Origin of the sequence: Cellvibrio sp. QJXJ (genome assembly GCF_024452345.1) — a bacterium.
GTDB lineage: Bacteria > Pseudomonadota > Gammaproteobacteria > Pseudomonadales > Cellvibrionaceae > Cellvibrio.
This window is the reverse complement of the sequence record NZ_CP101662.1, coordinates 2,422,207-2,536,587: the sequence shown is the minus strand read 5'-3', so window position 1 is coordinate 2,536,587 and position 114,381 is coordinate 2,422,207. Positions and strand designations below refer to the sequence as shown.

Below are 114,381 nucleotides of genomic sequence, written 5' to 3'. Positions count from 1 at the left end.
CGGTGCCCAAGCCCATGGTGCTGACCTCTATGTCCGTTCGGCCGAGGCGCTTGCGCGGCATCATACGGGTAAATCCTCTTGCAATTGGGAGCTTGTCCAGGTTGGTTGGTAACTATTCATCGTCCGGCTCGCGAAAGCGCAGGGCGAGTGAATCCTCCGCGCTGAGCGCCGGGGGAAATGCATGCTCCCAGGGTGTTTTGGCCAGTGGTGCCAAGGGTAACCAATCCCGCACTGACACTTGTGGATGGGTGGGGGTGATGCGGTTGTCAGTGAGCAGTGCCAACACTTGGTTCGCCAGGTTGGGGGCCAAGGTCAGTTTGGTCGGCCAGCCCACCAGCAGGTTGTCAGCGCCAGTAGCCGGTGCCACAAAGGCGTTGTCGGGGCGGGCAAAGTCAGGTTGTCGCGGTTCTGCCCGGTCGATGGGCAGGCAAGCCCACTCGGTGCCTTCCATATTTACCCAGGGGATCAATTCCTGTAATTCCTGTTGGGCCAGTTCTACCAGTGCCTCCGGCGTCATGCTTGCGCCTTTTTCCGCGAGGCTGCCGCCCAGGTACCACACAGAGGCACCATCGGGCAGGCGATGGCTGGAAATAGTCAGGCGTGGAGTGGCCTCGCGCCCTAAACAGTGGCCGTAAAAGTCGAACGGGTGTTGGTGTTTTACCATCACCTGTTGCAGCGGGCGCAGCTGCATGGCGGGCTGTTCCAGCCCCAGTTCGGCCAGCAATTGCGCATTGCCTTTGCCTGCGGTGAAGATAAAACGCTGTGCATAAATGCATAGCTCGCCAGCAGTAGAGGCGATTTTCAAATGGATCTTGCCGCTGCTGTCTCGCTGCAGTTGTGCCTGTTGCCAATCGATCTGGTAACAGCAGCCGTCTATGTTATTTGCCAGATTCGCGACCAGACTGGGGGTATCAATCACCAGGTCTTCCAGACGATAGAGGCTGCCGGCAAAATCCTTGTGGCGTAGCAGGGGCGGGCGACGATCCGGGTGGACAGCATCGACCCGGCCGCGGGTAATCTTACTGGCAAAAAAACTGGTGATTTTGCTGCCCAAATCATCACCCGACCACATAAAAAAGTGATCGCTAAGAATGCGGGTATGACGCAAATCGACATCGCCTTCGCCGCACAAGCAGGCGCGCCAGTGCTTGGGCATATCGGCAATCGCTTCTGACGCTCCGGTTAGGGTGCCCGCCAAGGTGTATTTCATACCGCCATGGATCATGCCCTGCGAGGCGAGGGTTTGGTCGCTGCCCAGCGCGTTGGATTCAAACAGGGCGACACTAAACCCCGCGCTTTTGGTGCGATTGGCCAGCCATAGGCCTGCGACACCGCCGCCGATAATGGCGATGTCCAGATGAATCTCGTGCGGGGGTGTGCTCATCGGCAGTGAATTTCCGGTAGCTGAACGGTCAGGCGGCGCAGTATAAGTGTTTCAAGCGCGAATTACCCTTGCCGCGCCCGGCGCTTGTGCTGCTAATATGCGTAAAAATTTTACGGGTATGTGGATCACCATGTCATTCACCTTGTTGTTAACGGATGTAAATTCCCCCTTGGGTAGGGCGTTAGAGCACGAGCTTGAGCGCGAGCCTTTCAAGTTGCTGATGCCCGCGGGCAATGCATTGGACTGGTCAGATGAAGCGACAGTAGCGGCTTATTTTGCGCGCGAGCAGCCGGACTTGGTGATTAATTGTCGCGGCTGGGAAGAGGCCTATTATCCCGGCGGCCAGATGCCCCTGATAGAAACCGCGCGGCAGTTGGCGCGTGCGTGTAAACAGGGGAATATCCCCCTGATTCACTTCTCCAGTTACAGCGTGTTTGGTGCGGACCCGAAGGGGACTCACAGTGAAAAAGATGCTCCGGCGCCCAAAAATGAAACGGGCGCGGCGTTTGTCGAAGCGGAACAAGCAATTGCAGCCGAGTTGCAGCGTTTTGTTGTGTTGCGTTTAAGCTGGGTGATAGGTGCCTATGGCGACAATCATTTAACGCGTTTGCTCAGCGCATTTTTAGCGGGGGCGTCAGTCAGTGTTAATCGTCGCCTGCGCGGCGCACCCACGGCGCTTTCGGATGCCGCTCGCGTTGCTGTTGCCATGGCAAAACAAATTAGCTGCGGTGCAGAGAATTGGGGCGTAATGCATTATTGCAGTGGTGATGCCTGTACCGAAGATGAGTTTGCCGACCAAGTTCTGCAGCTGTTAATCCAGCAGCAATTGCTCACCGCTGAGCCCAGCCTGACGCTGGTAGATGCTGAACCAGAAACGGAACCACTCAGTGCGATATTGGGTTGCCGCCATGCGCGCGACAACTTTGGTATTCAGGCCCGCTCCTGGCGCCCAAGTTTGCTGCCCTTGGTCAAACAGTGGTTGCACAACCGCGAGCAGATAAAGCTCACCCCATAACCTGCGCCCCATTCGATTCAGCCAGCTACAGCAACTCCATTGCCGGTTTTGGTGGCCTGCGCAAGCGTTCACCCAGTCGAATACCTCCCATTTCTATGGTGCGATAGGATATTTGCGCCACCAAAAAACAGCTGCAGATAGCGAGCACGCAATAGACCACAACGGCCATGCTTGTAGTGCCCATGAACCCGATTACCAGATTGAGTAGTACCACTAACAAAATCGAATGGGTGAGATAAAGGCTGTAGGACACATCCCCCAAATAGCGGAACAGCCGCGCCTGTAAAAATGCAAAGCGCTCGGGCGCATAGTAGATAACTCCAATGACCGGTGCGATGCACAGCGTCTCCCAATAGACAATCCATAAATCTCCGTAACCAGCGCTGGTCAGTGGCCTTGCCAGATAAAACCCTGCCACCAATATCGTCAGCAGCACCCAAAATAAGGGCGCTGCAAATGACATGAATAGATCCTTTAACCATCTTCCCCAGAGCAAAACACTCAAGCCGGCGTAGAAGCTAAAAATGTAAAAATTCCAATGGTGTTTGAAATTAAGAGGAATTAGCGAGATCAAAATACACGCGGTAAGTGCCAGGGCAATATGGCTCGCCTTGTTGCCAAATAGCAGCATTAAGGGGATCAGCAGCGAGGCGATTATCTCCACATAAATCGACCAAATCGGTGGATTGGCCTTGAGTGAATAGCCCACATAGCCAGCGACAAACTTGAGCAGTGAGAACTCACCAAACTCTTTGGGGTTAAGCGAATAGCGCAAATAGGGGTCGATAAATAACAAATACAAACCGCCCACAGTAACCGTACAAAACATCAGCGGCATAATGCGAAAAAAGCGCCGATGAAAATACAGCGATACCGAGGCTTGGCTCAGGCCGTTTTTGGCGAGCGATGCACCCACCACTAGGCCGCTCAGGACAAAAAAGAAGGTGACGGCCGCGCTGCCGTTAAACAGTGGCATGAATTGCACCGCAGGAAAGGCTTCGGCAGCTCGTCCATACAGGTGGCCGAGCAATACTATTACCGCCGCCACACCGCGCAGCGCATGAAGCGGGACGGAAAAGCCTTGTTGTCGGGCGGCTTGGATAAAATAATTCATAGCGGCAATCCCTATGCAGTTTGTTGACTGTTTGCGCACGCAGTGATGCGGGAAACCAGCGGGCGAGAAGGAGGCAGGGCAGGGTTATGCCAACTGGGCTGCTTAAATAACGCAAGTGGCATGCCATGCAGATTTAAGCGATAAAGCGCGAGGTTTGGCGCCAGTAAATTTTCGGGAGTGGCTTGTGGCGCCAGGGACTGGTATCCAACTAGGCGTTTTGATGGGGATGATGCTGTAATGCAGTGCAATAAAAACGCGAGGGGCCTTGTCAGCCGCTCGCGTTTTTTATTGCATTGTGGGTGGTCGCTGAACTGTTAAACGCGCTGCCCCTTTAGATTCTTTGAAAAACCAGGGTCGCGTTAGTACCACCAAAACCAAAGCTATTGGACATAACCCGATCCAGTTTTACGCCGTCCTGACGCTTGAGCACTATGGGCATGCCCACAGCTTCGGGGTCGAGGGTGGTGATATTGGCTGAAGCGCAGATGAAATCATTTTCCATCATCAGCAAGCTATAAATCGCTTCCTGAACGCCGGTAGCGCCCAGGCTGTGGCCAGTCAGGGATTTGGTGGAGCTGATTGCCGGGATTTTGTCGCCAAAAGTTTCTTTGATGGCTTTCAGTTCGGCCAAATCACCCACTGGTGTAGAGGTGCCGTGAGAATTGATGTAGTCGATGCTGCCATTCACAGTGGCCAGAGCCTGTTTCATGCAGCGCACGGCGCCTTCACCAGACGGAGCCACCATATCATAGCCATCAGACGTGGCGCCGTAGCCGACTACTTCGGCGTAGATTTTGGCGCCGCGCGCTTTGGCGTGTTCGTATTCTTCCAGCACTAAACAGCCACCACCACCGGCGATCACAAAGCCGTCGCGCTCAGCATCGTAGGCGCGTGAGGCTTGCTCCGGGGTTTCATTGTATTTGGTAGACAGGGCGCCCATGGCATCAAACAGTGCGGTCAGCGTCCAATGCTCTTCTTCGCCACCACCGGCAAATACCACATCTTGTTTGCCGAGCTGAATCAATTCAACCGCATTACCCACGCAGTGTGCACTGGTGGCACAAGCGGAGGAGATCGAGTAATTAACGCCTTTGATTTTAAAAGGAGTGGCTAAACATGCCGAGGTGGTGCTGCCCATGGTTTGGGTAACACGGTAAGGACCAACACGTTTCAGGCCTTTTTCGCGCAGGATGTCAGCCGCTTCAACCAGATTTTTGGAGGACGCACCGCCAGAGCCCATGATAATGCCGGTGCGCTCATTGGAAACCTGGTCTTCGCTCAGGCCAGAATCGGCAATGGCTTGTTCCATGGAGAGGAATGCATAGGCGGCGGCATCACCCATAAAGCGCAGTACTTTACGGTCGATTAACTCGGCAAGGTTGATGTCGATAGAGCCTGCAACATGGCTGCGGAAGCCTTTCTCTTTATATGCTTCCTGGAATTTGATACCGGAACGGCCAGCGCGTAATGCATCCAACACGGCATTTTTATCATTGCCCAGGCAGGACACAATTCCCATACCGGTAACAACAACGCGTTTCATAGGCTACCTCTTTTGTATTTAGCTACAGCGCCTGAACAGCAGGTTTTCACAGAGTCTGGCGGATTAAGCGGAGTGTCAGTATGCCACAGGGGGCTCGCTGCTCACTCCTTGTTTTATGGCTTGTTTTTGTTGTGCGGTTTGTAACAGTCGCGCAGATGAGTCGGCTGATTAGAAGCTGTCGGTGTTCTGGAACAGGCCAACACGCAAATCGTTTGCAAAATAGATGTCTTTGCCATCGCAGGATACGCGGCCATCAGCGATCCCCATAATCAGCTTGCGCTCGATCACACGCTTCAAGTTGATATGGTAGGTCACTTTCTTGGCGGTGGGCAGGATTTGGCCGGTGAATTTCAGTTCGCCGCAACCCAGTGCGCGACCGCGACCCTGGTTGCCTTTCCAGCCGAGGAAGAATCCCACCAATTGCCACATAGCATCCAGCCCCAAACAGCCGGGCATTACCGGGTCGCCGGGGAAGTGGCAGTCAAAGAACCACAAGTCGGGGGAGATATCCAATTCGGCCACAATTTCGCCCTTGCCAAATTCACCGCCGGTGTGGCTGATATGAACAATGCGATCCAGCATCAGCATATTAGGTTTGGGCAATTGAGCGTTGCCTGGGCCAAACAGCAGGCCGTCGCCGCATTTCAACAGTTCTTCACGGCTGTAGGAGCTTTGTGGTTCAAAGGTGGTCATTGAAATTACTCAGGTTGTTAATGATGGCGAGGGCGGAGCCGTCGCGCAAAAGTGCGCCATTCTAACCGCTGTGGCTCAGTTGTCCAGTTAGACGGGCAGCCGTTGCTTGTGCACCGCGCACTGCCCATGAATTTGTTTCTTTGGGTAGCGCTCGCCGTGAATGGGCTTAAAAACTGCGTGCCAGAGAGAACTCAGCCAGTTCCTTCATCGCCTGGGTATAGATGTTGTTCGGCAGGTGTTGCAGTTGTGCGATGGCGGCCTTAACTTGCGCTTTGGCAGCATCCAGTGTGTAAGTCATGCCACCGGTTGCTTGTACGATTTCCAAAATGGCTGGCAGTTGGGTGGCATCGCCGTTGCGAATCGCGGTGGCGATCAATTCGGCTTGCGCCGCGGTACCGGTGCGCATGGCGTAAATCAGGGGCAGGGTGGGTTTGCCTTCGGCCAGGTCATCACCCACATTTTTACCCAGAGTAGCGGCATCACCGGTGTAGTCCAGTGCGTCATCTACCAATTGGAAGGCAACACCTACATGACGGCCATAAAGGCGTACGGCTTCGCGTTGTGCCGCGCTACCACCGCAATGGGCGGCGGCCACTTCGCAGGCGGCAGCAAACAAAATGGCAGTTTTTTTGTCGATCACGCGGAAGTAGTTTTCCTCGTTCACATTGGGGTCTTTGGCGTTAACCAACTGCTGCACTTCACCCTCGGCGATGATATTGGTGGTATCGCTGAGGATCGCCATCACATCCATATTGCCAATCGCCACCATCATCTGAAAGGCGCGCGAATAGAGGAAATCACCAACCAATACGCTGGGTGCGTTGCCCCATTCGGCATTGGCGGTGGGGCGCCCGCGGCGCAGGTTGGACATATCCACCACATCGTCGTGCAGCAAGGTAGCGGTGTGGATAAATTCGATAATTGCCGCAAGCGACAAGTGATCCTTACCCTTATAACCCAGTGCATTGGCGGTGAGCAGCACCAGCAGGGGACGCAGGCGCTTGCCGCCCGCTTCAACCAGGTAATGGCCAATATTCTCGACCAGGCCAACATCGGAGTGGAGTTTATCGATGATCAGTTGGTTGACTGCGCTGAAGTCGTCTTTGACGGCCTGATGAAATGGCAACATGGGCTTTTCTTATTTATCAGAGAGGGAAAATAGTGGCGGCAATGCTAGCAGCGGGCGATGCAGAGTCAAGGAAAAGCTGGCGCCAGTGCATCAAACCAAAGGCATGGCACCACCTGTGGCGCGGCATAGGCGAGCGCAACTAACTCGCCTTCGGCTAATTGCCACTGCTCAAATTGCCAGGTGCTATGAGTAAGCTGCGGGTCAAGACGGGCATCAATAGCGGGTTGGTCGGCAGTGCTGTGCAGTGCAAATTGAATCTTTTCCAGCCCGGCTGAAATGCCGGTGCCCAGCGCTTTGAAAAACGCTTCTTTCAGCGTCCAGAGGCGATAAAAATAATCCGCCTGTGGTTCTGCCGGCAGTGCCCTGAGTTGCGCATATTCCAATGGATGATAGTAGCGCTCGGCGATATTCAGGATCGCACGCTGACGCTGGCTAGCCTCCAGGTCGATACCTACTTGCATGCCCCGGGCGATAGCAAGCACTGCCCAATGGCCGCTATGGCTCAGGCTGAATTGAATATCGCTGTGCGGGATAAAGGGTTTGCCCTTGTCGGTGTGTGCAAAAGTTATATCACCTGCGGGCATGCCGGTGTAACGCGCAAGGCAGCTGCGCAGCAGCCAGCGACTGGCGAGATAATTATCTTTGTCGCGCTTAAATGTCTGCGCCCGCGTGTGCTCTGCTGTGCTCATAATGCTGTGGGCGAGAGCGAGGTGATGTTCGTCTATTCGACGCAAATCCAGCAGCCACAGGTGTACCTGTTCTTCACCCAAGGATATGGGGGGGGAAAACACTGGGGATGGCAAGGGGGAATTCGGTTTGCGCATGGTTCGCTGTCGGGCTTGGGTGGTGGCGAGATGATACGCGACTTGCTCTGCGCCTGCTAAATTGTGCCTGCGCCCGCTTTTGTGCTCTAATTCGCGCCCTCAAAACCCCTCGACCCATTTCCGCTATTTACAGCCAATCTTTTGGAGTTGTTATGCAAATCAGTGCCGACAAAGTTGTCAGCTTTCACTATCGCCTGAGCGAAACGGGCGGTGAACTGCTCGAAACTTCTTACGAGTCAGACCCAACTCTTTATTTACACGGACACAGTGGCTTGCTGGCGGCATTAGAAGCCGCATTGGAAGGCAAACAAGCAGGCGATAAAGTCACCGTAAATCTGACTCCCGAACAGGGGTATGGTGTGCGTCAGGAAAACGCGACCCAACGCATTCCCATCAAACATTTGCTGGGCTACGAAAAAATCAAAAACAAAATCAAACCCGGCATGAAAGTCGCGGTAAATACCCAGCACGGTCCCTGGGATGCCGTGGTATTAAAAGTGGGTAAATTCAATGTCGATATCGACAGCAATCACCCACTTGCCGGCAAAAATCTCGACTTCGAATTGGAAGTGGTTGAGGTGCGCGATGCAACCGCGGAAGAGCTGGCGCATGGCCATGCGCATGGCGTTGGCGGTCATCACCACGACTAATTTTTTCGCGCGTTGCGCATAAAAAAGCCCGCACTGGTTGCGGGCTTTTTTATGCAGATTTGTTGGTGGTGCCGCCGTAAATGTTAGGCTGCTTGGGTGCAGGGCCAGGTGGGTTTGGCGCTGTACCAATATTCCGGTTTCAAGCCAATCAAACGGTAAATGCCCTGCGGCAAATCCTGTTTTACATTATCGATATTGCGTGTCACTTGCGCGTGGCTAATTGCGCCTTGCACATACTGCTGCATCAGGCGCGCAATTTGTTCTATGTCCTGCTCCGGCGATTCCAGTAAATAATTGCCATTTTTTAAGCTGCGCACCAGCGCTTGATTGTATTTCGCACCGCGTTCGGTCATGAGTTGCAAGGTGTCGGTAATGCGCGTGTCGCCACAACCAGTCTGCATACCTGCGCTAAACAGCGCACAACCGGGAACGTTGTCTTTATCTTCGCCTACCTTGTTGATGTAAATAAATTGCAGCCAGTTCTCCAGCTGTTCCAGCGGCGAATTAATGGGCGAGAGAATACAGTCCAAATCCTGGCGGATTTGATCCCAATGGTGGGAGGTTGCCTCACAAAATAGCTCCGCCTTGGATTCAAAGTGGTGATAGAAGCTACCCTTGGTCACGCCCGCTTGTTTGCAAATTTCATTCACGCCCACAGAGTTGTAGTTGCTGTTCCAGATCAGGTTCAGCGCGGTTTCCAGTAGCAAAGTGCGGGTATCTGTAGTGCTCATAAGCTGGATTCTCGTACAAACGTTATGGTTATTATGATACCGGCCGGTATGTTTTTCAATCACAAGCTTGCTCCACAACAGGGCAGTATGTCAGTTGTGTTACCGCGCTTACCTTCGCTTTATAGGCTAAAGTCCTTGATTTTTCTCACGTTTATGAATTTTGTTGCCTGCTATTGGGGTGGGAATAATCAACAAAATTAAAAAAATGTTGACCTCCATACCTACCGGTATGTATAGTTTTGCGAAATGACCGGTTTAACCCCGCCGATTTTGTGTCCAGGGAGTTTTAGCTTGGCATTGATTTGCTCAGGAGCAACAGGAGACTATCATGAGTAGCACAATTTTCCCCCGCAAGTTTTTAACCCTCAGCGCATTGGCCATACTCACAGGTATCGTTGGTTTTTATCATGTCACTGGTGTGGAGGCCTCGGCAGCTGCGGCCGTACCACCTGCGCCAGCGGTGGATGTAGTGATTTTGGAACCGCAAGAGATCCGCACCTGGGCCAGTTTCTCCGGCCGTTTGGCGCCGGTTGAAAGTGCGGCCATCAAGCCCTTGGTGAGCGGCACCATCCAGCAAGTACTGTTTACTGAAGGCCAGCAAGTGAAAAAAGGTCAGCCACTGTTTGTCATTGATCCGCGCCCCCATCAGGCATCGGTGCAGCGCGCCCAAGCGCAATTAGCCACGGCCCAGTCCCGAGCCAAACTCGCACAGGATGAATTGAATCGCGCCCAACAATTAATCGCTGCCAAGCTGGTGTCGCAAAGTATTTACGACTCCGCGTTCAGTACCCATCAAGTTGCGCAAGCCGATGTAAAACAAGCGGAGGCGGCCTTAAGCCAAGCAAAGCTGGATTTGGAATACGCCCACATTAGTGCGCCGATTAGCGGTCGTGTTGGTCGTGCGGAATTAACGGTGGGCAATGTGGTAGAGGCGGGAGCCAACGCACCACTGCTCACGCAAATTGTGGCTAACGACAAACTCTACGCCGAATTTAATGTGGATGAAGCCACTTACATCCAGTTCGTGCGCAACACCAAAAATACGCAGGACATGCCAGTAGAGTTAACGCTCGCCAGCGATAGCAGTGTCACCTACAACGGCAATATTTCCGCCTTTGATAATCGCCTGGATACCAACAGCGGCACCATTCGCGCCCGCGCTATTTTTGATAATAAAGATGGCGCGTTAACCGCAGGTATGTTTGCCAATGTGCGTTTGGGTTCGGCGGAAAAAATTCAGGCGTTGTTAGTGCCCGAGCGTGCAATTGGCACCAATCAAAGTAAAAAGTTTGTGTTGGTGGTGGATGAAAATAATACCGCCACCTACAAAGAAATCACCTTGGGTGAGCATCACCAGGGGCAGCGCGTCATAGTGGCCGGTGTTGCTGCGGGCGATAAGGTGATTGTGAATGGCCTGTCCCATGTGCGACCGAATAGTGTAGTCAATCCGAGTGTGACACAAGCGGGTACTGCGGCAGCGGTGGCATCCAGTCATTAATAGCAGCACGCGCATTTAATCCCAATCGTTTTTGTAATGAGTTGCATCGGTGTTCGGCACCGGTGCTCTCCAAACTCATCGGTTAATTCACTATTTTTCTCTCGCATTAGATTTATTTTCGCAGCTATTTTCAAATTTATTTTTTGGCCCATTTGCAAGCAGGCTCACCATGAACATATCCAAATTTTTTGTGGATCGTCCCATTTTTGCCGGCGTGATTTCACTGTTGATTTTTATCGCCGGTTTACTCGCCATGTTTCAATTGCCTATATCGGAATACCCGGATGTATCGCCACCTTCGGTGGTGGTGAGTGCGTCCTACCCTGGCGCTAACCCGAAAGTCATTGCTGAAACGGTTGCTACGCCCTTGGAGGAGCAATTGGCGGGCACTGAAAATATGTTGTACATGTTTTCACAGGCCACTACCGATGGCCGCTTGACCTTGACCGTCACTTTTAAAATAGGCACCGATGTTGACCTTGCGCAGCAGATGGTGCAAAACCGTGTTTCCCAAGCGCTGCCACGTTTGCCGGATGTCACCCGCCAGCGCGGTGTTACCGTGGTAAAAAGCTCGCCCGATTTAACCATGGTGGTGCATTTAATTTCGCCGGATAAAAGTTACGACGAACTTTATTTGCGTAACTATGCGCTCATGAATATTAAAGATGAACTCGCCAAAGTGACCGGTGTAGGCCAGGTGCGATTGTTTGGTTCGGGCGATTATGCTATGCGTATTTGGTTGAATCCGGAAACCATCGCCGAAAAAAATCTCACTGCGAATGATGTTGTTAACGCGATTCGCGAACAAAACGTGCAAGTCGCGGCCGGTATGATTGGCGGCGCGCCGGTTACTGATTTGGTGGATGTGCAGTTGCCCATCAATGCCAAGGGGCGTTTGGATAATCCGGAAGAATTTGGCGAAATTATTATCCGCGCGGGCGCTACTGGCGAAATTACTCGCTTGAAAGATGTGGCGCGCATTGAAATGGGTGCGTCAGAATTTAGTTTGAATGCCATGTTGGATAACCAACCGGCGGTGGCGATTCCTATTTTCCAATCGCCCGGTGCTAATGCCATTCAAATTTCCGATGCGGTGCGCTCAACCATGGCGCAATTATCCGAGCGTTTTCCGGCGGGGGTGGAATATAAAGTCGTTTACGACCCTACTATTTTTGTAAAAAGCTCCATCAGCGCGGTAATCAAAACCTTGCTCGAAGCGCTGGCATTAGTCGTGGTGGTAGTGATTTTATTTTTGCAAACCTGGCGCGCATCCATTATTCCGCTGCTTGCCGTTCCTGTTTCAATCATCGGTACCTTTTCGTTGATGTGGGCCTTTGGTTTTTCGATTAATACCTTGTCACTGTTCGGTTTGGTGTTGGCGATTGGCATCGTGGTGGACGATGCCATCGTGGTAGTGGAAAACGTGGAGCGAAATATTGAAGAAGGGTTAACGCCGCTTGCGGCTACTTATAAAGCCATGCAGGAAGTGAGCGGGCCGATTATTGCAATTTCATTGACCCTGGTTGCCGTGTTTGTGCCTATCGCCTTTGTGAGTGGTTTGACCGGACAGTTCTATCAACAATTTGCGTTAACTATTGCAATCTCTACCGTGATCTCTGCCATTAACTCGCTGACATTAAGTCCGGCATTAGCGGCGATTTTGTTAAAAAGTCACGATGCACCCAAAGATCGCCTGACGCGCATTATGGATAAACTCTTTGGTCGCTTTTTTGGTTGGTTTAATCGCAGTTTTAATCGCGCCTCCGGTGATTACTCAACCAAAGTTGGGAAATTATTAGGCCGCAAAGCAATGGCTGTAGGCGTTTATGCGGTGCTGCTGGCGGTGACGGCGGTCGGTTTTAATATTATTCCCAAAGGATTTGTGCCCGCGCAGGATAAACAATATTTAATCGCTTTCGCCCAGCTGCCCGATGGCGCCACTCTGGCGCGCACTGAGCAAGTCATCCGTGAAATGGGTGAAATTGGTTTGGCCGAAGCCGGTGTGGAAAGTGCAGTGCAATTTCCAGGCTTGAGTATTAATGGTTTCACCAATAGCTCCAGTGCCGGCATTGTGTTTTTAACGCTGGATGCATTTGATGAGCGCAATGGTGCAGATTTATCGGCCGCGGCTATTTCGCAAAAGCTGCAAATGAAATTTGCCGGTATCGAAGAGGCCTTTATTGCGGTATTCCCGCCTCCGCCAGTGCGCGGTTTGGGAACCACGGGCGGGTTTAAATTGCAAATTGAGGACCGCGCTGGTTTGGGTTACGAAAAGCTGGCAGAAGTTGTGGCGCAAGTGCAACAAAAAGCCATGCAGCGCCCGGAATTAGCCAGTGTGTTTTCCAACTACAAAATCAATGTGCCGCAATTGTATGCCGATGTGGATCGCACCAAAGCCAAACAGCTCGGCCTGAATGTGAAAGAAATTTTTGACACTATGCAAATCTATTTGGGTTCGCTTTATGTCAATGATTTCAATCAATTTGGTCGCACCTATCAGGTTATCGCCCAGGCAGATGCGGAGTATCGCAATACCCCGGCGGATGCACTGAATTTAAAAGTGCGTAATGTGCAAGGCGATATGGTGCCCTTGGGTTCGGTGTTGACCATGGAAGAAAGTTACGGTCCTGAAAGTGCCGCGCACTACAACGGCTATTTAGCAGCGGATATTAACGGTAACGCCGCGCCTGGCTATTCCAGTGGTCAAGCGCAGGATGCGATTGATGAAATTCTCGATGAAGTGTTGCCCAGTGGCATTGTGTATGAATGGACTGATTTAACTTATCAAGAAGTACTGGCAGGCAATACTGCGATTTATATTTTGCCGCTGTGTCTGTTGTTGGTGTTCCTGGTGCTGGCCGCACAGTATGAAAGTTTGGCATTGCCACTGGTAGTGGTGACTATTGTTCCGCTCTCCATTTTGTCTGCACTTTTTGGTGTGTGGATTACCAACGGCGACAACAATATCTTCACCCAAATTAGTTTGTTTGTACTCGCCGGTCTCGCCAGCAAAAACGCCATTTTGATTGTGGAGTTTGCGCGCGAATTAGAGCAGCGCGGCATGGCAACCTATGAGGCGGCCATTACCGCCAGCCGTATGCGGCTACGCCCGATATTAATGACCTCTTTCGCGTTTATTATGGGTGTATTACCGATGGTGTTCTCCACTGGCGCCGGTGCCGAAATGCGCAGTGTGATGGGTATAGCCGTTTTCTCCGGCATGTTGGGCGTGACTTTCTTTGGTCTGTTTTTTACGCCGATGTTCTATGTGCTGTTGCGCAAGCTGGAAGGTAAACGCAGTTATAAAGTTGAGGGGAAAGAAGAGTTTTCACCCGCACCAGTGCATACCGATACGCCTGCCGTTGCAAACCATAAGGAGTTGCAATCATGAATATTTCATCAGTTTTTATAAAAGGTTTTGTTGTCGCTGTGTTGCCCGCCATGATCAGCGCCTGTCACAGTTTTAAATCGGTTGAGCAGTCTGCGCAGCTCGCACAGATTCAGCCGGCGCCGGCAGCATTTGTATTGCCTGCGTCGGCCAGTGAGCAGCAGCCGGTTGCGGCATGGTGGGCGCAATTAAATGATGAGCAGTTGAATCAATTAATTGCCAATTCGCTGCAACAAAATCATTCCATCCGTATTGCGCAGGCATCGCTGGCGGAATCCCGCGCGTTGCTGCGCAACAGCAAGTTGGATCGCTATCCCACAATTGAAGCCAGTGTGAGTGGCACGCGTCAAAAGCAGAGTGCAGATATTGTGGGCGATGTGGATTCACGTATCAGTGAGACCTATCAGGCCGGTTTTGATGCAAGCTGGGAGCTGGATATTTTCGGTCGTGTCCGCAACGGTGTGAAATTATCCAAAGCACAGCTCGCCGCACGCGAAGCTGATTTACACGCGGCGCAGGTTAGCATTGCGGCGGAAGTTGCCGGTGCCTATATCAGCTTGCGTGGCAATCAATATTTGTTGGATGTCGCGCTGCGCAATGTGCTCAACCAACAGGAAACTTTGGAACTTGCCCAACGTTTTTCTGAAGTGGGGCGTGGCGATCAACTGGATGTGGCGCGTGCCGAGGCGCAGCTGGAATTGACCCGCGCCAGTATTCCTGCGTTAAATGCGGAGATTAATATTGCCTTGAATCGCATTGGTGTTTTAACCGGGACGCCGTCGGCGGAATTAAAAACGGCCTTGGCGCTGGTGAAATCGCTGCCGCAGATTCCTGCCTCCTTTGCGGTGGGTAACCCGACAGATTTATTAAAACGTCGGCCCGATATTCGCCGCGCCGAACAAGCGCTGGCGGGTGCAGTAGCGGAATACAATATTCGCGTAGCGGATTTGTATCCGAGCGTCACGTTCACAGGTGGCTTGGGTTATTTATCCAGCGATTGGACACGCGTGGGCAATAGCAATACCGATACCTTTTTATTCTCGCCGCGCATTCAATGGGCAGCATTTAATCTGGGCAGGGTAGATGCGCAAATTGATGCGGCTGATGCCCGTACCCAGGCGCGTATCGCCGAGTTTGAGCAACAGGTGCTTACTGCATTAGCGGAAACCGACAGTGCACTGCAAAACTTTACCCGCGAAGAAGAGCGCCGCACCACCTTGCAGCGCGCCTTACAGGCGAGCAATCAAGCAGCGGTATTTGCCCGCAAGCGTTTTGAAGTGGGGAGCAGCGATTTTCTGACGGTGTTGGATGCGGAGCGGTCGCAATTAACCGTGAGTGCACAATTGGCGCAGAGTGATATGCAGGTGCTGCTAAATTTGATTGCGGTGTATAAATCCCTTGGTGGTGGTTGGGAATTTGCCCAGCAATCGGCGCTGGCTACACGCAATTAGTTTATTTATCGCCAGTAGTTATTGTTGCAATCCCTGAATAGTTTTCCTTTTTTGCCCGTGGCTGTCCCCTTACAGTCATGGGCTTTTTTGTGTGGGGCGCTATACTTACGGCTGCTTGAAATTTATTGGCTAGGGCCCATTTCACGTTTTTTATTGCCTGTTAAGGTGTGGATATTCTATGAACCCGGTTCAAATTAATTGCCCCCATTGTTTTGCCACTAACCGTTTACCCTCCGAACGGCTCACCGATAAGCCCAATTGCGGTAAATGCAAACGCCCCCTGTTTGTGGGCAAGCCGCTGGAATTAAATCCGGGCAATGTTGCCAACACCTTGGAGAAAAATGATATCCCGGTGTTAGTGGATTGCTGGGCGCCCTGGTGCGGCCCCTGCCAAAGTTTTGCGCCCGTGTTTGAGCAGTTGGCGGCGCAATCCGAACCCTATTTGCGCTGCGCAAAATTAAATACTGAAGCGGTTCCTTCTATTGCCCAGCGCTGGGGAATTCGCAGTATTCCAACGCTGATTTTATTTAAAGGCGGTAAAGAAGTGCAGCGTGTATCTGGCGCTATGTCCATGCAGCAATTAAAAACCTGGTTGGTGCAGGTGGGGGCATTTAGCTAAGCCAAAACAATCAATTAACAAGTAAAAAGCCAGCATTTTCGCTGGCTTTTTTTATCGGGAATCACGCAGTGAGTGGCTAAAAATTTACCAATATCGCGGCAGATTTTTTTTAATTTCGATATACCCCGTGCACTGCTCTATGTAACCGCCAATCAATAATTGTTTCATAATCCGGCTCACCATTTCACGCGACGAACCCACCATATTCGCTATGTCCTGATGGGTCACTTTCGGGTTGTGGATACGTTTGTCCTCATCCGATAATTTTTCCAGCGTGCTGCTCACGCGTCCATACACATCCAGCAAGGCTAAATCTTTTACGCTATCGGTCAGTTCGCGCACGCGGCGGGTCAGTTCGGTAAGCATCATTAATGCGAAGTCGGGGTACTCGCGCATCAGCTCATGCACGCTGGCTTTGGGCAGCATCAGCACTTCACAATCGCTCAGGGTGATTACCGAGGCCGAGCGTGGTTGGCCGTCCAGTAGCGACAACTCTCCAAAGTAATCGCCATCCTGCATGTAATTTAAATTTACCTGGCGTCCTTCATCATTGGTTAAGTAGGCGCTCACCGTACCTTTGCGAATTACGTACAAATGGCTTGACTCATCCCCCTCGGTAACCAATACGGTATTTTTAGGGTACTTGCGCAATACACTGTGTTTTTCCAGCTGCGCAAGATAGTGCGCTGGAACGGCGGCGAATAAACGGACGCTCTGCAACATGGTGGTCTAGTTCCCAGTAAAGAAAATGAATTGTTATTGTCATCAAAACACACAATAATCGCTACTACTTATGCCCATTTTTGCCGGGCAAGGATCATAATTCCGTTTTAAATTTCCCCTATTGTCGCACGGAGAGCTATCGGCCTATGGCTGCTGCAGATTCACGCCATTGTGAACAGACTCTCATGTTCACGGATATCGTCGGCTATTCGCGCCTTATGGGGCGCAATGAGGCCATGGCGATAGACATGCTGGGCGAATATCGCAATATATTACTCTCCCATATTGAAGCCCAGGGTGGCCAATTAGTGGAATGTATTGGCGATGCGATTTTTGCGCGTTTTGACACCGCTGCCAGTGCGACCGCTGCCGCCATTGCCATTCAACAACATCTGCAAACCTTTAATACACTGCGCGACAAAAAATTACCGCGCCTGCAAACCCGTATCGGCTTGCACAAAGGTGAAGTTGCACTGCGCGACAATGCGGTTTTTGGTGACACAGTAAATATCGCCGCCCGCTTGGAGCCCCTCGCCGTTGCCGACGGTATTTGCATTTCGCAAACCGTATACGATGAAATCCGTTACAGCCTTTCGGCGCCCGCCAAACGCCTGGGGGTGCAGGCGTTAAAAAATATCGAACAAAAAATTCGGGTTTACCTTATCAAGCCCGCTGGCATAAATTGGCGTGATCACCTGCATTATTTTCTGCGCGGCCTCAATAAAAAAATTATCGCCTATCGCTACCCATTAACCGCTTGTTTGCTCGCGTTTATCGCCGCCGGTTTTTATTTTGTTCCGCGCTGGTTGGTGCCGGGTTATGCCGCCAACTATGTGGAGATCGCCGACTTCCAAAATTTAATGAATGAAAAAGCTGATGCCGATTATTTCTCTGCTGGGATAACCGAAGCGGTGCGCTCGCAATTAGCGGATATGCGCGATGTTTATATTGTGGATGCCAAAGAAGGTATTCACGCACCGATTCGTTTGGAAGGCAGCGTGCAACGGCTCGGCGATAATCTCCGCATCGCCTACCGTTTATTTCGCCGCAAAGATAATGTGCAAATCGCCGGTGGAAAATTGGACGGCACCTATCAGGATATTTTTATTTTGCAGGATAGGTTGGTAGGGGAAATTGCGCGCTATTTGGCGGATGAATTTGGCTTGCAAAACTTTCGGCCTGCACCTTTGAGGTTGACGGGCGATGTTACGGCTTATGATTATTATTTGCAGGGCTTGGAATACCTTGAAAAACCTTCTTCTCTAGAGAACTTCGATATTGCAATCCAAAATTTTAATCAAGCATTGGTTCATGATAATTATTTTTCTCTAGCAAATGCCGGTTTGTGTGAGGCCTACAGGCAGAAATATGAGTTGATTGGGGCTGCAAGATGGCTTGGTGAGGCTGAAAAATTTTGTCTGCTAGCCATCTCTCAAGATCAAATGTCTTTGAAAGCCTATAAGACAATTGGGAAAATATATACAGAAACAGGTCAGACTGTTAAAGCTATTGAGTTTTTAAAAAAGGCTGAATCGATTAATTCTCGCGATGTTGGTGTGTTGGCCGCTCTTGCGGCGGCCTATAGTTTTAAAGGTGATATTAAAGCTGCTGAGAAAATGTATTTGGAATTTTTAAAAAACAATCCAAAAGAGTGGATTCTATATGATGGTTACGGATATTTTTTATTCAAAAATGGACGCTATGATGAAGCCATAAAAATATATAAAGAAATAATAAATATGGTTCCTGAGAATTTCTCAGTTTTAAATAATATCGCGGCTATGTATCTATTAAAAGGAGAGCTATCTGTTGCTGTAAAATATCTTGAAAGCGCTGCCCGGATTGAGCCTGATAGTGCGGTTTTTTCCAATATGGGAAGTATTTATTATTTGTCTGGCGATTTTTTTAAGGCAGCTGAAATGTATGAAAAAGCGCTGCGTCTTGAGCCTACAAACTGCCAAATTCTGGCACATGTGGCAGATGCTTATAAATTTATTGCTGATCAAAAGGGAAAAGCTGATTTTTATTTTAATAGTGCAATCCATTATGCTGACGAAGATATAACTATTAATCCTAGTCTCGCAAAGTGTTACAGATACAAAGCAATAGCATTGGTATATTTTGGAGATATTTTGCAAGCTAAAGAGGTGATTTTTTCTGTCAATAGATTAGATTCAAGTAGTATTGAGTCGCTGTCAGTAAACTTGAGAGTTTCTGTTGCGGCAGGCGACGTTGAGGATATTAAACGCTACACTAAGAAATTGCTTGACGCAGGCTATTCAGATAAATTGTTACTCGCTAATCCTGACTTTTCGGTATTAAAGGAGCCAAGATTTAGTGATTTATTTGATCGGAGTCATTAACTACATTTCATAAACCGGGAGGTTTAGTATGCATATCTTTATCAAGTCAATTGCACTGTGTGGAGTTTTTGTTATTGCAGGTTGTTCAGTTGTCAGTTCAGAAATTAAAAATCATCATACTGTTTATCCCATGGAAGGAACAAATACCGCAGTAGTGGGTATTGGGGTAGATAAAAGCGGGGTTCCGTTTGTGGCCGCAAAAGAAATTATTGTCGCACCAGGGCAAAAAGTACTTTTTGCCGGACCGGATGAGTTTGTCGTGACCTTTAAAAACAAAAAGAGCCCCAATCGTAAAATAGATAATCCTTCCAGAGGTGGGGTAGTAAAAATTGAAGTCCCTAGTGAGGTCTTTGAACAGGGTGAATTTGTTGAGGAATACCGCAAAAACGGTCAATTAAAGTTCAACTATGGTGTGATCGTTAATGGAAAAGAACTTGATCCTGAAATCATAGTTCGTAAGAAGTAATATTTACTTTAGGGTATATAATTAAACTAAAAGCGACCCCCAGTGGTCGCTTTTTTTATGTGAATAAATCACAACCCTCTCTAACAATTTGTCACAGTTTTCATCCTCTCGTTCGGGTATGGTGGCTTTTGTAGCAGGGCGTCTGCAGGGATAGGCGAGCGGAACAGCGGTTTTGTCGGTCAGGGACGGTCGGGTTATGCCGGTTGGCAGGGCGCCCGGTTACGTTTGCGGCAAAAGTGCTTATCTTGCAAAGGAGTCTTGCAAATGAACCGGATTCATCTCTTCCTCTTATTTGTTATTTTTCTGTTAATCCCCCTCTCTGTACCCGTATTTTCCAGTGTAATTCCGGCAGTTAAGCCCGGCTGTGATACTGTTGTGCAGGAACCTGCTGGCGGGCGTGACTGTGCGGCGGGCGCCGTTCTGGTGGCGTCGGTGCCGGAAGTGCCGGTGGGTGAGCTGGCTGCGGCGCAATCTGCCGCTCCCGCGGGGCTGCAGGATTTTATCCAGAACGATCAAACCCATGGCCGCTCCCAGTGGCTGTTATTGGCGATTTTTGCGGGGCTGATTTTGTTGGCGGCGCGCATTGCTCCCTCTTTGAAATAATTTGTTATGGATGCCCGCGTTGGCGGGCATGACGAAAAACGATTGTTTTAGGTGAATAAATCACAAAAAACCAGCGGATTTTGATACGGAGATCCTCCAGGGTTAAGGCCACAATGGCTCTATTGTCCAAGTGCAAAGGTTGCGCGACTGGGCATAAAAGGAGCGGCACCTAGTGCCAAATTTTGGTTATTAATCTGGAAGGATCTCATCATGAAAAAGTCTCACGCTATTGTTAAACCACTCACTCATGCAATCTTGATTGCAATCTCCTGTTCTGCTGGCGGAGTTCTGGCAGATACGGATAAAAAAACCGAAGTTCCCCGTATTGACACCGTGGTGCGTATCGACCCTGTTTTGGAGCGTATGGCTGCAGAACAGGCGTCGCTGCCGGTGATCATCATTTTTGGCGAGCAACCCCAGCGCGCTATCGCCCGTAAATTAAATGCGCAATACGAGCGCGATATCGATGGTTTGGCGGCGCGAGTACGGGCTATTTACGATCGCTATCTCACCAAGGAAACACTGGTCAGCAAAGACAAGGAAGTCGAACACAGCAAGTTGTTGGCCCAGTACATTACCGATGCCGATAAAAAAGAAATCCGCGCGCTCAATGAACAGCGTGAAAGCCTGATGCGCAAAGTGCGTCAGGAAATTGCACGCGAATCGGAGCTGGCGGTAACCCGTGTGCAGGAATCGCAGTTGGATGCCATCACCCGCTTGGGTGCCAAGGTGCAGGAAAAACTGGTGACAACTAATGCCATCAGCGCTGTTATCCCGGCTTCAGCTTTAAAGGAACTTGGCGCACTGCAAGGTGTAGCCGAGGTTATCTACAACACACCCGGCAAAGCTGAATTGGATAATCAGGCGGCATCGCTCGGTGCAGATACCTGGTGGAATACCGGTTTCGATGGTGGTATCTGGGATGTAGGCGTGATCGATGACGGTGTGCTGGAAACCCATACCGGCCTTAACACCCACACCTTCTATGAAAATTTTGCGGGCAATGGCAATCACGGTACCGGCGTCGCCTGTATGTATGCGGGCACCGATGCCACCCGTCGTGGCTTGGCTTTTGGGTTGGATTCCATCCTGGTGGAAAATGCCGGCGATGAAGCGACCACTATGGCCGGTGCAGATTGGATGCTGCGCTCGGCGGGCGATGATCCGGAAGTGATTAACTACTCCTGGGGTAATGGTGATGCGACCGGCAGTGATTGGCATCCGCTCTCACGTTTTGTGGATGGAGTGGTGTTTGATTACGCCACCAACTGGGCCAAGTCAGCGGGCAATCAGGGCTTTGGCACCAACACCATGACCGTGCCGGCCACCAACTACAACGGCCTCACCGTGGCAAACATGGCGGACAACAATACAGTGTCGCGCGCTGATGATGTGATTACCGCCTCCAGCAGCCGTGGGCCAACCGTGGATAACCGCAAAAAACCTGACCTGTCTGCGCCGGGCAATCAAACCCGTACCTGCAACGCATCCGGTGGTTATTCCGACCTAGGCGGCACAAGCTCAGCGGCGCCCAAAGTCGGCGCAGCGACACTCTTATTGACTGATGCCGGTAACTGGGATCCGCGCTCCATTAAAGCGGTGCTGATCAATACCGCCGATTCCTGGGAGGATAGCGACACCCAATCCACTGCCGATGACGGTCCAAAAACCGGTAAAGAGTGGAACAAAACCTACGGTTGGGGCTATCTGGATTTGGCGCACGCTCACTTCCATCGCAACGACTTTTTCGCCAATTCGGTAAAACCCAAAGGGCAATCCGGTAGCTTCAAGCTCTACAAGGGCACAATGTATAACGGCGATAAGGCAACGCTGGTGTGGGAACGCGATGTGGATTACAACAACGCCGCCACGCCAACCAGTTTCCGCGCGCTGTCGGATTTGGATTTGAAACTTTATTCAGAACCAGGCAATAGCCAGTTGGATTCAGACACCAGCGTGCGCGACAACGTCCATCAGGTAGCAGCCACCGCGACTCAATCGGCTGTCGTCAAAGTATATGCTTACAGCAGTGCTTTTGATGGTGCGAGCAGCGAGCCCTTCTCGCTGGCGACCGAAGAAAATTTTGTTGCCGCTACCGGCCCAGCTTTTTCTAATAGCATCACTGCGCCGGCGAGTGTACTTACCGGCACCAACTTCACCTACACAGTGGCGGTGAAAAATACCGGCGATTTGGACGCGCACAATGTAAACGTCAAAATCAATTTACCGGCGGGATTCTCGCTGGTAGCCGGCGCACAAACCCAAAGTGCGGGCAGCATTGCTGATGGTGCCACCAAAAACCTGAGCTGGACGGTAAAAGCACCTAGCTATGCCATTACTTCCACCAGCATAAGCGTTAGCACTACCAGCCTCTCCTACGGTGAAAGCTTTACCGGCTCAGCGAGCAAGGCGATTAGCGTGAAGCGCTTGGTGCTTACTCTGCCTTAAGTACAAGCTCCGACGCGATTAAAACCTGATGCCATACTGGCATCAGGTTTTTTTGCTTATTAACAGATGACAAAGCGGTGTCAAGCACGCAGAATTCAGCTTCAATCTTCATGCAGCTGACAACCCATGTATTCGATATTACCCGCCATAGTGGCGTTTCTATTTTTATTCTTCGGCCTTTATGTCGCGCACTCCAAAGGTTTGAACCGGGTGACGGCTGCGTTTTTGATTCTGTGTATCACCACGTTTTTCTGGCAGTTTGTGTGGGCGATTTTGTTTCAGGTAGAAAACGAAAAACTGGCGCAAAACCTGATTGATTTGGGTTGGTTGCTGATTTTATTTTTGCCGACCAGTTTGTTTCATTTTCTGGTGGAGTTGACGGGGCAGCAAAACCATAAACGCAAAGTCTATGCCTCTTATATCTTTTCTATTTTTCTCGCTGCAACTCATGTCACCACGGATCTGGTCATTAATGGCAACTACCATTATTTTTGGGGCTTTTATCCTAAGGCTGGCATTTTGCACATACTGCATGTGTTGCAGACCAGTACGGTGGTGGTTTACGGGCTGTATCTCGCCTATCAAAAACAAAAACTGGTGCAAGCCGGTGAGAAAACCAAGCTGCAATATTGCAGTGTAGCGCTGCTGATTTTCTCTCTCTCGGCGGTGGATTATTTATGCAACTACGGTTTTGAATTTTACCCACCCGGTGTGGTGTTTATCGCGGTAGGTCTGGGCTTGATTGCGCTGGCCACTGTGCGCTACCACGCGATGGATGATTCACGCATGCTGGTGGCGAGTATCGCCCATGAAATGCGCACGCCGCTGGCGTCGTTAAAATTACAGGCGCGGGTATTAACCGAGTATCTACCGGAACTGATTGCCGGATACAACCTCGCGCGCGAAGAGGGGTTGTTGAAGCAGTCAATCAGCGAACAAACGCTGGCACATTTGGGACGCACTGCCAAAATTCTCGAGCGGGAGGTAGTGCAGGCTAATCACGCCATCGACATGCTCATGGCGTTAACCACCGCCCATTATTTAAATGAAAAGGATTTTAAACATTTTTCCATGAAGGAATGCGTTGAGTTGGCGGTGAGCCGGGTGCCTTATAAAAACGATGCAGAAAAGATCGTTAACGTCGATGTTAAAGCCGATTTTGTGGTGTTGGCCTCTAACGAATTTCTCACCTTTGTATTGATCAACCTGATTAAAAATTCGCTGGATGCATTGCGCGGCAAAGAGCGCGGCAGCATTAATATCACTATTATTGCGGATCAGGCAGGTAATCGGCTCGAGTTTTTGGATAATGGTGTTGGCATAGATGAAAAAATTCTGCCGCACATTTTTGATCGCTTTTTTACTACCAAAGACCGCAGCAACAACTCGGGTGTAGGGCTGACATTTTGCCGCAAGGTGATGGAATCTTTTGGCGGCAATATTACCTGCGAATCCAAACTGGGCGAATACACCCGCTTTACCTTGTCATTTAAAAAGTAAGCGCCGTAGCGCCAGGGCAAGTGTTAGTGCAACTTGCCCCGGTTGGCGACAGGGCTGATGTGCGGTTGTGCGGTGCATATTTCATGTTGCGGAATAACGGCGCAGTAATAATTGGTTTTGCCTGTTACTTTCTGTGCGGGATAAATATTCACGCTGTGATTAAAACTTTCCGGTTCGTAAAAGCCATCCTCTGAGTTGAACAGGGGAATGAAGTCACGAGAGGCAATGCGCTGGATCAAATCGCTGGGGGCATCCTCTTCTTCCAGAATTTTCAAGTGCTCGGCAATATCCTCTTCGGTGTAAATCAAGCAGAGTGATTCACTGCCATCGCGTGTTTGCAAGGTAAAGCGCGAGGGATTGGACAGGTAAAAATATTCTTTGACATCCAATTCGCTGCATACCTTTTGAAAATAATCGGCCAATTCTGCGTCGGCAAAAAACGGTGTGTTTACATCTACCGCTTCATTTTTAATGTGGCTGGTTAAATCCTGAAAGTAGGCATTTTGTAATTTGTTGATGGCGTTGGTCAGCTGTTCCAGCATGTTCTCATCACTTTTTTTAATGTAGTAATGAATAATATTTTCGTTAAATGCGGTGACTGCGTCGCTGGGTGTGGCATGGCCGGTTAAAAGTATTTTTTTGATGGCCGGATTATTTATTTTTTTGCAAAACTCAATGCCATTCAGTGACGGCATGGAGAAGTCCGCAACCACCACGGAGATTTCCATGTCGCGCTCATTGTTGCGCTGTTTTAAGTGGGAATGATTGAGTACCTTTTTGACCCACTTGTCGGAGTCGCCCGCAAGCTCAGGGGCGTTTTTGTTGTGGCTTGAGCGGGTTGCCGGCTTGGGGGCATTAATGTACTCGAGGGCGGACAGGGCATTATCAAACAGCTTCAGGTTGTACTCGTTGGAAAAAACCATATCCAGCGAGGCAAGAAAATCCGGATTGTCGTCAATAAACACGATTTGTGCAGGATAAAAAAACAGCGGTATCTTGGATTTCAAGGTGGTGTCCTGTTATCGGCGAATGCGTTGATGGTGGCGGTTGAGGGTTATTGTTGGGCGCCTGACTTAAATATATACAAAAGATCTGCTTTTATACAGCCGCTCGTGGGATTAATCCCGCGATCTGCTGTGGCTAATCCGCGATAAAAGCAACGTCCTGGCTACAGTTATAGCAGCCAAGACGTTGGATGTGGTCTATCAGCGTAGTTATAAGTGCACCCTTTTCATTTTGTTATGCCGGGTTGTCGCTGGTTAAAGCGTTGTGCGGTTTACTTCAAATCGTCCAAATCGATATCCGTGCGCTCAAACTTTTTGATCTTGCGGATGATTTGGTCGGGCAGGCGTGCAATGCGTTTTTCCTTGTCGGCAAATACGATTTGCTGATAGCCACGCGATGCCAGTTCATCGTTAATATAAAAGCTGAACAGCAAGTAGAACGAACATTTTTGAATGTTAAACGCATTGAGTGAACAGGTGACTGTCTGGAAGGGGAAGGCCTCTTTCAGGTACTCATTGTGCGCGCGTTTGGTAATAAATACGCCTTGATCTTGCAGCATATCGTTAGAGATGCACTCAAAGAACCAGCGCTCTCTCACTGCACCTTGCCATTCAAAAAAGTTGGAGAAATACACGTTCTGTGTTGCATTGGAATGCTTGAGTGACGTTTCAAATTTTTGATAGTAAGTTTGCGGCGCAATTGGCCAGGCTTTGGCAGTTGGAAAGCTGTTAAGAACGTCGTCAGCACGGAAAGCAACAGAAGAATTAGTAGTTTGCATGATTGAATCCTCATTCGTTTAAAGGTCGGTTATGCAAATGAATTGTTCATTTGCTGACCTAGAGTAATGAAGCGCCAAACAAGACACCACCGTTTGTGTCCCAGCAAAAAGCTAAATAAAATTTATGTCGCCTAAATCATCTTCTGTGCGATATTTTTACGCAGCAGCATAAATTTTTATGTTCACAGTATTTGTTTGGCGTTTAAATCATTTTTAATTTGTGAAAATCAGAGCGCCAGCGAGTCTGATATACGTTTGCTCTCATCGGTTCACTCGCCACTGCGGCTCCATTTGCCCCTGCATACAGCGTTTCACATCTTCATCAATGCGATTGTCAGGTTTTACGCATTCCTTGAGTGAACGTGTCGGCGCGAAGGTGTTGTGTTTTGTGGGCGGCGAGTCGGCCTCTGCCATCATCTGGTCTGCGTGGCGGCACGCCGTGGTTTGGTAGGTGTAATTGGTGTCGCTGGCATTGGTGTTGTACTGGTCGATCCAATAATTGCAGGTCGCAATAATTTGCTGCAGCTGTGGATTTTCAGTGTTTAGCGCACGCGGCTTCTCGCGTTTACCGCGCGTAGGTGTGTGGCGGGAGGTTGAGGGATTGTTCGCCGTTTCAATCCAGCGATGTGTCCCCGCTTTTTTATTACATCTATCCAGCGTTTCCGCATAATAATCCCGCTCCTTGGCCCACTGCCTGATCTGACTTTGATTACCACCATTATTAAGTTTGCGCTGGGTGGATTTTAATTTGGATTGCCACTGACCGCAGTCATTGGCGAGGGTTAGTGTGGGCAGGCTTAACGCCGCGAGTGCGGTAGAAATGATTAACAGTTTCTGCATAGTTCCTCCTTGAGCTTTCGATTATAGTGTTGCCAAAATCCGTTGGCCGATTCTATTCCATGAATGAGAGAAAAGCATGCCCGCAAAGATCAAAAACCTCACTAAAACCCTGCTTTCCGACAATTGGTACACCTTGAACAAATATTCGTTTGAATATCAAAAACCCAATGGTGAGTGGAGTAAACAAGAGCGTGAGGCCTACGACAGAGGTAATGGTTCAACCATTCTTTTATGCAATACCGACAAAGGCACAGTAATTCTGACGCGCCAGTTTCGTCTGCCGACTTACGTGAATGGCAATAGCGACGGCATGTTGATTGAAACCTGCGCCGGTTTACTCGATCAACACAATGCTGAAGATTGTATTAAAAAGGAAGCAGAAGAAGAGACCGGCTATAAAATCGAAAAGGTAACAAAAATATTTCAAGCCTATATGTCGCCTGGGTCAGTTACAGAAATCGTACATTTTTTTATCGCGGAATATAGCGAAAATATGAAAGTGTCCGAAGGTGGTGGCTTGGAGCATGAGCAAGAAAATATTGAAGTACTTGAGCTCAAGTTTGATGCTGCTTACGCGATGATTAAATCGGGCGAGATCAAAGACGGAAAAACTATCATGCTTCTGCAATACGCCAAATTACATAACCTTTGCTCATAACTCCATCAGCAGGCGCACACATGACCACCGACAAACTTGGCCGCACCACGACCTATATAAAACAAGAGCAGGGCTATAGGGATCGCGCCTTAAAAATGTACCCCTGGGTGTGTGGCCGCTGCGCACGTGAGTTCACTTATTCCAACCTGCGCGAACTCACCGTCCATCACCGCGATCACAACCACGACAACAACCCCGCCGACGGCAGCAACTGGGAGTTGCTCTGCATCTACTGCCACGACCACGAACACACCAAGTTCCACGAATACGTACTCTATGGCGCAACCACCGAAAAGAAAATCCAACCCGCCACGCACAACCCTTTTGCGAATTTGAAGGATTTGATGGGGAAGAAGGAGGATTAGCGAAACTCTCCTTCTGTAAGTGCGCGCCGTATTAACACTTGACCAAATTCAATCCAATAAAAAAGCCAGCGAGGTTTTCACCAAGCTGGCTTTATCAAATATGGTAGCTAGAGGCGGACTTGAACCGCCGACCCCAGCATTATGAGTGCTGTGCTCTAACCGGCTGAGCTATCTAGCCATAAATGAGGCGCGCATTTTGGCGACTGAAGGGCGTGCTGTCAACCCCAAAAATCACCTTTGTGATAATGCCAGCGGCGGCGGATGGGGGTATCATGCGCGCTTTGTTTTATTGCTTGCCTAACTCATCCCGCAAACCCACCGATAAATAGGTTCACGATGGAATTTCTCGATCTCGCTCCCGTTACCCGCGCCCAGGGCGTTGTGCATTTGCCCGGCTCCAAGAGTATCTCCAATCGCACGCTGCTGCTGGCGGCATTGGCGCAGGGCGAGACGGATATTCGTGATCTGCTGAAGTCTGACGATACCGACCGGATGTTGGAAGCCTTGGCGGCGCTGGGTGTGAGTGTGACCAAAACCGGCGAGATGGATTACCGTGTGGTAGGTACCGGCGGCATTTTTCCTAATAAAGAGGCGGATTTATTCCTCGGCAACGCCGGTACGGCGTTTCGCCCGCTGACTGCGGCGCTGGCGCTGAGTGGCGGCACCTATAAGTTGCACGGTGTGGCGCGTATGCACGAGCGCCCGATTGGCGACTTGGTGGATGCACTGCGTCAAATCGGCGCTGACATTACTTATCTGGGGCAGGAAGGTTTTCCGCCGCTACTGATCAAGCCGGCACAAATCGCCGCCAACGGCAGTATCAAAATTCGCGGCGATGTCTCCAGTCAATTTCTTACCGCATTGCTCATGGCGCTGCCCATGACCGGCAAAGAAACTCACATCGAGTTGGTGAGTGAGCTGATTTCCAAGCCTTACATTGAAATCACCCTCAAACTGATGGCGCAATTCGGTGTAACTGTGCAGCGCGATGGTTGGGAGCGTTTTACGGTTCCGGCGGCGACTGGTTATACCAGCCCCGGCACAGTGTTTGTGGAGGGTGATGCTTCTTCGGCGTCTTACTTCCTTGCCGCCGGTGCGTTGGGTGGTGGCCCATTGCGGGTGCAAGGCGTCGGCGCTAACAGCATTCAAGGTGATGTGGCGTTTGCCGATGCGCTGGAAGCAATCGGTGTGACCATCACCAAAGGCGAGAACTGGATTGAGGCTTCGGCACCCTCGCTGCCGCTTAAAGCTTTTGATCGCGATTTCAATCATATTCCCGATGCAGCCATGACCCTTGCAGTAGTTGCGTTGTTTTGCGATGGCCCCTCGCGTTTGACCAATATCGCCAGCTGGCGCGTGAAAGAAACCGATCGTATTTCGGCGATGGCGACTGAATTGCGCAAGTTGGGGGCGATTGTGGAAGAGGGCGACGATTGGCTGCGTATTACGCCGGTGAAAAATTTAATCCCGAATGCGGCGATTGATACTTATGACGATCACCGTATGGCGATGTGCTTTTCGCTCGCGACCTTTGGCGGCGTGCCAGTGCGCATTAACGACCCCAAATGTACCGCCAAAACTTTCCCGACTTATTTCGATGTATTTGCATCGGTCGTTAAATAAGGGCAATGGTGATGGATAAGGAATTATTTACGCTCGATTTCAAAGTGCGCGACTACGAATGCGATATGCAGGGCATAGTGAACAACAGCGTGTACCAAAATTATTTGGAGCATGCCCGCCACGAATACTTGCTTGCCAAAGGTGTGGATTTTGCCGAGCTGACGCGCCAGAAAATTCACTTGGTAGTAGTGCGCGCCGAGTTGGATTACAAATTGCCGCTGGTGAGTGGCGATGAATTTTATGTCACGGTAAATGTTGAACTGTCATCGCGGGTGCGGTTTGATTTTTTGCAAAATATCTATCGTAAGCGCGACAATAAATTAATGCTCTCCGCCAAAATTACTGGCACCTCACTCAATGAGCGCGGTCGCCCATTTGTACCCGAGGTGATCACAGGGTTATTCTCTGCGGTGGAAGCGGAGGCTCGGGTGGGCGAGATTCAGTCATAGCTATATTTCCTTTTTCAATTGCAGGCTAACGGGGGGCTTGGTCTTTTAGCAGCATTTGTAATTGGAGTTTTAAATTTTCGTTCTCGGCGATGATTGGGTCGATATAGGCCCGTATTTCATCTGCAGAAAAACGCGGCGTAATATGCTGCGGGCAATTCCAATCAAACGCCTCGATGCTGATTACAATCGCGCGTTCAATGCGGGCGCGATAAGCGGGATCTTCTACGGCAGCAAGAATCTCTGGCTGTTCAGCCTCATGCACAATACGTGCACGCCCCCAGAGTTTTAATCGGCGCTGTCGTGGGTAGTCCATTAGTATCAGGCTGATTCGCTCATCGGCGGTAATATTGCCCACGCTGAGATACTGCCGGTTGCCACGAAAATCAGCAAAACCAATTGTGCTTGTATCCAACACTTTTAAAAAGCCAACAGGGCCGCCGCGATGCTGCACATAAGGCCAGCCATTTTCGCCCACGGTTGCCTGATAAAAACTGTCGCGTGCCCGAATAAATTGAATTTCGGTTTCCGTTAATCTGTTGCGCGGCTCGTTCGCCAATTCGAAATTGCGATTTCCCTCCCGGCTGCCATAAAACTCTTGTGCGGCTTTGACGCTGGGTGTGAAAGTGATATCAGAAAATGCACGCGACATAATAACTACCTCGTTAAAAATTTCCTGCCAGCATCATTTGCATAGGCACCGGTTTAGCTGTTAGCTGTCACTTTCGGGAAATCAATTTCCACGCGGCTGGCTTTGCCTAAAATGTTCGTCAATAAATTCATTCCCACATGGGTAATAATTTCTACTATGTCTGCGTCTGAATAACCTGCATTGCGCGCTTCGAGCAGTTCTGCAGTCGTAATCTCGCCCTTGTGCTCAAGCAGCGAGCGCGCCAGTTTTACTGCCACGGCGGCTTTGGTGTCCTGACTGGTGCCTTTGCGATTTGCATCTATTTCCGCTGGATTTAACCCTGCATGGTTTCCAATCGCTGAATGCGCAGATAAACAGTAGTCGCATGCATTTTGTTGTGCAATCGCCAGTGCGATGCGCTCGCGGGTTGGTAAATCCAGGCTGCCTTCACTGGCAATTCCATGTAAGCCAAGGAAGGCGCGCAGCGCAGCGGGGGAATTGGCAAGTACGCGCAGAAAATTCGGCACCATGCCAATTTTTTGCTGAATCGCTTTAAACAGCGCGGTCTGTTCGTCGGATGCGGTGAGGTCGGTTACTGTGTTGATGCGGCTCATGGTGTGTTCCTGTTGAGATAAATAGCAATGGGTGGAAGTTCATATTGCCAACCACTAGCAATGTAAAGAATACTCACGTTTATTAATTGATTGTTTCCAAAAAAGGAATAATCCGTGGATAGACTTACTGAAATGCAAATCTATGTGGCGGTTGCCGAATGTGAGGGCTTTGCGGCAGCGGCGCGGCGGTTGGGAATATCACCTCCGGTTGTCACACGGGCGGTAGCTGATTTGGAGGCTCGCCTTGGGGTCAGGCTACTAAATCGCACCACACGTTATGTGCGTGCAACCGATGCCGGGCAGCGTTACCTGGATGATGCCCGGCGCGTAATTGCGGCAGCCGATGAAGCGGACGAGGCGGCCATCGGCGTTAATAGCGAGCCGCGTGGACATTTAACCGTGACCGCGCCGGTATTGTTCGGGCGGATCTATGTTATGCCGGCGATAGTCGATTATTTGCAGCGCTACCCAGCGGCTGAAGTATCGGCACTGTTTGTTGATCGCGTAGTGAATCTATTGGAAGAGGGCGTGGATGTTGCACTGCGCATTGGCGAACTGGGCGATTCCAGTTTTAATGCGCTGCGCGTGGGCCGTGTGCGCCGTGTGCTTTGTGCGTCGCCAGATTACCTTGCCCGTCAGGGGGTACCTGAAAATCCGGATGCGCTGACGGGGCACTCGATTATCGTAGCTACCAGTCTCGGTGCCAGTGTTGAGTTGCGTTTTATGCAGGATAAAACGCCTTGGGTTGTGCGCATCAAACCGCGCTTGAGCGTCTCCAGTAATGATTCAGCGATTGAAGCGGCGGTTCGTGGTTTGGGAATTGCCCGCTTGATGTCCTATCAGGTTGCCCCCGAAATTGATTCCGGCAAATTGAAAATTTTATTGAGTGAATACGAAACCGCTCCTGTGCCAATTCATATTGTGCATCGTGAGGGGCGTTATACTTCCACCAAAATTCGCAGCTTTATTGATTTGATGGCTGAGCAATTGCGTGCGAATAAATCCTTGAATTGATCAACATGGCGCTTCTGCGCGCCAGTCAATGTGAATGAGAGTTCCTATGTCGTATCAACAGCTGCAGCAACACTTTGTCAAAATTTCCCACTTTGAACACCTCGCTTCTATCAGCCACTGGGATCAGGCAGCGATGATGCCTGCCGGCGGTAACGATGCCCGCGGTGCAGCCATGGCCGAGCTGTCGGTGTTAATTCATCAACTGACAACGGCGCCGCAATTAGGCGACTGGATTGCGACGGCGGAAAATGAAAGTTTATCGCCCGCCGAAAAAACAAGTCTCGCTGCTATTAAGCGCCGCTGGCAACAAGCGACGTTGTTGCCGGAAAAATTGGTGATGGCGCAATCGCTGGCCAATTCCGAATGTGAGCACGCATGGCGCGAACAGCGCACCAATAACGATTGGACGGGGTTTAAAACCAATCTTGCCAAGGTGGTGGAATTGGCGCGGGAGGAGGCGGCTATTCGCGCGGCGGCAGCGGGGTTGAGTAGCTATGATGCCATGTTGGATATCTACGAACCGGGCATGAACAGTGCAACGCTGGATGTATTGTTTGGCGAGGTAAAAACCTGGTTGCCGGATTTTATTGTGCGCGCGGAAGCGCTGCAGGCAACACAAAAAGTTATCGTCCCGCAAGGGCCGTTTCCCATCGCGCAACAAAAAGAATTGGGGCTGGCGGCAATGAGGCTGCTTGGCTTTGATTTTAATCACGGCCGCCTGGATGTAAGTGCTCATCCATTTTGTGGCGGCGTGCCGACGGATGTACGCATTACTACCCGCTACGACGAAAGCGATTTTATGAAAGCGCTGTTTGGCGTAATCCACGAAACCGGTCACGCGCGCTATGAACAAAACTTGCCCGCAGCGTGGGCGGGCTTGCCGGTAGGTGAGGCGCGTTCGATGGGCGTGCACGAGTCGCAAAGTTTATTTTTTGAAATGCAATTGGCGCGCTCAGCGGAATTTGCGCAATTGCTCGCACCTATGGCGGCAGAATTTTTGGCGCGCACGCAAGATGCGGCGTTGAGTACACACAATATTTACGCACTCAATACTCGGGTTAAGCGCGATTTTATTCGCGTGGATGCCGATGAGCTGACCTATCCCGCCCATGTAATTTTGCGTTATGAATTGGAGCGTGCGCTGATTGAAAGGCATATCGAAGTGGATGATATTCCTGCCTTGTGGGACGAAAAAATGCAGGCTTATTTAGGCCTGTCCACGCAAGGAAATTATCGCAACGGTTGTATGCAGGATATTCATTGGGCGGGCGGCGCTTTTGGTTATTTCTCCTCATACACCTTGGGAGCTATGTATGCGGCGCAGGAATTCGCGGCGGCAGAGCGCATGGTTCCACAATTGCGTAGTAAGATTGCCGCCGGCGATTTAGACGAACTGTTCGCTTGGTTGAGCGTGAATATTTGGTCGCAAGCGAGTTTGCGCTCGACCGATGAATTAATGATTGCTGCAACCGGCGAGCCGCTGAATGCCAGCTATTTTAAGGCGCACCTCGAGCGTCGCTATTTAACGGGTGAGTAATGTTTGTTGGTTTTGATTACGGTACGTCCAATTGCGCTATGTCATTTATCAATGAAGGGCAAGCGCAATTAATCCCGCTCTACGGTAATGACGCGTTTGTACCTTCTACCCTCTACGCCTTGGAGCGTTCGTTCATCGCCGAGTTGGTGGCAACGCAATTGAGCGATGATGCGGATAAGCGCGCTTATGCCCAGAGCCGGGCGGCGCTGTTAAGTCAGGCGCGCGCAGGAAAAATGGAACATGATCTTGATCATGCGCACGAGGGAATCTTTTTTGGCGCGGAGGCGATAGACCATTATATTTCTGCGCCAGGTGAAGGTTATTTTATTAAATCGCCTAAATCGTTTTTAGGTGCAAGTGGTTTGCGCCAGCAGTCAGTGGATTTTTTTGAAGATGTAGTTGCTGCCATGATGCTCAACGTTAAAAACCGCGCTGAGCAGCAGTTGCAAAACAATATCACCCAAGTGGTGATTGGTCGTCCGGTTAACTTTCAAGGTATTAATGCGCAGGAAAGTAATGCTCAAGCGCAAACGATTTTGGCGGCGGCAGCAAAACGTATTGGCTTTCGCGATATAGAATTTTTGTTTGAACCGCTCGCCGCCGGTTTTGATTTTGAAACACGCTTAACCGAAAACAAAACGGTATTGGTAGTCGATGTGGGCGGTGGTACTACCGACTGCTCCATGGTGCTGATGGGCCCGCAGCATATTCAGCAACTGGATCGGGCGCAGGATTTTCTCGGCCACACCGGTGAGCGTATCGGCGGTAACGATTTTGATATCCAGCTCGCGCAAAAAATATTGATGCCCCATTTTGGTATGTTGTCGCCATTAAAAACCGGCTTACCCATGCCGCTCATGCCGTTTGTGAATGCGATGGCTATTAACGATATAGGCGCACAAACTGATTTTTACGATGCCAAAACCGGTTTTTTATTGGAGCGATTAACCCGCGAAACCCATGAGCAGGAATTGCTTGCGCGCTTTATAAAAATGCGCGAAGGCAAACATAATTTTGCCGTAGTGCGCCAGGCGGAGCTGGGTAAAATTGCGCTTTCGGCACAAGCGCATCACAGTTTTCCATTGGGTTTTATCGAGGATGGTTTGGCGCCGCAGTGCAGCGCGCAGGATTACGCCGACGTCAGCGAACAGCTGTTGCAAAAAATCGCCGCGCTGATCAGCGAAGCAACGCGGCAGGCGGGTGTGCAGCCGCACATTGTTTATATCACCGGCGGCAGCGCCAAATCGCCGCTCATTCGCCAAGTGGTGCGCGAATTATTTGGCGACGATATAGCGATTGTCGATGGTGATCACTTTGGCAGTGTGGCGGCGGGTTTGGGGGTATGGGCGGAGCGCATATTCACCTAGGTGCCGGTGTGATTAATCAGGTGTTTTTAACCCCCATCAACTCACCCATTTTGGTCGGTGTGCCCGCTTGGTACTTTGCATCCCACTGCATTTTGTCTTTGGCGAAGAGAATGACGGCGGTGGAGCCGAGTTTAAAACGGCCCATTTCGGCGCCTTTTTCCAGCTGGATATTTTGGTAGGGGTAGAGGGAGGTGGCGATTTCGCGGCTGGCGAAGGGGGCGACAGCGCCGTCCCATACGGTTTCTATGCCAGCCACAATCATGGCGCCGACTAGCACGACGGCCATGGGGCCTATATCGGTATCAAAAATTGCCACTGTCCGTTCATTGCGCGAGAACAGGCGCGGCACGTTTTCGGCGGTGACGGTATTCACCGAAAATAATTCACCCGGAACACTGATCATGCTGCGCAGTTTGCCGCCGTAGGGCATGTGTACGCGGTGGTAATCCCGTGGCGATAAATACACAGTGGCAAATTCACCCTCGTTAAATTCTGCGGCGAGTTGTTCGTCGCCGCCGAGTAATTCCACGGTGCTGTAGTCCTGGCCTTTGGCTTGGAAAATACGGCCATTCACGATTTTACCCAATTGGCTAATGGCGCCATCGGCGGGGCAGACAATGCCATTGCTGCTGGCATCGATGGGGCGCGCATCAGGTTTTAGGGCACGGGTGAAAAAATCATTGAAGTGTTTGTACTGCAGAGGGTTTTCTTGCGCCGCGAGGCTCATATCCACGTTGTAGCGTTTTACAAACCATTTGATAAAGGTGTTTTTAATAAAGGGTGTTTCATTATTGGCCAGCCAACCGGCCGCGCGCGACAGGGCGTGTTGGGGAACCAGATATTGAAGGCCGATAAACAGTTTTGGATTCATGTGTTGTTATTGTTCCTGCGCAGGTCTTGTTGACCGTTTCAGAGGGTAAAGGGCTGGGGCTAGTGTAATTCACTTGGGGTGGTAATCAGTGCCGGCGCAGTTTAACAAACTCAACTGGAGGCGGCGACTATTGCGAGGGTAGAGGGGATATCTCGCATGCGCCGCTGTGGTATGGTGGCGGCCTCTGTGTTTACGAGGTGTTCCGTGCTGCAATTCCAGATTATTCCCGTCACTCACTACCAACAAAATTGCACCCTGCTGTGGTGTGATGAAACGCTCGATGCCGCTGTGGTCGACCCTGGCGGCGATATTGAGCGCATCCTCGCCGTAGTAGCCGAAAAGGGCGTAAACCTGCGCCAGATTCTGCTCACCCACGGCCATATGGATCATGTTGGTGGCACCGCGGCGTTGATCGCACAATTGCAACTGCCCGTTATTGGCCCGCACGCGGATGATCTGTTTTGGATTGATCTATTACCCCAGCAGGCGCAAATGATGGGTTTCAAACCGGTGGCGGGTTTTACCCCAAATCAATTATTGAATCACGGCGATAAAGTAAAGGTCGGCAATGCCGAGCTGGAGGTATTGCACTGCCCCGGCCACACCCCCGGCCATGTGATTTTTTATAATCGCGCTGCCCAATTGGCGCTGGTGGGTGATGTGTTATTTAAAGGCTCCATCGGTCGCACCGATTTCCCGCGCGGTAATCACGCCGATTTGATCAATGCCATTCGCACCCGCGTATTGCCCTTGGGTGACGCGGTGCGTTTTATTCCGGGCCACGGCCCTATGTCCACTTTTGGTCATGAGCGACTGAGCAATCCCTTTGTCGCCGATAAAAACTACGGTTGATGTAACCTTATGTCGCTGTTTGCCGATCTCAAAAAATCCAAGGCGGGCGTTGATTCCAACTGGAACCCGGGCTTTGACTTTAGTATTGCGCGCTCGGCGAAGCGGCGCAGTATCAGCATTGAAATCCGCCGCGCGGAGGTGGTGATTCGCGCACCGGTAGCTGTGCCTGAAGCACTATTGCTCGATTTTTTGCAGCAGAAAGCGCGCTGGGTGCAGCAAAAAATCGCTGAACAGACCCAGCGGTTAGAGTCCGTTGCGCCGCCAGTTGCACCGGTCTACACCCAAGGTACCGAAGTGGTGTTTATGGATGAGCGTTTGACGCTGGTGCTTGGGCGCGGTGCCACTGCGGCTATCCGCCGTGTCGACCAGCACTTGCATGTACTTTTATCAACCCGTTCGCGCCTGCCGGATGAGCAGCAAATCCAGCAGTTGTTAATGCGCTGGTATCAACAGCAAGCGCTGCACATTCTCACCGCAAAAACGGCGCAATTAACGGGGCAAATGGGGCTGGTGTGCAGCGCGGTGACGGTGAAGGCGACACGCTCAAAATGGGGCCACTGCACCAGTCGCGGCGCCATCCAATACAACTGGAATATACTGCTGGCACCCGAACACATAGTCGATTATCTTGTCGCACACGAAGTCTGTCATCTGCGCCACCAAAACCACAGCCGCGATTTTTGGGCTCTGGTTGCCAGTGTTTGTCCATCTTTTGCGGCCGATCGCGCCTGGTTAAAAGCGAACGGTGCGCGGCTCAGTTTATAAACTCCAAAGGTATTTAGTGATGAATGACATTCCCTCTGTTGAAAGCACCATCGAACCCCTGAGTGATGATCCCGCTGAAAACCTGGATCGTTTTATCGTGGAAGCCATGGAGCTGGGCTGTGTCTGGGGGCTGCAAGGGCCAGAAGGCTGGGCGCTCAGTGGCTCGGAAGCACATGAAGACGTAGATGTGATGCCCTTCTGGTCGCAGGAGAGTTTTGCCCGCGCCCACTGCCAGGACGACTGGAAAGATTACCAGCCTGTTGCTGTGGACCTGGAAGAGTTCCTGGAGGATTGGCTGCCCGGTATGCATGAAGATGTATTGCTGGTGGGCATCAACTGGAACGATGAGCTGGAAGGCGAGGAACTGGAGCCGCTGGACTTGCTGGAAGAGTTTGAACAGGAAATGAGTGACTAAGCGTTACCGCTGACCGGTGCGCTTAATAATAAGCATCCCCTACTTGATTCTGGTCGGTCTCTTCGCCAAACAATTGCAGGTGCAAAATATCTACCTCGTAGTGTTTAGCGTAATCGTTCAGCGCTTTTAAATCGGCAACACCGGGGCTGAGGCTACACCAAAAATTGGTTGACTCATCGCGGGTCGCCAAAACAAATTCCAGTGCGCCCGGCACTGTTTTGCGACTCAAGTGGCTAAATAGTTTGCGCTGTAGTTGCAGTACCGAAAAATTAAAATCCGCGCAGAGTCGCATCAGCAGCGGATACTGCGACTCGCGTCGATCCTGAAAACGAATTTCGCGGCTGGCGAATAACTCGTCTGGATCAATCAAACGTTTGTGTGGTGGCTGCTGCATAAGATAAAGTCAGTTATACGTTATTGACGAATAGGCTGACCATCGTGGTCGGGCAGAGTGAAACAAGCACTCCAGTATCCTGACAAGGTTGTAAAAACACCTAGTGTAACTATCCGCTGTGACAAAGCCAAAGACAAATAGACTGTAAAAAGCGCGTGGATTAGACCACAGCGTTGTTAATCGCCGAGTGCGGTCTTTCACATTTTTGTTTTTCTGTTTACCCACTCAAGCGGTATTCGGTTGAAGATAATTCAGTTAAAGATAACGTAAAGATAGTTCAGTTAAACCTTAGGTAGCTAAACGGAGCGTGCAATGATTTCATCCCCCAACCTTGGTGTACTGCGGGCCAAGTCGCTAGTAAATATTTTTTTTATCGCTTTATGTTTGTTATTGGCAAGTTGTGCCGCCATCAAGCCCAAATTGGAGCAGCCGACAGTCAAGGTGGCCGGCTTGCAGTTGCTGCCCGCGCAAGGTTTGTTGCAGCCGATAGAAGTGAATTTGTTAGTGACTAACCCCAATGACCGCGACTTATCACTGCGCGGTATGTCCTATACCGTGGGCATCGAAAATTTTGACGTATTGAGTGGTGTGAGCAACGAGTTGCCAACCCTCACCGCCTATCAGGAAACACCAATAAAAGTTGTGGTGACAGCCAATGTATTGCAGCTGGTGCGTTTGATTGAGCACTTTGGTCGCAATGGCATGAAAGAGAATGTTGATTATAATTTTTCCGCCAAGCTGGATTTTAGCGCCTGGCTGCCCGCGCTGCGGGTAAATGAAAAAGGCTCGATCCCGCTTGCGGCCAAAAAGCGCTAATTTTTAGCGAACGTATTTTCACTGAATTTTGTATTTTCAGGATCTTCAATGACTGACGAAATTGTATTGCCCGAAGCCGATGAACGCATCGCGCTGAAAGATTACACCGAGAAAGCCTATCTCGATTATTCCATGTATGTAATTCTCGACCGCGCTCTGCCACATATTGGCGACGGTCTTAAACCGGTACAGCGCCGCATTGTGTATGCGATGAGTGAACTGGGTTTAAAAGCCAGCGCCAAATATAAAAAGTCCGCGCGCACCGTGGGTGATGTGATCGGTAAATTCCACCCGCACGGTGATTCAGCATCCTATGAAGCGATGGTATTAATGGCGCAGCCATTTTCCTATCGCTATACGCTGGTGGATGGTCAGGGCAACTGGGGTTCACCTGACGACCCCAAATCTTTCGCCGCGATGCGTTATACCGAATCGCGCCTCACCAAATACAGCGAAGTTTTGCTGGAAGAGTTGGGGCAGGGCACGGTGGATTGGCAGCCCAACTTTGACGGAACACTTGAAGAACCTATCGTATTACCCGCGCGCGTGCCCAATGTGTTATTGAACGGCACTACCGGTATTGCGGTGGGTATGGCGACGGATATTCCGCCGCATAATTTGCGCGAAGTGGTTAATGCCTGTGTGCACTTGCTCGACAATCCACAGGCGACGGTCAACGATTTGTGCCAGCACATTCTCGGCCCCGATATGCCCACCGAAGCGGAAATTATTTCTCCGCGCGAAGAGCTGATCAAAATGTACGAAACCGGGCGCGGCAGTGTGCGCATGCGCGCGGTCTGGCAAAAAGATGAAGAATCGGGCGATATCATTATCACTGCGCTGCCACACCAGGTGAGTGGGGCAAAAATCCTGGAGCAAATCGCTGCGCAAATGCAGGCGAAAAAGTTGCCCATGGTCGCCGATTTACGCGATGAATCCGACCATGAAAATCCCACCCGCTTAGTGATTATTCCGCGCTCCAATCGTGTTGATCTGGAGCAGGTGATGCAGCATTTATTTGCCACCACTGAGCTTGAACGCACCTATCGCGTCAATATGAACATGATTGGTATCGATGGCCGCCCGGCGGTGAAATCGCTTACCAAAATTTTGAGTGAATGGCTCAGTTTCAGAACTGTTACGACTCGCCGCCGTTTGCAATATCGCTTGGAGAAAGTGGAAGAGCGCTTGCTGCGTTTGGCCGCCTTGATGGTGGTGTTTCTCAATGTCGACGAAGTGATTCGTATTATTCGCGAAGAGGACAACCCCAAGCCGGTATTGATGGAGCGTTTCAATTTAATTGAAATGCAAGCGGAATATATTCTGGAAACCAAATTGCGCCAATTGGCGCGTTTGGAAGAAATGAAAATTCTGGAAGAAAAAACCGCGCTGGAAAAAGAGCGCGATGGCTTGCAAAAAATTCTTGAGTCCGCCGTGAAGTTAAAAAATCTGGTGCGCAAAGAACTGCTGCAAATTGCCGAGGCGTTTGGCGATGAACGTCGCTCACCGATTGTAGCGCGCGCTGAAGCGCAAGCCTTGAGCGAAACCGAATTGCTCAGTGTCGACCCTGTTACTGTAGTGATTTCGGATAAAGGTTGGATTCGTGCTGCCAAGGGCCACGATATAGATCCAACCGGTTTGAGTTATAAAGCGGGCGACAGTTTTAAATTTGCGGTACAGGGTAAGAGTAACCAGCAGGTGATTTTAATTGACTCCACTGGTCGCAGTTATTCGCTGCCCGCGCACAATTTGCCTTCCGCGCGCGGTCAGGGCGAACCACTGAGCGGTCGCATCAGCCCACCCAGTGGAGCGACTTTTGAGGGGGCCTTAATGGGCGCCGACAGTCAGCGTGTGCTGATTGCATCGGATGCTGGTTATGGTTTCGTTGCCAAATTGGAAGATCTCACCAGTAAAAATAAAGCAGGTAAAGCACTGCTGACCTTGCCGGAAGGCGCACAAGTTTTACCACCGCAATTAATTAACTCACCCGAACAGGTGCAGTTGGCGGCGGTGAGCAACGATGGCCGTCTGTTGGTATTCCCGGTGACCGAATTGCCGGAACTCGCCAAAGGCAAGGGCAATAAAATTATGAATATTCCCTCGGCAAAAGTGCAAAGCCGCGAAGAATTTGTGGTGGCGCTGGCAGTCATTCATCCGGGGCAATTGTTAACGCTGCATTCGGGTAAACGTTTTATCACCTTGAAAGCGGCTGACCTTGAGCATTACAAAGGTGAGCGGGGACGTCGTGGTAATAAGTTGCCGCGCGGTTTCCAAAAAGTGGATAAGGCCGAAGTGACAGATAAATAAAGTGAGCAAATAAAGGCGGTATTCCGCCTTTATTTTTGTCTGGAAAAAACGGTAAAACAATAATGCAGGAATAGTTATGAGCGATAAAGATCAACGTCGATACGTGCGCACTGCGTTTAGCTGTCGCATTAAAATTCAACATGAATCGATTGGCGAGCTACAGGTAAAAACCCGCGACATTTCGGATGGTGGCGTTTTTTTAGTGTTGGAGCCCGAGCAGATTCCGCCGATTGGCACGCGCCTCACCGGTCAGGTGCAGGGCTTGATGGATGATGCACCGGTATTGGAAATGGAGGTGGTGCGCGTAGAACCCGCCGGGGTTGGTTTGCGTTTTGTACAAGAGGACTAATCCGGTTTAAACAATGGCTTATTTAATTCGTATATTCTTCCTGGCTGCAATGACTTCACTGGCGTTACCGGCATCAGCAGCCGTGGTGCTTCTGTATCACCACGTCAGCGATAAAACACCCAAGTCCACCAGCATTAGCCCCGCGGCCTTTGAAGCGCAGATGGATTATTTGGAGAAAAATAATTTTGCAGTAGTGCCGCTGTTAGAGCTGACCGAAAAACTGCGCAAAGGCGAACCGCTACCCGATAAAACGGTGGCGATCAGTTTTGATGACTCCTATGTATCAGTTTATGAGTCGGCTTTTCCGCGCTTACAAAAACGCGGCTGGCCGTTTACTTTTTTTGTCAACACCGATGCGGTGGGCACAGGTAAGGTATTTGTAACCTGGGACCAATTGCGCGAAATGGCACAGGCGGGTGCGACTATCGCCAACCACAGTAGCAGCCATACACATTTACCCCGACGTGAAAGCGGTGAGTCCGCTGCACAATGGCGTGAACGTATCACACAAGAAATTAATAATGCCCAGCAAACAATAAAAACGGAAATTGGCTCGGTGCCGATGATTCTGGCTTACCCCTTTGGTGAATACGATACCGAGGTACAGCGCATCGCGAAAAAATTAGGCTATATCGCGTTTGGGCAGCAGTCAGGTGCGCTGTATAGTGAGGGCGATTTACAGGCGGTGCCGCGGTTTCCGTTTGGCGGCAGCTTTAGTGATTTGGATGATTTTATTCTCAAGGTGAATGCCAAACCTATGCCTGTTTCCCGGGTGGAATTTTATGCAGATAACAAAAAGAAAGCTGACAATTTAATTGTGCGCCAAGGTGAAAAACCTTGGTTGGTGTTAACGCTGGCCGATGCCAGTCTGCTGAAAAAAATAAATTGTTTTGCCTCCGGCCAAGGGGCAATTGTTACTGAGGTGATCGACAACAAAGTGTGGGTGCAACCGAACAAACCTTTACCTTCGGGGCGCACCCGCTATAACTGCACGGCGTACACTGGCGAAAAAGGGCGGTTTTACTGGTACACCCAGCAATGGTTGGTAACCGACAAGCAGGGCAATTGGACTTATCGCGATTAATGCTCGCCAAAAAAATATAACAATAACTTCAAAGTGTGTGAATTATTAAGGATCTGATATGTACAAATTAGTCTTTCGTGGCGAATTAGCCGAGGGTGCTGTTCGCGCGGATGTTATCGCAAAACTGGCACTGCTGTTAAAACAACCACAAGCGCGTATTGAGCAATTATTATTTAGCGGCACAGAGCGTGTTATTAAACGGGTTGATAATTTAGCGCGCGCAACCCAATGGCAAAATGCATTTGCCAATGCGGGGGCGGTGTTAACAATCGTCGACGAAACTGCGGTTGAACCAACGCCTCCGGTGACTGAACCGCCATCAATTTCCAACACTACCGACTCAGAATCCAGTGTTGCACATTCGGATTCCTCTGATCATCCAGCTGCAACCCAGTCAGCCGTTTCAGCCACACTGCCTAAATTAAAATTTCGTAAATTGATAATCGGCCTTGTGGCCTGTTTGTTGGTAGTAGTGGTCAGTGCGGCGATTGTTTGGCAGCAGGGTTATTTAAATCGCTGGTTATTTTCCTCCGTCAGTAAAGAAGAAAAAACCTTGCTGGCGGCACTGGCCGACCCGCAATTGCTCGCCCTTGCGCGTGTAGATATTGAGCTGATGCGCACACTCGATCCTTCACTGGTGGAGGCAGGACAATTGCAAAACCTTCCCGGCGTGGATGCCGATATGTGGAGCAGTATGGAGCGTTCGGGCATTCATATCCAACAACAGGCTACGCAACTTTATGCGGCTGCTTTTGTTGCGGATAAGATGGAAGTTGCAGTTATCGCGCGCGGTAATTTTTCACCGGATAAAATAACCCGCTGGCTCGATGAGCAATACGGCATAGACAAACAGGATGCTGATGGCATTTGGTTTGCGCCACTGGATAAAACCAACTGCGCTAAAGGTGAGCCCATGCTTGCGCAGTTTACTCAAGGTCAGTTATTAATCGGTTCGCCAGAGGCGGTAAAACGTATTGCACTGCGCTTAAAAAATGCCACAGGGGCGGCGGTGGATCTTGCGCAATGGCAAAACTCCTTGGGTGGAAAATTATTCTCCCTTGTTATTTTTTCTCCTGCGCGTTGGCAGGCTGATAAGTCGGGTATGGTGCAATACAGCTTGGGAAAACTGGCTGCTGAAATGGAAGCAGTGAGCGAAGTATATGTTGATGTCGAACCTGATGTTGTGGCCCAAGGTATGACGCTAAGCCTAAGCTTAATCAGTGGCGACGCTGAGTTTATTAATAACACTCATACCGCGTTACAAACCCGGCTTGATGAAACACGCAAAAAAATCGCACAGGATTGGCCGGAGGTTGTCGCCATTTATGATCGTTTGCAATTGAGCCGAAGCACTAAACAATTGCAGGCATCAATTCGTTTTGATCAACATATAAAAGATGAAGTCGCTATCTGGTTTCGCTCACTCTTTAGTTTTTCCGTCGGGATGGATCAGCCTACGGTTGCACAGCAGGATGTGATTGATGAAAATCCGGCGGCGTTTGCTCCCGCGCGCCGCGAACAGCTCACATCGTTTGTGCCAAAAGATGATTTCATGGATGGAATATATAAAACCACAACTGGCCCCTTTGGGTTGGGTGTTGAATCCCTGGCACTAAAAAATCAGCGCATACAGATTAAGTTGGGTGTAAAGGCTTATGACTTGCCCAACCTTGGCAATGAAAGCAGTCCTGCATTTCTGGTGATTACGGATGTGGTGGATCAACAGGGCAATTCTTTATTGTCCGCACCGGGTTGTGGAGAAGCCGCTCAGCGTGCCCCTGAGGCAATTACTAATAGTTACGCCACGAGCCGGTTTGAAGATGGCAAATTGGTACCGGGCCGTGCATTAATTGGCGAGAAAATAATTGAATTAGCCGTGGGGGTGAACTTTGCGCAAGTGGCGCGCATTAAAGGTTATATCGATTACCACTTACCCATAGCGGTAGAGACAAAAATTATTGATGCGCCGCTAGCAGGAAAGTCGATCGATTTGTACGGCACTCGCGTTCGATTCAAAACAGCGGGCGCCAGTGCACTCAGTTTTGAAACCAGCGGCAACACCCAACAGTTGTTACAAGTGAGGGCATTAAACGCGACAAACAAACCGCTCTCATCAAGCAGTGGGATGCGTAGCGGTATATTTTTTGGGTCGGGTAAATCCGCCAGTCTTGATTTCAAAGGCACCGTTGCCAAGGCGGAGGTGATTGTTGCCAGCGCCATAGAAAACCAGCGTTATGAATTTGAATTAAACCAACTAACACCGCCCGCTAAAGCATTTTTTATGGACAAGGAATTTCCGTCGCCCTTTGGCGATAAAGGTTTTGAGCAATTGCTGTTGGCACAGGCTCCACAAATTGATGAGTTCCCTTTTTATCCACCGAAAGCGCGTGCCACAGCTGCGCCGGTGGAGCTGGCCATTAACGATGTGCGCAGCAGTAACAGTTTTGGTTTATCGGTTGAAGGTGCGGCTTACACTGACCTTGCATTGCCACTGTATGGGCAAATCGGTGTGGCGCAATTATTTATCAAACAGTTGGCTGATGCCGATGGAAAAATTTTCCCGGTAAATAAATCAGTGCCTTTATATTTTGAGCGGCAGGGCGGCATAACCAGTAATGGTGTGTACCAGCCGGATGAAAAAACACCTTGGTTGAGGTCTGATTTTTCGCTCAAGGCGGCCGACGTACACGTCGACAATATTCGTCAGGTACAGGGTGAGCTGCGTTTTTATCAACCCAAACGCTTACAAACGGCAACTCTGCCTTTTGTGTTGGGACCGATTTGGAGTGGCCCTAAATCCAGCGTGGAATTAATTGAATGGAAAAGCGGGCGTTTGGTTTTTGCGGTGCAGGGCAGTTACGAAGAGGTGATAGGGTTAAAAGCGTTCAATCATGCCAATGCGCTTATCAGTCAACCCGCGCAATATTCTTCTATATTTGGCGATCCACAGCTCACGTTGGATATTAGTGAGCTGCCTGTGCGTTTTGAAATTGAATACACCAGTGAGAGCGAAGAATTATTTGTGCCTTTTGATATCACACTGCCTTAGCCAAGCCTAATGCAGCCCAATAAAAAACGCGCCAAAAACTGCGCGTTTTTTATTGGGCTGGGTGAGTACAATCAATTATGGTCGCACAACAATATTAATTTCATCCACCAATTGTTGGCCTTGGGCGTTGGTTGCAATTCGGTCATCCTCATCGCGAACTTCCGCACGGACTACCAGGTTGAGTTGTTGATTAAGGGCAAGATCCAATTCAGAGCTTACCGATAATTTTCCGGTTTGATCCAGCGTGATCAGGTCATCTTCATAATCATCGGATTTGGAATCCACAATCGACCAAGTCAAGTTGTAATCATAATTGCTATCAGTGGTGTCATCGGCAAAGGTGGCGGTGATATTCAATTCCAGATTGCTGCCTTCAGTGACGGAGAGATTTTCGGTGCCACCATTGCTGTTTTTGATCTCAACTGACTTGAGTTGTTTTTTCAGAATGACCAGCGCCAGCTCATCCGTTTCACCGCCGCAAGCGCCCGTGAGGGTGAGGTCTGTTCCGGCATAGCTACCGTTTTTGGCAGTAATTTTTGCGCCTTCAATGGTCAATGACGCACTTGGATCGGCGGCCAACGTACTGTTACTGGTAATAACGGCAGTGCTGTTATTAGTGTAAGTGCCAGTGATGGTGACAGTGGCGGACTCACCTTCACGCATTTCCAGTTCTTTGTCAGATACCAGCGCCAAACTCACTAAGGTGTCGTTGATAGGAAAACTGAGCGGTGTGGAGCTGATGAGTTCGCCGTTGTTATTTTCACCGCGCGCCACAATGCTCACCGCGCCACTATTTTTGGTGCTTAGCTCACCTTTGGTGGTATCGCTAAACTGCGCGAGAGTGCCGCCTTCGGTGACTGCCCAGGTCAGTGGATATTCCAGTGTTAAACCATTATCAAATAATGCACTGGCGGTGAAGCTGGTATTTTTACATTCATCGACAGAGCTGCTGGCGGGAGTAACGCTAATGCTCACCAGGTTGGCGTCGGAGACAATAATATTTTGGGTCTCGCTCAGCCCCGCATATTCCACCGTTGCAATCAGCTCACCGGATTTACCCGAGGCAGTAAACAAACCATTTTTGATACTACCCAAGGTTTTGTCGCTGAGTTTCCAGGTCGCTTGGGTGTTGAGGTTGGTGGCGACGTTTTCACTATTGCGACCAATCAGGTTTAATTGCAGCGTGCCTTTGAAATGCGCGTAACCTTCGTTGTCTTCCAATTCGATACTGGTAACACCGTTTTTACTGGCATCCACGGTTTGGGCGATGCGTGCGCTGTCGCCATCACCGCCACCACAGCCGCTTATGCCCAGCGCGCCCATACCTAACAGCAGTGCGCATGAATAATGTAATCCTTTAGAACGCATAGGAAACTCCCAGGCCGCAGCCATCAATGCTCAGGTTGTCGTCTTTAAAGTAGCGGGCGCAATCGAGCGCCCAATAATAATTTTTGCCTTCCACGACGCGATCCTGCAGCGAAAAACCGTAGCTAAAACCGCTGAAAGTATCTTGTTGTTTATCGCCAAGGCTCGGCAAGTGTGTTTCCAATTCGGTAGCGGCATAACCCAACAGAATCACTACACGTAAATCACCAGGTTCGTAGTCGGGGTTGCTCAGGGTGATGTAAGCGGCGCTCTGCTGTTTAATATCCAGCGTCATGTCATTTTTTTCATCATTGCTCATTGGCACGCCAAACATACCTTGTAAACCAATACCATCGAGCATGCCGTTGGTGACTTCAACATCGGCGCGAAATTGAAACAGGCTGGGTGAAAAGCTTTCACCCGAGGCTTTGATTTTGGTGTAGGTCGCCTGACCGGAGAGATGGTAGGCCAAGGGCAATCCATCCGGTGTTTGCCCTTGGGCATACGCGCCGGCACTGCTGGCCAGTGCCAGGGCGCAGAGTGAAGTAACCAATCGTTTGCACATAAGTAATCCTTGCTGGGTGAAAGTTGGTGTTTGTTATTTGGGTATCGTCTTTATTCCAGGTTGTTGGCGCGTATTACGGTGCGCAATTCGTGAATATAAGCAGGGCCACGGCTGGAATATTTGCCCAGCTCCGCCACCATGGTGCTGCCTGTAAACTGCGCTTCGTCGTGGCGCAACTGTGCGCGCAGCTGACGCCATGGGCGATAGGCGTTGTGGGTATTAATGTTGTTGAAGTATGCCGTAAGTGACTCTTCAACATTGTTAAATTTCTTAACTTCGTGTTTGGCGTTGGCGGCGCGACGGCTTGGCACCAAGCCGCAGCCCGGGGTGTAGCACCAGTGACCAAACAAATTGTGTGCTTCCTCGGCAAACCGTGAGGTGCCCCAGCCGGACTCCACCGCTGCTTGTGCCAGCACCATGGCCGGTGGAATCACGTCCACGCGCAACAGCAGAATTTCTATGGCGCGCGCATCTTCCGGGTAGGTTTTGTAGGTAACGTGGAATTTCTCACGCAGCTTTTCCAGGTTGCGTTTATTTACACCAGTGACCGTTTGTTTTGTATCCCATTCATTTTTGATTTTTAGTAAACGCTCGCGCGATTTTAATAATTTGGCATTTTTTTCATCGATCAACGGGCGCAGCATGTCTAAAAACTGGGCTTTGCGCTCAGGTGTTTGTTCGATGGCGGCAAAGTCGGGTAACAGAGTATTGCTGGTTAGCTCATCGTCATCCATTGCTGTAAAAAATTGTTGCGGTGAAACACTGGCTAGTACCAAAACCAGGAATAGGGTGATCAGTGGAAAGGCTGCAAACGCAAAACCTAGCAACCATTGTGAAGCATGTTTATTCATAGCGGGGGCTACCAAAAGTGAACAGAAAAAGAGGGTTATAAGTCGAGCTGTTTGCGCAGGTCTTCCATGCGCTTAAGGTTTTCCTCTTTGCTGAGTGGCGTCTCTATGGTTTCAGGCAGCAGCTGCACATTGGGTGCAGGCAGCTCGGCGCCATTCATCACGCGCTCACACAATTTTAAATAGTGGCGTTCAAAAATCGGGAACGCGACTTTCTCGGCATTGGTCATCAAAAAATACCAGTCGCTGGCGCAGCCGGCGTGATACACCGCCGGGTGGCTCCAGTTGTGCGCCGATTTCGGGCTGGGCGCGCGGCAAGCTTCCACATAGGCGGCATGGGCGTCGAGCAGGCCAAACTTTTCCGGGTCGCCCTGGCAGGCGCGAATCATGCGGTTGAGGGTGGGCAGGTATTCCGACTCCTCAATCACCCGGCGTGCGCCGCGCAAAATGGTTTCCGGCGCAAACTGCGCCAGTGAATTAAGCCACAGGCGGCGCGCCTGATTGAGCAGTTCATTGTCTTTAAAGGCTGCGTAATACTGGTTGTGATAGTTGATGCGAAACAGGGCAAATACCTGATTGATCGCATCGATATGCGCATCCGTCGGTGTCGCCTGCTCACTGCGCCGGTCAGCTTGCCCAGCTGCGGTCGTTGAGCTGTTGTGCGAGGCTGCTATCTCGTGTGCGACCTGGTTGATTAGCGAATTGCTGTCCTGCATTTGGATTAACCTGCTGCGAATTAACGGTTGCCAGGGCGTGTTGTTTGGCCCAGTGGTATTTCACGTGTTGCAAAAACTTGGTGTTCCAGCTGGCGTAGACCTGATTACTGTCGCGCCAGAATAAAACAAACTCTGCCACCTGCTGCTGCGCAAATTTCAAATCGATATTGGCCAGTTTCAAAACATCATAGACATCTTTACTGGGGTTCCAGTTCTCGGGAATACGCTTGGGTTCGGTGTCGTGTTCCAGCGCCGAGTGGTAACGCTGCCACTGGCGTTTCACATGCTGGATAAACTTGCTGTTCCAGGTGCGCCCTACATCGCCGCGCTCCTGCCAATAAACCACAAATTCGGGGATCGAATCCTCCACAAACGCGAGGCTGATGCTGGCGTGTTTGACCAGCACTTCCAGCGCATCCTTACTCGGGCGCCATTGACTGTGCATGGCGGTTTCCAGGTCGCGCTGAAGGAACTCGGTATCGCGGTCGCGACTGTTGCGCTCCTGTTCTTCCCGCTGCTGGCGGGCGATTTGGGTCTCGTAATTGCGCCATTTGTGCAGCAAATCTTTTAAAAACTTGGCGCCCCAAGAGTGATTGGTCTCACCGCGCTCGCGCCAGTAGGTCACAAACTCTGGCACCTGCAATCGCACAAAATCGAGCGGGATATTGTACTGGGCAATTTGACGCAGCAATTCCTGATCCGGTTGCCAGTTGGGCGATATCAGCGTCGCGCCGCTATTGATCACCGGGGCCATGGCTGCAATCGGGGCGATAGCGGGCGCAGGCTGCACAAAAGGCGCAGTGCCAGCATCATCAAACGCCAGCGTCAGGCGGCGGCTGTCCACATAGGGCGCGGAGGCGAGCAGGATAATGCCTTTGTCTTTCAAGCTGCGGCTGATGCGCTGTACATCAAAATCGGTCCAGAAGGGCATGAGTCGACTCACCCAACTCTCGTCTATATCCAGCCACTGGCGATTATTGGCCGGGTGCAGCGGCAAGTAGGTCGCCATATCGCCCAGAATCGACAACATACACGCCTCCTCTAGCCCGATAGTGGCGGCCAGGGACGGGGAAATCAGCAGTGGGCGTTCCGGTAATAGCGATGAACTCATAGTGCTCGCGGCCTATGCGACCAGTGTTGGGCAAAGGGGGGAATTGTAGGCGTATGAGGGGGTAGATGCCAGCGGCTTGCGTGCCGGAGCGTGGGTTGGGTCTCAGCTTTGTTATCGATTTTGTTATCGATGGGAGGGCAGGTTGATGGTAAATGCGGCGCCTTGCGCTTGATCTTGCGCCAGTTCAATTTCCCCGCCCAATTTCTGGGTAATCAGGTTGTACACAATCGACAGCCCCAACCCTGAGCCGCCGGTGCGGCGTGCGGTGGTGAAAAAGGGTTCAAAAATTTTATCGCGAATGTCGTTTGGAATGCCGCTGCCATTGTCGTGGTAGTGAATGGCTACTTTGTCTGCGTATTGTTCCAGCGCGATGCGAATTTGTTTGTGCTCGGTGTGGGCAAATGCGTGGTGAATGGAGTTGGTAATCAGGTTGGTAATAATTTGGGCGATAGCGCCGGGGTAGCTGTTGAGTGGCAGTGCAGCGCCCGGCGCCAGCTCGCAACTAATCTGCTCTTTGCGCAGCAGCGGCTGTAAACCTTTGAGTGAAAGTTCAATACAGCTGCGCAGGTCAAACTCCTCGCGCTCATCGGCAATATGAATGGCGCCAGATAATTTGAAGTCGCGCACCAGCCCGGCAGCGCGGCTGAGGTTGTGATTAATTAATTGCAGGCCGTCGTCGATAGTTTGTAAAAATTGGGCGAACTCGGCTTCGTTTAATTGCTCATCGCGATATAACTGCTGTACACGTTTTAATTCACTGGCGCAATGGCTGGACGATGTAACCGCAATGCCCAGGGGAGTATTAATTTCGTGGGCGAGGCTGGATACCATACGCCCGAGCGAAGCAAGTTTTTCACTTTCAATTAATTTGGCTTGGGTGTGATGTAAGTTGCGCAGCGCCGTTTGTAAGCCCTCGGTGCGCTCATTAATTTTTTGTTCGAGTTGATCGTTAATGTCCTGCAGTTTTTGTTCGTATTCATTGCGCTGCGCCGCACTTACCGCGCGCCCATAGGTGTCGGCCAGAGCGCTGACAAAGGCAATTTCTTCATTGGTCCAGACCCGCGCTTCGCCCTGATGTTCACAGCAAATAATGCCGAGCATATTACCGCGATGGCGAATCGGCGCATCGAGCATGGACGTGATGCCGTGGGGAATTAAATAGCTGCTGCGGAACTCGCAGGTGCTCGGGTCGGTTTGTGCATCGTTAGCGACTACGGCGCGTTCGCTGTCCAAGCTGGCAAAGTAATTGGGAAAGTCGCGCCGGGCGAGGCACAAATCTGTATCCAATTTGCAGTCGTCGCCGTCAATTAACATCTTGCCGCAAATGGCTTGTTTGTCGTCGCTGAGCAACCAGATCCCTGCGCGATTAATACCCAGCCCGTGAATAGCGGCGGTGAGAATTAATAATCCTGCACTTTGCATATCGCCGGCATCAATCATTGATGACTTGGATACATCGAGTAATGTTTCGTAGAGATTTCTAGCCATAGTCAATTTGCGCCATTCAGTGTTGCAGGTGATCGGGAAAGTTCTGGCGAATCACTCGGAAGTGCTCAAACAATTCCAGCGCGGCGTCAACAATGGCCGGGTCAAATTGTTTGCCGCTGCGCTCGCGAATGTATTGAATGATGTCGTTTTCCTGCCAGGGCTTTTTGTAAGCACGCTCGGAGCCGAGGGCGTCTATCACATCAATAATCGCCACAATGCGCCCCTCCAGCGGAATCGCCTCACCTTGTAAACCACCGGGGTAGCCATTGCCATCCCAGTGTTCGTGATGGCTCAGTGCTATGCGCGCGCCCATTTTGGCGATAGTGCGGGTGGAATTTTTTAACAGCTCATAACCAATTTGCGCGTGAGTTTTCATCACTTCCCACTCGGCTTCATCGAGCTTGCCCGGTTTGTGCAAAATGGTTTCGGGAATGCCGATTTTGCCAATATCGTGCAGCGGTGAAGCGTATTTCAGCATTTCTGCGTACTCGCTGCTCTGGCCTAATTTCAGCGCAATCAATTCGCACATTAGCGCCACGCGGCGCACATGGGAGCCGGTTTCTTTGGAGCGTTGCTCTATGGCATCGCCCAGCACCAGCAGTAATTCTTTTTGGGTTTCCTGAATATGCTCGCGGTTGTGCAGGTTTTGAAAAATTAAGGTGATGTTGGCGGCAAAGAGCGTGAGAATTTCATCTTGCAAGGCGTCGTGTGCTTCATGAAAGCGCGTGTAGAGTACGCTCTCGGTGCTGCTATTGGTGTGGTAGTAGCCGATAAACCGCGTGTCGTCGCTATAGGATTTTTTTTCTGCCAGCGTCTGCTCAATCATTTTTTTTACATCGGCGGGCATGATATCTGCGCTCCAATGTGTATCGAGTTTCACCTCATCACCAGTGGCGGCCAGCAGGATCATTTCGGAATCGCCAAATAAATCCACGTGCTGACTGACTAAATACATCTCGGCCGTTTTAATGTTCAGCAGTTGAATGGTGTGATTCAAAATCGCATTGCCAAATTGATAAAGTGTTTGGCTGCGCAATACCGAGTCAGATGCGGCGATGACTTTCTGCATACCGCGTTTACTGCTTTCAATGGTGATGATGTCGCGGTAGGAGCGAATAGAGGAATAGACGCAGGTTTTTAATTTGGTATCCGTGAGTTCGGTTTTGCTTTTGTAATCGTTGATGTCGTAAGTGCGGATCACGGTTTCTTCGGGTGCAGTGCCGGGCTGGCCGGTGCGCAAGACTATGCGGGTACTGTGGTTGCCCAGCTCGTTGCGAATTTTGTGGATTAACTGTAAACCGGCATTGTCGCTCTCCATAATCACATCGATAAATGCCAGGGCGATGTCCGGGTGATCCTGAAACAAACGCAGGCCTTCTTCTGCGCTGTAGGCGTTGAGGAATTGCAGTGGCAGGTCATCGATACGGGTATTTTTCAGCACCAATTGGGTGACCGCGTGAATCTGCTCCTCGTCGTCAATAATCGCGACTTTCCAGGGGCTGCCTGCGGCGCTTTTGGCGGGGGATTGCGCACTTGCGGGTTTCAGAAACTTCATGGCCCTATCCTGCTGATTAGCGTTTCTTGTGTTTACGTTAACAACTCATCGCGCTATCACTGAGGATGAACGAATTGTTTTCGCTTTAAACAAAAGTAGCACAGCATTAAGAGGGGGGGATGTTTCGGGAGGAGGGGGCTAATCCGCCCCTTAAAAAGGGGCGGGTGTTTTTTTAAACGGCAACCGCTTGGGATTGCACTACCGGCGTAGTCGGGTGGTTGCCCCACTCAGCCCAGGAGCCGTGGTAAGCGCGGATATTCAGCCCTAGCGCCTTGCCCACCAAATAGGTAAAGCCGGAGCGGTGATGGCTTTGGCAATGGGTAATAATTCGTTTATCCGCCGTTAAACCAAGCGACGCCAAATATTCGCGCGCATCGGTACGGATGCGCAGCGCATTATTGCGATCCATCAAATTGGTCCATTCGCAGTTAATCGCCCCGGGAATATGGCCATTTTTTTGCGCCGTAATACGTTCGCCGGTAAATTCTGCCGGGCTGCGCGCATCCCATACCACAAAATCTGCCCGATCCATTTCGCCCAGCACATCGGTCAGTTCGATGACCACCAGTGGGTCAATTTTGACTTTTACCTCGCTTGGCGTGACCACTGGCGCCTCGGTGGAGAGCGATTGCCCCGAGGCAATCCAGGCGTGCAAGCCACCATTCAGGTAGGAATAGTTTTTGTGGCCGATAGCGTCCAGCGTCCAGATCATACGCCCGGCCCAACCGCCGCCTTCATCGTCATACACCACCACGTGGGTTTCGGGGGTTAAACCCAAAAACGAAAATAGGCGATTGAGTTGCTCGAGACTGGCGATCTTGCCCGGCACTAGCGCAGTGCCACAAACGATTTTTTGCGGCGGCACATGCACGGCACCATCAATGTGGCCGCGCAAATAGGTGGCTTCGGCACACATATCAATTACCAGCAGTTTACTGGTGGGCTGCGCCAGCAATGCCGCCAGCTGCGTGGGTTCAATCACAAAGGGCAGGGCCATAATGTTTTCCTTTGGAAAAATAATATTTATCCCCCTCCCATAGCCTCCCCCTTGGCAGGGGGAGGGGGGTTGGCGCCCTCCCCTTAAAATGGTAGGGAGTTAAAGGGGGGGCCGGGGTGGGGTTGCCGATTAATTCTCGTTTAATGTACGCAAAATATACCGGTATGAGTCCATACGTGTTGCACTGATCGTGCCATCTTCCAGCGCCTTTAAAATCGCGCAGCCAGGTTCGTGGCGGTGCGAGCAATCGCGGAATTTACAGTGGCCGATAAAAGGCTTGAACTCAATAAACCCTTCCAGCACCTCATCTTCCTCCATATGCCACAAACCAAATTCGCGGATACCGGGCGAATCGATCAAATGGCCGCCACCAGGGAAGTGCAGGAGTGTGGCGCTGGTGGTGGTATGGGTGCCCTGTTGTCTTTCCGACAAATCACCCACGCGTAAGTTCGATTCTGGCAACAGCGCATTCACCAGCGACGATTTACCCACACCGGATTGCCCCACAAATACGCTGGTGTAATCGGCAAGGTAATTGCGCAGTTCATCCAGCCCATGTTCGGTTTTGGTCGATACCATCAACACCGTATAACCCAGCTTGCGATAAGTGGTTTCCAAATAAGTGACTTTTTCGCGGGTGCTGTCATCGATGCGGTCGATTTTATTGATCACTAGCACCGGTTCTATATCGATGGCATTGGCGGCGACCAGATAGCGGTCAATCAAATTGGCGTGAGGTTCGGGGTAGGGGGCGACCACAATCATAATGCGATCGATATTGGCGGCCACGGTTTTCATATCGCCGTGCGGGTCGGGGCGTTGCAGTGCGGAATCGCGCGGCATTACCGCCACCACCACACCCATAGGGTTACCGGTGCGCCATACCACTCTGTCGCCGGTCACTAAAGAGCCGAGGTTACTGCGGAAATGGCAGCGCTGGTGCTGCCCCGCTTGTTCACCTTCAGTCGCCTCTACCACCACTTGGGTGCCGTAGTGGGTGATGATCAAACCCAGCTGCTCAGGCCCCAAATCGCTCTCGTGCATTTGTTCATCGGTGACTTTGTCGCGTTTCGCCACGCGGGCGGTGCGTTCGTCCTGGATTTTGTCGATGCGCCATTGCTGGCGGCGAGTCAATTTGCGTTTGGTCATGCGTTGGTGAACTTGCCTGTGAGGTGGGTGATGTTTGGCTAGACTGATTTATTACTTTAAGCTGCGCGGCAATTGTGCCCTATTTACCGAGGAAAAACCCATGCTGAATGAAAACAACCTGATCTGGATCGATCTGGAAATGACCGGCCTCAACCCGGATACCGACGTGATTATCGAAATCGCCACCATCGTCACCGACGCCGACCTCAACATCCTCGCCGAAGGCCCCGTATTCGCCATCCATCAGCCTGACAGCATCATGTTAAATATGGATGAATGGAACACCAACCAACACGGTAAATCCGGCCTTACCCAGCGCGTGCGCGAGAGTAAAATCAGTATTGAACAAGCGGAAGCAGAAACCATTAAATTCCTGGAGCAGTGGGTACCCAAAGGTAAATCGCCCATCAGCGGAAACTCCATCTGCCAGGACCGCCGCTTTTTAGTGCGCGGCATGCCCAAGCTGGAAGATTATTTCCACTACCGCAATCTGGATGTCAGCACCGTAAAAGAATTAGCCCGCCGCTGGCGGCCGGATGTGATTGCCGGCGTGAAAAAATCCGGTGCGCATTTGGCATTGGATGATATTAAGGATTCGATTGCGGAGCTGCAGCATTATCGGGCTACGTTTTTTAAGATGGAGTGAATTAAATTGCGGTAAAACAAAGGCGACTTTTGGGTCGCCTTCTGGATAAGTCATTTTGTTTCTTCTTGAAGATCTGTAATTAATTCTTTCGCTGATTTTTTTTCTAGGGCATCTCTCTTTGTTTTTAATTTCTCAATAAGATAATGATTTGCTAGATCAAACTCAGCAAAAATTGTACCCCATGTTTTCACATATCCTTTGATTTTGTCATTTTTTACGCTAAATACTAGACCTGGTTCATTGTTTGCCTCAGCGGTTTCAAGTGCTGTTTTTATCTCAAAATCTTTCTCGGAAATTTTCCGGCCGACTAATATTATTTCAAATTTATATTTTTCAAGCGAAAATCCGACATGCTCTGAGATTATTCTTGCGTAATCTTTTATCTGTTTAAGGTGTTTTTCATTTAATGCAATTCCAGGGCGTTTAATTTCAATTATTGTGCATTGAAGATACTGTTCATTTCTGCTGTTAAAAGAAATATTTTTTCTCGCTAGGAAAATGTCTACTTGTCGGCGAACGCCCTCGATGTTAAGTCCATCATTGATGTCTGAAGGGGCAATGTCATTGTCGTCAATCGTGTCGATATTTTTTATGTGGCTTCTTAGCTCTAAAGAGATTTTTTTGAAGTCGTCTTCCTCCGCTCCCAATAAAGCATATTTGTTGCCGAATAACCATGTGTTACTTTCTATTATTTCCTGAAGGTCAGGTGTTTCTCGTACCTCTTTATAATGCTTGACCATTAGTTCGCGAAGTTTATGAATTGCGATCTCCCGCTTTTGCAGTGTTTCTATTGTACTTATTATGTTTTCCAGTGATGCGTTCTTAATCTGTTTTGACAGCAAATTTATTTGCTCTTCATTAAGGTTAAGGATGTCATTTAAAATTTCGAATATTGTGTCGTTTTCATTCGATACCAATATTTTATCAATTAGCGCTATAAGAATTTTTAGTGGCTTTTCTTTGATGCTTGTAAATAGAGATGGATCGGTAAGATATATTTCACGTATAAATAGTTTAGTGTTTTTCTTTCTCCATGTGGCATCACTATTGCTGAGGTTTTTATACTTTGGGAAGTATCCTTTAGAATCAAATTCATCTATTTTTTTATCTACGAAATCGCGTAAAAATTGTTTATAAATATCACCACTCAAATCTTGAATTATTTTTCTGAGTTTTCTGAATTCAGGTGATGATAGAGTTGCATGTGGGTTCTCGCTAAAATTCAACGAAGAGTCATGCTTGTCAAAATTATTTAACCAAGTGGATCTGGCGTACGTGCTAAGGTGAAAGTTTGGTTTTTTGTTAAAGCTACTCAACTCCCTGTATAAAACTCTTCCTTCATTGTTAACAATATAATTATAAGACTTTTCGTCGCCCGGTTTGTGTGTCCACAGTATTAAGTCAACTTGGAATGCTATTCCATCAATATCTATTACTTTTTCAACTGATTTATTTTCAGGTATTTCTATTTGCTCGCCATTAATGGTCAGTTTTCTATCTGGATTGAGCACTAATCTCCAACCAAAGTAGCTTTCAAGCCGCCTTTTAATTGTGGTCAACTCAGGCAGGTTTTTGTGAAAGTTTTTCAGGACTACGCATGAGCCTGATTTCATGCTGGATAATGACGCATGCTGCATTTCTGGAGTTATTTCTTCCGCAACAAAATTTCTTAAACTTGCACTATCTATAGTTATTTTAGATTCGGATTTTTCACATTTTGCATACCATACGGCATTGGCACAAAGTAGGTGAAATGCAAGCCTACCTTTTCCGTGCGCACCCTGTTGATCATCATCTCCTTGTTTAATTGACTCATTGAATCTCGAAAAATGCATATCACATTTATCAATATCAATGCCTGTACCGTTATCAAGCACAGTTATAGCCTCTAATCCATGGGCGGCATTGCGTTCAATTGTAACCTCCACATTTGTTGCGGAAGCATCAAATCCATTGGCAATCAACTCAATGATTGATTGAAATGGGTCTGTCTCCCATTTTTTAAAATGCTTTTTTATTCCTTGGTGAGTGATATCTGCCGTACCACGAATGATATTTTTATCCATTAATTAATCCATATTTCAGTCTAAGCAGGTTTTTATTGCTAACCATCGCTGGTTTCTGTTGGTCGTATTAAAGACTATTGCAGAGTTTCTTGCTAGCTGGAATTAAGCTTGAGTGCTTGTGTTGAGGAGCGTCGCTTCATTCCGGTAGGTCGTTGCTGTTCTCTTTATTGTTTTTCTTGTGGAAAAAACTCTCCTCTAGCTGCTGTTGTGTGTCAGCGGTAAGGAGTTTATGTATATTGACTTTTCCCGCTTTCCCTTCTGAAAATTTTAATGCCTCTTCAAGTCCCTGTTTGATGCTGGAAAAAGCCTTGTTTGGTTTTGTTTCCATTCGCATATCTCCCAAAAGTTACGGCGGCTTGCTTCGCTAAGCGCGCCTTACGGTGAGTATTTTGGCTGAGCAAGATTATCATTAAAGCTTATGAAAGTGGGATTATGCGACATTACTCATAATGCTCACGCTCCAAAAACCTGAAACCCGCTCTTGCCATTTTTTTTCACTTGATACATCGCGTCGTCGGCATTTTGTAATAGTTGAGCCAGGTCATTGCCGTGTTGGGGGTAGATGCTGATGCCGATGCTGGCGCCCAGGTGGTAGTGGTTTTTATTGATTTCCACTGGCGTGCAGCATTGTTGGAGGATTTTGTTAGCGACTTGTTTGACTTGCTCTTCGGTTTCCAATTGAGTGGCGATAACCACAAATTCATCGCCGCCCATGCGGGCGCAAATATCGGTGCTGCGGGTGTGTTCGACTAAACGTTTGGCGATAACTTTTAATACTTCGTCGCCGACGTGATGACCGGCGCTGTCGTTAATCGGTTTGAAGTTATCCAGATCAATGTAAAAAACCGCGAGCATTTGATGCGGGCGGAGGGCGAGAACTAATGCTTGTTCAAACAGGGTGGTCATGTAGCGCTGGTTGTTCAAGCCGGTGAGTGGGTCGTGATACGCGAGTTCCAGCGCGTTGCGCTCTGCCTCCAATAAGCGTTTTTGAAATTGCAGTAATACCGCTGAAATTAAACACAGGTATTCCAGTAGTACCAGTGTGGTGCCCAATAAAAAACCAGGCACTTGCCAGAAGTCGGTAAAGCGTAACAGGGGGTAAGTGAGCCAGTGAATACCCAGCAGTAAACAAATAATACTGGTGATGTGCATAATGCGGTGTGGAATATTGTCGCGCTCGCGATAACAAATATAGGCGAGTAAAAATAATGCGGCAGCGTTAATAATGCCAAAGCCTAGCGAAAATAAAATCCGGTTTGATTCTGCTAAAAAAGTGATGGTTAGCCACAAAAAACCGCACGCAATAAACAACAAATAAGGGCGCATTAAATGGCGAAGGTTTAGAAATTGAAATGCGCCAATTAATAAAAAACATTTTTCCAGCAAGATAAAAAATGCATAAATGTGATCGATATTTTCTGCTGGCAGTAGTTGCGGAAGTATTAGAAGGCTGAGGCGTGCGCTCATGCCAAATAAAATGGCAATAGCCCAGCAACCAGCGCCGGGGCTGGTGCGCGGAATCGTGCTCAACCATGCCAGTAATATCACAAACACAAAATAGATGGTCGAGCCGATGACATTGACCGTGTCGAGCAGCGCCATGATGTGCCCTGCTATTCGTAAGGACTGTGAGGTGAGAGTTATTATACTTCGCCTAAATCATCTTTCTTATACTCTCCAATCATGTACCCACTTGCGCTGATACCCAATGGCTATGTCATAGCCAGTGTTGCGCATAAAAAAACGCCGCCCGATGGTTGTGGGGCGGCGTTTTGTGGGTGCAAATACTGGACGGAATTAGACGTTAAACAAAAAGTGCAGTACGTCACCGTCTTTTACTACGTATTCCTTGCCTTCTTTGCGTGACTTGCCGGCGTTTTTTGCGCCCTGTTCGCCTTTGTACTGAACAAAGTCTTCGTAAGCGATGGTTTCGGCACGGATAAAACCTTTTTCAAAGTCGGTGTGAATTACACCTGCGGCTTGGGGGGCGGTGGCGCCGATAGGAATGGTCCAGGCGCGCACTTCTTTTACCCCGGCGGTGAAGTAAGTTTGCAGTCCGAGTAACTGGTAGCCAGCGCGAATTACGCGGTTCAGGCCTGGCTCTTCCATGCCCATTTCGGCGAGGAATTCTTTTTTGTCGTCGCCTTCCAGTTCTGCGATATCGGCTTCCAGTTTGTTGCAAATCGGCACTACCACGGATTTTTCTTCTTCCGCGATTTTGCGCACCACATCCAAATGCGGATTATTTTCAAAACCATTTTCCGCCACGTTGGCGATATACATAGTTGGCTTGAGGGTGAGCAGGTTGATCTCTTTCAGCATCGCCACTTCTTCTTTGTCGAGCGGGAAGGAGCGCAGCGGTTTGGCTTCGTTCAAATGTGGCTGTACTTTTTCCAACAGCGCTTTGATCGCCATGGCGTGTTTGTCACCGCCTTTGGCCGATTTGGCGTAGCGATTGATGGCTTTATCCACGGCTTCGAGGTCGGCGAGTGCGAGTTCAGTATTGATAACTTCAATATCCGCAGCCGGGTTTACGCCGTTGGCTACGTGAATCACGTTGTCGTCATCAAAGCAGCGCACGACGTGGGCGATGGCATCGGTCTCGCGGATGTTAGCGAGGAATTTATTGCCCAGGCCTTCACCTTTGGATGCGCCCGCGACAATCCCGGCGATATCGATAAATTCCATGGTAGTGGGAACAATGCGCTCGGGTTTCACGATTTCAGCGAGTTTGTCCTGGCGAGGATCGGGCACTACTACGATACCGGCGTTGGGTTCGATGGTGCAGAAGGGAAAGTTTTCCGCGCTGATACCGGCATTGGTCAATGCATTAAAGAGTGTTGATTTGCCGACGTTGGGCAGGCCGACTATGCCGCAGTTAAAACCCATGGTGTGTGTCCACTATAAATATAAGAAAGAAAAAGGAGCCGCAAAAAGCATGGTAAGAAAGTTGCGCGATTATATAGGCTCGCGCCCGCTATAGACAGGTCAGGTTTTTTGAGGCTCGCTTTTTTTAGGATCGGTATGCAGGTTTTTCATCGCCGTATTCCAATCCCCCTTGAGGGCATCGGGTAGGCAGTGGATTGCGCGGTTGATCGCCTCATCAGTCAGTTCCTGCTCGGCGGCTGGGGCGCGTTTGAGTACAAAGTTAGCAACTTGCGCGGCAACGCCGGGGTGGCCAATACCCAGACGAAGACGCGGAAAATTGGGGTTATTGCCGAGTACGGCGATGATATCGCGCAGGCCGTTGTGACCACCGTGGCCACCACCCTGTTTAAAACGCGCTACGCCGGGTGCGAGATCCAGTTCGTCGTGTGCTACCAGAATGGCAGCCGGTTCTATTTTGAAAAAATTCGCCAGTGTCCCCACTGCCTGCCCGCTGCGGTTCATGTAAGTGGTGGGAATCAATAAGCGCAAATCGCGCCCTTGGTAGTTGACGCGTGCTGTCAGGCCAAAATATTTACTGTCGGTATTGAGTGTGGCGCCGAGTTTACGGGCCAATTCGATCACAAAATCCTGCCCTGCATTGTGGCGAGTGCGGTCGTATTCGCTGCCCGGGTTGCCGAGGCCGACAATTAATTGAATCTCGTTGGTCATGGTTGAACCTTGATTTTAAATGGGATTCGCCAGCGGCGTTTAGGAACTATGCGGCGCGCATTGTCGCTGTAATGGCAGGCAAAAAAAAGGCCGGATCCGAAGATCCAGCCCTTTTCAGCAGCGGTAAAAAAGCAATTACGCTTCTTCGCCTTCTGCACCACCTTTCGGCTTCTGAATGGTTGCAACAGCCAGGTTGTGGTCTGCGCCTTTTTGCAGGTCAGCAGAAACAACGCCAGCAGGCAGTTTCAGGTCAGAAATATGGATGATGGTGCCAACTTCAGCATCAGCCAAGTCTACTTCAATAAACTCTGGCAACTGGTGTGGGAAGCAGATGATGTCCAATTGGGTAAGGTTGTGAACCACTTTGCCGCCTTGGATTTTCACGCCTTTAGAACCAGCTTCATTGATGAAGTGCAGAGGTACGTGAGTGTGTACCTTGGTTGACTTGTCAATGCGCAGGAAGTCCAGGTGCAGAACCACTGGCTTGGATGGGTGACGCTGTACATCTTTCAGGATCACATCTTGCGCAGCACCATCAACATTCAGGCTGATGATGTGCGAGTAAAATGCTTCGTGTTCCAAGTGCTTCATCAATTCGTTTTCAGAAACTGAAACGCTGATTGGCGCTACGTTACCGCCGTAAATTACCGCAGGAACTTGTTTTGCCAAACGACGCAGGCGGCGGCTCGCACCTTTCCCCAAATCGTTACGGGCTGTTGCATCTAATTTAAAGTCTTCAGACATGATTACGTCCTCAATTTTCCGTGTAGATCCGCGACCAGAATCTACCGGGTTTCAGTAACCGTACAACACTATGTTGTACGGTGGTTTACCAGGTGCCGTGTCTGCTAAGTATTAGCGAAACATGGCACTCAGGGATTCTTCATTGCTCAAGCGGCGCACCGCTTCGGCGAGCATTCTTGATAGGGTCAAGCTGCGAATGCGCGGGCAGTTTTTAGCCGCTTCGCTGAGCGGGATGGAGTCGGCAACGACCAACTGATCCAGCTCGGAATTGTTCAGGTTTTCAATCGCCTTGCCCGATAGCACCGGGTGAGTACAGTAGGCCACCACTTTTTTGGCGCCTTGGGCTTTCAGTGCTTTGGCGGCGCTGCACAGGGTGCCGGCGGTGTCGATAATGTCGTCTACCAACAGGCAGGTGCGGCCATCGACTTCACCGATAATATGCATAACTTCGGCGACGTTGGCGCGCGGGCGACGTTTATCGATAATCGCCAGGTCAATGCCCAATTGTTTGGCTACCGCACGGGCGCGTACTACGCCGCCGATGTCAGGGGATACCACAATCAGGTCTTCAAATTTTTGTGCTTCTATATCTTCCAGCAATACGGGTGAGCCGTAGACGTTATCAACAGGAACATCAAAGAAGCCCTGGATTTGTTCGGCGTGCAGGTCAACGGTAAGCACACGGTCAACACCTACACCCACCATCATGTCAGCCACTACTTTGGCGGTGATAGGCACGCGCGCGGAACGTACGCGGCGATCCTGGCGGGCATAACCGAAGTAGGGGACCACAGCGGTGATGCGGCCAGCGGAGGCGCGACGCAATGCGTCGACCATTACAATCAATTCCATCAGGTTATCGTTAGTGGGCGCGCAGGTGGGTTGCACCACAAATACATCGCGACCACGCACGTTATCGTGCAGCTCCACCGCAATTTCACCATCGGAAAATTGCGACACGGAAACATTGCCAAGCGGCATGCCCAGGTGATCAACAATTTTTTTGGCGAGGTCAATGTTTGCGTTGCCGGTAAAGACCATTAAGTCAGTCACGTCAGATACCTTTTGGTGATTGCTGGGGTGATTGTTGGTGCTTGAATGCCAGAGCCGATACTTTCTGTCTATAAAAAGTCTGTCAGTAAAAAGTCTTTCTGCGCAAAACAGAGTTTTTTACCCTAGGAAATCCTGGCCAAATTGGCAATTTCGACTGGATAAAAGGAGAAGTTTTTGAATGATCATGATGAGAAATAGATGGCAGGGGCGGAAGGACTCGAACCTACGAATGGCGGGATCAAAACCCGCTGCCTTACCACTTGGCGACGCCCCTGTTGTACTTGATTAGTTTGGCGGAAGCAGTTTGTAGAGCGGTGATTGATTTACACCTTGTGCTACAAAACCGGGCAGATCGCTGGGCAATAATGCCTGCACTTGCTGTGCTTTTTCTGCCGACTCAAAGCTTGCAAAAACGCATGCTCCGGTTCCCGTCATTCTCGCGTTACGATCAAATTTCTGTAGCCAAATGAGTGCTTTATCTACCTGGTGGTAGAGCTTTCTCACTAGGGCTTCGCAGTCATTTTTACCGCCCCGCTCAAGGAAGGCCGCCACTTTAATGGCCGACGTATCTCTTGTCAAATCTTTATGTAAAAAAATTTCTGCAGTGGATACATGGCAGTCAGGTTGCACAACCAAAAACCATTTTGGCTGCATTTTAATAGGCTCAAGTGCTTCGCCAACCCCTTCGGCCCATGCGGTTTGCGCATTGATAAAAACGGGAACATCGGCACCGAGTTGTAAACCGATTGTTTGCAGCTGGTTTTTGGTGAGCCCGCAATTCCATAAATGATTGAGAGCGACAAGAGTTGTGGCTGCATTACTGCTACCACCGCCAATACCGCCGCCCATGGGCAGGCGTTTTTGCAATTGGATATCTACACCGGCCGCTGCGCTTTTATAGGCTTCGAGTTTACGCACGGCTTTGATAATTAAATTTTGCTCGAAGGCGACACCAGGCAACTCGGGCGAGAGGGTGATTTGGCCATCGCTGCGGGTGTTAAAGGTCATTTCATCGCCGTAATCGAGCAATTGAAACAGCGTTTGCAGGTTGTGATAACCATCGGCGCGGCGGCCGGTGATATGCAAAAACAAGTTGAGTTTGGCGGGGGATAACAGCGTCAAGCTATTCATAAATCAAATCCAATGGCATTTATGGGCGGCTTAGTTGCCCAGCTGCCAATCGCGAATTACCAGAATCAGGCGGACATCGTCATGTTCTGCAGTGATTTTGCCGGGCAGGGAAAAGGTTTGGTCGCGGTGGTTGTAGTTTTTGTAGTTGTTATAGGTGATGGACCAGCCGCCCTGCTGGAGTTGTGCGATCAGCCCGGACTCATTTTGTTGCAAGTGGGTGATGCGTTGTTTGGGGGCGGGAACACCGCGCACCCAGTAGGTGAGTTGCGCTACCGGTAGTGTCCAGCCCGCCGCTTCTTTAATAAGCGACTCGGCACTTTTAGCTTCCAGTGTGTCGCTGCCGGTTTGTTCGAGGCGCACCTTACCGGGGGTGCCGGTAATAATCATCCGCTTTTGGCCGAGTGGGCCACTGAGGTTGATTTGGTAATCAGCGAGTTGTTGGACCCACTTGAGCGAGGCGCTGCCGCTTTCGTCCGGGGTGCGAATACCCAGCTTGCCGTTCAGTTCCCAGTGGGTGATGCGCTGTAATTGCTGCTGGTGGGCGACCAGATCCGGCGGTGGTGCAAATGTTCCGCGCTGGGTGCAGCCGCTGATGGTCGCTAATAGCAGCAGGCAGATAAAACAGCGTTGCATCATAAATCGGCCTTCAGGCGGTTGAGTGTTTCGCGGATGGTGGCGTTGTCGGGCTCCAGCTGTTGTGCTTCGCGCCAGACGCGGCGCGCTTCTTCTGTCTCGCCTGTCACCCACAGCACTTCGCCCAAGTGCGCGCCAATCTCAGCATTGGGCGATGCCTCATAAGCTTGGCGCAGGTGGCTCAGCGCTTCCGGGTATTTGCCGGTGCGATAGTAGAGCCAGCCCATGGAGTCGATAATCGCTGCATCATCTGGTTTCAGGCGCAATGCTTTTTCCAGCAGCTCATAGGCTTCACTGTAGCGCTGGGTGCGGTCCGCGAGTATGTAGCCGAGCGAGTTAAGTGCGGCCACGTTGTCGCTGTCTTGTTTGAGGATCTGACGCAAGTCGCGCTCGGTGGCGGGCAGGCGTTGGCGTTCGTTGTTGAGCATGGCGCGAGCAAACAGCAGGCGCGTGCTGCTGGGGAAGCTGGTCAGTCCGTCGCTAAGTACTTGCTCGGCTTGGGTCAAATAGTTGTGTTTGATGAGTGTTTGGCCGTGCAATACATACAGAGCTTCACTTTGATCGGGAAAGCGCAAGCGCACGCGATTCATGTGCTGCTCGGCGCTCAGGAAGTCCTCCAGTCGGGCAAAAATATCCAGCAACTGCAGGGTGGCCGAGAGGAAATCATTGCCGCTATTTACTTGCAGGTAGTGGATGATCGCCTCTTGCAGGTCGTTGCGCGCTTCCGCCATCCGCCCTAAATAATAGTGGGCGGCTGCTATATGTTGATCGCGATCCAGTAATTCCTCGAAGCTGGCGCGCGCGGTATCCAGATCGCGGCGCTCCAGGGCAATAATGCCCAGGGAGAGCAACATATCGCCATTGCCCGGCAATTGCTGGCTGAGGATCGCGAACTGTTCCTGCGCCAGAGTCATATCATGGTGGGTCAGGATGCGCGCGTATTGTTGGCGCAGGCTGGTATTTTCCGGATAGAACTCCAGCAGGTTTGCCATTTTGGCAATCGCTTCCTGATCGCGCTTGAGTTGGTGCAGCAGGTTCGCTTCCAAAATAGCCGCGGGGATACTGCGCGGGTGCAGCTTCAGGGTTTTGTGAACCTGTTGCATGGCCGCGTCATAGTCGCCGCTTTGTTGTAGCAATATCCCGGTGCCGACCAGCAGTTGCTCATCTTCAGGGTGCTGCTCCAATTCGTGCGCAAAATCCTCCAGCAATTTCGTCCGGGCCGCATCGTCAACACTGGCGGCGCTGGCGGCGATATTTTGAAACAGTGGCTCTCCACCTTCATCCAGCAGGCGGCGTGAAAACTCAAAAGCTTCACGTAATTGCCCGAGTTGCAGGTGTGCCAGTGACGCGTTGGCCAGTGCATCCTGGTTGTGGGGGGCGGCATTCGTCCACAGCTTGGCCATTTCCAATGCGGTGGAATAATCGTTCAGGTAGCGCGCGATCAGTGTGGCGCGCTCCGCCACTTGCGGGTCACGGGTTTCACGCGCCTGCTGCACATAGTTGCCCAGTGCCAGATCATATTGCGCCCGACTACCGGCAATTTCAGCTGTGAGTAGTGAATAAAGTGTCTCGGTCGGGAAGGGGCGGGCGGGGATCTGAACGCGCACCTCCGCTGCCGGCGCGCTTGGCTCAGGTGTCTGATCTACGGCGGCAACGGTGCGACTGGCGGGCAGGCTGCAGCCACTCAATACCCAGTAGAGGGTCATGCTCGACAGTATCAGCGGGCGGTGTTTGATCATGTTCGACCAGTAGCGGGAGTGAAAGTGCGCCGTAAATGGGGGGCGCGGCTGGACATGATAAACGGGCGACTGGCTTATAAAAAGGGGACAGTTGTCATTAATCGTTAAGTGGGGGTATTCGGTGTGTCGGCGGAGGCTCAGAGCAATCCACCGCGTAGCGCGAGTTGTGGTTCAGCTTGCAGGCGGGTGCGGGTACGTAAATAGGTTTGTTGGATCAGGTGTGCATCCACGCTCGCGCGGTGGCGGCGCGCCCCATGTTCTTTTGCCAGCTTCTTTTTGGTGGCATCCCAAATCAGCAGTTGGGCTTCGCTGGCAATCATTTCTATTGGGCTGAGGTGGAAGAGAGGCTGGATGCACCCCGCAAAAAACAGGCAGTTAAGCCAGGCGCTATCGTGGGTCCAGGCATCGCTGTAGGCCGTTATCTCACCCAGAAACTGATTCAGCTCCGTGCATACCTGTCGCGCTGGTTTGCCGCGCCCGCAGAGCACATCGCGGCTGATACCATGCATCGCCTCTGCGTCGCTTGACCAGTGCTGCCACTCATCCTGCGGTTTTATTAGCGCACAGTAGCGCTCGCCATTGGCCTTGATTACCCCGATTTCAATAGGGTAACTGCGGGAGCCAAAGCCGGAGGCTTCAATGTCGATAATGGTTGGGCAGGGGTGATGGCGCATAAAGAATCCTTTGAGTGCATTTCAGTATAGGGTGTGTCTTGTGATCTTCCTGCAAAAAATAGCCAGTGTTTATGACGGGATTATCCGCTTGCCTCTTGTCACGCCAAGCTGCGAACCCGACAATACCGCCCTAAATCACAACTAGCGCCTTCGATGACCCTGTTAGCCTTTGGCATAAACCATACCACTGCACCTCTTGCCCTGCGCGAGCGGGTTGCCTTTGCGCCGGAAAACCTGCAGTCCGCACTGCAGGAGGCCTGTGCGCAGGCGGGTTTAACCGAAGTGGCGATCCTCTCTACCTGCAATCGCACGGAGATTTATGCCACCAGTGAGAGTGACGCCCAGGCGATTCAGCAGTGGTTGGTCGCCCATACCGCGATAGAAGCGGCCGACCTGGCGAATAGCTACTACTGCTATGAGGATCACAACGCGGTGCGCCATATGATGAAAGTGGCCGGTGGTCTGGATTCGCTAGTGCTGGGTGAACCGCAAATTTTGGGCCAAATGAAGTCAGCTTTTGCGGTGGCGAAAGAAGCAGGCACCCTCGGCGCGGAATTACATGCGACCTTCCAGCAGGTTTTTAATATCGCCAAGCGGGTGCGTACCGAAACCGCGATTGGTGAAAACCCGGTGTCAGTGGCTTACGCCGCGGTAAGTTTGGCGCAGCAGATTTTCTCTAATTTAAAGCAGGATACGGCGCTGCTGATCGGTGCGGGCGAAACCATCGAGTTGGTGGCGCGTCATTTGGTGGAGCAGGGCATCAAACATATTATTGTCGCCAACCGCACCTTGGATCGCGCCCAGCGCCTCGCGCGGGAATTTAACGGTGAGGCGATTTTGCTGGCGGATATCCCCGAACATTTGCAGCGTGCGGATATCGTCATCTCCTCCACTGCCAGCCAATTGCCCTTATTAGGCAAGGGGGCGGTGGAATCTGCCCTGAAAAAGCGCAAACACAAGCCCATGTTTATGCTCGACATTGCTGTACCGCGCGATATCGAAGAGCAGGTTGGTGAGCTCGACGATGTGTATCTTTACACCGTGGATGATTTGCACGCGGTGATTGATGAAAACAAAAAATCCCGCGTTGCCGCTGCTGATCAAGCGGAAGATATTATCAGCGAGGGAGTGGAGCAATTTTTGCGTCACCAGCGCGCGCTCACAGCGGTAGGAACGGTAAAAGCCTATCGCCAAAAAGCGGAGCAGCTGCGCGATATGGAGTTGCAAAAAGCGCTGCGCAGTTTGCAAAGTGGCGCCAATGCCGAGCAGGTGCTGCAGCAATTTGCACGCAACCTCACCAACAAATTAATTCACTCGCCCACCACCGTATTAAAAGAGGCGAGTGCCAGTTCGCGTCACCATGTATTGCAGGTGGCGCACGAGTTGTTTGACTTGTCGTTAGGCTCTGAATTCCCAAACGCGTCTGAAGAATCTGTTAACCCCGCTGCCGACAAAAGCAGCGATGCAAGTGAGCCATAATGAAAGCGTCTATTTTAGAAAAACTGGATCGCCTTAAAGAGCGCTACGAAGAAGTCAGTGCCATGTTGTCGGAAGCGGACATCATCAATAACCAAAACCGATTCCGCGATCTCTCCAAAGAGTACGCCGAGTTAGAGCCGGTGGTGCAAGGCTATCAAAATTATTTAAATCTGCTTGCCAATATCGAAGAAGCCAAACACCTGCTGGTGGACGGCGATGACGATATGAAAGAAATGGCCGAGGAAGAGTTAAAAGATTGCGAAGCGCAACTTGAGCCGATGCAGCTGGAATTGCAAAAACTGCTGCTGCCCAAAGATCCGAATGACGAAAAAAATTGTTATCTGGAAATTCGCGCTGGCACTGGTGGTGATGAAGCGGCAATTTTCTCTGGCGATTTATTCCGTATGTATTCGCGCTATGCTGAAACGCAAGGCTGGCGAGTGGAAGTGCTCAGCCAGAACGAAGGTGAACACGGGGGCTTTAAAGAAATTATTACGCTGGTAAGCGGGCAGGGCGTGTATTCAAAATTAAAATTTGAATCGGGCGCACACCGGGTACAACGTGTGCCGGAAACTGAATCCCAAGGTCGTATCCATACCTCCGCTTGCACTGTGGCAGTGATGCCGGAAGCGGATGAAATGGAAGAGATCAATATCAACAAAGCCGATTTGCGCATAGATACTTTCCGCGCGTCCGGTGCAGGTGGTCAGCACGTTAATAAAACCGATTCGGCGATTCGTATTGTGCATTTGCCGACTGGCTTGGTTATTGAGTGTCAGGATGAGCGTTCGCAGCATAAAAACCGCGCGCGTGCGATGAGTTTGCTCGCCACCAAATTAAAAACCATGCAGGAAGATGCTGCGCATAAATCACTCTCCGATGAGCGCCGCAATCTGGTCGGCTCCGGTGATCGCTCCGAACGTATTCGCACTTACAACTATCCGCAAGGGCGCGTGACCGACCATCGCATTAACCTCACGCTTTATTCGTTGGATGCGATTATGCAGGGCGATCTCGATCCGGTGGTCGGGCCGCTGGCAAATGAATATCAAGCCGATCAATTAGCGGCGATTGCGGATTAATGATTATGTATTCGGCAACGTTCATTTTTGATAAAAAGCAATTCGATGATGCGTTTTATGAATTGGATAAAAGCATCGCTGAGGTCGCCAAAAATACCCAGGGTTATATTGGGGAAGAAGCCTGGGAAAATCCTGAAACCGGGCGCGTCTCCAATGTGTATTATTGGGAAACAATGGACGGCTTGCATGAACTGATGCAGCACCCGAAACATCTGGAAGCCAAGGCTGCACAGGCCAATTGGTTAAATGGTTATCAAGTTGTGATCGCGCAGGTATTGCGCGCTTATGGCGATGGTACATTTGCGCATCCGACCGATTCATTAAAGCACCAGCCTGCGTGACTCCCCTATGAGCAACATCACCGTTGCACAATGTTTACAGCGCGCCTATGAACTTGAATTCCTCAGCGATTCGGCGCGCTTGGATATTGAATTAATCCTCTGTCATATCCTGCAAAAAAATCGCACTTATCTTTTTACTTGGCCGGACAAAACCTTATCGCCCGAGCAGGAAGAAAGGTTTTTGCAGTTTTTCAAACGCCGTAAATCCGGTGAGCCTGTCGCGCATATTATTGGTCAGCGTGAATTTTGGTCGCTGCCACTCGCCGTGAATAATTCCACCTTGATTCCGCGCCCGGACACCGAGTTGTTAGTAGAAACGGTGTTGGATTTATTTGCGCAGGATGCGCCGCAGCAAGCTCGTCGCGGTTTGGATTTAGGCACAGGCACTGGTGCAATTGTATTAGCCATCGCCAGCGAAAAACCGCACTGGAAATTACTAGGGGTGGATTTTTCGGCGGATGCCGTTGCACTCGCGGAATACAATCGTGCGGCTTTGGGTTTTACCCATGTTGCCATCGCGCAGAGTGATTGGTTTGAAAACGTTGGCGCACAAGCATTTGATGTGATTGTCAGCAACCCGCCGTATATTCATCCGCAAGATCCGCATTTAGCGCAGGGTGATGTGCGTTTTGAACCGCGCTCGGCATTAATTGCCGCTAACCATGGCTTGGCGGATATCGAACTGATTATTCAGCAGGCTTGGGATTATCTAAATTTGCAGGGGTGGTTGTTGCTGGAACATGGTTACGATCAAGCGCATGCGGTGCGCGAATTATTTCGCCAGCGTGGTTTTGTGCAGGTGGAAACCCGACGCGATTTGGGTGGCAATGAACGCATCACCTTGGGCAGAAAAGGTCAGGAGTAAAAACATGAATGACGAACAACTGCTGCGCTACTCACGCCAGATAATGCTGCCCGATGTCGATTTGGATGGGCAAGACAAATTATTAGCCGCGCGAGTATTAATTATTGGTCTGGGTGGTTTGGGTTCGCCGGTCGCGATGTATTTAGCGGCGGCCGGTGTTGGCCACTTAACACTGGTGGATTTTGATGCGGTGGATTTAACTAATCTGCAACGTCAAATTGTGCATACTACGGCGCGTATCGGTATGAACAAAGCGGCCTCCGCGGCGCAGAGTTTGCGCGAATTAAACCCCGGCGTAAAAATTGATACCATCGAAAAGTTACTCGCTACCGATGAGCTTCTTGCTCAGGTTAAATTGGCAACGGTGGTGGTGGACTGCACCGATAATTTCCAAACCCGCTTTGCGATTAACGCCGCCTGTGTTGCTGCAAAAGTACCGTTGGTATCGGGCGCCGCAATTCGGTTGGAAGGGCAGGTCGCGGTGTTTGATGCACGCGCTGAAACCAGCCCCTGTTATCGCTGTTTATATGAAGAAGATAGCGATGATCTAACTTGTGCAGCCAACGGCGTGCTCGCCCCGCTGGTAGGGATTATCGGTTCGATGCAGGCATTGGAAACCATCAAATTAATTTGTGGCTTTGGCTCCAGTCTTGCCGGGCGTTTGCTGCTGCTGGATGCGCGTCACAGTCAGTGGCGCGAATTGAAGTTGCCTAAAGATCACAATTGCCCTGTCTGCGGCCAACCTGCGTCTTCATAAAGGGTGGGTCTGCGTAAAGGACTTGTTTTTTAACATCGCGTCTCTATATTGGCGCCAACAAAATTTCTCTTAAATTAAAGGTGTAAGAATGAGCGAAGTCCCGTCTGTATACAAAACCGGTTTGTTCTCCTCAATCATTTTTGGTTCACGCTGGTTGCAATTACCTTTGTATCTAGGGCTGATTATCGCCCAGTGCGCCTATGTATTTTTGTTCATGGTTGAACTGCTGCATCTGGTGACGGGGGTGGCATCGCTAGGCGAACAACAAATTATGTTGATCGTATTGGGCTTGATCGATGTGGTGATGATTTCGAACCTGCTTGTGATGGTAATTGTCGGCGGTTATGAAACTTTCGTGTCCCGTTTGCGTTTAGATGGCCACCCGGATCAACCAGAGTGGTTGAGCCACGTTAATGCTACAGTACTCAAAGTAAAATTGGCTATGGCGATTATCGGTATATCGTCCATCCACTTGTTAAAAACATTCATTGAAGCCGGCAATATTGGTATGCCCGGTGCAAAATTCACCGAGGCTGGTGTCATGTGGCAAACCATTATCCACATGACGTTTATCTTCTCTGCGATTGGTATTGCTTACACAGATTTGCTGATGCAGAAAGTGAGTTCTGCCAATAAAAATGGACACTAATTAACAATAACCCTGGCCAGCTAAACCTGCCCAGGGTTACTTGCATAAGTTGCCGCTTTTCCTCTCAAATGTTGCCCCTCTATGATTGCCAAATCCACTCGGGATAAACCCCCAAAAAAGTCTATTCCCTGGGTGCGTTGCATTTTATTGGCGGCACTACCTGTTGCAGGTGTTACCGACCTGTATCTTCACCATAAAACTTTGGTGCCGCTGTTAGTGATAGTATCTGCCAGTCTGCTCGCTTATTACTTTTACTGGACCGACAAACGCCGCGCGCAGCGCAATGAATGGCGTGTTCCCGAAGCGAGTTTACATTTGTGCGCATTGGTGGGTGGTTGGCCTGGTGCGTTTGTGGCACAGCAACAATTTCGCCACAAAACCAAAAAAATATCCTTTTTGTCGGTATTTTGGTTGATAGTGCTGTCTCACCAGGTGTTATGGTTTGATTGGTTGTTTATGGACGGCAAGTGGCTGGTATCATTGTTTAGTTAAATGCTGTCAGCGTTTCGCGATAAATTCACGCAATAGGAGTTGGTTATGAACGTTGAAGTCGGTGGGTTATTAGGTCTTATTTTGTTGATTTGTGTTGTTTACGCCATTGTAAAAACAACACAAAGCAGTGCAAGCACGGGAAATAAAGTGATCTGGATTGTGGTGTTATTGTTGTTGCCACTGCTCGGGTTTATTTTGTGGTTTTTGTTTGGTCCAAAATAATCTGAAGAATAGGATGGGCATTGCCTTAGCTCTGCCCATCCTGCGTTGGCCCTTAGTTAAAAAAGCCTTCTTTTAATTCTGCATATTGCTCTGGTTTTAAACGCGGGCCAAATTGTGACACCACTTTGGCGGCCGCAACATTTGCAAACTCTGCTGCGGTTTTAAAATCTTTGCCTTGGTTGATGGCATACAAAAATGCCCCCGCAAACATATCGCCCGCACCGTTGGTATCTACTGGTGTCGCGGCAGCGCCGGCAACCTGAATCAATTCATTGCCATCAAAAACCAGCGCACCGTCTGCACCGCAGGTAATCGCAAATTGTTTGCAATATTTTTTCAGCCCAATACAAGCTTCTTCAAGCGAGTGTGTTTTGGTAAAGCCGATGGCTTCGTCGCGGTTGCAGAAAATTAAATCCACACCCTCGCCAATCATTTCCACCAAACCGTCGTAAAAAAATTGCACCATTGCCGGGTCAGACAAACTCAATGCCGTTTTGGTGTGGTTGGCTTCGGCCTGTTTGCGCAATTCAATCGCCGCCGCGCGACCAGTGGTGGAACTCACCAAATAGCCTTCAATGTAAACGTAGTGGGATTTTGCAACTGCACCCACATCCAGTTCATTCACCGAGAGTGTTTCGCTAATACCGAGAAAGGTATTCATGGTGCGCTCGGCATCGGGGGTAATCATCACCAAGCATTTGCCAGTAATACCGGCGGGCGGTGTGATGTGTGCCGGGGTTGCCACACCGGCGGCCTGAATATCGTCCAGATAGAACGCGCCGTTTTCATCGTTGGCGACTTTGCACGAATAAAAATTATTACAGCCAAAATAACTGGCGGCGATGATGGTATTGGCCGCCGAGCCACCGCTGGCGCGATGTGATGCAACCAGGTGATCGCTCAAATAATCCATAAGTGTGTTTTGGCGCGCTTCATCTACCAGCGTCATCACTCCTTTGGCAACGGCCATGCGTGTGAGGTCAGCATCGGTGAGGGTAATTTCGGTATCGACCAGTGCCGCGCCTATGCCGTAGATGTGATAGTGCTTGTTCATACGCAGTTAACCTTTTGCGGGAGAATATTGCGGGAGAAAGTAGCCCTGAGTGCCACAGTGGGCCGCATTATGCAAAATTCGCCTTGGTCGATAAAGCACAACCGCTCGCTGTGCAGCACTTTGCATTATTGCTCCTCGCAATCACTGGGTGTGGCGGGTAAACTTGCGCCCACTCTTTGCTGCTACTGCAAACACCATTCTGCCTTTATCACCATTAAGATTTCTCCATGACCAAACGTCGCACTAATAACCGTCGCACTAAATCCACCCCTCGCGCACCACGCACTGGCTGGGCGCTGGTACGCATCTGGATTCTTTACGCCACGCTGCTGTTGGTAGCGTTGTTGGGCATTTGGACGCTGTATTTGGATTCGGTGGTGCGCGCAAAATTTGAAGGTAAAAAATGGTCGCTGCCGGCGCGTGTTTATGCGCGGCCGCTGGAGTTGTACGTTGGCCAGTCACTGACCCCCGCACTGTTTGAACAGGAGCTGCGCGCGCTGGGTTATCGCTTTGAAGGCAGTATTAATGCGCCGGGGCAGGTGGTGAAAAAAGTCAGCGCGACTAGCAGCGAAGTGACTTATCACATTCACAGTCGCGGTTTTGATTTCTGGGATAAAAAAGAGCCGGCGCATAAATTTATGTTGCGCGTCGCCAATGGCAGTGTGCAGGGTTTGATTGATTTGGCGGGCGCGGATTTGCCGCTGGTACGGTTGGAGCCGGAAGAAATTGGCGGTTTTTATCCCGCCGATAAAGAGGATCGCTTGTTGGTGCGTCTGGCAGATTTGCCGCCGCTGCTCGGCGAAACCTTGTTGGCCGTGGAGGACAAACATTTTCTCGACCACCACGGTGTATCACCCTTGGCGATTTTGCGCGCGGCCTGGGTAAATGCATCGAGCGGTGGTGTAGTGCAGGGCGGCAGTACCATCACCCAGCAATTGGTGAAAAACTTCTACCTCACCAATGAGCAGAGTTTGCTGCGGCGTAAAATTCCCGAAGCGATTATGGCGGTCTTGCTGGAAGTGCATTACAGCAAATCCGAAATTCTGGAGACCTACATCAACGAAGTGTTTTTAGGTCAGAGCGGCGCGCGTTCGATTAACGGTTTTGCCCTGGGGGCGCAGCATTATTTCCGCCAACCGTTGCGTGAGTTGGAGGTTCATGAACTCGCACTCTTAGTGGGCTTGGTGAAAGGTGCCTCCTATTACAACCCCTGGCGCAACCCCGAGCGCGCCAAAGCGCGGCGCAATGTGGTGCTGGGTGTAATGAAAGAGGAGGGGCTGATTGACGAGCAGCAACTCAAGCGCGCGCAGGCAGCACCATTAGGCATAGTCGCCGAAGGGGAATCGCGCAGCACCACCTATCCGGCGTTTATGGAGCTGGTGAAACGTCAATTGAATGAGGATTACAACGAGGCGGATTTGCGCAGCGAGGGTTTGCGTATTTTTACCAGCTTATCGCCGATGGTGCAGCGTCAAGCCGAGCGCGCTATGACGACCCGTCTGCCTGACTTGGAAAAACGCTTCAACACCAAGGGCGTACAGGCCAGCATGGTGGTGACCTCGGTGGGTGGCGGCGAGATTCTGGCGCTCCTGGGGGATCGCGATCCGCGCTTTACCGGGTTTAACCGCGCGCTGGACGCCAAACGCCAAATCGGTTCCCTGATGAAACCCTTTGTGTTTCTCGCGGCGCTGGAGCAACCGCACAAATACAATTTGGCCACGACAGTCAGTGATGCACCGGTGAGTTACAAATCCGGTGGCAAGTGGTGGGCGCCACAAAATGCCGACAAAAAAGATCACGGCGATATCCCCTTTTATAAAGCGCTGGCATTTTCCTACAACCAGGCAACCGCCCGTTTGGGCATGACGCTGGGGCTGGATACGGTTGCGGATGTGGTAAAGCGCGCAGGTTATGAAGGTAAGGTGCCCGCGCTGCCCGCAATGTTGCTGGGCTCGATTGAAATGTCGCCGCTGGAAGTGGCAGGTATTTACCACACCCTGGCGGCTGATGGCGTCTATACCCCGCTCAATGCAATTCGCGAAGTATTGGCGGCCGACGGCAAGCCATTAAAACGTTACCCATTGGAATTGGAGCAGCGTTTTGCTGCCGAGACCAGTTTCCAATTGCAATACGCTATGCAGCGCACCATGCGCGAGGGCACCGGGCGCAGCGCCTACAACCAGTTGCCTGCTAGCCTTGAAGTGGCAGGTAAAACCGGTACTACCAACGATCAGCGCGACAGCTGGTTTGCCGGTTACAGTGGCGAGCATCTGGCGGTAGTCTGGCTGGGGCGCGATGATAATAGTGCAACCCCGCTCAGTGGTGCGGGCGGCGCCCTGCAAGTGTGGGCTGAGTTTATGAAGCAGCTGCCCAGCCAGAGCCTGCCGCAAGAACCACCACCCGGCGTCAGTTTCGATTGGTTGGATGGCGCCACCGGCAAGCTCAGTGCGGAAGGTTGTATTGGTGCCCTGTGGTTGCCGCTGCGGGATGACGCCCGCCCGCAACAATCGGCGGATTGCTTGCTACCTAACAGCAATAATCCGGTGAAAAACTTCTGGCAGCGGCTGGTCAACTAAGCCGCTGTTATTCAATTATTTAACAATGAGTTGAATAGACAGATCAATAAAGAGCAGCCTAAAGGGTTCCCCCCAAACCGCGCTCCAAAAATAAATCACTCAGGTGAATCCGACGCTCGCTAGACTGTGTCTTAGTTGGTGAGTTGGGGGCAATAATCACCATCCTGCCCGGATTTTTCCTGAGAGGTTTTCCCATGACATTACTTCCACGCTTCTCCCGTCACCTATTGGGTGCACTTGGTCTGGCGCTTGTCGGCTGTTTGCCGTTGGCGCACGCCATTTCAGCCCAGGCTGCGGAATTGGAAGGCACCCCGGTGCCGATTGAATCGGCCGACACTGGTGCCGCAGATGCAATTGCACCTGCCTCAAGCGCCGGTGCGCCAGATGCACAACCTGCCCCCATCGCCGCACCTGCGCCGATTGCATCTCCTGCTCACGAACCTCCAGATCACCATCGTCACGGCGATTGGGAGCGCGAATTTGAAATGGGCCTCAAACATGCCTTTGGTGAAGGTCATGATGACGAAGCCAATTACAAAGGCGCGTTTGAGCTGGCAATGTTGATCCCGATTCTGGCGGTGATTTTTATTTTCGGCGGGCCGATTTTCCTGGTCGCCTTATTGATTGTGCAGCGTTATCGCGCCAGAGCGGTGCGTCAGCAGAGCATCAATTCCAATATCGACAAGTTGCTCGCCGCCGGGCGCGATATTCCGGTGGAGTTGCTGCGCGGCGACGAACCTAAGGGTGCCGACGACAATAGCAATCGCAGCAAGGGCATCCGCAATATTTGCCTCGGTGCTGGCTGGGCGATTTTCCTGACTATCCTCGCCGGTATTGATATAGGCGCAATTGGTTTTATCTGGATTGCGCTGGGCATATCCCAAGTGCTGATTTGGTACCTCAACCAGCCCAAAGCCGGGCAGCCGCTTGCACCACAGGTTGAGCAGCAGGACTAAGCGGCAATGTCCCTTTCCGATCAGGAATTAATTGCGCGGGTGGTAAGCCGCCGGGACCAGCATGCCTTTGCGCAGCTGGTCCTGCGCTACCAGTCGGCACTGCGTATTTGGGCGCGGCGCTTGTGTAACGGCGATACCCACCTCGCCGATGACCTGGCGCAAGAGACCTTTATGAAGGCCTATGCCGCGCTGGGTGCGTTCCGCGCCGAAGCCAAGTTTTCTACTTGGCTATATCGCATCGCCTTTAATATCGCGGCCAACCGTTGGCGCGCCAAAAAAATTGAATGGTGTGAACTCGACGAGAATGAAGAGATCGAAACAGAACAGTGCAGTGTTAAACAGTTTCATGCCCAAAGAGACGTGGAGGCGGCGATGCAAAGCTTGAGCGCCGGGCAGCAGCTTGCAATCAGGCTCTGTTACGAAGACGGCTTTTCCCATGAGGAAGCGGCGAGTATCATGGGGATTCCACTCGGTACGGTAAAAACCCACATAGCGCGCGGCAAAACCAAACTGCAAACCCTGCTGGCATCCTGGCAGGATGCGCTGCCGCACTAACCAGCCACGTGAGGTTGATGATGAATGACAATGACATGATGAATAGCAATAGGCTGCAGCCGGATCGCTTTGATGATTTTCTGCGCCAGCAACTGCACGCCGATTATATCGATGACAATGGTTTTACAGCGCAGTTAATGGCAACACTGCCCGCGCAGAAAACGCTTAATCCCTGGTTGGAAAAAGCCATTATCGCGTTGCCTGTTGCCTTGATTGCGTTCCTGGTGCTCCGCCATCTCCCCTGGCGCGACTTGGTTCAACCGGTATATGCCTGGTTTTTATTGTTGGATATGACCAGCCTTATCACGCTTGCGCTGGCGATGTTTATCGCGTTGGTGGTCGCACCGGTTGCCTGGTTGTTTAATAGCGACGCGTAAATTTAACGACTATTTATATATCTGATTTTAAAAATGCCTAATCGCCATTAGCGATTAGGCATTTTTTTTAAGGTATTAAAAGTGCTAAAAAAATAATTAGTTAATGTCCTTCTTCGATAATTAGCTGCGTTTTTTGCGCATTGCCTGCGCTGCTGCTATACCCAAAAGCAATTAAACACATTTTTTGATGATTAACCTTGGGGTTAGTGATCTTCCATTCTTATTCATCGCTATAACTCGCGTGATCTCTTTTTGAGGTAGCACTGATGCTTCGCTTGACCATTGCCAAAAAGCTGATGCTATTAGTCAGTATCGCACTGCTTGGATTTGTTGTTAGTCAGGTGTATTCCATGTGGGTTGAGCGCGCCAATAGCAGCCGTTTGGCCGACGTAGAGCAGCGTATTTATCCCACACTTGAATTAACCACGATTAATCTCGGTTCGCTCTTGCTGATGGAACAACAAATTAATAGTTCAGTGACCACAGGTGATGCGCAAGTGTTGGAGGAAGCTGCTGTGCACTATGACGAGATTCGGAAAAATCTCGCGCAATTATCCAGTCTTAGCAGCGACCTCTCTGCACAAGTCAGGGGCATAGATACGCAACTGGAAGCCTGGTACACCACCGCGACACGTATCGCACAGAGTTTTATTAATAGCACCGTCAATTTCGAACAAGTTGGCGCGGAGGCGGCGGCCAATGCCGAGCGCTTGCAAAACCTGCGCGCTTCATTGGCCACCATGAAAAGTGAAACCGCCAAACGCTTTAATGAATCCATTAGTGAGACAGTTTCCGCGTCACAAAATGCCGCGCATATCGCACTACTCATTGCAATTTGCGCGGTGATTGCGTTGGTAATTATCAGTTTATTTATCAGCCGTTCAATCACGTCCAGCATCAATGAAGTGACCGTGTCATTAAAAGAAATGTCATCAGGCGAGGGCGATTTAACCAAGCGTATCCATTACGCCGGGCACGATGAAATTTTATATTTGGTGAAATATTTCAACGCATTTGTAGAAAAACTACACGGTGCATTTGGCAATGTCAGTAACGATGTGGGTGCGCTTGCGCAAGTCGCTTCGCGCCTCACCAATTCCAGCAGTCAAAATTTAGTGCGCATTAATGATCAGGCTGGCGCGATTGCGGCGATGCGCTCCTCGATTGACGATCTCTTACAAACCGTAAATGAAATTGCTGAATTTGCGGGCAATGCCTCGGTGCAAGCGCAGGACGCCAGTTCTGCAGCAGCGCGCGGCAAAGAAACCTTGGCGACCAACGTGGCCACGATTAGCACGCTGGCGGAAGAGGTGCGCAGTGCAGCGAATGTGGTGAATCGTTTTGAGGAATTTTCGGCCGACGTAGGGAAATTATTAAACACGATTCAAAACGTTGCCGACCAAACCAATTTGTTAGCACTCAACGCGGCGATTGAAGCGGCGCGCGCTGGTGAGCACGGGCGCGGGTTTGCGGTAGTGGCCGATGAAGTGCGCGGGCTGGCGGTGCGCACGCGCCAGGCGACGGAAGAAATTCATAAAGTGATTGGGGAATTGCGCGCGGTATCGGCGAGTGCGGTAACCGCTATGCAAGGCAGTGTGGTGCGCGCTAATCGCGGTGTGGAAGCGACTACTGCCTCGGGCGAAGTATTAAATTCCATTTTGAATAATGTCGACATTATTAGCAGTATCAACGAAAGAATTGCCGCAGCAACCCAGGAACAGACGATTACGTTTGCGCAGGTTTCTGAGCATGTGAATGGTATTTATCACAACACGCAACTGGTCACTACCAGCACTAATGAGTTGGATGAGGTGAGCCGCGATATCGATCATATCAGTCATGAACTGCACAAGGTTGCCAGTCAATTTCGTGTTTAGCCAATTATGGTTTCAAGGAATAAAGGCACAGGAAGTGCTTAACATCAGGAGTGGACAATCAATGAGAAAACACAGCTCGATTCGTAAAAAAAATGCACTGGGGCTCGCGATATTATTCGCAGCGGTAGTGCCTTGCAGTCAGGCGGCGGAACTTAATTTTTCCGGCTTTTTATCCGTGGGCGGCGGTATGGTCGATGACGACTTTGACTCTGGCGGCAATTACGGTGGCTACGAGGAAGACCTCACCTTTGATCGCAGCTTGCTGGGGTTGCAAGTTACGGGGCAAGTCAATGAAAAAGTGTCAGCCACAGCGCAATTAATCGCGCGCAAAAATGACAGCTACGAAGTGAATGCGGAGTGGGCCTATTTAACCTGGCAGGCAACCGACAGTATTAAACTCCGCGCCGGCCGTTTGCGCACCCCGTTTTATATTTACTCCGATTTTCTTGACGTGGGTTACAGCTATGGGTGGATAACACCGCCGCAAGAAGTGTATTACTTACCGTTCAATAATGTGGATGGCATCGACCTCTATGCCACCCAAACACTGGGAATTTTTGATACCAGCGTACAAGTGTATTTTGGCAGTTTTGATGACGAATTTAATTTTGATGGCGTAACCAGCGATGCCCAAACCCGCAATCAAATGGGGATCGCGGCAACGCTGGGTAAAGATTGGTGGAATTTGCGCGCGGCGTACCACGAAGCGGATTTAAGTGTGGATGTGACCGGTGCGGCACTGATGCCTGGTTTAACCTTGGGGCAGTTTATCGGCAGCATTCCTGCGTCCTTCAGTTTTGTCGGCCCGCGCATATTAGTGGAGGAGGAAAAGGCCACCTTTGCGCAAATTGGTTTCACTATCGACACCGGGCGTTTTGTGGCAGCTGCAGAGCATGTGGAGTTTGAGCCGGAAAATTCCATGCTCGCCAAAAATATTCGCGAGTATGTGATGGTGGGAGTGCGCACGGGCGACTGGTTATTCCATGTAACGGCCGCACAATCCAAAGACGAAGCGGTGAATTTAGTGGAGGGAATTCCTGTTGCACAACAAACGGCACAATTGATTGGCACACTCAATGCGATTGCCGCTGCGCAAGCGGATGAGCGCGATGTAATTTCATTGGGAACTCGTTGGGATGTCGCCTCGGGTGTTGCACTTAAATTACAGATTGACGATGTAGACGATAAGGTGCGTGGCGACCAAAAAGTCTATTCCGTTGCTGTGCAAACCGTATTCTAGGGGGCGATCAACATGAAAAAATGGTTAGGTTCTCTTATCGCGGTTGCGGCCTTGTCACTGCCTGCACTTTGTGTGGCGGAAGTCGCGGTTATAGTGCATCCCTCGGCGGGTATTGAAAGCCTCACCGAGGATGATATTGCACGCTTGTTCCTCGGCAAAAGCAAAAGTTTTCCCGGTGGTGCGCAAGCCGTGCCCATTAACCAGAACGAAGGTTCAGCGGTGCGGGAAAAATTCAATGAGACGGTCTGTAAAAAAAATGCCAGCCAATACAAAGCCTATTGGTCGCAGTTGGTATTTACAGGCAAGGGCACTCCGCCCAAAGACGGTGGTGATGATGCCGGCGTAAAAGCCTTGGTAGCCGCCAATACCAACATGATTGGCTATGTGGATGCCAGCGTGGTGGATGCCTCAGTAAAAGTGGTGTTCAAAGTGCCCTAAACGCCTCAATGCAACTATTCCCGCTACAGAGCCCGCAACCTGCGGGCTTTTTTTATCCACTAATTTCGTCACTAAATCCCTGTTGCTGTCCCAACTAGGCTAAAATGCGCGCCTTTTTTACCCACTTATCCCTAGTTACTCCTATTTAGTCGCACAGTCGCAGAGAAATTACCTTGATCTCCACCGCCAATATCACCATGCAATTTGGTGCCAAACCGCTTTTTGAAAATGTTTCGGTCAAATTTAACAACAGCAACCGCTATGGCCTGATCGGCGCCAATGGCTGCGGTAAATCCACCTTTATGAAAATTTTGGGTGGCGACCTGGATCCCTCTGGCGGTCAAGTGATGCTGGAGCCCAACGTGCGTTTGGGTAAATTGAAACAGGATCAATTCGCCTATGAGGAATTCTCGGTGGTGGATACGGTGATCATGGGCCACACCGAACTCTGGGCGGTAAAAGCCGAACGCGACCGCATTTACGCCCTGCCGGAAATGAGCGAAGACGACGGCATGCGCGTGGCGGAATTGGAGGTGGCTTTTGCCGAAATGGACGGCTACACCGCCGAGTCCCGCGCCGGTGAATTGCTGCTCGGCCTGGATATTCCTATCGAACAACATTTTGGCCCCATGAGCGCGGTGGCACCGGGCTGGAAACTGCGGGTGTTATTGGCGCAAGCATTGTTTGCTGATCCCGATGTGCTCTTGCTCGATGAGCCGACCAACAACCTCGATATCAATACCATTCGCTGGTTGGAAGGCATGCTCACCCAGCGCAATAGCACCATTATTATCATTTCGCACGACCGTCACTTTTTGAACTCGGTGTGCACCCACATGGCGGACTTAGACTACGGCGAGCTGCGGGTATACCCCGGTAACTACGACGACTACATGATGGCGTCCACCCAGGCGCGCGAAAAGTTGTTGAACGAAAACGCCAAGAAAAAAGCACAAATAGCCGAGCTGCAAACCTTTGTGAGCCGCTTCTCGGCCAACGCCTCAAAAGCCAAACAGGCCACCTCGCGCGCCAAACAAATCGACAAGATCCAGTTGGACGACATCAAACCCTCCAGCCGGGTCAGCCCCTACATCAAATTTACCCAAAACAAAAAATTGCACCGTCAGGCGGTGACCTTGGAAGCGGTGAGCAAAGCTTACGACCGCCCGCTGTTTACCGATTTGAGTTTGCAAGTGGAAGCTGGTGAGCGCATCGCGATTATCGGCCCCAACGGCGCCGGTAAAACCACCTTGCTGCGCTGTTTGTATGGCGATTTACAACCCGACGCGGGCACGGTGAAGTGGGCGGAGCAAGCGGAAATTGGTTATTTTGCACAGGATCACGCCGCCGATTTTTCTTACGACACCAACCTGTTCGACTGGATGAAGCAGTGGACCAAAGGTGACGAGCAATTAGTGCGCGGCGCACTCGGCCGCATGTTGTTCTCCAACGACGACGTGAAGAAAAACGTAAAAGTATTATCCGGTGGTGAAAAAGGTCGCATGCTGTTTGGCAAGCTCAGCCTGGTGAACCCCAACGTCTTGTTGATGGACGAACCCACCAACCACCTGGATATGGAATCCATCGAGGCATTAAACCTCGCGCTGGAAAACTACCCCGGCACCCTGATTTTTGTCAGCCATGACCGCGAATTTGTATCCTCACTTGCGACCCGTATTATCGATATGCAGCCGAGCGGCCTGATCGACTTCCACGGTAACTACGAGGATTACCTGCGCAGTCAGGGCATTTACACAATGTAAACGCCCTTCAGCTCAGCCATAAAAAAATCCCGCATTCATCACTGGATGCGGGATTTTTTTGGTTTTATGGAGAAGGATTACGCCTTTTTCACACCTACGCTTTCTTCACACCTACGCCTTTTTTACGAAGGCCGATTTCAACATCATTGCGCCAATGCCGTCGATTTTGCAGTCGATGTCGTGATCACCCTCCACCAGGCGATTAATTTTTACCTTGGTGCCGACTTTTACCACCGACGACGACCCTTTGATTTTCAAATCCTTAATGACGGTCACGTAATCGCCATCGTGCAGTTGATTGCCATTGGCATCGCGCACGATCAAGGTTTCTTCAGCTACGCCCGCTGCTACTGCCTCTTTCGACCACTCGTGCGCGCACTCCGGGCAAATTAACAGGCTGCCGTCCTCATAGGTGTATTCGGAATTGCATTTGGGGCAGGGTGGGAGTTGGCTCATAAGTGATCTCTTTGTTAGCGGGGTAAAGGTGAAAAGGAGGTTATTTGCTGTTAGCCGCGCCATTGGTCGGTTGATTGGCGTAGCTAACGCCGTGCTTGTCCAGATATTCACGAATCAGTTGCCGCACTACTTGTGAGGGCGTCACATCCTGCTCGGCGCACAGTTGTTCAAAGGCATCTTTTTTGGTTGGGTCTATCAACACAGTCAAACGCGCGGTTTTCTGTTCCATAACGGGAGTCTCGTCAGCTATTGAGGTGATGCTATTGCCGGTATTGGGCGCTAAAGCGTATTTCGGGCGCATTTTAGCGGTATATCGCCCTGAAATGTGCCGTTTCCCCAAGTCTCCTATCTTACACATTCAGTCTGTAAATGATAATAACATTATAATGTTATTATCATTACATGCTTCTGGTGTTACACTAAAAAGCCAAGCTCATAGTCCAAGTCTGCTGTGGCCCGGGGTTAATTGCTGCTGTCTGGAATATGAGTCTGGTTACACCTTATGAAAATATCGGAAATAAAAACCAAGCTAACTGCCAATGAAAGTTTTCAGGTGGAGATGATGCGCAATCCCGCTGACCTTGCTGAGTGGGTGGTGTGGGTGCGCGAGAGCGATGGCAAAAGTTTTTTGTTAACCAATGAATTTGATGTGGTTTTGACTAATACCGATGCGAATCAATGTTTGTTACTGATGCGCACCTTGGGCATTAAGCAGGCGAACGTTGTTCTCTAAAACGAGCGCCAAATGAAACTGAAATTTTTGCTAACGGGTGCTTCCGCTATGCCAGAAGGAAAAATAGTCCACAGCACCAGCGATACTTACGGCAATATTTTGGTGGTGGATTACCCGCGTTATCGGGTACTCAGTTTTGATTCCATTTATGAACAAAGTGGTTTTTATTTGGAAAAGCCCCATGCCCTAGTGCATGAATATATTCGCATCATGATGCTGGTATTGGGGTTTATGCAGCCGCGCCACGCTACTTTATTGGGTTTAGGTGGTGGCAGTTTGTTGCGCAGCTTGCATCACTATTTATCGCACTGCGATTTTCATGTGGTGGAATTACGCTCCAAGGTGTACGACATAGCGCGCGATTATTTTGATATTCCCGACGATGAACGGGTGTGGGTGTCTATTGAAGATGCCGGACTGCAAATACAGTCCAGTAAAAATGCCAGTACCGATATTATTTTTGCCGACCTCTACGATGCTTATCATATGAGTCCGGTTCAGGCGCAGAAACAATTCGCCCAACAATGTTGTCGCACGCTCACTAAACATGGTTGGCTGGTAATTAACTTCCATCGCCTTCCTGAGCCTGGTTCCGCGTTTTTTATTGCGTTGACTGAACACTTCTCCACGCTGTTAGTGTGTTCTGGCGAGTTCGGCAATCACATTTTATTTGCCGGCAAATCAACCTCGGTCGATTACGATGGCGCGCCGGGTAAGTTGAAAAAAATGGAAAAAATCCTCAACGAAACCTTTATGCCGCTGTTTCACCGGCTTAAACCTGTCGCTATTTAGGTTCCTTACTATTTAGGTTTCTTACTGGGTGACTGCAGCGCATTTGCCGCGATTTTCACTTATCCCTCTTATTTTGTTTTTCCTTAATTTTCCCTTAAGTTTCCTTCCCTAGTCTGCACCCTAAGAACTTCCGGTTTCCAACCTTCAGGGTGCAGTAATGAAAGACTTGTCTCTTGGTTTGCCAATAAACAGCGATCACCTGGCTGAACACAGCACCAGTCAGTGGCATATGCCGCGCTTGCCGCAAATCAGAATTCCCCGCTTTGGTCTACAAACCCTTGCTTCGCCTGAGCGTGCAGCGGTGGAGGCTTATATTCATGCGCGTTTTTCGGCAGTACATGGCGCCGAGGTTACTCACTTCCTGCCCAATCTCATCAGCCTGCGTTGTGGTGGTGAATATTCGGCGGCGCTGGGTTTGGCACCGGCAAGCAGTGGCAAGTTGTTTGCGGAGCAGTATCTGGCGGCGCCTATCGAGCAGGTGATTAGCCATAAACTCGGCGTGCCGGTAGCGCGCGAGCAAATCGTGGAGGTCGGCAACCTGGTGTCAACCTGGAAAGGCAGCAGCTTATTGCTGTTTATTGTGATTGGTGAAGTGCTGGAGCGTTTGGGTTATCACTACGTATTGTTTACCGGCACCCGCGAAGTAAAAGCGCTGCTCGGGCGTTTGCGCTATTCGCCCATGGTATTGGCCGATGCGGATCCGAGTGTGTTGTCCGATGGCGGCGCCAGTTGGGGTACTTACTACAATAATCAGCCGCAAGTGATGTTTGGTGATAATCGCCCGGCGATGATGGCCGCGCGCAAAAATCCGATGTACCGCGCGACCGTTGCTGCCATCAGTCGTCCGATTGAAAAAATTTGCGCACAGTTTCTATTAGCAAATGAAAGTTGTGCGACGAAAAATTCAATCGAGCTGAGCGCTTCACTGGAGCAGAATGATGAATAAAATTCTCGCCGCGATTTATCATCATGCTGGCGCCACTCCAGAAAAAATTGCCTTAACCGGCCACAATGTCCAACTGACGTATGCGCAGCTGGCGACGCACATTAATCAGCTGGCAGACTGGTTGGTCGCGCAAAATATTGATCGCGCCGGATTGTGGGGCGAAAATTCCATTGAGTGGATTGTGGCTGACCTTGCCGCCTGGCAAGCGAATATCACCCTGGTGCCTCTGCCACGTTTTTTTTCCGCAGCGCAACTGCAGCATGTAATAACTGATGCGCAATTATCCTGCTTGCTGGTGTGTGGTGATATAACACCGGTAGCTAAAATCAGCGACCGAAAAAACTCTCCACTCGCCAATATCTATCTTGATGATTTAGCGAATGCCTCTAACGCCGCCATTGCAGATGTCACTAAAATTACCTTTACCTCTGGTACTACCGGCTCACCCAAAGGTGTATGTCTTTCAACTGCTGCATTGGAAAATGTCACCCTTGCCTTGGCAGAGCGTATTTATGCAGCGCCAGATGCAGATAAAAAACTAAATTGCCATTTGAATTTATTACCCCTTAGCACACTGCTGGAAAATATTGCCGGTGTGTATGTGCCACTGTATTTGGGTAAGCGAATTATTGTGGTGCCCGGTGTGCAGCTAGGGCTTACGGGCAGCTCGCAGCTATCGCTACCAACACTGCTGCAAAAACTCCACGAATACCAGCCCAATAGTTTGATTTTGTTGCCGCAAATTCTGCAGGGTTTGGTCGCTGCCAGCCTACAGGGTTTTAGCTTGCCAGAGTCGCTACACTTTGTGGCGGTGGGCGGCGCAAAAACCTCGGCGAGTTTAATTGCCCAGGCGCGCGCTCGCAGTATTCCGGTGTATGAAGGTTACGGCCTCTCTGAATGTGCGTCGGTGGTAAGTTTAAATTCTCCGCTGGAAAATAAAATTGGCAGTGTGGGGAAACCGCTCAGTCATGTGCAGGTACGTATCGAAAACGGTGTTATTTTTACCCGTGGTAATGCATTTAGTGGCTACCTCAATAGCCAGCATGAAAATAATGAATGGGTTAATACCGGTGATTTAGGTTATCTCGACAGCGATGGGTTTTTATTTATCACCGGGCGCGAAAAAAATTGTTTGATCAGCAGTTTCGGTCGCAATATTTCCCCCGAGTGGATTGAAGCTGAGCTGACTCTGAGCCCTGCGATTGCACAAGTGATGGTGGTGGGGGATGCCCAACCATTTTGCAGCGCGATTATTGTGCCTACACCTACCAGCTCTACCGATCAATTGTTCGCCGAGATCGCGCGCATTAATCAAACCTTACCTGATTATGCACAGGTGAAAAAATTCATTATTGCTCGCGAAGCTTTTACTCCCGTTAATCAGCTGTTAACCGACAATGGCCGCCTGCGTCGCGCGGCGATTCAGTCTGTTTATGCCGAACTGATTGATACGGTTTATTCCACTGCCTCTGAGCTTTCTTCCTCTCAGCTCTCTACCTCTTACCCCTCTACAAGCAGCACTACTGCAGGAGCAATCCATGAACTTTTTTGATCGGTTACAAGCAGAAACGGCGGTTGAGCGTAATTATTTATTGAGTGCGCCCGTTATCCAGCGCTGTATTGGTTTGGGGCAATTTAGCCTGCAGGAATATATCGCCTTCCTGACCGAGGCTTACCATCACGTCAAGCATACAGTGCCTTTATTGATGGCGGTGGGTAGTCGCTTGCCTGCTGAAAAAGAAAATTACCGTGAAGCGATTGCTGAATATATTGAAGAAGAGTTGGGGCATCAGGAATGGATTTTAAATGACCTTGCTGCCTGCGGTGTGGATAAAGAAACGGTGCGCCATAGTCGCCCCAATGCAGCCACTGAATTAATGGTGGCCTACGCCTACGACACCGTAATGCGCAATAACCCCATGGCATTTTTTGGCATGGTGCTGGTGCTGGAAGGCACCAGTATTAATTTGGCGACGCAAGCGGCGGATATTATCCAGCAACACTTGGGCTTGCCGAATAAAGCGTTTTCGTATTTGCGCTCACACGGCAGTTTGGATTTGGAGCACATGGTGTTTTTTGAAAAGTTAATGAATGGCTTGACTGAGCAAAAAGATAGGGACGATATAGTCCACGCCGCAAAAATGTTTTTCACTCTCTACGGCAATATTTTTCGCTCTATTGAGCAAAAACCGTTGGCGCAAGCCGCCTAATGGGGAGTGCATATTATGACTATGCGCGGAAAAATTGTGTTGCTCACCGGTGCTGCGGGTGGCATTGGTCAGGCTATTGCGCGTCGCCTTTCCCATCAAGGAGCGATATTAATTTTAGTTGGCCGCTCGGCGCACACACTCAATGCTTTAGCGAGGGAATTAGACTTACAAAAGAATAAAGGTTTTACACTGGTTGCAGATATTGCAACCCATGCCGGGCGGGAAAGTATTCGCACTGCATTAATTGCTTTGCCACAGCCGGTAGATATTTTAATTAATTGTGCGGGCATTAGTTTGTTTGGGCTTTTGCCCAACAACGAGCCGGAGCAAATTGAAGCTGTTATTAATACCAATGTCACTGCCACTATTTTAGTAACGCGTTTGGTGCTGCCGTTTTTGCACAAGCACAGTGGGCGTATTCTCACCATAGGTTCCAGTTTTGGTGGTCTGGGCTACCCTGGATTTGCGGTTTATTGTGCAAGTAAATTTGCATTGCGTGGTTTTAGTGAAGCGCTGCGGCGCGAGTTGAGCGATAGTGCAGTGCAAGTGGCTTATCTCGCTCCGCGCGCCACCAATACCAGCATTAATAATTCGGCAGTATGTGCACTCAATAGCGAGTTGGGTAATGCGCAAGATGAGCCTGAATTGGTTGCTTCAGTAGCCGAAAAAATGTTGTCTTCAACACGAATGCGCGATCGCAATATTGGTTGGCCGGAGCGATTATTTTTGCGTATCAACAGTATTTTTCCGCGCCTTATTGATGGTGCGCTGCGCAAACAATTACCGGTTATTCGCCGTTATGCACAATCCTCATCTGCATCGGAGGCATCATCTGCTCCTCCTGCAGAATCTAATGCAACTACTTCAACCCGTTTATCCTAAAGGTGCGATTATGAAAACTCATTTTATACACAACACAATCTTGAAAAGCGTCACGCTGGGATTCATGGCATTTTTAACCATGAGTGGTTTGGCAATGAACACTTATGCCGATGAAGCCGGTGATATACAACAATTGCAAACCCGCTGGGCCGAGATCAAATATTCCACCCCCGAGGCGCAGCAAGAAAAAGCCTTTGCCGCACTGGTGAGTGAGGCACAACAATTAACCGCCGCCAATAAATCGGCGCCTTATTTGATATGGGAAGGCATTATTCGCTCCACCTACGCTGGAGCAAAAGGCGGTTTGGGCGCGCTGGATCAAGTCAAGCAGGCTAAAAAATTATTTGAACAGGCCATTAAATTGCAGCCGGATGCCATGCAGGGTTCCGCCTATACCAGCCTTGGTTCACTCTACTATCAAGTGCCCGGTTGGCCGGTGGGTTTTGGCGATAGTAAAAAAGCCAAAGAAATGCTGCTGAAAGGCTTGAGCTATAATCCGGATGGCATAGACTCAAATTACTTTTACGGCGATTACCTGTTGGAAGAGAAACAATATCAACAGGCAATTGCAGCGTTTGAAAAAGCACTGCAAGCCGCGCCGCGCCCCGGTCGTGAATCTGCCGATGCCGGGCGCAAAGGTGAAATTGCTGCGGCCATAGCAAAGGCTAAAAAACATTTATGATCGGGTTCCCCGCCGAATTACGTTAACGGAATGTTGCATGCAAATATTGCTGGTAGAGGATGACAGTTTGCTCGCCGACGGCATTGTCAGTGCATTAAAACGCGCTGGCTTTGCCGTTAATTGGTTGGACAATGGCAAAGCGGCGTGCACCCAGGTAGTTGCTGAGCCGCCGGATATTTTGCTGCTGGATTTGGGCCTACCCGATATGGACGGGCTGGAGGTATTAAAACGGGTGCGACAAAAAAAATTGCACACCCAGGTATTAATTCTTACTGCACGCGATACCACCACCGACAAAGTTGCAGGGCTGGATTCCGGCGCCGACGATTACCTCACTAAACCCTTTGCGCTCGATGAATTGCTCGCACGTTTGCGCGTGTTGGAGCGGCGTTTGGGCACAGCCTCTTCCTCTGTGATTACCATTGCCTCTGTCGCGGTCAATACTGCACAGCATGAAGCGAGTGTGGATGGGGTGCCGCTCAGTTTATCGCGCCGCGAATATATGCTGTTAAAAGCGCTGATGGAAAGTGCCGGTGTAATTCAAACCCGCGAAGGATTGGAAGCAAAATTGTATTCCTGGGGCGATGAAGTGGCGAGCAACGCGATTGAAGTGCACATCCATAATTTGCGTAAAAAATTACCCGCCGATTTTATTCGCACTATTCGTGGTATTGGTTACATGGTGCCCAAGCTGTGAAATCCATTCGCCGTTTTTTGGTCATTGTGTTGGTGGCGATAGTGACACTGGCAAATTTTGCGGCGGCGGTGCGCGGTTATCTCGGCAGTATGGATGAAGCGGAACGTTTATTTAATCAACGTTTATTACAACAGGTAGATTTATTAAATTATGCCTTGCCATTGCAAGCAATAACGGGCAATACAAATCGCGTCATTGAATTTCCGGCGCGTGCCAGCGATGTTGAATCCTCCTTGGAATTTCAATGGGTTAATAATGATGGAACATTATTGGCGCGCTCGGCTGCCATGCCAGATACAGTTCTGGTATCGCTGGAGGAGGGCTTTCGCTATTTTAATTTTAATAATTACCGCTGGCATTTATTAGTCACCGCCAGTAGCGACAAACAAAGTTGGTACATTGTGGCCGAGCGCGATGATCAGCGTTATCGCCTGGCAGAATCCATGATTTTGCAAGCGGTTTACCCCATGGTGTTGGCGCTGCCATTAATTGCGTTAATTATTTGGTGGGTGGCTGGTGTGGGCTTGCGCCCCGTTGCCAAGCTCGCGCGGGAATTGCGTCAGCGCGAAGCGACAGATTTACATCCGCTTGAACAGCGTGACATGCCAGTAGAATTATTGCAGCTGGCACAATCGGCCAATGAATTGTTGCGCCGTCTGGATGCTTCCTTTGCGCGTGAAAAACGTTTCTCTGGTGATGCGGCCCACGAACTGCGTACACCGCTCGCCGCACTCAAAATTCACTGCGAAAATTTAGCCAGGGAATTGCACCCAGCACCGGAATCGGTGATGAAATTACAGTTGGGTATTGAACGCATGAGTTATCTGGTGGAGCAAATATTACTGCTCAACCGCACTGCACCAGATCATTTTATGGGGCGCTTTGAGCCAGTGAATTTAACTTTTTTGGCAAAACAAACGGTGGTGGATTGCAGTGCAGCGCTCGCGCAAAAAAATCATCAGATCGAATTTAATGGCGATGAGTGCTGGGTGCTGGGCGACCGCGCGGCACTGGCATCGCTGCTGAATAATTTACTCGGCAATGCCATTAAATACACCCCGGCGGATGGTGTGATTGTGGTGAATAGTTGGCTGCGCGGGAAGGATGTTGTGTTGGAAGTGATGGATAACGGCCCCGGTATTCCTGCTGAGCAACAGGCGCGGGTATTTGATCGTTTTTATCGGGTGGGTGGGGATCGCCACAATTCACAAACGCCCGGTTGCGGTTTGGGCTTGTCAATTGTGCAGCAGGTGGTGGAGTTGCATAACGCACAGATTGCGCTCACCCAATCGCGTTTTGATCACGGCCTGTTAGCCATAGTGACCTTTGCGGCCATTGCTGCACCGGTAATGATTAAAAAAATTGAGCATGGCGCTAGTAGAGATAATCACAATGAAAAAAATAACTAATACTTTTCCCCTTTGTGTGGGGTTGATGCTGTTATTGCTAAGCAGTGTTTTACAGGCAGAAGTGCCGACTTTCACTATTGAAATTCGCGGGCATTTATTTTATCCCTCACAATTGGTGGTGCCCGCCAATACCAAAATTAAATTACTGGTTATCAATCAGGACCCAACACCCGAAGAGTTTGAAAGTTACGAACTCAATCGCGAAAAAGTGATTATGGGTGGTGCCAAAGCGACGATTTTTATCGGCCCGCTCAAGTCGGGTGATTATCCTTTTTTTGGTGAGTTCAATCCCAAAACCGCGCAGGGTGTGATTCGGGTGGAGCAGTAATATGGTCGATGCCGTGTTGTTAGTATTGCGCGAAGTTTTAGAGGCGGCGCTGATGTTCAGCCTGTTGCTCGCACTCAGCCGGCAATATGAATTGCGGCTGGTGTGGAGTTTGTGGGCGTTGCTGATAGGTGTGCTGGGTTCATGGTTTCTTGCACACAATGCCTATGCGATTGCCGACGCGCTGGAGGGTACTGGGCAGGAAATACTTAACGCCGGTTTATATGCTGTGGTAGCACTCAGTTTTATTTTGCTTGCGCTAATGTTGATGCCGCAGTTGTACAAACAAGCAACGTTGCAGCGCTTAAGCCTGTCGCTATTATTTGTGATTATTGTGAGTTGTTCGCTAATGCGTGAAGGCTCTGAAGTCTGGATTTATTTATCCAGTTTTACCCATAAGCCCGATGCACTCACCTCCGCGTTAATCGGCGCGATCATCGGTACGGGAATTGGTTTGAGTTTGGGTGCTATCACCTATTACCTGTTAGTGTTTATGCGTCGCCAATTTTTTCTGCCCACCTTTTTAGTCATTGCTACCTTATTGGCTGGTGGTTTATCCATGCAAATTGCCAAGCAATTATTGCAAATTGGTTTGCTGGATTCAGCGGAGCCACTGTGGGACAGCAGTTTTATTGTGGCCGAACAAAGTTGGTTGGGGGAGCTGTTGTATGCACTGCTGGGTTACGACGCTCAGCCCACACCGATTCAAATTATTTTTTATGGCGCCGCGATTGCCCCGATTTTATTGGCAGGATTGTTTTTGGTAGTGCAGGCAGTGGTGGGTGGTGTATGGCGCAAGCGAGATCAAAACCATGATTAAAACAATTATTAAAAAAAGGATTAAATATTCTCTGCTGGGTAGTGCCGTCTGTGCGCTGCTTTTTTTTATCGCACCTGTTTATGCCGATATCACCCGTGTTTACCAGCCTTACGTTGAACAGGGCGAGCGCGAATTGGAGTACGGCGCGACCCTGCGCGATCTGGGCGGCGAGGATATTTTGTTAAACCGCGTGGGCGTGGGTTACGCGTGGAGCGATAAAATTTTCACCGAAGTGTATTTGCTCAGCGAATCCATTGGCCACGACGGTGAAGAAATTCGCGGTTATGAAGCGGAATTAAAATGGCAAATCACCGAGCAGGGTGAGTACTGGGCGGATTGGGGGCTCTTGGTGGAGGCGGGTGGTGCGCGGGATATTGATCGCCGCGAACTGGCGGTGGGTTTACTTTGGGCTAAAGAATTGGGCAGCCGCTGGGTGGGGACGGCCAACGCTATAGTCGAATACGAATACGGCGCAGATATCGAAGAGGAAGTGGAAACCGCGCTGCGTGCCCAATTTCGTTATCGCTATTCCGCCGCGATGGAGCCTGCACTGGAAATTTATCTGGATGATCAGGATTGGGCCGCCGGTCCGGCGCTAATGGGCATCCAGAAATTGGGTGGCCGCAAGCAGCTGCGCTGGGAGCTGGGCCTGATGTTTGGTCTGGATGCAGAAACACCGGACACCAGCCTGCGCTTTGGGCTTGAGTTCGAGTTCTAGTATTCCGGTTGATTTAACTTACCAAACAAGAATTATTATCATTTGTATTGATAATGGTTCTCATCTTTGCGTATGATTGGCTCCCTAATTCATTGTCCCTGGCAGCAGCTGGGTCTTACAGGAGCCATCGATGAAAGCTTTATCAGGTTTTACCCTGCTCGCGTTTTCCCTTTCTTTTATGTTCGTTCTCGGTTTTTGTTCGGCGGTATATGCCCACACGCCGTTCATCGCCCCCACCGCCTTTGAACCTGCGCACAAGGGTTGGATCAGCCTGGATGCGGGGTTTGCTGAAACCTTTTTCCATTCCGATGTCGCCTTTGATAAAGGCAATTTTCAGGTGCTAACACCCGCTGGTGTTTGGGTGGCTCCGGCGCGGGTGGAGCAATTTACCAGCCGCAGTGTGCTGGAATATCAAGCGCAGCAGGAGGGCACCTATCGCTTCACCACCGGCACACGTTTGGGTGCGGTATTTCGCATGTATGAACTCAATGGTGAACGCAAACACACCCGCGACCCCAAAGAAGTTTTGCCCAAAGGGCACAAGCTGCTCGATCACTATCAATCTGTCACCCTCGCAGAAACCTATGTGACTTTAAAAGCCCCGGACAATACCGCGCTGAAACCCTATAACAAAGGTTTGGAGTTGGTACCCATCACTCACCCCAATGATTTATATGCGGGTGAGATGTTTGAATTTTCGGTACTGCTGGATGGCAAACCGCTGGTGAATCAGCCTGTCAGTATTTTTAGCGCGCAGGATTCCACTCAACAGCAACAACCTGCATACACCACCACTACAGATCACAGCGGCAAGGCCAGTGTTGAACTCAATAACGCCGGTATTTATTTGCTGCACCTGCGTAAAAGTGCACCCGCACCCAAGGGGGCTGAGGCGCCTAATTACGGTTACATCTACACCCTGAGTTTTGCCGTGCAACCGGCGCTGTAATTTTTCCAACATTTATCTTGATGACGAGAAAATTTTTATGATGGCTAAAAAATATTTTGTCCTGCCACTGGCATTGTTGCTGTTAACCGCCTGCCAATCGGCGCCTAAACCAGAATCTACATCAGAATCTAACCCGGAGCTTAAGGCAGCAGCTAAAAAAGCGCACAGTGCTACCCCGCATCAGCGCAGTCACGGCGCGAGTGCCGGGCATCGCCAGAGTTTTATCAGGGATAACGATCAAAACGGCGACGGCGTTTTAACTCGTGCCGAATTTGATCAGGCGCGCGCGGCACATTTACGTGCTATGGATAGCAATCAGGATCAGCGTATTGATGAAGCCGAGTATGTGCAGGAGTTTGTCGCGCGTATGACTGAGGAGCAAAAAGAGCATAGAACCAAACAGCTCAAACAAGCCCATGTGCGGTTTGGGGTGTTGGATAAGGACAAGGATGGAGATCTTACGGTGAAGGAATTTGCTGTCTCAGGAACACGGATGTTCGCCGGCTGGGATTTAAATGAGGATGGTGTCATCAACGAGCAAGATCCATTGCCGACACCGTAAATAATTTTTCACCTACCACTTGTTCACCCGAAAGTTTTTACCTCCAAAAAAAGAAAAATCAAAAACTCATAAAAGAGTGTGCCTTGTTAGCCAAAAAAATATGCGTGCCGAATTGCCATAAGCGCTTCGGCATATAAAAAACGATGTTGTATTGGTTAATGAGGACAAAATGAAAAAGTTGTTTCCCCGTAATTTACTCGCTGCATTTATGGCGTGCGCCGCGTTTGCATCTGCTCAGGTGTTAGCTGCCGATTCGGTGCAGGCTGGCGCACAAAAAAAGAAATTGGGCAAAGTAGTGGTCACGGCACAAGCGGAGCAAGAGTCGGCGCATCCATCCAGTCAGTTAGTAAACCGCGAGGCGTTGGATAATCAGCAAGTGACCGATCTGGATGATTTGGTGCGTTATATTCCCGGCGTGAGTGTGAGCGATATAGGCCGGTTTGGTGCCAATGGTTTTAATATTCGCGGTTTGGATGGCGATCGTGTAGCCATGACTGTAGATGGTTTATCCATGGGTGAAACCCTCGATCCGGCGAGCTATCAAGCCTACGATTTTTTTCGCTCCACACGCGGCGGGTTGGATATAGACGCACTGAAATCGGTAGAGATTATTAAGGGGGCGGATTCAATCGCTGCTGGCAGTGGTGGTTTGTCGGGCGCGGTTATGTTTATCACCAAAGACCCGGCAGATTATTTGGCAGCGCAGGGCGACGACACGTTTCTCAGCCTGAAAACCGGCTACGCCAGCGATTCTGATGAAGCGTTGCTGAGCGCAACACTCGCCAATCGCACCGGTGCCTGGGAGAGTTTACTGGTGCTCACCCAGAGTCAAAGTCATGAATTGGAAGTGTATGGTAAGGGTGAAAATATTACCGGTGGCGCGCGCGAAATTGCCGACCCGCTCGATGCAGAATCTACCAACGCGTTAGTCAAATTGTATTTTTATGCCAGCCCATCCCATCGCTTAGGAATGGTTGCTGAACACTATCGTGCGAATTCACAGCTCAATAATTTATCGCGTGTGGATGCGAGTTATTTAACGCGCACTACGGATGACGACAACGAGCGCGATCGCATCGGCGTGAATTACCAATGGCTTGCCGAGTCCCGTTGGTTTGATGTGTTTGATTGGAATTACGATTATCAAAACAGCTACAACAGTGGTTATACCTTGATGCTGTTTAATTCCACTACCTGCCCACAAGGGGTATCGCCCTGTTATCGCTCGGAGGATCGTTACTATGAGCAGGATGCTCACACCACGCGGTTTAAATTCAGTAAAAATATCGCCAGCACTGCACTGGAACAGGAATTAATCTACGGCCTGGGTGCAGAAGTGCGCGATGTGAATTATGCCTCCATCGATACCCGTTATATCGGCACCAGTAATACGGCTTCATTGGTGGAAGTTGACCCGGACTTTGTACCGGAAACTGCAGTGACTCATTGGCATGGATTTGTGCGCGATCAACTGGTGCCGGTTAATTCCCCGTGGACATTTAACCTGGGGGCGCGGGTTGACAGTTTTGACTATTCACCGGAATTGGGCGCGCAGTATCAGGATGCATCGGCCACTATTGGCGATGTGAACTTTACGCAGGCGACCTGGCAATTAGGTGCGGATTATCAATTGACTGCGCAACAACACCTTGCTGTGCAACTGGGAGCTGGCTTTCGTGCGCCCTCTACTGAAAATCTTTATTACACCACCGTCACCAGTGTAGGAACGGATGCGGCAACAGGGCAGGAGGTGCTGTTATGGGATTCCGTCGCCAACCCCGATTTAAAAGCCGAAGAAAGTTTGAATAAAGAATTGCGTTATGGTTTTGCCAATAATGCGGTGCAAATTAACGCCGCTATTTTTCACGATGACTACAGCAATTTTATTGAAACCCAAACTCTCACACGCTTAAACGACACGGTTTTTCAAAGCTGTAGTCGCGGTACTTGCACTAATGCAACGGGTGATGACTACACCATGCCGGTTAATAGTGGCGAGGTGGTAGTGAAAGGATTTGAAATAGATGGGCAGTGGAATTTGGATCGCAATATCGCGCTGCGTTTTGCCTACTCCTACAACGAAGGCGAAAAGAAAAATGGCGACCCGCTGTTAAGTATTGTGCCGCACTCGGGTGTTGTTGGTATTGAGTACCAACCCGATGATCGTCGTTGGGCGGCGAGTTTTAGCATGACTCGCTCGGGCAGTAAAAATGCGGATGATGTAGTGGTCACTGCTGTTAATGGCACACAAAGTCAAGGCGCGGCATTTTTAACCGATGCATTTACCTTGTTTGATTTGCAGGGGCGCTATCAGGTTACGCCCGCGTTAAAAATCACCATGGGGTTGTACAACATTACCGACGAACAATATTGGCGCTGGCAGCGCGTGCAATTTGTCACCGAAGGCGCTGGTGGTGCACGCGGTGGGGTAAGCGGCGCTGGCATTAATCGCTATGCAGAACCGGGGCGCAATTTCAAAGCAAGCCTGACCTACGCGTTTTAATAAAACGCATTAATTTATCTATTAATTTATCTATTTATTTTAGGGAAGTAGAAATTCCCTGCGCGATAGTTGCATCGCGCAGGGGAGTTGTACGCAAAGAAAGAGGAAATTATCTATGGCGCAGCAAGCAAATATCGCCTTGGTGTTTGGCACAGACACGGGTAACACACAAGAGGTTGGAGAAAAAATCGCACAGGCATTGCGCAGTTATGGTTATAGCGTGGACATGATGAATGTGTGCGACGTTACCTCGGTGGTACTGCAACAGTATCGCTTTTTGGTGATGGGAATTCCCACGTGGGATTTTGGGGGTATTCAAGAGGACTGGGAAGATTTTGAAGGAGATTTACAACTCACTGATTTATCCCAAGCGGTGGTAGCGCTTTATGGTTTAGGCGATCAGCGTGGTTACGGTGATTATTTTGTCGATGCTATGGGCTGGCTATACGAGCGTGTATTAGCAACGGGCGCACAGGTCATCGGTCATTGGTCAGCAGAGGGATATAAAGTGGCGGCATCGCTGGCATTGAATGAAAGTAAAACGGAATTTTGTGGTTTGGCGATAGATGAAGACCAACAATTTGAATTAACCGATAGGCGTGTAGCCACCTGGGTAAATCAAATAGTCAGTGAATATGAATGCTGTGCCTTGGCATCCTAGGAGAGGTATATGGGAACCATACATACTGCTACAGAAACGATAGAGGCTAGTGTTAAAACCAAACACCAACATATGTTGGCACAGGCGATTTACCGCTGGCGTTATTTGCTGGACAACGCACGCAGTGAACTTCATCGGCAGGATTGGAATGCCGCTGTCGATGCTTATCAACAGGCCTATTGTCAGGCCGAATTATTAATTCATATTGCAGATTGTAAAAACTGTGCGATTAAAAATTATGTGCGCACACTATTTGAATATGGCTACAGTTTGTGTCAAACCCACCACTCCGAAGTGTTGTTGGGGGTGCTGGATATAGCACGGCAAACGCTGGAGTGTTATGCAACTACCACCCTGACACAACAGCTGTTAAAACCAATCATTAATTTAGTGCATGCCAACAGCCAGCAGCGCGATATTTGGATCAATCAATTATTTGCGGAAGATGCATTGCAGCAGCAAGCCGTACATTAAAAAAAACCGGCGCTGAAAAGCACCGGTGAAGTGAAGCGGTTAAAAAACTGGATGGGCTGTAGTGGTATAAACCACCGCTTAGTCTGCGCTTTGTTTGTGTTATGCGGCGCAATAGCGCTTGAGGTAAGCCTCATGACTCGGCAATGCGGCCGCTGTTTTGCCGATGGCATCTTTCAAATGCCGCATGTTTTGCATAAGCACACTCTCCGGCACACGATCCACCAGTGCATCGTAATGTGTGGGGTCGATGCCTTGCCCGAGCATGACTGCCAGCCAACTGTGAGGCGTGAATAAATCGTCTGGCGCGGCAATAACCCGGCCGCTGCCACGAAAAATCTCCAGCTTGGACGCCAGGGTGTCCGGAAGCTCCATATTGCCAACGTAGCGCCAAAATTCGGTATCCCGGCGCTGGGTGGCGCTGTAGTGCAGCACAATAAAATCCCTGAGTCGCTCGTAATCGGCGGTCATTATCCGGTTGTAGTGTGCAATCTCCGCTGCATTGATGCCTCGCCCCGGCCACAGATTAATCAGCCGTTGAATGCCTATTTGTGCCAGATGAATACTGGTGGACTCCAGTGGTTCGATAAAACCGCCAGCGAGACCTATGGCAACGCAGTTTTTCTCCCAGAAGAGTCGGCGATGGCCGGTGCGGAAACGCAGTGGTCGCGGCTCGCCCAGGGCTTCGCCTTCGGCGCCGGCAAGCAGTGCCCGGTGTACATCATCTTCATCGGCAAATGCACTTGAATAGACATAACCATTGCCCATGCGGGTTTGCAGGGGAATGCGCCAGCGCCAGCCGGCATTGTCTGCGGTGGCGCGGGTGAATGGATCTGGCGCGCCTGTTCCGGTAGTGGAAAGGGCGAGCGCCCGGTCACAGGGCAAGTAGCGGCTCCAGTCGATAAACTCGCTGTTCATCGCGCCTTCAATCAGCAGGGACTTAAAACCACTGCAGTCGATAAACAATTCACCGGCCAGCACCTGGCCGTCACCCAGAGTCACCGACTCGATCATGCCGTTATCCGGGTGCTGTTGGATGCGGGCTACCAAACCCTCCACCCGACGAACGCCGCGTTGCTCCGCGTAGCGGCGCAGCAGCTGACCGTAGCGCATGGAGTCAAAATGATAGGCGTGACGCATGGTGGACAAAATCGCATCGCTGCCGCCCTGCGGTTGGGTGAAGCGCCCAAGGCGGGCGGCCATGGCACAGAGGTTGTATTCGTTGATGTCTCCCGCCAAGTCGGCAGGTGCTTTACCTGTTTCTGAGAGTGTTCGCAAACGAAGCCACAACTGGTGAAAGGCAAACTCCGGAGTATCGCGCCCGTAAAAGCCGAAGGGGTGGAAATAGCGTTTGCCAAGGTCGAGCCAGTCAACGAATTCGATGCCGAGTTTGTAGGTGCCCTGGCATTCGCGCAGCACCTCGTGCTCGTCCAGCCCGAGAAATTGGTTGAATTCCAGTAATGGCGGGATGGTCGCTTCGCCAACGCCGATCACCCCTATCGCCTCGGATTCAACCAGCGTAATGGACGCATTGGGCGGCGCCATACGCGCAATAGCCGCCGCGCACATCCAGCCGGAGGTGCCGCCGCCCACAATGACGACATTGTTCACCGGCTTCATCGCTGCCCGCCGGATGCGTTACGGAACCCTCTTGCCACCACTTCATTGATCAGATCGCGGTGGCTCGGTACCGCGGTCATCGCCTTGTTGCTCTGCTGACGAATGCTCTCAAACTCCCGTTTGGCGTCGTCATAAAAACGCAAAGCGCCAGCGCGGGCGCTGATGTCGGTCTTGAACCCCATGCCGTAAAGGATGTACTGCCAACTGTTTTCATCAAAAATGTCATGGCTGGCATCAATATCGAGAAAGGATGGCGGACGGTGGCGCCATTGCTCCAACTTGCCTTTCAGATAATCGGAGGCCGACGCGGGCGCGCGATTGTCGCGCCAAAACGCGGTATCCGTGCGCTCGCTCAAGTAGTAGTGCAGCTTGATAAAGTCGATCACATGTTCAAACCGTTTGGTCATGGCTTGGTTGAACTGCTGGGCCGAACGCTCGTAATCGCCCGACCAGGGAAACAGGTTGCACAGCATAAGTGCGGCAACCTCGGCAAAACTGATGCCGGTGGCTTCCAGAGGCTCGATAAAACCCACCGATAGCCCAACGCCGATACAGTTTTTGTGCCATTGGGTTTTGCGAAACCCGGCTTCAAAGGCCAGTTTCCGGTGTTTAAGATTATCGGCAGCAGGGCCTATATAGCGCTTCAAGGTGGCCAGTGCTTCATCGTCACTGCAGTAATTGGATGCATAGACATAGCCGACGCCGCGACGATTATGCAGGCCGATATCCCAAATCCAGCCCGCGTCTTGCGCGGAGGTATAAGTGCAGGAGGGAATTGGGGCATCGGGCCGATCATAGGGCACCTGCATGGCCACCGCGCGGTTACAGAACAATTGATCTTTATAAGAAGTAAATTCCGAGCCCAGCGCCTCGCCGATCAGCCGCGCGCGGAACCCGGTGCAGTCGATGTACAGATCGGCCTTGAGTTCGCCATGGGCACGCCCCTGTACTGAGGCGATGCCATGTTCATCAACCTTCACATCGTCGATGGTATCGATTAGCCGCTTCACGCCCATTGCCATGGCCTGACGGCACACCACTTGCGCCAGTTTCCCGGCATCAAAGTGATAGGCGTAGTTCAGCGGTGCATTGTAATTGGGGTGAGTAATCAGCTTGGGTGCCAGTTTGGCGTCCACCACCCGCTCCTGTACCGTACAGGCCTCGGCCCAGGGTACGTCTCCGGCCACACCGAGCAGCCAATAGGGTAGAAGGTCCATGTCGGTATGTTGTGATGCGACCTGGAAGGGATGGAAATAGGTGTCATGGGGATCATCAGCTGGATTTTTCTTCCAGTTATTAAACCTGATGCCTTGTTTAAAGGTGGCATCGGCCTCCCGAATCAGCTCGCTTTCATCGAGGCCGATGCGACTCATGGTCTTGCGGATAATCGGAAAGGTACCCTCGCCAACACCGAGGATACCTATTTCGTCAGACTCGACCAGCGTAATAGTCACGCCGCCGGGAGTGTCCGCCGCCAGCATCCGCGCCATATAGGCGGCGCAGATCCAACCAGCGGTTCCTCCGCCAACAATCAGAACGCTCTTGCTCATTTATGTGCCTCTTATTATGTGGTCAAGTTTGCTCAAGAGCGTCCTGCCGTGCTCAGTTAACCCTAATGCTCAGTTAACAATTGATGCTCAGTTAAAAGTTAACGCCTAGGTGCAAGCCAATGCGACGGTCAGTCACAAACACCGCGCGATCAACAAAGCGTCCGGACAGGATCTCCATCTCGGTGCGCTGGTCTTCGTCGGTGATGTTTTGCACATCCAGTTTGATGTTGACGTTATCGGTCAAACGGTAGGAGATGCTGCCATCCAGCCGACCGGAAGCCGCCGCGTAGACCGGCATACCGAACTGGATTTGCTGCCCGTTAAACGGATCGTTATAGACGTTAGTCGTGCCCGAGTCGTTGGTGGTCGTTAAATAACGATCACGCCAGTTCCAGGCCAAACGTGCGCTGAATCTATCCCAATCGTACAGCAGGGTGGTGGAGTAGGCCCACTCCGACAGTCCGATCACCGGCACCTTGAGTTCATCGCCATTGATGTCCTGGGCAAAGGCATCCGGCGCTTTGTTGTCGATGTAGGTGACGTTCATTTCGATACCAAAGCCACTCATCCAGCCGGGCAGTGCATCGAAATAGGTGCGCCCGCCCAATTCAAAACCGCGGATGATGGTGTCACCCTCGGCATTGAAGTTGGTCCGGCTGGTGACTGAGCCATCAAGGAAGTTGCTGCCACTGCCATCCGCCAGTGCCGATTGCGGGTAATCCCCTTCGGAGAAGAAGCCGCTTGCCGGCGCCGAGAAGTTGTTGAAGGTGATGTAGTTGTCGATGGTTTTATGGAACAGCGCCAGGTTCATCGAGGTGCCTTTTTTCGGGTACCACTCGAAGGAGAGGTCGTGGTTCAAGGCGATTTCCGGTTCAAGGAAGGGGTTGCCGGTGGTATTGGTATAGCCGGAGAAAATCGCCGGGATGGATACATCATCACCCGGATTGAGCGCAGCCAACTCGTCGTTGATAGGGTTTTCGGTGGTCTGCACGCTGGCAATACCCTGCGCGCGGATATCGGGGTAGCGCGGTGGCGTCAGGGTTTGGGTCAGGGCGTAGCGCATTACCCAGCCTTCCGCCGGTTCTAATTTGATATTGAATGACGGCAGGAAATAATCCTTGGAGAAGCTGCCCATGCGGTCTTTTTCATAGCCCACACTCTCGCGCGTCAATGGCGGCTGCACGCCTTCGTTAGCCTCTTGCCAGGCGGCGACATTTTCCAAGCCTCCCATGGCTTCGACTGACGCCTGTGCATCGGCCAGGCTCGCGTAGTAACGCGCGCCACCACTAAAGTTGAAATTGCCCTGACTGCTAATGTCGTAATTCACCCAGCGCACCCCAAAATTACCGCTGAAATTCAGGAACCAGGCGTCGCTATCATTCGCAAAACCCACCATCGCATAGGCGGACTGGGTGTCGTGTTCCGTCTCATAAAAGGATGGGCGCTGGTCAAAGTTGCGGTTACGCAGTGTGCCGTCGGTGCTGTAGAGGTAGGTGGTGGCCGTTGGGTTGCTGCACTGATGTTGAAGCGTGGGGCCGCAGGCCAGGTAGGTATCGTATACACGATCGAACTGGGCATAGTCGTTGACTTGACGGGTCCCCACCCAAACACCACCGAGTGACGGGATATCCCCTTTAAAGAAATTCGAGAATTCTTCCAGTTCAAAATCGCCTTCGGGGGCGGTGCTGACGAAGGGGCGTGTCACGCCATTCCAGCCGCGGCCGGTTGCCGACCACCAGGTTCCGACAAAACTATCAGACTCTTCGCGGTTTGCGGCGCGTCCACCCACGGCCAGTTTTTTGAAGAAGCCATCGCCGATTTCAATATTGGCATCCAATTGAATGGCATGGGCTTCGCCTTCATTGGCGGTGTCCAACCAGTTGATGCGGGAAAGCCCGGCTTGTGCCGGGTCGGTTGAGAGCGGGGTTTCAAAACTCACCACTGGCCGCTTGCCCGACATATCCATATTGATTTGCCCGATTGTCGGAATCACGGTGCTGCCAAGGCTGTATTTACCGGAACTCGATTCGGCTTTCACGTACTGGTAGCTACCGCTCATGTCCCAGCCTTCAGCGTCGTATTTGAAGCCGGTGCTGTGGTCGGCCGTGCGGCTGAACGACGGTGTGAAGCTGGAGTTGGGCGATACGCTAAGGCCGGAGGTTAGGTTGGGGCTGGAAATTGCACCTTTCACGAATACGCCATCGTCAAACACTGCACCGTCAAATACACCAACGGGTGTGCCCGGTTCCACCGACAGGATTTGGCTGTCGCGGTTGCTGTCGCGCTCGGAAATAAAAGTGGTATGGAACAGCTCAAGGTTGTCGTTCGGCGCCCACTGGAGTGCGCCGTAATAGCCATTGCGGACGCGTTCAAATTGATCCTGACTGTAGCGTATGCCGCCCGGCACGTAGACCCGCTCGCCCTCGTATTGCGTGGCGTAGTAGGGCGGAACGATGATGTTGCTGTCATGGGATTCGATCTTCGAATAAGCCAGATCGAGCAGCACCCCGAACTCACCAAAATCGGTATCAAAACGGTTCGATATCATGGCGGAACCTGCCGGAGTGATTTCCTCGGAGTAGTCGCCATAGCTACCGGAAATCGCCGCATTGGCTTTAAAACCATTGAAATCAAACGGCATGCGGGTCTGCAGGTCGACGGTACCGGAAACGCCGCCTTCAATCAGGTCGGCACGGCTCGCTTTGTAGACGGTGACCGCTTTCAGCAACTCAGGCCCCACATCCGCCCAGCTGAGGCCGGAGCCGCCATTGGCAGAGAAAACTTCCCGCCCATTGATCAGTGTTTTGGTCTTGTTTAAACCACGGATTTGAACTCCCGAACCCTCAAACGCAAAGCCGTCCGGTGAACCTTCGGCACCTGCGCGCACGCGGTTCATGGTAACGCCGGGCGCGCGCTCCAGAATTTCCAGCAGGGAGGTACTGGGCACTTTGCCCGCTTCATCCAGCACAATGGAGTCAGCGACAGTATCCGAGGCGCGCTTTAACTCCATCGCACTTTCCAGTGATTGGCGCTGACCGGTAACAATAGTTTCCTCGATCGGTGCATCGTCACTGGCTTTGGTTTTAGTGGTGTTTTGTGCCTGGGTCGTCTGCGCCAAGAGTGCGGGCGAGCAGACCATAATCGCCGCCGCTAGCAGTGAACGCCGAAAGACCTGGGCACTGCCTGTGGTGGTTTGGTTGGTGCTGTAACAGGTGTTTTTTTTCATTATTGTCTCAAGCCGCCACGCCGGGCAGCGTCTCCTTGTTGATGTTTCGCGCTGGTGTCTGAACGACACACCGGAAAGACACCTTTGCGGTTGATTATTAGAAAATTATCGAAGCAATACCGGCAGGTTTAGTGCCGCTACCAAATGATGGTCACATAGACTATTTGGTGGTGTCAACATTCTAGTGCTCTAGTATACAAGATTTATTTGTTATTATATGATGTATCGGATATAGCTTTTTTGGCCGAATTGGGCGTCAGTAATCCTTCGGGTTAACGAAGGATTGTTGGTGGGCAAAAGCCAAAAAAAGCGGCTGAATGCTGTTGACTGAAACCGCTGGGCGAATGGTGATGGGATAAAACGGGGCTTATGACTGCCCGAGCGTAAAGGTAATAGGCACCGCAAATTCCAGCTGTTGCGCGGTGATTTCTGGCGGTAAGGGGGGGAAGGGGGCTGAGGCTTTGATGGCGGATTCAACGGCTTGATTGAGCAGGCGATGCTCCGAGGTTTCCAGCGGCTGCAATGCGGTGATGTTGCCAGCGGCATCCACGGCGATGCGAATTTTAATCGAGCCGGTTTGCTGCAGTTCACGCGCCCGCCGCGGATAAATCAGCTGGGCGTAAATCCGCCGCATGGCATCGGAGATGTAATACTGCTGTGCAACCAGTGACTGTGCAGTCAGTTGCGATAGTGCGTCATCGGCGTTATCGCCCGTGTTATTCACTGCTGGTGCATCGGGTGCAATTGTCGATGCGTTTGTTGATTCAGTTATTGATGCGGTTGCGCCAGCAACTTGCGTGGCTCCAGGTAATGACGATTGATTGGTCAAGGCAATTCCAGATTGCCGCGCGCTCGATTTAACACTGCTAACCGCTGCGATTTTTTTGCTGTTGTTGTCGGCATTGTTCTCGGTATTGTTGTCGGAAATATTGCCACGGTTGTCACTACTGGAGTTGGCACTACTGGCTGCACTCGCGGCGGCAAGAATGGTCTCATTCCAATTTTTTACTACCGCAATTCTGCTCAAGCGCGGCTCCATATGTGTGAAGCGCTGCAGCAGTGCCGCGTCAATATTTCCCTCCATTAATAACGCCTCGCGGTAGCCGGACGACAGCGGTACATTGCCGATCCAAGTGCGCAGTAACACGTCAAAAAAAGCCGGGTTTTCAATGGTGCCCAGGTGCACGCTATTGAGGTGAATAACCGTGCCCTGTTGCGGCGAAAAATCAAAGATCAGGTGATCATTCATTTCCAGGCGGCCGCGAAATAATTGGTCGAATGCCAACATATTTTCGGCGTGAGAATTCATTGCGCCTGCGGGCATATTAATCGCGGCACCTTCAATCCACATACGGGTGAAACGCCTGGGTGCAATGCCCTCGCGCGCCAGAATTTTTAATTCCATACGTTTGGCATCCTGCGTATTGAGCAGCAGGTCGGCATCTTTGCTGAGCGTTTCGCTGTACAGCGCTGCCAGAAATTGCTCCTGCCCTAATTCGCTGTGGGTCGCAATTCCACTGAGTTGCGGGGATGCCAGGGTAACAGCGGACAACAGCAGCCAGAGTAAACTCAACTGGCTTATCAGCAAGTAGCGGGGGAGCATAAAAACACCGTTGTAAGGAAATAAAACGGCGCCAGCTTAGCGAATCAATACGACAGTTTTGCGACAGTGAATTTACCCTGCTTCCGCCAATGAATATTGCGCGATGGGGTGGGTATGCGACAGTTGCTGATAACAGTTGTTGAATACCAAATCCAGGTGATGAATGCGGCTTACACCAAAATCATAAGTGCGATATTGCTCAAGTAGTTTCAGTAATTCGGAATGGTTGCGCAGCGGTGCCTGAAAGCGCGCAATGGTGGAATGTGCGGTGGCAATTTTGTAGCGGCTATCGATGGTGGAATACAGTGGTGAGTTGCGAAAAACGCGGCGCAAATTTTCGCGCAGTTGGTGTAATTGTTCGTTCAGCGGGAAGCCCTGAACCAAAACACACCCCGGCGACGCGGTGATCCCGCGATACTGAATCTCCAGCGGGCCAATGGATTTTACGGCGTCGTTAAACACTGCCTGATAAGTCGCTTGATCAACATCCTCCAGCATAAACCCATGCACACAACTAACCACCGATAACACCGTCAAATGCAATTCATTTTCCGGGTAGTAATATTGCTCAGGCTCCTGCACCGCTAGCGCATCGAGAAATTCCATAATCTTGCGGCTCACCTTGCCCTCCGCCTTGTTAAGGTAGGACAACACCGTGGTGCCTTTGCGCGTGTCATCGCTTGCACCAATCAGGGGATCCATTTCGTAGGCACCTGCGCGAATTTTTTCCTCCGCATTGCGCCACATATCGCCATAAATTTGGTTGATGTCAGACATTAAAAAACCTCCATGATTTGCTGTCGGGCATGTAAAAAATACAAATAAATGTGCGGCTAATAATCGGGTGTTATTTTGCCGCTGTTGATTTTTATGGATACCCGCGGTGATGGGTATCACAGAAAAAAATGGTTCAACGTTTTTCTGATTTCTGTTCTTGTGCTTTCAAAATGTGCGCAAGGTTTGATTCAATCCAATCTGCCAATGTCTCCACTTTTTCGCTGATTTGTTCACCCATGGGGGTTAACAAATATTCCACATGGGGCGGCACAACCGGGTAGGAAATGCGCTCGACAAAACCATCGCTCTCTAATGCCTGCAGTGTTTGTGCCAGCATTTTTTCGCTAATGCCGCCGACCTTGCGGCGCAATTCGCTGAAGCGGTGGGTGCCGCCGCGCAGGGCGATAAGTAGCAATACGCCCCAGCGGCTGGTGACATGATTGAGTATCGCGCGCGACGGGCATTTGTCGGCCATTACATCGCCGCGCAACATGGCTTCTTTCAAGCTTTTGGCAGCGGTGGTTTTGCTGCCCGTTTTGCGGTTGAGGGTGCGACTGGGGGCGGTTGTCATTTCATACTTACCTTTTTGTGCGTACTTACTAAAAGTTAGTTAGGCTGCTAGTGTGACAACTTCTTCCACTGAAATAAAGGAGTTCATCATGATTGTTGTTACCGGAGCCTCTGGCCAATTGGGTCGTTTGGTTGTGAGTGCGTTGTTAAAAAAAGTCCCTGCCAATGAAATAGCGGTGGTGGTGCGTTCGCCTGAAAAGGTTGCCGACCTTGCCGCCTTGGGGGTGCAGGTGCGGCAGGGTGATTACAATCAGCCCGAGAGTCTGGTCGCTGCGTTTCAAGGTGCCGACAAATTGTTGCTGATTTCCGCCAATGAAATTGGCCGTCGTTTTGAACAGCACAGCGCCGCCATTGCAGCGGCAAAACAAGCGGGTGTTGGCCTGCTGGTGTATACCAGTTTGTTGCGTGCGGATACCTCGCCCCTGCCACTGTGTGTTGAGCATGCACAAACCGAAGCGGTGCTGCGTACGGCCGGTATTCCGTTTGTGATTTTGCGCAATGGTTGGTACACCGAAAATTATCTGGCGAGCGTAGGTTCTGCGTTGCAGTTAGGTGCAGTGTTTGGCAGTGCGGGTGACGGGCGTATTGCCTCTGCCGCGTGTGTGGATTACGCCGAGGCTGCCGTAGCGGTGCTGACGCAAGAAAATCATAGCGGGAAAGTCTATGAATTGGCGGGCGATGAAAGTTATTCACTTGCTGAGTTCGCAGCAGAAATTTCGTTGCATTCCGGCAAAAATATTGCGTATCAGAATTTGCCTGAGGCTGATTTTAAAATAGCGTTGTTGGGTGCAGGCTTGCCGGAATGGCTCGCAACACTATTATCCGAATCTGATGTGGGTGCATCCAAAGGCGGTTTGTTTGATGACAGCCATCAGCTCAGCCAATTAATTGGTCGCCCGACGACTTCATGGAAAACGATGGTAGAAAAAGCGGTTAAGGCATAAAGGTTTTTGCGGTAGTAAAAGAGCACCGGCTGGTGCTCTTTTACTGTTTCCAGGGATTTTTTTTGAAATATTCACTATCGTCATACCCGCGAACGCGGGTATCCACAACTGCGGTTGTTATTACCAAAATTGGACTCCCGCTTGCGCGAGAGTGACGACAGAGTATTACTGACCAGCTGGTGTTCCTTTAACCGTTGCGAAACGAAATATTATTTTTCGCCGGTTTTTTTGGTGTTACTGCGTACAGAAAAATCACTCACCCCTTTTTCTGTGCGCTCCACTTTTTGAATGGTGCCATCTGCATTGAAATGCAAATATTCTGCAGCAGTGTGACGTTGTTTTTTGTGGCAGGTTGATGTTTTGTCATTTAACCAACGGTGATAAAACAAAATCCATTGACCTTTATATTCCACAATCGAGTGATGGTTATTTGCATTGTTTTCCTCATCCATAATCACCCCTTGATATTTCCACGGGCCTTTGGGGGATTTGGCGGTGTAATAACTCAGTACCCGATTATTTTCCGGCATGGTGAAGTAATAAATGCCGTTGCGTTTAAATATCCAAGGGCCTTCCATTTTGGGTTCATAACCGCCCATATCCATTTTGTAAAAATCGCCTTTAATACTGCGCATGTCATCGGCCATTTCCACCACTTGGTAATCGCTATTCACACCGTGAAAATATAAATAGGCTTTGCCGTCGTCATCAATAAACATACTCGGATCATTGGCATAGGGTGTTTTCCACAGCGGCGCGCCAATCATGTCTTTAAAAGGGCCGGTGGGGGAGTCGCTCTCGGCGATACCTATGCCCATCCACTTGGTGCTTTTTTCTGGGTTTACCCGGTCTTTGAAGCCAGTGCCCGCCGGAATAACTAAATAGTATTTGCCGTTTTTATATACCGCATCCGGTGCCCAGGCATAGTTGTCGGCCCAACTGAGATCTTTGAGTGAGAGTATGGCGCCGTGTGCGGTCCAGTTGACTAGATCGGTAGAGGAAAATGCATGCCAGTCCTGCATGTGAAAATCTTCCTGACACTCTTCATCATGCGACGTGTACAAATACATTTTTCCGTCGGCCCATACGCGGCCAGAGGGATCAGCGGTTTTAATATTGCTGCCAAAATTGAGCGGGTTTTGCGCGCAAGCGAGTAGGGAGCCAAGCGATAAGCACAGGGCTGTGGCGGTACGGGTAATGTGTTTCATGGTTATTGTTCCAAGCCAGTTAATCTCACTGACCGCACACCATGCCGATGGGTTGATTGTTGTTTGCCCAGTGAAACTTACACTTTAGGCTTGTTATGGTTTAAATAACTATAACAATGTTTGGTGGGGTTGGCTATCTTTTGGGTAAGTCATATTGTGAGAGGTTGCTAATGACGGAGGCGTGATGCAAAAGACATGCTGGGTTTTTTAAGTGCGTTCTTCAGTGCGCAAGGTTAATACTTCATAGCCATCTGCCGTAACAGCAATAGTATGTTCCCATTGCGCAGACAATTTTTTATCGCGTGTGACAACGGTCCAGCCGTCGCGTTTTAATTTCACTTTTGCTTCGCCCTGGTTGATCATTGGCTCAATAGTAAAAGTCATTCCCTCGCGCAATACCAAACCAGAATTCGGTTTTCCATAGTGGAGTATTTGTGGGCCTTCGTGCATGGCGCGCCCTATACCGTGACCGCAATATTCACGCACGACTGAATAACCATTAGCGCTGGCAAATTGTTGAATTGCAAAACCAATATCGCCGAGGGTTGCACCAGGTTTTACCGCGCGGATTCCTTGCCACATGGCCTCGTAGGTTTTCTCTACTAATTTTTTTGCCAGCGGCGACACCTCGCCGATCATATACATTTTGCTGGAATCAGCAATAAATCCATTTTTTTCCAGCGTAATGTCGACATTAATAATATCGCCGGTTTTTAAAAATTGAGTTGCAGAAGGCATTCCGTGACAGACAACATCGTTAACGGAGGTGTTTAATGAATAAGGAAAATCATATTGCCCCTTACTTGCCGGACGGGCATTGAGTTGGTTGGTAATAAAACGCTCTACCACATCATTAATTTCCATGGTCGATATACCAGCTTTTACCAGCGGATCAAGGTAGGCGAAAACGGAGGCAAGTAACCGCCCTGATTCACGCATCACATTTAATTCAGCGCTGTTTTTTAAAAAAACCTTATCCATGATTTCTTTTGCCCAGAGCAATGGGGTGATTTATTTCAACGGCGGCAAGTTGTAATTGTTCGCGCAAAATCTCGCTGTAGGTAAGAGTGGGGTTGGTTTCAGCCAGCATGCCAATTTTTATCCAAAATTCCGCTTGTGAATTGATAGAGCGCACCATTGCTGAGCTCGCTTTACGGATTTCCTCATGCAGTTCATCGCTAATTTTGACAATGCCCATAAATACCTCAATATATGAAACGTATATGCATCGTATATTTGTTGTGGGGGAATATCAAGCGGCCTGGCTGCCGAGTAAGGGTCGAGCTAGTGGTTTGAGGTTCTGTTTGCAGGATCAGGCAATAATCCGCTTGGATCGAGCAAACTTATCATCGGCTATTTGATAAATACTAAATTCCATTTATCTGTGGTGTTGATTGTCATGTTTGGTTGTCACGGTGATCGCGAATTGGCCGTGCGACGAACTAAATTTTTAATCGGGATTAAACGCGTCGTTTTAATAACGCAACGCTCGCTAAAGCAAATCAGTCAGTTTAGTTTTGTTAATCCTGCTTTCCTTATGGGCATTCAGGTGGGATTATCGAACGGTTTGTTAGTGCAGTGCCTGAAATTCCGATGATAAATGTAATAACGCGGATGCCTGTCTATGTCTAATCAGTTTTATCATTTACTCGCCTCCTGGCTGCCACTCAAAGATAGCGCCAACTGGGTGCTGGGCGCGGTTATTCAAACGCGCGGTTCGGTGTATCGCAAAACTGGCGCGCTAATGTTGCTGAGTGATGCGGGCCATCAATTGGGTATGCTGAGTGGTGGCTGCATTGAATCCGATTTGTTGTTGCAAGCGCGTAAGGTTATCGCGTTGGGGAAATCCCGCCGTGTGGTGTACGACGCGAGCGACGATAGTAATATCGCCTGGCGTTTGGGCATAGGCTGCGGTGGCGCAGCCGAAATTGTGTTGCACCCTTGTAATTCTGCCAATGATTTTTTGCGCCTGCCGGAAATTTTTTCCTGTTTGCAGCAACAGCAAGCCTGTCGTTTTGAGTTGCAAATAGAGGATGCTTTTGCCAGCTTCACACCATGCCCGCGTGCGTTTAGCCAGCGTCAGCATGGCAGTTTGAAGCGCGCCGATGACACGGATAACGGCAAACAAATCCTCACGACCTTAATTAATCCGCTACCCCATTTATTAGTTCTGGGCAGTGGCGTGGATTTAATTCCCCTGTGCCAGCTCGCGCTGATTTTAGGTTGGCGCATCACACTGGTGGATCAACGCTTAAATCCCCACAAACGCGAAAATTTTCCGCCGCAAATTAGCGCGTTGAACACAACCGTTGCCGAATTGGATGATGAATTATTGCAGAGCGTGG

110 protein-coding genes and 2 tRNA genes (2 of these 112 cut by a window edge) are annotated in these 114,381 nt (G+C 50.4%); 62 read left to right on the top strand and 50 right to left on the bottom strand.

The features are described from left to right. Together NNX04_RS10975 and NNX04_RS10970 are read right to left on the bottom strand one after the other, a co-directional pair. Positions 1-64 carry the beginning of an aldo/keto reductase gene (locus NNX04_RS10975; RefSeq protein WP_261945791.1) on the bottom strand. Its footprint begins 800 nt before the window's first position, so only the first 64 of its 864 coding nucleotides appear in the window; it begins with the start codon at positions 62-64; the stop codon falls past the left edge of the window. A gap of 48 nt (positions 65-112) precedes the next feature. After that, positions 113-1,384 (bottom strand): FAD-dependent oxidoreductase, encoded by a 1,272-nt coding sequence (locus NNX04_RS10970; protein WP_261945790.1) that lies wholly within the window; start codon positions 1,382-1,384, stop codon positions 113-115. A gap of 46 nt (positions 1,385-1,430) precedes the next feature. Here NNX04_RS10970 and NNX04_RS10965 point away from each other — a divergent pair, with 46 nt between their 5' ends. Next, a complete protein-coding gene (locus tag NNX04_RS10965) occupies positions 1,431-2,399 on the top strand; it encodes an SDR family oxidoreductase (protein WP_261945789.1) in 969 nt (322 codons plus the stop codon). 25 nt (positions 2,400-2,424) lie between these two features. Here NNX04_RS10965 and NNX04_RS10960 read toward each other — a convergent pair whose 3' ends face one another. From NNX04_RS10960 to NNX04_RS10940, 5 genes are all read right to left on the bottom strand, one after another. Then, complete coding sequence (locus NNX04_RS10960; RefSeq protein WP_151054340.1) at positions 2,425-3,513, bottom strand: acyltransferase family protein; 1,089 nt, start codon at positions 3,511-3,513, stop codon at positions 2,425-2,427. Between the two features lie 331 nt (positions 3,514-3,844). Beyond that, entirely contained in the window at positions 3,845-5,056 is a 1,212-nt protein-coding gene (gene fabB / locus NNX04_RS10955) for a beta-ketoacyl-ACP synthase I (RefSeq protein WP_007644551.1), read from the bottom strand. Positions 5,057-5,224: 168 nt separating this feature from the next. Further along, positions 5,225-5,749 (bottom strand): 3-hydroxyacyl-[acyl-carrier-protein] dehydratase FabA, encoded by a 525-nt coding sequence (fabA, locus tag NNX04_RS10950; RefSeq protein ID WP_007644553.1) that lies wholly within the window; start codon positions 5,747-5,749, stop codon positions 5,225-5,227. A gap of 166 nt (positions 5,750-5,915) precedes the next feature. Further along, entirely contained in the window at positions 5,916-6,878 is a 963-nt protein-coding gene (locus NNX04_RS10945; RefSeq protein WP_261945788.1) for a polyprenyl synthetase family protein, read from the bottom strand. 65 nt (positions 6,879-6,943) lie between these two features. Further along, positions 6,944-7,702: a 4'-phosphopantetheinyl transferase family protein gene (locus NNX04_RS10940; protein WP_261945787.1), complete on the bottom strand. Its 759-nt coding sequence runs from the start codon at positions 7,700-7,702 to the stop codon at positions 6,944-6,946. Between the two features lie 152 nt (positions 7,703-7,854). Between NNX04_RS10940 and NNX04_RS10935 the strand changes: the two genes are divergently transcribed. Further along, on the top strand, positions 7,855-8,352 hold the full coding sequence (locus NNX04_RS10935; protein WP_151054336.1) for an FKBP-type peptidyl-prolyl cis-trans isomerase: 498 nt from the start codon (positions 7,855-7,857) through the stop codon (positions 8,350-8,352). A gap of 83 nt (positions 8,353-8,435) precedes the next feature. On the opposite strand, the gene NNX04_RS10930 is transcribed toward NNX04_RS10935, so the two are convergent. Beyond that, positions 8,436-9,083, bottom strand: a complete 648-nt coding sequence (locus NNX04_RS10930) for a TetR/AcrR family transcriptional regulator (protein ID WP_007644559.1) — start codon at positions 9,081-9,083, stop codon at positions 8,436-8,438. Between the two features lie 328 nt (positions 9,084-9,411). Between NNX04_RS10930 and NNX04_RS10925 the strand changes: the two genes are divergently transcribed. The 4 genes from NNX04_RS10925 (at position 9,412) to trxC (ending at position 16,039) form a co-directional block, all read left to right on the top strand. Further along, positions 9,412-10,581 (top strand): efflux RND transporter periplasmic adaptor subunit, encoded by a 1,170-nt coding sequence (locus NNX04_RS10925; protein ID WP_261945786.1) that lies wholly within the window; start codon positions 9,412-9,414, stop codon positions 10,579-10,581. A 169-nt stretch (positions 10,582-10,750) separates the two neighbouring features. Beyond that, the gene (locus NNX04_RS10920) at positions 10,751-13,972 is read left to right on the top strand and encodes an efflux RND transporter permease subunit (protein WP_081489725.1); all 3,222 of its coding nucleotides are present in this window, start codon (positions 10,751-10,753) and stop codon (positions 13,970-13,972) included. After that, entirely contained in the window at positions 13,969-15,420 is a 1,452-nt protein-coding gene (locus tag NNX04_RS10915; protein ID WP_261945785.1) for an efflux transporter outer membrane subunit, read from the top strand. The genes NNX04_RS10920 and NNX04_RS10915 overlap by 4 nt, the downstream gene beginning before the upstream one ends. A 178-nt stretch (positions 15,421-15,598) precedes the next feature. Beyond that, positions 15,599-16,039: a thioredoxin TrxC gene (gene trxC, locus NNX04_RS10910; protein WP_261945784.1), complete on the top strand. Its 441-nt coding sequence runs from the start codon at positions 15,599-15,601 to the stop codon at positions 16,037-16,039. An 84-nt stretch (positions 16,040-16,123) separates the two neighbouring features. Here the strand turns inward: trxC and NNX04_RS10905 are convergent, their stop codons facing one another. Further along, positions 16,124-16,762: a Crp/Fnr family transcriptional regulator gene (locus tag NNX04_RS10905; RefSeq protein WP_007644567.1), complete on the bottom strand. Its 639-nt coding sequence runs from the start codon at positions 16,760-16,762 to the stop codon at positions 16,124-16,126. Between the two features lie 146 nt (positions 16,763-16,908). On the opposite strand from NNX04_RS10905, the gene NNX04_RS10900 reads away from it, so the two are divergent. The 5 genes from NNX04_RS10900 (at position 16,909) to NNX04_RS10880 (ending at position 24,142) form a co-directional block, all read left to right on the top strand. Further along, positions 16,909-19,125 carry a tetratricopeptide repeat protein gene (locus NNX04_RS10900; RefSeq protein WP_261945783.1) on the top strand — a complete coding sequence of 739 codons (2,217 nt, stop codon included), beginning with the start codon at positions 16,909-16,911 and terminating at the stop codon, positions 19,123-19,125. A 28-nt stretch (positions 19,126-19,153) separates the two neighbouring features. After that, positions 19,154-19,591 (top strand): hypothetical protein, encoded by a 438-nt coding sequence (locus NNX04_RS10895; RefSeq protein ID WP_261945782.1) that lies wholly within the window; start codon positions 19,154-19,156, stop codon positions 19,589-19,591. 264 nt (positions 19,592-19,855) lie between these two features. Beyond that, entirely contained in the window at positions 19,856-20,194 is a 339-nt protein-coding gene (locus NNX04_RS10890; protein ID WP_261945781.1) for a hypothetical protein, read from the top strand. A gap of 210 nt (positions 20,195-20,404) precedes the next feature. Beyond that, positions 20,405-22,642, top strand: a complete 2,238-nt coding sequence (locus tag NNX04_RS10885) for a S8 family serine peptidase (RefSeq protein WP_261945780.1) — start codon at positions 20,405-20,407, stop codon at positions 22,640-22,642. Between the two features lie 126 nt (positions 22,643-22,768). Then, the gene (locus NNX04_RS10880) at positions 22,769-24,142 is read left to right on the top strand and encodes a sensor histidine kinase (RefSeq protein ID WP_151054320.1); all 1,374 of its coding nucleotides are present in this window, start codon (positions 22,769-22,771) and stop codon (positions 24,140-24,142) included. A gap of 23 nt (positions 24,143-24,165) precedes the next feature. Here the strand turns inward: NNX04_RS10880 and NNX04_RS10875 are convergent, their stop codons facing one another. The 3 genes from NNX04_RS10875 to NNX04_RS10865 all read right to left on the bottom strand — a co-directional run bounded on the left by NNX04_RS10875 (position 24,166) and on the right by NNX04_RS10865 (position 26,765). Then, positions 24,166-25,149 carry a response regulator gene (locus tag NNX04_RS10875; RefSeq protein WP_007644573.1) on the bottom strand — a complete coding sequence of 328 codons (984 nt, stop codon included), beginning with the start codon at positions 25,147-25,149 and terminating at the stop codon, positions 24,166-24,168. Between the two features lie 269 nt (positions 25,150-25,418). After that, positions 25,419-25,925, bottom strand: coding sequence for an acyl-CoA thioesterase (locus tag NNX04_RS10870; RefSeq protein ID WP_007644574.1), 507 nt, complete (start codon positions 25,923-25,925; stop codon positions 25,419-25,421). A 261-nt stretch (positions 25,926-26,186) separates the two neighbouring features. Next, complete coding sequence (locus NNX04_RS10865; protein ID WP_261945779.1) at positions 26,187-26,765, bottom strand: hypothetical protein; 579 nt, start codon at positions 26,763-26,765, stop codon at positions 26,187-26,189. 76 nt (positions 26,766-26,841) lie between these two features. Between NNX04_RS10865 and nudK the strand changes: the two genes are divergently transcribed. Together nudK and NNX04_RS10855 are read left to right on the top strand one after the other, a co-directional pair. Further along, entirely contained in the window at positions 26,842-27,423 is a 582-nt protein-coding gene (gene nudK / locus NNX04_RS10860) for a GDP-mannose pyrophosphatase NudK (protein ID WP_261945778.1), read from the top strand. Positions 27,424-27,443: 20 nt separating this feature from the next. After that, positions 27,444-27,788, top strand: coding sequence for a YajD family HNH nuclease (locus NNX04_RS10855; protein WP_007644577.1), 345 nt, complete (start codon positions 27,444-27,446; stop codon positions 27,786-27,788). A gap of 101 nt (positions 27,789-27,889) precedes the next feature. On the opposite strand, the gene NNX04_RS10850 is transcribed toward NNX04_RS10855, so the two are convergent. Beyond that, a tRNA-Met gene (locus tag NNX04_RS10850) sits at positions 27,890-27,966 on the bottom strand. A gap of 158 nt (positions 27,967-28,124) precedes the next feature. On the opposite strand from NNX04_RS10850, the gene aroA reads away from it, so the two are divergent. Then, the gene (gene aroA / locus NNX04_RS10845) at positions 28,125-29,411 is read left to right on the top strand and encodes a 3-phosphoshikimate 1-carboxyvinyltransferase (RefSeq protein WP_261945777.1); all 1,287 of its coding nucleotides are present in this window, start codon (positions 28,125-28,127) and stop codon (positions 29,409-29,411) included. Positions 29,412-29,422: 11 nt separating this feature from the next. Beyond that, positions 29,423-29,860, top strand: a complete 438-nt coding sequence (locus tag NNX04_RS10840) for an acyl-CoA thioesterase (protein WP_225318470.1) — start codon at positions 29,423-29,425, stop codon at positions 29,858-29,860. Positions 29,861-29,885: 25 nt separating this feature from the next. Here NNX04_RS10840 and NNX04_RS10835 read toward each other — a convergent pair whose 3' ends face one another. Further along, positions 29,886-30,509, bottom strand: a complete 624-nt coding sequence (locus tag NNX04_RS10835) for a pyridoxamine 5'-phosphate oxidase family protein (RefSeq protein WP_261945776.1) — start codon at positions 30,507-30,509, stop codon at positions 29,886-29,888. A gap of 53 nt (positions 30,510-30,562) precedes the next feature. Continuing rightward, positions 30,563-31,102, bottom strand: coding sequence for a carboxymuconolactone decarboxylase family protein (locus NNX04_RS10830; protein ID WP_261945775.1), 540 nt, complete (start codon positions 31,100-31,102; stop codon positions 30,563-30,565). 114 nt (positions 31,103-31,216) lie between these two features. Between NNX04_RS10830 and NNX04_RS10825 the strand changes: the two genes are divergently transcribed. The 3 genes from NNX04_RS10825 to yegD are packed head-to-tail and all read left to right on the top strand — an operon-like array spanning position 31,217 to position 35,020. Further along, complete coding sequence (locus NNX04_RS10825) at positions 31,217-32,116, top strand: LysR family transcriptional regulator (RefSeq protein WP_261945774.1); 900 nt, start codon at positions 31,217-31,219, stop codon at positions 32,114-32,116. A gap of 46 nt (positions 32,117-32,162) precedes the next feature. Continuing rightward, complete coding sequence (locus tag NNX04_RS10820) at positions 32,163-33,653, top strand: carboxypeptidase M32 (protein ID WP_261945773.1); 1,491 nt, start codon at positions 32,163-32,165, stop codon at positions 33,651-33,653. Next, the gene (yegD, locus tag NNX04_RS10815; protein ID WP_261945772.1) at positions 33,653-35,020 is read left to right on the top strand and encodes a molecular chaperone; all 1,368 of its coding nucleotides are present in this window, start codon (positions 33,653-33,655) and stop codon (positions 35,018-35,020) included. Before NNX04_RS10820 ends, yegD begins: the two co-directional genes overlap by 1 nt. A gap of 16 nt (positions 35,021-35,036) precedes the next feature. On the opposite strand, the gene asd is transcribed toward yegD, so the two are convergent. Then, positions 35,037-35,891: an archaetidylserine decarboxylase gene (asd, locus tag NNX04_RS10810; protein ID WP_261945771.1), complete on the bottom strand. Its 855-nt coding sequence runs from the start codon at positions 35,889-35,891 to the stop codon at positions 35,037-35,039. Positions 35,892-36,095: 204 nt separating this feature from the next. On the opposite strand from asd, the gene NNX04_RS10805 reads away from it, so the two are divergent. Genes NNX04_RS10805 through NNX04_RS10795 form a run of 3 tightly spaced genes read left to right on the top strand, consistent with a single transcriptional unit; the run spans position 36,096 to position 37,923 of the window. Then, positions 36,096-36,743 (top strand): MBL fold metallo-hydrolase, encoded by a 648-nt coding sequence (locus NNX04_RS10805; RefSeq protein WP_315973045.1) that lies wholly within the window; start codon positions 36,096-36,098, stop codon positions 36,741-36,743. Between the two features lie 9 nt (positions 36,744-36,752). Then, positions 36,753-37,508 carry a M48 family metallopeptidase gene (locus tag NNX04_RS10800; protein ID WP_261945770.1) on the top strand — a complete coding sequence of 252 codons (756 nt, stop codon included), beginning with the start codon at positions 36,753-36,755 and terminating at the stop codon, positions 37,506-37,508. A 19-nt stretch (positions 37,509-37,527) separates the two neighbouring features. Next, positions 37,528-37,923, top strand: coding sequence for a DUF2750 domain-containing protein (locus tag NNX04_RS10795; RefSeq protein WP_261945769.1), 396 nt, complete (start codon positions 37,528-37,530; stop codon positions 37,921-37,923). Between the two features lie 22 nt (positions 37,924-37,945). On the opposite strand, the gene NNX04_RS10790 is transcribed toward NNX04_RS10795, so the two are convergent. Then, positions 37,946-38,317, bottom strand: coding sequence for a hypothetical protein (locus NNX04_RS10790; RefSeq protein WP_151054298.1), 372 nt, complete (start codon positions 38,315-38,317; stop codon positions 37,946-37,948). Positions 38,318-38,629: 312 nt separating this feature from the next. On the opposite strand from NNX04_RS10790, the gene NNX04_RS10785 reads away from it, so the two are divergent. From NNX04_RS10785 to NNX04_RS10765, 5 genes are all read left to right on the top strand, one after another. Next, a complete protein-coding gene (locus tag NNX04_RS10785) occupies positions 38,630-39,133 on the top strand; it encodes an LEA type 2 family protein (RefSeq protein ID WP_007644599.1) in 504 nt (167 codons plus the stop codon). 48 nt (positions 39,134-39,181) lie between these two features. Further along, complete coding sequence (parC, locus tag NNX04_RS10780; protein ID WP_261945768.1) at positions 39,182-41,440, top strand: DNA topoisomerase IV subunit A; 2,259 nt, start codon at positions 39,182-39,184, stop codon at positions 41,438-41,440. Between the two features lie 76 nt (positions 41,441-41,516). Beyond that, positions 41,517-41,789: a PilZ domain-containing protein gene (locus NNX04_RS10775; RefSeq protein WP_007644601.1), complete on the top strand. Its 273-nt coding sequence runs from the start codon at positions 41,517-41,519 to the stop codon at positions 41,787-41,789. Positions 41,790-41,802: 13 nt separating this feature from the next. Continuing rightward, a complete protein-coding gene (locus NNX04_RS10770; protein WP_261945767.1) occupies positions 41,803-42,873 on the top strand; it encodes a polysaccharide deacetylase family protein in 1,071 nt (356 codons plus the stop codon). A 58-nt stretch (positions 42,874-42,931) separates the two neighbouring features. After that, positions 42,932-45,922 carry a hypothetical protein gene (locus NNX04_RS10765; protein WP_261945766.1) on the top strand — a complete coding sequence of 997 codons (2,991 nt, stop codon included), beginning with the start codon at positions 42,932-42,934 and terminating at the stop codon, positions 45,920-45,922. Between the two features lie 75 nt (positions 45,923-45,997). Here the strand turns inward: NNX04_RS10765 and NNX04_RS10760 are convergent, their stop codons facing one another. The 9 genes from NNX04_RS10760 to rsgA form a co-directional block, all read right to left on the bottom strand. Further along, positions 45,998-47,290 carry a hypothetical protein gene (locus NNX04_RS10760; protein ID WP_261945765.1) on the bottom strand — a complete coding sequence of 431 codons (1,293 nt, stop codon included), beginning with the start codon at positions 47,288-47,290 and terminating at the stop codon, positions 45,998-46,000. Continuing rightward, positions 47,280-47,852 carry an outer membrane beta-barrel protein gene (locus tag NNX04_RS10755; protein WP_007644613.1) on the bottom strand — a complete coding sequence of 191 codons (573 nt, stop codon included), beginning with the start codon at positions 47,850-47,852 and terminating at the stop codon, positions 47,280-47,282. Before NNX04_RS10755 ends, NNX04_RS10760 begins: the two co-directional genes overlap by 11 nt. 50 nt (positions 47,853-47,902) lie before the next feature. Then, the gene (locus NNX04_RS10750) at positions 47,903-48,703 is read right to left on the bottom strand and encodes a glucosaminidase domain-containing protein (RefSeq protein WP_007644615.1); all 801 of its coding nucleotides are present in this window, start codon (positions 48,701-48,703) and stop codon (positions 47,903-47,905) included. A 35-nt stretch (positions 48,704-48,738) separates the two neighbouring features. Next, positions 48,739-49,416 carry a replication protein P gene (locus NNX04_RS10745; protein ID WP_261945764.1) on the bottom strand — a complete coding sequence of 226 codons (678 nt, stop codon included), beginning with the start codon at positions 49,414-49,416 and terminating at the stop codon, positions 48,739-48,741. Further along, complete coding sequence (locus tag NNX04_RS10740; protein WP_261945763.1) at positions 49,328-50,527, bottom strand: DnaT-like ssDNA-binding domain-containing protein; 1,200 nt, start codon at positions 50,525-50,527, stop codon at positions 49,328-49,330. Before NNX04_RS10740 ends, NNX04_RS10745 begins: the two co-directional genes overlap by 89 nt. Positions 50,528-50,650: 123 nt before the next feature. After that, positions 50,651-52,015 carry a sensor histidine kinase gene (locus NNX04_RS10735; protein WP_261945762.1) on the bottom strand — a complete coding sequence of 455 codons (1,365 nt, stop codon included), beginning with the start codon at positions 52,013-52,015 and terminating at the stop codon, positions 50,651-50,653. Between the two features lie 16 nt (positions 52,016-52,031). Beyond that, positions 52,032-53,570 carry a response regulator gene (locus NNX04_RS10730; protein WP_261945761.1) on the bottom strand — a complete coding sequence of 513 codons (1,539 nt, stop codon included), beginning with the start codon at positions 53,568-53,570 and terminating at the stop codon, positions 52,032-52,034. Between the two features lie 172 nt (positions 53,571-53,742). Continuing rightward, positions 53,743-54,567, bottom strand: a complete 825-nt coding sequence (locus NNX04_RS10725; protein WP_261945760.1) for a sulfurtransferase — start codon at positions 54,565-54,567, stop codon at positions 53,743-53,745. Between the two features lie 129 nt (positions 54,568-54,696). Continuing rightward, positions 54,697-55,716, bottom strand: coding sequence for a small ribosomal subunit biogenesis GTPase RsgA (rsgA, locus tag NNX04_RS10720; protein ID WP_261945759.1), 1,020 nt, complete (start codon positions 55,714-55,716; stop codon positions 54,697-54,699). Between the two features lie 100 nt (positions 55,717-55,816). On the opposite strand from rsgA, the gene orn reads away from it, so the two are divergent. Beyond that, positions 55,817-56,362 (top strand): oligoribonuclease, encoded by a 546-nt coding sequence (gene orn, locus NNX04_RS10715; RefSeq protein ID WP_151054276.1) that lies wholly within the window; start codon positions 55,817-55,819, stop codon positions 56,360-56,362. A gap of 50 nt (positions 56,363-56,412) precedes the next feature. Here the strand turns inward: orn and NNX04_RS10710 are convergent, their stop codons facing one another. The 12 genes from NNX04_RS10710 to NNX04_RS10655 form a co-directional block, all read right to left on the bottom strand. Next, positions 56,413-58,428 carry an ATP-binding protein gene (locus tag NNX04_RS10710; RefSeq protein ID WP_261945758.1) on the bottom strand — a complete coding sequence of 672 codons (2,016 nt, stop codon included), beginning with the start codon at positions 58,426-58,428 and terminating at the stop codon, positions 56,413-56,415. Between the two features lie 136 nt (positions 58,429-58,564). Beyond that, entirely contained in the window at positions 58,565-58,756 is a 192-nt protein-coding gene (locus tag NNX04_RS10705; RefSeq protein ID WP_261945757.1) for a hypothetical protein, read from the bottom strand. A 125-nt stretch (positions 58,757-58,881) separates the two neighbouring features. Next, complete coding sequence (locus NNX04_RS10700) at positions 58,882-60,030, bottom strand: GGDEF domain-containing protein (protein ID WP_261945756.1); 1,149 nt, start codon at positions 60,028-60,030, stop codon at positions 58,882-58,884. Between the two features lie 195 nt (positions 60,031-60,225). Further along, positions 60,226-61,317: a redox-regulated ATPase YchF gene (ychF, locus tag NNX04_RS10695; RefSeq protein ID WP_007644634.1), complete on the bottom strand. Its 1,092-nt coding sequence runs from the start codon at positions 61,315-61,317 to the stop codon at positions 60,226-60,228. A 99-nt stretch (positions 61,318-61,416) separates the two neighbouring features. Then, positions 61,417-62,025, bottom strand: a complete 609-nt coding sequence (gene pth / locus NNX04_RS10690; RefSeq protein WP_261945755.1) for an aminoacyl-tRNA hydrolase — start codon at positions 62,023-62,025, stop codon at positions 61,417-61,419. A gap of 135 nt (positions 62,026-62,160) precedes the next feature. Next, entirely contained in the window at positions 62,161-62,769 is a 609-nt protein-coding gene (locus NNX04_RS10685; protein ID WP_007644639.1) for a 50S ribosomal protein L25/general stress protein Ctc, read from the bottom strand. 111 nt (positions 62,770-62,880) lie between these two features. Then, on the bottom strand, positions 62,881-63,810 hold the full coding sequence (locus tag NNX04_RS10680) for a ribose-phosphate pyrophosphokinase (RefSeq protein ID WP_441303069.1): 930 nt from the start codon (positions 63,808-63,810) through the stop codon (positions 62,881-62,883). A 211-nt stretch (positions 63,811-64,021) separates the two neighbouring features. After that, positions 64,022-64,096, bottom strand: a tRNA-Gln gene (locus NNX04_RS10675). Between the two features lie 11 nt (positions 64,097-64,107). Continuing rightward, on the bottom strand, positions 64,108-64,953 hold the full coding sequence (gene ispE, locus NNX04_RS10670) for a 4-(cytidine 5'-diphospho)-2-C-methyl-D-erythritol kinase (protein WP_261945753.1): 846 nt from the start codon (positions 64,951-64,953) through the stop codon (positions 64,108-64,110). A gap of 30 nt (positions 64,954-64,983) precedes the next feature. Next, the gene (lolB, locus tag NNX04_RS10665; protein WP_261945752.1) at positions 64,984-65,589 is read right to left on the bottom strand and encodes a lipoprotein insertase outer membrane protein LolB; all 606 of its coding nucleotides are present in this window, start codon (positions 65,587-65,589) and stop codon (positions 64,984-64,986) included. Then, complete coding sequence (locus NNX04_RS10660) at positions 65,586-67,325, bottom strand: tetratricopeptide repeat protein (RefSeq protein WP_261945751.1); 1,740 nt, start codon at positions 67,323-67,325, stop codon at positions 65,586-65,588. Before NNX04_RS10660 ends, lolB begins: the two co-directional genes overlap by 4 nt. A gap of 137 nt (positions 67,326-67,462) precedes the next feature. Next, entirely contained in the window at positions 67,463-67,999 is a 537-nt protein-coding gene (locus NNX04_RS10655) for a hypothetical protein (protein ID WP_261945750.1), read from the bottom strand. Positions 68,000-68,152: 153 nt separating this feature from the next. Between NNX04_RS10655 and hemA the strand changes: the two genes are divergently transcribed. The 8 genes from hemA (at position 68,153) to NNX04_RS10615 (ending at position 73,886) form a co-directional block, all read left to right on the top strand. Then, positions 68,153-69,478, top strand: a complete 1,326-nt coding sequence (gene hemA, locus NNX04_RS10650) for a glutamyl-tRNA reductase (protein WP_261945749.1) — start codon at positions 68,153-68,155, stop codon at positions 69,476-69,478. Beyond that, positions 69,478-70,560 (top strand): peptide chain release factor 1, encoded by a 1,083-nt coding sequence (gene prfA, locus NNX04_RS10645; RefSeq protein WP_007644649.1) that lies wholly within the window; start codon positions 69,478-69,480, stop codon positions 70,558-70,560. The genes hemA and prfA overlap by 1 nt, the downstream gene beginning before the upstream one ends. Before the next feature lie 5 nt (positions 70,561-70,565). After that, the gene (locus NNX04_RS10640) at positions 70,566-70,901 is read left to right on the top strand and encodes an antibiotic biosynthesis monooxygenase family protein (RefSeq protein ID WP_261945748.1); all 336 of its coding nucleotides are present in this window, start codon (positions 70,566-70,568) and stop codon (positions 70,899-70,901) included. Positions 70,902-70,908: 7 nt separating this feature from the next. Then, entirely contained in the window at positions 70,909-71,766 is an 858-nt protein-coding gene (gene prmC, locus NNX04_RS10635; RefSeq protein WP_261945747.1) for a peptide chain release factor N(5)-glutamine methyltransferase, read from the top strand. Positions 71,767-71,770: 4 nt separating this feature from the next. Beyond that, positions 71,771-72,523 (top strand): HesA/MoeB/ThiF family protein, encoded by a 753-nt coding sequence (locus NNX04_RS10630; RefSeq protein ID WP_261945746.1) that lies wholly within the window; start codon positions 71,771-71,773, stop codon positions 72,521-72,523. Positions 72,524-72,611: 88 nt separating this feature from the next. Further along, positions 72,612-73,172, top strand: coding sequence for a TIGR00645 family protein (locus NNX04_RS10625; protein WP_261945745.1), 561 nt, complete (start codon positions 72,612-72,614; stop codon positions 73,170-73,172). 81 nt (positions 73,173-73,253) lie between these two features. Then, entirely contained in the window at positions 73,254-73,664 is a 411-nt protein-coding gene (locus NNX04_RS10620) for a DUF1294 domain-containing protein (protein ID WP_261945744.1), read from the top strand. Between the two features lie 45 nt (positions 73,665-73,709). Continuing rightward, entirely contained in the window at positions 73,710-73,886 is a 177-nt protein-coding gene (locus NNX04_RS10615) for a PLDc N-terminal domain-containing protein (RefSeq protein WP_151054251.1), read from the top strand. 52 nt (positions 73,887-73,938) lie between these two features. On the opposite strand, the gene NNX04_RS10610 is transcribed toward NNX04_RS10615, so the two are convergent. Beyond that, entirely contained in the window at positions 73,939-74,940 is a 1,002-nt protein-coding gene (locus tag NNX04_RS10610) for an adenosine kinase (RefSeq protein ID WP_261945743.1), read from the bottom strand. A gap of 227 nt (positions 74,941-75,167) precedes the next feature. On the opposite strand from NNX04_RS10610, the gene mrcB reads away from it, so the two are divergent. The 8 genes from mrcB (at position 75,168) to NNX04_RS10570 (ending at position 84,722) form a co-directional block, all read left to right on the top strand. Continuing rightward, on the top strand, positions 75,168-77,516 hold the full coding sequence (gene mrcB / locus NNX04_RS10605) for a penicillin-binding protein 1B (protein WP_261945742.1): 2,349 nt from the start codon (positions 75,168-75,170) through the stop codon (positions 77,514-77,516). A gap of 194 nt (positions 77,517-77,710) precedes the next feature. Next, a complete protein-coding gene (locus NNX04_RS10600) occupies positions 77,711-78,472 on the top strand; it encodes a DUF6249 domain-containing protein (protein ID WP_040393207.1) in 762 nt (253 codons plus the stop codon). 6 nt (positions 78,473-78,478) lie between these two features. Further along, positions 78,479-79,027 carry an RNA polymerase sigma factor gene (locus NNX04_RS10595; protein WP_261945741.1) on the top strand — a complete coding sequence of 183 codons (549 nt, stop codon included), beginning with the start codon at positions 78,479-78,481 and terminating at the stop codon, positions 79,025-79,027. 17 nt (positions 79,028-79,044) lie between these two features. Continuing rightward, complete coding sequence (locus tag NNX04_RS10590) at positions 79,045-79,404, top strand: hypothetical protein (RefSeq protein WP_261945740.1); 360 nt, start codon at positions 79,045-79,047, stop codon at positions 79,402-79,404. 266 nt (positions 79,405-79,670) lie between these two features. Next, positions 79,671-81,281 (top strand): methyl-accepting chemotaxis protein, encoded by a 1,611-nt coding sequence (locus NNX04_RS10585; RefSeq protein WP_261945739.1) that lies wholly within the window; start codon positions 79,671-79,673, stop codon positions 81,279-81,281. Positions 81,282-81,342: 61 nt separating this feature from the next. Further along, positions 81,343-82,521, top strand: coding sequence for a DNA topoisomerase IV (locus tag NNX04_RS10580; protein WP_261945738.1), 1,179 nt, complete (start codon positions 81,343-81,345; stop codon positions 82,519-82,521). Positions 82,522-82,533: 12 nt separating this feature from the next. Further along, complete coding sequence (locus tag NNX04_RS10575; RefSeq protein ID WP_151054238.1) at positions 82,534-82,959, top strand: phosphate ABC transporter substrate-binding protein; 426 nt, start codon at positions 82,534-82,536, stop codon at positions 82,957-82,959. A gap of 173 nt (positions 82,960-83,132) precedes the next feature. Next, positions 83,133-84,722 (top strand): ABC-F family ATPase, encoded by a 1,590-nt coding sequence (locus tag NNX04_RS10570; RefSeq protein ID WP_007644679.1) that lies wholly within the window; start codon positions 83,133-83,135, stop codon positions 84,720-84,722. 111 nt (positions 84,723-84,833) lie between these two features. Here the strand turns inward: NNX04_RS10570 and NNX04_RS10565 are convergent, their stop codons facing one another. After that, positions 84,834-85,178 carry a zinc ribbon domain-containing protein YjdM gene (locus NNX04_RS10565; protein WP_261945737.1) on the bottom strand — a complete coding sequence of 115 codons (345 nt, stop codon included), beginning with the start codon at positions 85,176-85,178 and terminating at the stop codon, positions 84,834-84,836. A 40-nt stretch (positions 85,179-85,218) separates the two neighbouring features. After that, positions 85,219-85,407: a ribbon-helix-helix domain-containing protein gene (locus NNX04_RS10560; RefSeq protein ID WP_261945736.1), complete on the bottom strand. Its 189-nt coding sequence runs from the start codon at positions 85,405-85,407 to the stop codon at positions 85,219-85,221. 273 nt (positions 85,408-85,680) lie between these two features. Between NNX04_RS10560 and NNX04_RS10555 the strand changes: the two genes are divergently transcribed. The 17 genes from NNX04_RS10555 to NNX04_RS10475 all read left to right on the top strand — a co-directional run bounded on the left by NNX04_RS10555 (position 85,681) and on the right by NNX04_RS10475 (position 100,541). Further along, on the top strand, positions 85,681-85,911 hold the full coding sequence (locus NNX04_RS10555; RefSeq protein ID WP_261945735.1) for a hypothetical protein: 231 nt from the start codon (positions 85,681-85,683) through the stop codon (positions 85,909-85,911). Positions 85,912-85,923: 12 nt separating this feature from the next. Beyond that, on the top strand, positions 85,924-86,703 hold the full coding sequence (locus tag NNX04_RS10550) for a hypothetical protein (RefSeq protein ID WP_261945734.1): 780 nt from the start codon (positions 85,924-85,926) through the stop codon (positions 86,701-86,703). Positions 86,704-86,860: 157 nt separating this feature from the next. After that, entirely contained in the window at positions 86,861-87,649 is a 789-nt protein-coding gene (locus tag NNX04_RS10545) for a thermostable hemolysin (RefSeq protein WP_261945733.1), read from the top strand. Next, complete coding sequence (locus NNX04_RS10540) at positions 87,639-89,201, top strand: AMP-binding protein (RefSeq protein WP_261945732.1); 1,563 nt, start codon at positions 87,639-87,641, stop codon at positions 89,199-89,201. The genes NNX04_RS10545 and NNX04_RS10540 overlap by 11 nt, the downstream gene beginning before the upstream one ends. After that, a complete protein-coding gene (locus NNX04_RS10535; RefSeq protein ID WP_261945731.1) occupies positions 89,188-89,859 on the top strand; it encodes a TenA family transcriptional regulator in 672 nt (223 codons plus the stop codon). Before NNX04_RS10540 ends, NNX04_RS10535 begins: the two co-directional genes overlap by 14 nt. A gap of 15 nt (positions 89,860-89,874) precedes the next feature. Continuing rightward, complete coding sequence (locus NNX04_RS10530) at positions 89,875-90,741, top strand: SDR family oxidoreductase (RefSeq protein ID WP_261945730.1); 867 nt, start codon at positions 89,875-89,877, stop codon at positions 90,739-90,741. Positions 90,742-90,751: 10 nt separating this feature from the next. Continuing rightward, entirely contained in the window at positions 90,752-91,423 is a 672-nt protein-coding gene (locus NNX04_RS10525) for a tetratricopeptide repeat protein (RefSeq protein WP_261945729.1), read from the top strand. 37 nt (positions 91,424-91,460) lie between these two features. Beyond that, positions 91,461-92,120: a response regulator gene (locus NNX04_RS10520; RefSeq protein ID WP_261945728.1), complete on the top strand. Its 660-nt coding sequence runs from the start codon at positions 91,461-91,463 to the stop codon at positions 92,118-92,120. Beyond that, entirely contained in the window at positions 92,117-93,529 is a 1,413-nt protein-coding gene (locus NNX04_RS10515) for an ATP-binding protein (protein ID WP_261945727.1), read from the top strand. The genes NNX04_RS10520 and NNX04_RS10515 overlap by 4 nt, the downstream gene beginning before the upstream one ends. After that, entirely contained in the window at positions 93,513-93,857 is a 345-nt protein-coding gene (locus NNX04_RS10510; protein ID WP_261945726.1) for a cupredoxin domain-containing protein, read from the top strand. Before NNX04_RS10515 ends, NNX04_RS10510 begins: the two co-directional genes overlap by 17 nt. A gap of 1 nt (position 93,858) precedes the next feature. Further along, positions 93,859-94,674, top strand: a complete 816-nt coding sequence (locus NNX04_RS10505; RefSeq protein ID WP_007644691.1) for an FTR1 family protein — start codon at positions 93,859-93,861, stop codon at positions 94,672-94,674. After that, positions 94,667-95,392 (top strand): hypothetical protein, encoded by a 726-nt coding sequence (locus NNX04_RS10500; protein WP_261945725.1) that lies wholly within the window; start codon positions 94,667-94,669, stop codon positions 95,390-95,392. Before NNX04_RS10505 ends, NNX04_RS10500 begins: the two co-directional genes overlap by 8 nt. Before the next feature lie 130 nt (positions 95,393-95,522). Then, the gene (locus NNX04_RS10495; protein ID WP_261945724.1) at positions 95,523-96,341 is read left to right on the top strand and encodes a DUF4198 domain-containing protein; all 819 of its coding nucleotides are present in this window, start codon (positions 95,523-95,525) and stop codon (positions 96,339-96,341) included. A gap of 37 nt (positions 96,342-96,378) precedes the next feature. Next, positions 96,379-96,903, top strand: a complete 525-nt coding sequence (locus NNX04_RS10490; protein WP_261945723.1) for an EF-hand domain-containing protein — start codon at positions 96,379-96,381, stop codon at positions 96,901-96,903. 169 nt (positions 96,904-97,072) lie between these two features. After that, positions 97,073-99,406 (top strand): TonB-dependent hemoglobin/transferrin/lactoferrin family receptor, encoded by a 2,334-nt coding sequence (locus tag NNX04_RS10485; protein WP_261945722.1) that lies wholly within the window; start codon positions 97,073-97,075, stop codon positions 99,404-99,406. Positions 99,407-99,521: 115 nt separating this feature from the next. Next, positions 99,522-100,067 (top strand): flavodoxin, encoded by a 546-nt coding sequence (locus tag NNX04_RS10480; protein ID WP_261945721.1) that lies wholly within the window; start codon positions 99,522-99,524, stop codon positions 100,065-100,067. 9 nt (positions 100,068-100,076) lie between these two features. Then, the gene (locus NNX04_RS10475) at positions 100,077-100,541 is read left to right on the top strand and encodes a hypothetical protein (RefSeq protein ID WP_261945720.1); all 465 of its coding nucleotides are present in this window, start codon (positions 100,077-100,079) and stop codon (positions 100,539-100,541) included. A gap of 99 nt (positions 100,542-100,640) precedes the next feature. Here NNX04_RS10475 and NNX04_RS10470 read toward each other — a convergent pair whose 3' ends face one another. The 6 genes from NNX04_RS10470 to NNX04_RS10445 all read right to left on the bottom strand — a co-directional run bounded on the left by NNX04_RS10470 (position 100,641) and on the right by NNX04_RS10445 (position 109,885). Next, positions 100,641-102,158: a tryptophan halogenase family protein gene (locus tag NNX04_RS10470; RefSeq protein ID WP_261945719.1), complete on the bottom strand. Its 1,518-nt coding sequence runs from the start codon at positions 102,156-102,158 to the stop codon at positions 100,641-100,643. Next, positions 102,155-103,708, bottom strand: a complete 1,554-nt coding sequence (locus NNX04_RS10465) for a tryptophan halogenase family protein (protein WP_261945718.1) — start codon at positions 103,706-103,708, stop codon at positions 102,155-102,157. Before NNX04_RS10465 ends, NNX04_RS10470 begins: the two co-directional genes overlap by 4 nt. Positions 103,709-103,799: 91 nt before the next feature. Beyond that, positions 103,800-106,934: a TonB-dependent receptor gene (locus NNX04_RS10460; protein WP_261945717.1), complete on the bottom strand. Its 3,135-nt coding sequence runs from the start codon at positions 106,932-106,934 to the stop codon at positions 103,800-103,802. A gap of 367 nt (positions 106,935-107,301) precedes the next feature. Further along, positions 107,302-108,537, bottom strand: coding sequence for a TonB family protein (locus tag NNX04_RS10455; RefSeq protein ID WP_261945716.1), 1,236 nt, complete (start codon positions 108,535-108,537; stop codon positions 107,302-107,304). Positions 108,538-108,609: 72 nt separating this feature from the next. Next, positions 108,610-109,314 (bottom strand): 2'-5' RNA ligase family protein, encoded by a 705-nt coding sequence (locus NNX04_RS10450; protein WP_261945715.1) that lies wholly within the window; start codon positions 109,312-109,314, stop codon positions 108,610-108,612. Between the two features lie 133 nt (positions 109,315-109,447). After that, positions 109,448-109,885, bottom strand: coding sequence for a winged helix-turn-helix transcriptional regulator (locus NNX04_RS10445; RefSeq protein WP_261945714.1), 438 nt, complete (start codon positions 109,883-109,885; stop codon positions 109,448-109,450). A gap of 88 nt (positions 109,886-109,973) precedes the next feature. On the opposite strand from NNX04_RS10445, the gene NNX04_RS10440 reads away from it, so the two are divergent. Further along, positions 109,974-110,828 (top strand): SDR family oxidoreductase, encoded by an 855-nt coding sequence (locus NNX04_RS10440; protein WP_261945713.1) that lies wholly within the window; start codon positions 109,974-109,976, stop codon positions 110,826-110,828. Between the two features lie 209 nt (positions 110,829-111,037). On the opposite strand, the gene NNX04_RS10435 is transcribed toward NNX04_RS10440, so the two are convergent. The 3 genes from NNX04_RS10435 to NNX04_RS10425 form a co-directional block, all read right to left on the bottom strand. Beyond that, entirely contained in the window at positions 111,038-112,036 is a 999-nt protein-coding gene (locus NNX04_RS10435; RefSeq protein ID WP_261945712.1) for a family 43 glycosylhydrolase, read from the bottom strand. A gap of 207 nt (positions 112,037-112,243) precedes the next feature. After that, positions 112,244-113,017 (bottom strand): type I methionyl aminopeptidase, encoded by a 774-nt coding sequence (gene map, locus NNX04_RS10430; RefSeq protein ID WP_261945711.1) that lies wholly within the window; start codon positions 113,015-113,017, stop codon positions 112,244-112,246. After that, positions 113,010-113,234 (bottom strand): ParD-like family protein, encoded by a 225-nt coding sequence (locus NNX04_RS10425; protein WP_261945710.1) that lies wholly within the window; start codon positions 113,232-113,234, stop codon positions 113,010-113,012. Before NNX04_RS10425 ends, map begins: the two co-directional genes overlap by 8 nt. 426 nt (positions 113,235-113,660) lie before the next feature. Between NNX04_RS10425 and NNX04_RS10420 the strand changes: the two genes are divergently transcribed. Then, positions 113,661-114,381 carry the 5' portion of an XdhC family protein gene (locus NNX04_RS10420; RefSeq protein WP_261945709.1) on the top strand. It continues 383 nt past the right edge of the window, so the window shows 721 of its 1,104 coding nt (coding positions 1-721); its start codon is at positions 113,661-113,663; its stop codon lies off the right edge, out of view.

Bases quoted from the DNA above. Each gene is read 5' to 3' on its own strand.
- NNX04_RS10620 (WP_261945744.1), top strand. From the start codon at position 73,254: ATGATTGCCAAATCCACTCGGGATAAACCCCCAAAAAAGTCTATTCCC.
- NNX04_RS10785 (WP_007644599.1), top strand. From the start codon at position 38,630: ATGATTTCATCCCCCAACCTTGGTGTACTGCGGGCCAAGTCGCTAGTA.
- NNX04_RS10830 (WP_261945775.1), bottom strand. From the start codon at position 31,102: ATGAGCCGCATCAACACAGTAACCGACCTCACCGCATCCGACGAACAG.
- ispE (WP_261945753.1), bottom strand. From the start codon at position 64,953: ATGAATAGCTTGACGCTGTTATCCCCCGCCAAACTCAACTTGTTTTTG.
- aroA (WP_261945777.1), top strand. From the start codon at position 28,125: ATGGAATTTCTCGATCTCGCTCCCGTTACCCGCGCCCAGGGCGTTGTG.
- NNX04_RS10900 (WP_261945783.1), top strand. From the start codon at position 16,909: ATGGCTGCTGCAGATTCACGCCATTGTGAACAGACTCTCATGTTCACG.
- prfA (WP_007644649.1), top strand. From the start codon at position 69,478: ATGAAAGCGTCTATTTTAGAAAAACTGGATCGCCTTAAAGAGCGCTAC.
- asd (WP_261945771.1), bottom strand. From the start codon at position 35,891: ATGAATCCAAAACTGTTTATCGGCCTTCAATATCTGGTTCCCCAACAC.
- NNX04_RS10595 (WP_261945741.1), top strand. From the start codon at position 78,479: ATGTCCCTTTCCGATCAGGAATTAATTGCGCGGGTGGTAAGCCGCCGG.
- NNX04_RS10455 (WP_261945716.1), bottom strand. From the start codon at position 108,537: ATGCTCCCCCGCTACTTGCTGATAAGCCAGTTGAGTTTACTCTGGCTG.
- NNX04_RS10510 (WP_261945726.1), top strand. From the start codon at position 93,513: ATGAAAAAAATAACTAATACTTTTCCCCTTTGTGTGGGGTTGATGCTG.
- NNX04_RS10480 (WP_261945721.1), top strand. From the start codon at position 99,522: ATGGCGCAGCAAGCAAATATCGCCTTGGTGTTTGGCACAGACACGGGT.
- NNX04_RS10565 (WP_261945737.1), bottom strand. From the start codon at position 85,178: ATGAGCCAACTCCCACCCTGCCCCAAATGCAATTCCGAATACACCTAT.
- NNX04_RS10960 (WP_151054340.1), bottom strand. From the start codon at position 3,513: ATGAATTATTTTATCCAAGCCGCCCGACAACAAGGCTTTTCCGTCCCG.
- NNX04_RS10465 (WP_261945718.1), bottom strand. From the start codon at position 103,708: ATGAGCAAGAGCGTTCTGATTGTTGGCGGAGGAACCGCTGGTTGGATC.
- NNX04_RS10905 (WP_007644567.1), bottom strand. From the start codon at position 16,762: ATGTTGCAGAGCGTCCGTTTATTCGCCGCCGTTCCAGCGCACTATCTT.
- NNX04_RS10470 (WP_261945719.1), bottom strand. From the start codon at position 102,158: ATGAAGCCGGTGAACAATGTCGTCATTGTGGGCGGCGGCACCTCCGGC.
- NNX04_RS10730 (WP_261945761.1), bottom strand. From the start codon at position 53,570: ATGAAGTTTCTGAAACCCGCAAGTGCGCAATCCCCCGCCAAAAGCGCC.
- NNX04_RS10930 (WP_007644559.1), bottom strand. From the start codon at position 9,083: ATGAGCACTACAGATACCCGCACTTTGCTACTGGAAACCGCGCTGAAC.
- NNX04_RS10625 (WP_261945745.1), top strand. From the start codon at position 72,612: ATGAGCGAAGTCCCGTCTGTATACAAAACCGGTTTGTTCTCCTCAATC.
- NNX04_RS10500 (WP_261945725.1), top strand. From the start codon at position 94,667: ATGATTAAAACAATTATTAAAAAAAGGATTAAATATTCTCTGCTGGGT.
- NNX04_RS10970 (WP_261945790.1), bottom strand. From the start codon at position 1,384: ATGAGCACACCCCCGCACGAGATTCATCTGGACATCGCCATTATCGGC.
- NNX04_RS10660 (WP_261945751.1), bottom strand. From the start codon at position 67,325: ATGATCAAACACCGCCCGCTGATACTGTCGAGCATGACCCTCTACTGG.
- NNX04_RS10615 (WP_151054251.1), top strand. From the start codon at position 73,710: ATGAACGTTGAAGTCGGTGGGTTATTAGGTCTTATTTTGTTGATTTGT.
- NNX04_RS10855 (WP_007644577.1), top strand. From the start codon at position 27,444: ATGACCACCGACAAACTTGGCCGCACCACGACCTATATAAAACAAGAG.
- NNX04_RS10575 (WP_151054238.1), top strand. From the start codon at position 82,534: ATGAAAAAATGGTTAGGTTCTCTTATCGCGGTTGCGGCCTTGTCACTG.
- NNX04_RS10760 (WP_261945765.1), bottom strand. From the start codon at position 47,290: ATGCGTTCTAAAGGATTACATTATTCATGCGCACTGCTGTTAGGTATG.
- NNX04_RS10445 (WP_261945714.1), bottom strand. From the start codon at position 109,885: ATGACAACCGCCCCCAGTCGCACCCTCAACCGCAAAACGGGCAGCAAA.
- NNX04_RS10775 (WP_007644601.1), top strand. From the start codon at position 41,517: ATGAGCGATAAAGATCAACGTCGATACGTGCGCACTGCGTTTAGCTGT.
- NNX04_RS10475 (WP_261945720.1), top strand. From the start codon at position 100,077: ATGGGAACCATACATACTGCTACAGAAACGATAGAGGCTAGTGTTAAA.
- NNX04_RS10655 (WP_261945750.1), bottom strand. From the start codon at position 67,999: ATGCGCCATCACCCCTGCCCAACCATTATCGACATTGAAGCCTCCGGC.
- NNX04_RS10800 (WP_261945770.1), top strand. From the start codon at position 36,753: ATGTCGCTGTTTGCCGATCTCAAAAAATCCAAGGCGGGCGTTGATTCC.
- NNX04_RS10885 (WP_261945780.1), top strand. From the start codon at position 20,405: ATGAAAAAGTCTCACGCTATTGTTAAACCACTCACTCATGCAATCTTG.
- NNX04_RS10555 (WP_261945735.1), top strand. From the start codon at position 85,681: ATGAAAATATCGGAAATAAAAACCAAGCTAACTGCCAATGAAAGTTTT.
- NNX04_RS10705 (WP_261945757.1), bottom strand. From the start codon at position 58,756: ATGGAAACAAAACCAAACAAGGCTTTTTCCAGCATCAAACAGGGACTT.
- NNX04_RS10865 (WP_261945779.1), bottom strand. From the start codon at position 26,765: ATGCAGAAACTGTTAATCATTTCTACCGCACTCGCGGCGTTAAGCCTG.
- NNX04_RS10520 (WP_261945728.1), top strand. From the start codon at position 91,461: ATGCAAATATTGCTGGTAGAGGATGACAGTTTGCTCGCCGACGGCATT.
- pth (WP_261945755.1), bottom strand. From the start codon at position 62,025: ATGACCAACGAGATTCAATTAATTGTCGGCCTCGGCAACCCGGGCAGC.
- ychF (WP_007644634.1), bottom strand. From the start codon at position 61,317: ATGGGTTTTAACTGCGGCATAGTCGGCCTGCCCAACGTCGGCAAATCA.
- NNX04_RS10925 (WP_261945786.1), top strand. From the start codon at position 9,412: ATGAGTAGCACAATTTTCCCCCGCAAGTTTTTAACCCTCAGCGCATTG.
- NNX04_RS10485 (WP_261945722.1), top strand. From the start codon at position 97,073: ATGAAAAAGTTGTTTCCCCGTAATTTACTCGCTGCATTTATGGCGTGC.
- NNX04_RS10795 (WP_261945769.1), top strand. From the start codon at position 37,528: ATGAATGACATTCCCTCTGTTGAAAGCACCATCGAACCCCTGAGTGAT.
- NNX04_RS10835 (WP_261945776.1), bottom strand. From the start codon at position 30,509: ATGTCGCGTGCATTTTCTGATATCACTTTCACACCCAGCGTCAAAGCC.
- NNX04_RS10750 (WP_007644615.1), bottom strand. From the start codon at position 48,703: ATGAATAAACATGCTTCACAATGGTTGCTAGGTTTTGCGTTTGCAGCC.
- NNX04_RS10685 (WP_007644639.1), bottom strand. From the start codon at position 62,769: ATGTCTGAAGACTTTAAATTAGATGCAACAGCCCGTAACGATTTGGGG.
- NNX04_RS10600 (WP_040393207.1), top strand. From the start codon at position 77,711: ATGACATTACTTCCACGCTTCTCCCGTCACCTATTGGGTGCACTTGGT.
- NNX04_RS10610 (WP_261945743.1), bottom strand. From the start codon at position 74,940: ATGAACAAGCACTATCACATCTACGGCATAGGCGCGGCACTGGTCGAT.
- NNX04_RS10880 (WP_151054320.1), top strand. From the start codon at position 22,769: ATGTATTCGATATTACCCGCCATAGTGGCGTTTCTATTTTTATTCTTC.
- NNX04_RS10920 (WP_081489725.1), top strand. From the start codon at position 10,751: ATGAACATATCCAAATTTTTTGTGGATCGTCCCATTTTTGCCGGCGTG.
- NNX04_RS10440 (WP_261945713.1), top strand. From the start codon at position 109,974: ATGATTGTTGTTACCGGAGCCTCTGGCCAATTGGGTCGTTTGGTTGTG.
- NNX04_RS10840 (WP_225318470.1), top strand. From the start codon at position 29,423: ATGGATAAGGAATTATTTACGCTCGATTTCAAAGTGCGCGACTACGAA.
- NNX04_RS10585 (WP_261945739.1), top strand. From the start codon at position 79,671: ATGCTTCGCTTGACCATTGCCAAAAAGCTGATGCTATTAGTCAGTATC.
- NNX04_RS10550 (WP_261945734.1), top strand. From the start codon at position 85,924: ATGAAACTGAAATTTTTGCTAACGGGTGCTTCCGCTATGCCAGAAGGA.
- NNX04_RS10740 (WP_261945763.1), bottom strand. From the start codon at position 50,527: ATGAGTTCATCGCTATTACCGGAACGCCCACTGCTGATTTCCCCGTCC.
- NNX04_RS10590 (WP_261945740.1), top strand. From the start codon at position 79,045: ATGATGAATGACAATGACATGATGAATAGCAATAGGCTGCAGCCGGAT.
- NNX04_RS10745 (WP_261945764.1), bottom strand. From the start codon at position 49,416: ATGCAGGACAGCAATTCGCTAATCAACCAGGTCGCACACGAGATAGCA.
- NNX04_RS10460 (WP_261945717.1), bottom strand. From the start codon at position 106,934: ATGAAAAAAAACACCTGTTACAGCACCAACCAAACCACCACAGGCAGT.
- NNX04_RS10940 (WP_261945787.1), bottom strand. From the start codon at position 7,702: ATGCGCAAACCGAATTCCCCCTTGCCATCCCCAGTGTTTTCCCCCCCC.
- NNX04_RS10700 (WP_261945756.1), bottom strand. From the start codon at position 60,030: ATGGCGCTGCTCGACACGGTCAATGTCATCGGCTCGACCATCTATTTT.
- NNX04_RS10915 (WP_261945785.1), top strand. From the start codon at position 13,969: ATGAATATTTCATCAGTTTTTATAAAAGGTTTTGTTGTCGCTGTGTTG.
- nudK (WP_261945778.1), top strand. From the start codon at position 26,842: ATGCCCGCAAAGATCAAAAACCTCACTAAAACCCTGCTTTCCGACAAT.
- fabB (WP_007644551.1), bottom strand. From the start codon at position 5,056: ATGAAACGCGTTGTTGTTACCGGTATGGGAATTGTGTCCTGCCTGGGC.
- NNX04_RS10680 (WP_441303069.1), bottom strand. From the start codon at position 63,810: ATGGTCTTTACCGGCAACGCAAACATTGACCTCGCCAAAAAAATTGTT.
- NNX04_RS10870 (WP_007644574.1), bottom strand. From the start codon at position 25,925: ATGCAAACTACTAATTCTTCTGTTGCTTTCCGTGCTGACGACGTTCTT.
- NNX04_RS10735 (WP_261945762.1), bottom strand. From the start codon at position 52,015: ATGGCTAGAAATCTCTACGAAACATTACTCGATGTATCCAAGTCATCA.
- NNX04_RS10545 (WP_261945733.1), top strand. From the start codon at position 86,861: ATGAAAGACTTGTCTCTTGGTTTGCCAATAAACAGCGATCACCTGGCT.
- trxC (WP_261945784.1), top strand. From the start codon at position 15,599: ATGAACCCGGTTCAAATTAATTGCCCCCATTGTTTTGCCACTAACCGT.
- NNX04_RS10640 (WP_261945748.1), top strand. From the start codon at position 70,566: ATGTATTCGGCAACGTTCATTTTTGATAAAAAGCAATTCGATGATGCG.
- parC (WP_261945768.1), top strand. From the start codon at position 39,182: ATGACTGACGAAATTGTATTGCCCGAAGCCGATGAACGCATCGCGCTG.
- NNX04_RS10630 (WP_261945746.1), top strand. From the start codon at position 71,771: ATGAATGACGAACAACTGCTGCGCTACTCACGCCAGATAATGCTGCCC.
- NNX04_RS10725 (WP_261945760.1), bottom strand. From the start codon at position 54,567: ATGGCCCTGCCCTTTGTGATTGAACCCACGCAGCTGGCGGCATTGCTG.
- NNX04_RS10580 (WP_261945738.1), top strand. From the start codon at position 81,343: ATGAGAAAACACAGCTCGATTCGTAAAAAAAATGCACTGGGGCTCGCG.
- NNX04_RS10505 (WP_007644691.1), top strand. From the start codon at position 93,859: ATGGTCGATGCCGTGTTGTTAGTATTGCGCGAAGTTTTAGAGGCGGCG.
- NNX04_RS10765 (WP_261945766.1), top strand. From the start codon at position 42,932: ATGTACAAATTAGTCTTTCGTGGCGAATTAGCCGAGGGTGCTGTTCGC.
- NNX04_RS10535 (WP_261945731.1), top strand. From the start codon at position 89,188: ATGAACTTTTTTGATCGGTTACAAGCAGAAACGGCGGTTGAGCGTAAT.
- NNX04_RS10560 (WP_261945736.1), bottom strand. From the start codon at position 85,407: ATGGAACAGAAAACCGCGCGTTTGACTGTGTTGATAGACCCAACCAAA.
- lolB (WP_261945752.1), bottom strand. From the start codon at position 65,589: ATGATGCAACGCTGTTTTATCTGCCTGCTGCTATTAGCGACCATCAGC.
- NNX04_RS10945 (WP_261945788.1), bottom strand. From the start codon at position 6,878: ATGTTGCCATTTCATCAGGCCGTCAAAGACGACTTCAGCGCAGTCAAC.
- NNX04_RS10495 (WP_261945724.1), top strand. From the start codon at position 95,523: ATGAAAGCTTTATCAGGTTTTACCCTGCTCGCGTTTTCCCTTTCTTTT.
- NNX04_RS10490 (WP_261945723.1), top strand. From the start codon at position 96,379: ATGATGGCTAAAAAATATTTTGTCCTGCCACTGGCATTGTTGCTGTTA.
- yegD (WP_261945772.1), top strand. From the start codon at position 33,653: ATGTTTGTTGGTTTTGATTACGGTACGTCCAATTGCGCTATGTCATTT.
- map (WP_261945711.1), bottom strand. From the start codon at position 113,017: ATGGATAAGGTTTTTTTAAAAAACAGCGCTGAATTAAATGTGATGCGT.
- hemA (WP_261945749.1), top strand. From the start codon at position 68,153: ATGACCCTGTTAGCCTTTGGCATAAACCATACCACTGCACCTCTTGCC.
- NNX04_RS10895 (WP_261945782.1), top strand. From the start codon at position 19,154: ATGCATATCTTTATCAAGTCAATTGCACTGTGTGGAGTTTTTGTTATT.
- NNX04_RS10710 (WP_261945758.1), bottom strand. From the start codon at position 58,428: ATGGATAAAAATATCATTCGTGGTACGGCAGATATCACTCACCAAGGA.
- fabA (WP_007644553.1), bottom strand. From the start codon at position 5,749: ATGACCACCTTTGAACCACAAAGCTCCTACAGCCGTGAAGAACTGTTG.
- NNX04_RS10935 (WP_151054336.1), top strand. From the start codon at position 7,855: ATGCAAATCAGTGCCGACAAAGTTGTCAGCTTTCACTATCGCCTGAGC.
- NNX04_RS10540 (WP_261945732.1), top strand. From the start codon at position 87,639: ATGATGAATAAAATTCTCGCCGCGATTTATCATCATGCTGGCGCCACT.
- NNX04_RS10770 (WP_261945767.1), top strand. From the start codon at position 41,803: ATGGCTTATTTAATTCGTATATTCTTCCTGGCTGCAATGACTTCACTG.
- NNX04_RS10820 (WP_261945773.1), top strand. From the start codon at position 32,163: ATGTCGTATCAACAGCTGCAGCAACACTTTGTCAAAATTTCCCACTTT.
- mrcB (WP_261945742.1), top strand. From the start codon at position 75,168: ATGACCAAACGTCGCACTAATAACCGTCGCACTAAATCCACCCCTCGC.
- prmC (WP_261945747.1), top strand. From the start codon at position 70,909: ATGAGCAACATCACCGTTGCACAATGTTTACAGCGCGCCTATGAACTT.
- NNX04_RS10530 (WP_261945730.1), top strand. From the start codon at position 89,875: ATGACTATGCGCGGAAAAATTGTGTTGCTCACCGGTGCTGCGGGTGGC.
- NNX04_RS10890 (WP_261945781.1), top strand. From the start codon at position 19,856: ATGAACCGGATTCATCTCTTCCTCTTATTTGTTATTTTTCTGTTAATC.
- rsgA (WP_261945759.1), bottom strand. From the start codon at position 55,716: ATGACCAAACGCAAATTGACTCGCCGCCAGCAATGGCGCATCGACAAA.
- NNX04_RS10525 (WP_261945729.1), top strand. From the start codon at position 90,752: ATGAAAACTCATTTTATACACAACACAATCTTGAAAAGCGTCACGCTG.
- NNX04_RS10755 (WP_007644613.1), bottom strand. From the start codon at position 47,852: ATGTGCAAACGATTGGTTACTTCACTCTGCGCCCTGGCACTGGCCAGC.
- NNX04_RS10450 (WP_261945715.1), bottom strand. From the start codon at position 109,314: ATGTCTGACATCAACCAAATTTATGGCGATATGTGGCGCAATGCGGAG.
- NNX04_RS10435 (WP_261945712.1), bottom strand. From the start codon at position 112,036: ATGAAACACATTACCCGTACCGCCACAGCCCTGTGCTTATCGCTTGGC.
- orn (WP_151054276.1), top strand. From the start codon at position 55,817: ATGCTGAATGAAAACAACCTGATCTGGATCGATCTGGAAATGACCGGC.
- NNX04_RS10790 (WP_151054298.1), bottom strand. From the start codon at position 38,317: ATGCAGCAGCCACCACACAAACGTTTGATTGATCCAGACGAGTTATTC.
- NNX04_RS10425 (WP_261945710.1), bottom strand. From the start codon at position 113,234: ATGGGCATTGTCAAAATTAGCGATGAACTGCATGAGGAAATCCGTAAA.